Annotated in this window: 105 protein-coding genes, 3 tRNA genes and 1 pseudogene (2 of these 109 cut by a window edge); 63 read left to right on the forward strand and 46 right to left on the reverse strand. The window is 68.3% G+C overall.

All coding sequences use genetic code 11. The annotated features are described in order from the left end of the window. Window positions 1-220, forward strand: the end of a protein-coding gene (locus tag K6T25_RS08140; RefSeq protein ID WP_222913068.1) for a M20/M25/M40 family metallo-hydrolase. Its footprint begins 1091 nt before the window's first position; 220 of the gene's 1311 nt are visible here — the last part of the coding sequence; its start codon lies off the left edge, out of view; the stop codon is at window positions 218-220. Window positions 221-258: 38 nt separating this feature from the next. On the opposite strand, the gene K6T25_RS08145 is transcribed toward K6T25_RS08140, so the two are convergent. Continuing rightward, window positions 259-954 (reverse strand): DUF7119 family protein, encoded by a 696-nt coding sequence (locus K6T25_RS08145; protein ID WP_222913070.1) that lies wholly within the window; start codon window positions 952-954, stop codon window positions 259-261. Between the two features lie 149 nt (window positions 955-1103). Here K6T25_RS08145 and K6T25_RS08150 point away from each other — a divergent pair, with 149 nt between their 5' ends. Continuing rightward, complete coding sequence (locus K6T25_RS08150) at window positions 1104-1733, forward strand: non-canonical purine NTP pyrophosphatase (RefSeq protein WP_222913072.1); 630 nt, start codon at window positions 1104-1106, stop codon at window positions 1731-1733. 153 nt (window positions 1734-1886) lie between these two features. Then, complete coding sequence (locus K6T25_RS08155; protein WP_222913074.1) at window positions 1887-2609, forward strand: Nmad3 family putative nucleotide modification protein; 723 nt, start codon at window positions 1887-1889, stop codon at window positions 2607-2609. 40 nt (window positions 2610-2649) lie between these two features. Here K6T25_RS08155 and K6T25_RS08160 read toward each other — a convergent pair whose 3' ends face one another. Both K6T25_RS08160 and K6T25_RS08165 read right to left on the reverse strand, forming a co-directional pair. Continuing rightward, window positions 2650-2910 (reverse strand): hypothetical protein, encoded by a 261-nt coding sequence (locus tag K6T25_RS08160; protein WP_222913076.1) that lies wholly within the window; start codon window positions 2908-2910, stop codon window positions 2650-2652. A 213-nt stretch (window positions 2911-3123) separates the two neighbouring features. Then, window positions 3124-3194: transfer RNA gene (locus tag K6T25_RS08165), tRNA-Gly, on the reverse strand. A 234-nt stretch (window positions 3195-3428) separates the two neighbouring features. On the opposite strand from K6T25_RS08165, the gene K6T25_RS08170 reads away from it, so the two are divergent. Further along, window positions 3429-4262 carry an NAD+ synthase gene (locus K6T25_RS08170; RefSeq protein WP_222913078.1) on the forward strand — a complete coding sequence of 278 codons (834 nt, stop codon included), beginning with the start codon at window positions 3429-3431 and terminating at the stop codon, window positions 4260-4262. A gap of 127 nt (window positions 4263-4389) precedes the next feature. Then, window positions 4390-5748 (forward strand): hypothetical protein, encoded by a 1359-nt coding sequence (locus K6T25_RS08175; protein WP_222913079.1) that lies wholly within the window; start codon window positions 4390-4392, stop codon window positions 5746-5748. Window positions 5749-5783: 35 nt separating this feature from the next. Here the strand turns inward: K6T25_RS08175 and K6T25_RS08180 are convergent, their stop codons facing one another. Together K6T25_RS08180 and K6T25_RS08185 are read right to left on the reverse strand one after the other, a co-directional pair. Continuing rightward, on the reverse strand, window positions 5784-6365 hold the full coding sequence (locus tag K6T25_RS08180; RefSeq protein ID WP_222913080.1) for a thioredoxin-like domain-containing protein: 582 nt from the start codon (window positions 6363-6365) through the stop codon (window positions 5784-5786). A 45-nt stretch (window positions 6366-6410) separates the two neighbouring features. Continuing rightward, the gene (locus K6T25_RS08185) at window positions 6411-7091 is read right to left on the reverse strand and encodes an enoyl-CoA hydratase/isomerase family protein (protein WP_222913082.1); all 681 of its coding nucleotides are present in this window, start codon (window positions 7089-7091) and stop codon (window positions 6411-6413) included. Between the two features lie 60 nt (window positions 7092-7151). On the opposite strand from K6T25_RS08185, the gene K6T25_RS08190 reads away from it, so the two are divergent. The 4 genes from K6T25_RS08190 (at window position 7152) to K6T25_RS15555 (ending at window position 8918) form a co-directional block, all read left to right on the forward strand. Further along, complete coding sequence (locus K6T25_RS08190) at window positions 7152-7817, forward strand: DUF7114 family protein (protein WP_222913083.1); 666 nt, start codon at window positions 7152-7154, stop codon at window positions 7815-7817. Window positions 7818-7933: 116 nt separating this feature from the next. After that, a tRNA-Thr gene (locus K6T25_RS08195) sits at window positions 7934-8005 on the forward strand. A 354-nt stretch (window positions 8006-8359) separates the two neighbouring features. Then, window positions 8360-8641 carry a ribbon-helix-helix domain-containing protein gene (locus K6T25_RS08200; protein ID WP_222913085.1) on the forward strand — a complete coding sequence of 94 codons (282 nt, stop codon included), beginning with the start codon at window positions 8360-8362 and terminating at the stop codon, window positions 8639-8641. A gap of 52 nt (window positions 8642-8693) precedes the next feature. Then, window positions 8694-8918, forward strand: coding sequence for a type II toxin-antitoxin system RelE family toxin (locus K6T25_RS15555; RefSeq protein ID WP_225917845.1), 225 nt, complete (start codon window positions 8694-8696; stop codon window positions 8916-8918). A gap of 481 nt (window positions 8919-9399) precedes the next feature. On the opposite strand, the gene K6T25_RS08205 is transcribed toward K6T25_RS15555, so the two are convergent. From K6T25_RS08205 to K6T25_RS08225, 5 genes and pseudogenes are all read right to left on the reverse strand, one after another. Further along, a complete protein-coding gene (locus tag K6T25_RS08205; RefSeq protein ID WP_225917713.1) occupies window positions 9400-11067 on the reverse strand; it encodes a histidine kinase N-terminal 7TM domain-containing protein in 1668 nt (555 codons plus the stop codon). A gap of 114 nt (window positions 11068-11181) precedes the next feature. Then, window positions 11182-12117, reverse strand: coding sequence for a UbiA family prenyltransferase (locus tag K6T25_RS08210; protein ID WP_222913088.1), 936 nt, complete (start codon window positions 12115-12117; stop codon window positions 11182-11184). Between the two features lie 316 nt (window positions 12118-12433). Beyond that, a complete protein-coding gene (locus K6T25_RS08215) occupies window positions 12434-13087 on the reverse strand; it encodes a VOC family protein (RefSeq protein ID WP_222913089.1) in 654 nt (217 codons plus the stop codon). A 161-nt stretch (window positions 13088-13248) separates the two neighbouring features. Continuing rightward, a pseudogene (locus K6T25_RS08220) lies at window positions 13249-13620 on the reverse strand (cupin domain-containing protein); the annotation flags it as partial. 38 nt (window positions 13621-13658) lie between these two features. Further along, window positions 13659-14267, reverse strand: coding sequence for a metal-dependent hydrolase (locus K6T25_RS08225; RefSeq protein WP_321170886.1), 609 nt, complete (start codon window positions 14265-14267; stop codon window positions 13659-13661). Between the two features lie 131 nt (window positions 14268-14398). Between K6T25_RS08225 and K6T25_RS08230 the strand changes: the two genes are divergently transcribed. Then, window positions 14399-15055 (forward strand): potassium channel family protein, encoded by a 657-nt coding sequence (locus K6T25_RS08230; protein ID WP_222913093.1) that lies wholly within the window; start codon window positions 14399-14401, stop codon window positions 15053-15055. A gap of 387 nt (window positions 15056-15442) precedes the next feature. After that, complete coding sequence (locus tag K6T25_RS08235) at window positions 15443-16324, forward strand: dihydrodipicolinate synthase family protein (RefSeq protein WP_222913095.1); 882 nt, start codon at window positions 15443-15445, stop codon at window positions 16322-16324. A gap of 17 nt (window positions 16325-16341) precedes the next feature. Here the strand turns inward: K6T25_RS08235 and K6T25_RS08240 are convergent, their stop codons facing one another. Beyond that, complete coding sequence (locus K6T25_RS08240; RefSeq protein ID WP_222913097.1) at window positions 16342-17118, reverse strand: TOBE domain-containing protein; 777 nt, start codon at window positions 17116-17118, stop codon at window positions 16342-16344. Between the two features lie 168 nt (window positions 17119-17286). Between K6T25_RS08240 and K6T25_RS08245 the strand changes: the two genes are divergently transcribed. The 5 genes from K6T25_RS08245 to K6T25_RS08265 all read left to right on the forward strand — a co-directional run bounded on the left by K6T25_RS08245 (window position 17287) and on the right by K6T25_RS08265 (window position 22334). Then, window positions 17287-18402 (forward strand): substrate-binding domain-containing protein, encoded by a 1116-nt coding sequence (locus K6T25_RS08245; protein WP_222913099.1) that lies wholly within the window; start codon window positions 17287-17289, stop codon window positions 18400-18402. A gap of 51 nt (window positions 18403-18453) precedes the next feature. Further along, a complete protein-coding gene (locus K6T25_RS08250; protein WP_222913100.1) occupies window positions 18454-19434 on the forward strand; it encodes an ABC transporter permease in 981 nt (326 codons plus the stop codon). Further along, window positions 19434-20480: an ABC transporter ATP-binding protein gene (locus K6T25_RS08255; RefSeq protein WP_222913102.1), complete on the forward strand. Its 1047-nt coding sequence runs from the start codon at window positions 19434-19436 to the stop codon at window positions 20478-20480. Before K6T25_RS08250 ends, K6T25_RS08255 begins: the two co-directional genes overlap by 1 nt. An 84-nt stretch (window positions 20481-20564) precedes the next feature. Continuing rightward, a complete protein-coding gene (locus tag K6T25_RS08260) occupies window positions 20565-21665 on the forward strand; it encodes a putative sulfate/molybdate transporter (protein WP_222913104.1) in 1101 nt (366 codons plus the stop codon). Window positions 21666-21710: 45 nt separating this feature from the next. After that, on the forward strand, window positions 21711-22334 hold the full coding sequence (locus K6T25_RS08265) for a DUF7384 family protein (RefSeq protein ID WP_222913106.1): 624 nt from the start codon (window positions 21711-21713) through the stop codon (window positions 22332-22334). A 63-nt stretch (window positions 22335-22397) separates the two neighbouring features. Here K6T25_RS08265 and K6T25_RS08270 read toward each other — a convergent pair whose 3' ends face one another. After that, window positions 22398-23321 carry an acyltransferase gene (locus K6T25_RS08270; protein WP_222913107.1) on the reverse strand — a complete coding sequence of 308 codons (924 nt, stop codon included), beginning with the start codon at window positions 23319-23321 and terminating at the stop codon, window positions 22398-22400. A gap of 114 nt (window positions 23322-23435) precedes the next feature. Between K6T25_RS08270 and K6T25_RS08275 the strand changes: the two genes are divergently transcribed. Beyond that, window positions 23436-24782 (forward strand): glycoside hydrolase family 68 protein, encoded by a 1347-nt coding sequence (locus K6T25_RS08275; protein WP_222913109.1) that lies wholly within the window; start codon window positions 23436-23438, stop codon window positions 24780-24782. A gap of 33 nt (window positions 24783-24815) precedes the next feature. Here K6T25_RS08275 and K6T25_RS08280 read toward each other — a convergent pair whose 3' ends face one another. Next, window positions 24816-27224 carry a GH32 C-terminal domain-containing protein gene (locus K6T25_RS08280; RefSeq protein WP_222913111.1) on the reverse strand — a complete coding sequence of 803 codons (2409 nt, stop codon included), beginning with the start codon at window positions 27222-27224 and terminating at the stop codon, window positions 24816-24818. Between the two features lie 163 nt (window positions 27225-27387). On the opposite strand from K6T25_RS08280, the gene K6T25_RS08285 reads away from it, so the two are divergent. After that, on the forward strand, window positions 27388-28452 hold the full coding sequence (locus K6T25_RS08285) for an aldo/keto reductase (RefSeq protein ID WP_222913113.1): 1065 nt from the start codon (window positions 27388-27390) through the stop codon (window positions 28450-28452). Window positions 28453-28462: 10 nt separating this feature from the next. Continuing rightward, a complete protein-coding gene (locus K6T25_RS08290; protein ID WP_222913115.1) occupies window positions 28463-28657 on the forward strand; it encodes a hypothetical protein in 195 nt (64 codons plus the stop codon). A gap of 130 nt (window positions 28658-28787) precedes the next feature. On the opposite strand, the gene K6T25_RS08295 is transcribed toward K6T25_RS08290, so the two are convergent. Beyond that, window positions 28788-30446: a sensor histidine kinase gene (locus K6T25_RS08295; RefSeq protein ID WP_222913117.1), complete on the reverse strand. Its 1659-nt coding sequence runs from the start codon at window positions 30444-30446 to the stop codon at window positions 28788-28790. Window positions 30447-30566: 120 nt separating this feature from the next. Continuing rightward, window positions 30567-32090 (reverse strand): heme-binding protein, encoded by a 1524-nt coding sequence (locus K6T25_RS08300; protein WP_222913119.1) that lies wholly within the window; start codon window positions 32088-32090, stop codon window positions 30567-30569. A gap of 159 nt (window positions 32091-32249) precedes the next feature. Here K6T25_RS08300 and K6T25_RS08305 point away from each other — a divergent pair, with 159 nt between their 5' ends. Next, window positions 32250-34040 carry a site-2 protease family protein gene (locus tag K6T25_RS08305; RefSeq protein ID WP_222913121.1) on the forward strand — a complete coding sequence of 597 codons (1791 nt, stop codon included), beginning with the start codon at window positions 32250-32252 and terminating at the stop codon, window positions 34038-34040. Window positions 34041-34065: 25 nt separating this feature from the next. Here the strand turns inward: K6T25_RS08305 and K6T25_RS08310 are convergent, their stop codons facing one another. The 3 genes from K6T25_RS08310 to pyrH all read right to left on the reverse strand — a co-directional run bounded on the left by K6T25_RS08310 (window position 34066) and on the right by pyrH (window position 37385). Next, window positions 34066-34689, reverse strand: a complete 624-nt coding sequence (locus K6T25_RS08310) for a PadR family transcriptional regulator (RefSeq protein ID WP_222913123.1) — start codon at window positions 34687-34689, stop codon at window positions 34066-34068. Window positions 34690-34968: 279 nt separating this feature from the next. After that, window positions 34969-36672 (reverse strand): lysine--tRNA ligase, encoded by a 1704-nt coding sequence (lysS, locus tag K6T25_RS08315; protein ID WP_222913125.1) that lies wholly within the window; start codon window positions 36670-36672, stop codon window positions 34969-34971. Further along, window positions 36669-37385, reverse strand: a complete 717-nt coding sequence (pyrH, locus tag K6T25_RS08320; RefSeq protein WP_222913126.1) for a UMP kinase — start codon at window positions 37383-37385, stop codon at window positions 36669-36671. Before pyrH ends, lysS begins: the two co-directional genes overlap by 4 nt. A 133-nt stretch (window positions 37386-37518) precedes the next feature. On the opposite strand from pyrH, the gene K6T25_RS08325 reads away from it, so the two are divergent. The 3 genes from K6T25_RS08325 to K6T25_RS08335 all read left to right on the forward strand — a co-directional run bounded on the left by K6T25_RS08325 (window position 37519) and on the right by K6T25_RS08335 (window position 40233). Then, window positions 37519-38346: a molybdopterin synthase gene (locus tag K6T25_RS08325; protein WP_222913128.1), complete on the forward strand. Its 828-nt coding sequence runs from the start codon at window positions 37519-37521 to the stop codon at window positions 38344-38346. A gap of 285 nt (window positions 38347-38631) precedes the next feature. Beyond that, entirely contained in the window at window positions 38632-38898 is a 267-nt protein-coding gene (locus tag K6T25_RS08330) for a DUF7123 family protein (RefSeq protein WP_222913130.1), read from the forward strand. 198 nt (window positions 38899-39096) lie between these two features. Continuing rightward, window positions 39097-40233: a site-2 protease family protein gene (locus K6T25_RS08335; RefSeq protein ID WP_222913133.1), complete on the forward strand. Its 1137-nt coding sequence runs from the start codon at window positions 39097-39099 to the stop codon at window positions 40231-40233. Window positions 40234-40261: 28 nt separating this feature from the next. On the opposite strand, the gene thiL is transcribed toward K6T25_RS08335, so the two are convergent. Further along, entirely contained in the window at window positions 40262-41149 is an 888-nt protein-coding gene (thiL, locus tag K6T25_RS08340) for a thiamine-phosphate kinase (protein ID WP_222913135.1), read from the reverse strand. A 136-nt stretch (window positions 41150-41285) separates the two neighbouring features. Between thiL and K6T25_RS08345 the strand changes: the two genes are divergently transcribed. The 6 genes from K6T25_RS08345 to truA all read left to right on the forward strand — a co-directional run bounded on the left by K6T25_RS08345 (window position 41286) and on the right by truA (window position 46213). Further along, entirely contained in the window at window positions 41286-42314 is a 1029-nt protein-coding gene (locus tag K6T25_RS08345) for a lysylphosphatidylglycerol synthase transmembrane domain-containing protein (protein ID WP_222913137.1), read from the forward strand. 93 nt (window positions 42315-42407) lie between these two features. After that, the gene (locus K6T25_RS08350; protein ID WP_222913139.1) at window positions 42408-42863 is read left to right on the forward strand and encodes a 30S ribosomal protein S19e; all 456 of its coding nucleotides are present in this window, start codon (window positions 42408-42410) and stop codon (window positions 42861-42863) included. Window positions 42864-42998: 135 nt separating this feature from the next. Continuing rightward, entirely contained in the window at window positions 42999-43349 is a 351-nt protein-coding gene (locus K6T25_RS08355; protein ID WP_222913141.1) for a DNA-binding protein, read from the forward strand. 7 nt (window positions 43350-43356) lie between these two features. After that, window positions 43357-43947, forward strand: coding sequence for a DUF7411 family protein (locus tag K6T25_RS08360; RefSeq protein WP_222913143.1), 591 nt, complete (start codon window positions 43357-43359; stop codon window positions 43945-43947). 101 nt (window positions 43948-44048) lie between these two features. Next, a complete protein-coding gene (hisS, locus tag K6T25_RS08365; protein ID WP_222913145.1) occupies window positions 44049-45365 on the forward strand; it encodes a histidine--tRNA ligase in 1317 nt (438 codons plus the stop codon). Then, on the forward strand, window positions 45365-46213 hold the full coding sequence (truA, locus tag K6T25_RS08370) for a tRNA pseudouridine(38-40) synthase TruA (protein WP_222913147.1): 849 nt from the start codon (window positions 45365-45367) through the stop codon (window positions 46211-46213). The genes hisS and truA overlap by 1 nt, the downstream gene beginning before the upstream one ends. Before the next feature lie 7 nt (window positions 46214-46220). Here truA and K6T25_RS08375 read toward each other — a convergent pair whose 3' ends face one another. Together K6T25_RS08375 and K6T25_RS08380 are read right to left on the reverse strand one after the other, a co-directional pair. After that, the gene (locus K6T25_RS08375) at window positions 46221-47549 is read right to left on the reverse strand and encodes a M28 family peptidase (protein ID WP_222913149.1); all 1329 of its coding nucleotides are present in this window, start codon (window positions 47547-47549) and stop codon (window positions 46221-46223) included. 455 nt (window positions 47550-48004) lie between these two features. Next, on the reverse strand, window positions 48005-48238 hold the full coding sequence (locus K6T25_RS08380) for a CopG family ribbon-helix-helix protein (protein ID WP_222913151.1): 234 nt from the start codon (window positions 48236-48238) through the stop codon (window positions 48005-48007). A 441-nt stretch (window positions 48239-48679) separates the two neighbouring features. On the opposite strand from K6T25_RS08380, the gene K6T25_RS08385 reads away from it, so the two are divergent. The 8 genes from K6T25_RS08385 (at window position 48680) to K6T25_RS08420 (ending at window position 60571) form a co-directional block, all read left to right on the forward strand. Further along, a complete protein-coding gene (locus tag K6T25_RS08385; protein ID WP_222913153.1) occupies window positions 48680-50767 on the forward strand; it encodes a HAMP domain-containing methyl-accepting chemotaxis protein in 2088 nt (695 codons plus the stop codon). Window positions 50768-50780: 13 nt separating this feature from the next. Then, window positions 50781-53684: a PAS domain S-box protein gene (locus tag K6T25_RS08390; RefSeq protein WP_222913155.1), complete on the forward strand. Its 2904-nt coding sequence runs from the start codon at window positions 50781-50783 to the stop codon at window positions 53682-53684. A gap of 77 nt (window positions 53685-53761) precedes the next feature. Then, on the forward strand, window positions 53762-55438 hold the full coding sequence (locus K6T25_RS08395; RefSeq protein WP_345778215.1) for a transposase: 1677 nt from the start codon (window positions 53762-53764) through the stop codon (window positions 55436-55438). Between the two features lie 300 nt (window positions 55439-55738). Next, window positions 55739-56029, forward strand: a complete 291-nt coding sequence (locus K6T25_RS08400) for a hypothetical protein (protein WP_222913157.1) — start codon at window positions 55739-55741, stop codon at window positions 56027-56029. Window positions 56030-56183: 154 nt separating this feature from the next. Further along, window positions 56184-57986, forward strand: coding sequence for an oligoendopeptidase F (pepF, locus tag K6T25_RS08405; RefSeq protein WP_222913159.1), 1803 nt, complete (start codon window positions 56184-56186; stop codon window positions 57984-57986). A gap of 106 nt (window positions 57987-58092) precedes the next feature. Then, window positions 58093-59328 (forward strand): proteasome-activating nucleotidase Pan2, encoded by a 1236-nt coding sequence (gene pan2 / locus K6T25_RS08410; RefSeq protein ID WP_222913161.1) that lies wholly within the window; start codon window positions 58093-58095, stop codon window positions 59326-59328. Window positions 59329-59612: 284 nt separating this feature from the next. Then, entirely contained in the window at window positions 59613-60095 is a 483-nt protein-coding gene (locus tag K6T25_RS08415) for a pyruvoyl-dependent arginine decarboxylase (protein ID WP_222913163.1), read from the forward strand. Window positions 60096-60190: 95 nt separating this feature from the next. Continuing rightward, window positions 60191-60571 carry a DUF5811 family protein gene (locus K6T25_RS08420; RefSeq protein WP_222913165.1) on the forward strand — a complete coding sequence of 127 codons (381 nt, stop codon included), beginning with the start codon at window positions 60191-60193 and terminating at the stop codon, window positions 60569-60571. A gap of 227 nt (window positions 60572-60798) precedes the next feature. Here K6T25_RS08420 and K6T25_RS08425 read toward each other — a convergent pair whose 3' ends face one another. The 3 genes from K6T25_RS08425 to K6T25_RS08435 all read right to left on the reverse strand — a co-directional run bounded on the left by K6T25_RS08425 (window position 60799) and on the right by K6T25_RS08435 (window position 64247). Next, a complete protein-coding gene (locus K6T25_RS08425) occupies window positions 60799-61035 on the reverse strand; it encodes a DUF8015 family protein (RefSeq protein WP_222913168.1) in 237 nt (78 codons plus the stop codon). A gap of 169 nt (window positions 61036-61204) precedes the next feature. Continuing rightward, a complete protein-coding gene (gene infB, locus K6T25_RS08430; RefSeq protein WP_222913170.1) occupies window positions 61205-63034 on the reverse strand; it encodes a translation initiation factor IF-2 in 1830 nt (609 codons plus the stop codon). A gap of 94 nt (window positions 63035-63128) precedes the next feature. Next, on the reverse strand, window positions 63129-64247 hold the full coding sequence (locus K6T25_RS08435; RefSeq protein ID WP_222913172.1) for a sensor histidine kinase: 1119 nt from the start codon (window positions 64245-64247) through the stop codon (window positions 63129-63131). Window positions 64248-64405: 158 nt separating this feature from the next. Here K6T25_RS08435 and K6T25_RS08440 point away from each other — a divergent pair, with 158 nt between their 5' ends. Both K6T25_RS08440 and K6T25_RS08445 read left to right on the forward strand, forming a co-directional pair. Further along, window positions 64406-64651 (forward strand): PRC-barrel domain-containing protein, encoded by a 246-nt coding sequence (locus K6T25_RS08440; RefSeq protein WP_073307159.1) that lies wholly within the window; start codon window positions 64406-64408, stop codon window positions 64649-64651. Next, window positions 64651-65109: an NOB1 family endonuclease gene (locus tag K6T25_RS08445; protein ID WP_222913174.1), complete on the forward strand. Its 459-nt coding sequence runs from the start codon at window positions 64651-64653 to the stop codon at window positions 65107-65109. The genes K6T25_RS08440 and K6T25_RS08445 overlap by 1 nt, the downstream gene beginning before the upstream one ends. A 2-nt stretch (window positions 65110-65111) precedes the next feature. Here K6T25_RS08445 and K6T25_RS08450 read toward each other — a convergent pair whose 3' ends face one another. Both K6T25_RS08450 and K6T25_RS08455 read right to left on the reverse strand, forming a co-directional pair. After that, a complete protein-coding gene (locus tag K6T25_RS08450) occupies window positions 65112-65852 on the reverse strand; it encodes a CPBP family intramembrane glutamic endopeptidase (protein WP_222913176.1) in 741 nt (246 codons plus the stop codon). 1 nt (window position 65853) lies between these two features. Next, window positions 65854-67137: a glucose-6-phosphate isomerase gene (locus K6T25_RS08455; protein ID WP_222913177.1), complete on the reverse strand. Its 1284-nt coding sequence runs from the start codon at window positions 67135-67137 to the stop codon at window positions 65854-65856. Window positions 67138-67337: 200 nt separating this feature from the next. On the opposite strand from K6T25_RS08455, the gene K6T25_RS08460 reads away from it, so the two are divergent. The 3 genes from K6T25_RS08460 to K6T25_RS08470 all read left to right on the forward strand — a co-directional run bounded on the left by K6T25_RS08460 (window position 67338) and on the right by K6T25_RS08470 (window position 69442). Continuing rightward, window positions 67338-67940, forward strand: coding sequence for a DUF8056 family protein (locus K6T25_RS08460; protein ID WP_225917714.1), 603 nt, complete (start codon window positions 67338-67340; stop codon window positions 67938-67940). Between the two features lie 163 nt (window positions 67941-68103). Next, window positions 68104-68664, forward strand: coding sequence for a DUF5812 family protein (locus tag K6T25_RS08465; protein ID WP_222913179.1), 561 nt, complete (start codon window positions 68104-68106; stop codon window positions 68662-68664). Between the two features lie 400 nt (window positions 68665-69064). Beyond that, window positions 69065-69442 carry an NUDIX hydrolase gene (locus tag K6T25_RS08470; protein ID WP_222913180.1) on the forward strand — a complete coding sequence of 126 codons (378 nt, stop codon included), beginning with the start codon at window positions 69065-69067 and terminating at the stop codon, window positions 69440-69442. Window positions 69443-69617: 175 nt separating this feature from the next. Here the strand turns inward: K6T25_RS08470 and K6T25_RS08475 are convergent, their stop codons facing one another. Next, window positions 69618-69929: a DUF7968 family protein gene (locus K6T25_RS08475; RefSeq protein ID WP_222913183.1), complete on the reverse strand. Its 312-nt coding sequence runs from the start codon at window positions 69927-69929 to the stop codon at window positions 69618-69620. Between the two features lie 370 nt (window positions 69930-70299). Here K6T25_RS08475 and secF point away from each other — a divergent pair, with 370 nt between their 5' ends. The 5 genes from secF to K6T25_RS08500 all read left to right on the forward strand — a co-directional run bounded on the left by secF (window position 70300) and on the right by K6T25_RS08500 (window position 73877). Beyond that, window positions 70300-71196 (forward strand): protein translocase subunit SecF, encoded by an 897-nt coding sequence (secF, locus tag K6T25_RS08480; protein ID WP_222913185.1) that lies wholly within the window; start codon window positions 70300-70302, stop codon window positions 71194-71196. Next, complete coding sequence (locus tag K6T25_RS08485) at window positions 71193-72764, forward strand: preprotein translocase subunit SecD (protein WP_222913187.1); 1572 nt, start codon at window positions 71193-71195, stop codon at window positions 72762-72764. The genes secF and K6T25_RS08485 overlap by 4 nt, the downstream gene beginning before the upstream one ends. Window positions 72765-72844: 80 nt before the next feature. Next, window positions 72845-73189, forward strand: a complete 345-nt coding sequence (locus K6T25_RS08490; RefSeq protein ID WP_222913189.1) for a hypothetical protein — start codon at window positions 72845-72847, stop codon at window positions 73187-73189. A gap of 65 nt (window positions 73190-73254) precedes the next feature. Next, window positions 73255-73488: an antitoxin VapB family protein gene (locus K6T25_RS08495; protein ID WP_222913191.1), complete on the forward strand. Its 234-nt coding sequence runs from the start codon at window positions 73255-73257 to the stop codon at window positions 73486-73488. Further along, a complete protein-coding gene (locus K6T25_RS08500) occupies window positions 73485-73877 on the forward strand; it encodes a type II toxin-antitoxin system VapC family toxin (RefSeq protein ID WP_222913193.1) in 393 nt (130 codons plus the stop codon). The genes K6T25_RS08495 and K6T25_RS08500 overlap by 4 nt, the downstream gene beginning before the upstream one ends. A 30-nt stretch (window positions 73878-73907) precedes the next feature. On the opposite strand, the gene K6T25_RS08505 is transcribed toward K6T25_RS08500, so the two are convergent. The 4 genes from K6T25_RS08505 to K6T25_RS08520 all read right to left on the reverse strand — a co-directional run bounded on the left by K6T25_RS08505 (window position 73908) and on the right by K6T25_RS08520 (window position 76861). Then, the gene (locus K6T25_RS08505; protein WP_222917957.1) at window positions 73908-74609 is read right to left on the reverse strand and encodes a ribonuclease H family protein; all 702 of its coding nucleotides are present in this window, start codon (window positions 74607-74609) and stop codon (window positions 73908-73910) included. A gap of 48 nt (window positions 74610-74657) precedes the next feature. Next, window positions 74658-76043, reverse strand: coding sequence for a tRNA pseudouridine(54/55) synthase Pus10 (locus K6T25_RS08510; protein ID WP_222913195.1), 1386 nt, complete (start codon window positions 76041-76043; stop codon window positions 74658-74660). 133 nt (window positions 76044-76176) lie between these two features. Then, window positions 76177-76515 (reverse strand): hypothetical protein, encoded by a 339-nt coding sequence (locus K6T25_RS15560; RefSeq protein WP_225917716.1) that lies wholly within the window; start codon window positions 76513-76515, stop codon window positions 76177-76179. Window positions 76516-76666: 151 nt separating this feature from the next. Next, window positions 76667-76861, reverse strand: coding sequence for a hypothetical protein (locus K6T25_RS08520; RefSeq protein ID WP_222913197.1), 195 nt, complete (start codon window positions 76859-76861; stop codon window positions 76667-76669). Between the two features lie 240 nt (window positions 76862-77101). Here K6T25_RS08520 and K6T25_RS08525 point away from each other — a divergent pair, with 240 nt between their 5' ends. The 4 genes from K6T25_RS08525 (at window position 77102) to K6T25_RS08540 (ending at window position 81700) form a co-directional block, all read left to right on the forward strand. Then, a complete protein-coding gene (locus K6T25_RS08525) occupies window positions 77102-77884 on the forward strand; it encodes a DICT sensory domain-containing protein (protein WP_222913199.1) in 783 nt (260 codons plus the stop codon). Window positions 77885-78061: 177 nt separating this feature from the next. Further along, complete coding sequence (locus K6T25_RS08530) at window positions 78062-79273, forward strand: amidohydrolase family protein (RefSeq protein ID WP_222913202.1); 1212 nt, start codon at window positions 78062-78064, stop codon at window positions 79271-79273. A gap of 287 nt (window positions 79274-79560) precedes the next feature. Beyond that, window positions 79561-80844, forward strand: coding sequence for an MFS transporter (locus K6T25_RS08535; RefSeq protein WP_225917717.1), 1284 nt, complete (start codon window positions 79561-79563; stop codon window positions 80842-80844). 214 nt (window positions 80845-81058) lie between these two features. Then, entirely contained in the window at window positions 81059-81700 is a 642-nt protein-coding gene (locus tag K6T25_RS08540; protein WP_222913204.1) for a pyroglutamyl-peptidase I, read from the forward strand. A gap of 16 nt (window positions 81701-81716) precedes the next feature. Here K6T25_RS08540 and K6T25_RS08545 read toward each other — a convergent pair whose 3' ends face one another. Further along, window positions 81717-82025, reverse strand: a complete 309-nt coding sequence (locus K6T25_RS08545; protein WP_222913206.1) for a hypothetical protein — start codon at window positions 82023-82025, stop codon at window positions 81717-81719. 145 nt (window positions 82026-82170) lie between these two features. Here K6T25_RS08545 and K6T25_RS08550 point away from each other — a divergent pair, with 145 nt between their 5' ends. Then, window positions 82171-83520: a M28 family metallopeptidase gene (locus tag K6T25_RS08550; protein WP_222913208.1), complete on the forward strand. Its 1350-nt coding sequence runs from the start codon at window positions 82171-82173 to the stop codon at window positions 83518-83520. 80 nt (window positions 83521-83600) lie between these two features. Here the strand turns inward: K6T25_RS08550 and K6T25_RS08555 are convergent, their stop codons facing one another. Further along, window positions 83601-84323 carry a helix-turn-helix domain-containing protein gene (locus K6T25_RS08555; RefSeq protein WP_225917718.1) on the reverse strand — a complete coding sequence of 241 codons (723 nt, stop codon included), beginning with the start codon at window positions 84321-84323 and terminating at the stop codon, window positions 83601-83603. A gap of 229 nt (window positions 84324-84552) precedes the next feature. Here K6T25_RS08555 and K6T25_RS08560 point away from each other — a divergent pair, with 229 nt between their 5' ends. Both K6T25_RS08560 and K6T25_RS08565 read left to right on the forward strand, forming a co-directional pair. After that, entirely contained in the window at window positions 84553-86190 is a 1638-nt protein-coding gene (locus tag K6T25_RS08560; protein ID WP_222913210.1) for a gamma-glutamyltransferase family protein, read from the forward strand. Between the two features lie 95 nt (window positions 86191-86285). Continuing rightward, entirely contained in the window at window positions 86286-86777 is a 492-nt protein-coding gene (locus K6T25_RS08565; RefSeq protein WP_222913212.1) for a DUF7974 family protein, read from the forward strand. Window positions 86778-86837: 60 nt separating this feature from the next. Here K6T25_RS08565 and K6T25_RS08570 read toward each other — a convergent pair whose 3' ends face one another. From K6T25_RS08570 to K6T25_RS08590, 5 genes are all read right to left on the reverse strand, one after another. Next, complete coding sequence (locus K6T25_RS08570; RefSeq protein WP_225917719.1) at window positions 86838-88142, reverse strand: ABC transporter ATP-binding protein; 1305 nt, start codon at window positions 88140-88142, stop codon at window positions 86838-86840. Beyond that, on the reverse strand, window positions 88135-89289 hold the full coding sequence (locus K6T25_RS08575; RefSeq protein ID WP_222913214.1) for an ABC transporter ATP-binding protein: 1155 nt from the start codon (window positions 89287-89289) through the stop codon (window positions 88135-88137). The genes K6T25_RS08570 and K6T25_RS08575 overlap by 8 nt, the downstream gene beginning before the upstream one ends. Further along, a complete protein-coding gene (locus K6T25_RS08580) occupies window positions 89289-90293 on the reverse strand; it encodes an ABC transporter permease (RefSeq protein WP_222913215.1) in 1005 nt (334 codons plus the stop codon). Before K6T25_RS08580 ends, K6T25_RS08575 begins: the two co-directional genes overlap by 1 nt. Next, on the reverse strand, window positions 90293-91288 hold the full coding sequence (locus tag K6T25_RS08585; protein WP_222913217.1) for an ABC transporter permease: 996 nt from the start codon (window positions 91286-91288) through the stop codon (window positions 90293-90295). Before K6T25_RS08585 ends, K6T25_RS08580 begins: the two co-directional genes overlap by 1 nt. A gap of 105 nt (window positions 91289-91393) precedes the next feature. Beyond that, window positions 91394-93088, reverse strand: coding sequence for an ABC transporter substrate-binding protein (locus tag K6T25_RS08590; RefSeq protein WP_222913219.1), 1695 nt, complete (start codon window positions 93086-93088; stop codon window positions 91394-91396). Window positions 93089-93232: 144 nt separating this feature from the next. On the opposite strand from K6T25_RS08590, the gene trmY reads away from it, so the two are divergent. The 3 genes from trmY to K6T25_RS08605 all read left to right on the forward strand — a co-directional run bounded on the left by trmY (window position 93233) and on the right by K6T25_RS08605 (window position 95652). Continuing rightward, window positions 93233-93823 carry a tRNA (pseudouridine(54)-N(1))-methyltransferase TrmY gene (gene trmY, locus K6T25_RS08595; protein ID WP_222913221.1) on the forward strand — a complete coding sequence of 197 codons (591 nt, stop codon included), beginning with the start codon at window positions 93233-93235 and terminating at the stop codon, window positions 93821-93823. Between the two features lie 94 nt (window positions 93824-93917). Further along, window positions 93918-93990, forward strand: a tRNA-Pro gene (locus tag K6T25_RS08600). Window positions 93991-94488: 498 nt separating this feature from the next. Then, the gene (locus K6T25_RS08605) at window positions 94489-95652 is read left to right on the forward strand and encodes an AI-2E family transporter (RefSeq protein WP_222913224.1); all 1164 of its coding nucleotides are present in this window, start codon (window positions 94489-94491) and stop codon (window positions 95650-95652) included. Between the two features lie 74 nt (window positions 95653-95726). Here the strand turns inward: K6T25_RS08605 and K6T25_RS08610 are convergent, their stop codons facing one another. Next, complete coding sequence (locus K6T25_RS08610; protein ID WP_222913226.1) at window positions 95727-96860, reverse strand: twin-arginine translocation signal domain-containing protein; 1134 nt, start codon at window positions 96858-96860, stop codon at window positions 95727-95729. A gap of 211 nt (window positions 96861-97071) precedes the next feature. Further along, the gene (locus K6T25_RS08615; protein WP_222913229.1) at window positions 97072-97677 is read right to left on the reverse strand and encodes an archaellin/type IV pilin N-terminal domain-containing protein; all 606 of its coding nucleotides are present in this window, start codon (window positions 97675-97677) and stop codon (window positions 97072-97074) included. A 652-nt stretch (window positions 97678-98329) separates the two neighbouring features. On the opposite strand from K6T25_RS08615, the gene K6T25_RS08620 reads away from it, so the two are divergent. The 6 genes from K6T25_RS08620 (at window position 98330) to arcS (ending at window position 105489) form a co-directional block, all read left to right on the forward strand. Continuing rightward, window positions 98330-98827, forward strand: a complete 498-nt coding sequence (locus K6T25_RS08620) for a P-loop nucleotide/nucleoside kinase family protein (protein WP_222913230.1) — start codon at window positions 98330-98332, stop codon at window positions 98825-98827. 60 nt (window positions 98828-98887) lie between these two features. After that, window positions 98888-100228 (forward strand): hypothetical protein, encoded by a 1341-nt coding sequence (locus tag K6T25_RS08625; protein WP_222913232.1) that lies wholly within the window; start codon window positions 98888-98890, stop codon window positions 100226-100228. Window positions 100229-100277: 49 nt separating this feature from the next. Beyond that, complete coding sequence (locus K6T25_RS08630) at window positions 100278-100856, forward strand: NUDIX hydrolase (protein WP_222913234.1); 579 nt, start codon at window positions 100278-100280, stop codon at window positions 100854-100856. A gap of 116 nt (window positions 100857-100972) precedes the next feature. Further along, entirely contained in the window at window positions 100973-101806 is an 834-nt protein-coding gene (locus tag K6T25_RS08635; RefSeq protein WP_222913237.1) for a CPBP family intramembrane glutamic endopeptidase, read from the forward strand. A gap of 320 nt (window positions 101807-102126) precedes the next feature. Further along, window positions 102127-103686: a tRNA guanosine(15) transglycosylase TgtA gene (tgtA, locus tag K6T25_RS08640; protein WP_222913239.1), complete on the forward strand. Its 1560-nt coding sequence runs from the start codon at window positions 102127-102129 to the stop codon at window positions 103684-103686. Window positions 103687-103710: 24 nt separating this feature from the next. Next, window positions 103711-105489, forward strand: a complete 1779-nt coding sequence (gene arcS, locus K6T25_RS08645) for an archaeosine synthase subunit alpha (protein ID WP_222913241.1) — start codon at window positions 103711-103713, stop codon at window positions 105487-105489. Between the two features lie 51 nt (window positions 105490-105540). Here arcS and K6T25_RS08650 read toward each other — a convergent pair whose 3' ends face one another. The 6 genes from K6T25_RS08650 to K6T25_RS08675 form a co-directional block, all read right to left on the reverse strand. Then, window positions 105541-107724 (reverse strand): dipeptide ABC transporter ATP-binding protein, encoded by a 2184-nt coding sequence (locus K6T25_RS08650; RefSeq protein ID WP_222913242.1) that lies wholly within the window; start codon window positions 107722-107724, stop codon window positions 105541-105543. Next, window positions 107717-108625: an ABC transporter permease gene (locus K6T25_RS08655; protein ID WP_222913245.1), complete on the reverse strand. Its 909-nt coding sequence runs from the start codon at window positions 108623-108625 to the stop codon at window positions 107717-107719. Before K6T25_RS08655 ends, K6T25_RS08650 begins: the two co-directional genes overlap by 8 nt. Beyond that, window positions 108625-109584 carry an ABC transporter permease gene (locus tag K6T25_RS08660; RefSeq protein WP_222913246.1) on the reverse strand — a complete coding sequence of 320 codons (960 nt, stop codon included), beginning with the start codon at window positions 109582-109584 and terminating at the stop codon, window positions 108625-108627. The genes K6T25_RS08655 and K6T25_RS08660 overlap by 1 nt, the downstream gene beginning before the upstream one ends. Before the next feature lie 13 nt (window positions 109585-109597). Continuing rightward, the gene (locus K6T25_RS08665) at window positions 109598-111274 is read right to left on the reverse strand and encodes an ABC transporter substrate-binding protein (protein WP_222913248.1); all 1677 of its coding nucleotides are present in this window, start codon (window positions 111272-111274) and stop codon (window positions 109598-109600) included. A gap of 14 nt (window positions 111275-111288) precedes the next feature. Further along, window positions 111289-112014 carry a DUF1028 domain-containing protein gene (locus tag K6T25_RS08670; RefSeq protein ID WP_222913250.1) on the reverse strand — a complete coding sequence of 242 codons (726 nt, stop codon included), beginning with the start codon at window positions 112012-112014 and terminating at the stop codon, window positions 111289-111291. 196 nt (window positions 112015-112210) lie between these two features. Continuing rightward, window positions 112211-112848, reverse strand: partial view of an amidase gene (locus K6T25_RS08675; RefSeq protein WP_222913252.1) — the 3' portion only. The gene runs 799 nt beyond the window's last position; the window shows 638 of its 1437 coding nt (coding positions 800-1437); the start codon falls outside the window, past its right edge; it ends in the stop codon at window positions 112211-112213.

Here is a 112848-nt window from a genome sequence, read left to right on the forward strand (position 1 = left end):
GGCGACGTACGGCGCGGACAACCGACACTACATCGCCGCCGGGGTTCCGACGGTCGTGTTCGGCCCCGGGAGCATCGACCAGGCCCACTTCCCCGACGAGACGATCCGCTGGCCGGAGGTGGAGACGGCCCGAAACGTGATCCGCGACACCGCCGAGCGGTTCCTCGGCGGCAACGATAGCGACGGCACTGACCACAGTAACGGAACGAACGGGCGATAAAGCGACATTGTACGACAGCTCGGACGTCCCGGGGAGACTCAGAGATCTCGGTACTCGTCGAGCGCGTCGGCGATCACGTCGCCCGGGTCCCGGTTCTCCAGCGACGCGCGGTCCCGGAGCCACCGATAGACATCGGGTGGCAGGTCGGCTCTGAGCTCGCCGGGGCTGCCGCCCTCGGCTCGGAGGGCCGCTTCCGGGGAGTCGCCGTCGTTGATCGCGCTGGCCGCGCGGCGCACCTCGCGGACGGTGAGGTCCGCATCGAGCACGGCCCACGCGAGGTCGAAGCGCGCGTCGCCGGCGACGCGCGCGATGTGCTTGGCGGCAGTCGGCGCGATGTGCCCGCGGGCGACGTGCCGGCGGACCGACTCGGGGAGGTCGTGCACGCGCGCCCACTTGCGGATGAACGACACCTGGACGCCGTCGCCGGCGGCCTCGGCGGCCGTCTTGTACGATCCGTGTCCGCGAACGAGCGCGGCGCAGGCGGCCGCCCCGCGCAACATAACGACGTTGTCGTCGCCGGCGACGGCCTCGCTGGCGAACCGTCGGACGGTGTCGGCCGCCCGCTCGAGGCTCTCGGGGTCGCCGGGATCGAAGCGTGCGGCCCGTTCGGCGCGCTCGCCGGTGACGGCCGGATCGCCGCGGACGACGGGCTCGCCGATCTCCGCCTCGCGGTCGGCGCGACGGCGCCGCTCGCCGTTGCCGTCGTGGCCGTCTCCGGGCCGCTCGTGACTCATCGTCCATTCGTGGGCTCTACCGCCTCAAAAGGGTCCCGGGGGTGGCTGTCCCTGCCGTCATCTGTGACGCCGAACGGGAGTCGACCACCCGGCGTCTCGTGGCCTCGATACATCGACGCCGCTTTGCCCGGGCCGCTCCGAGCGCGGGTATGCTCCGCTACGTCACGACGAACCCGGGAAAGGTCCGCGAGGCCCGCGAGTACCTCGGCGACGAGGTGTCACAACTCGACTTCGACTACACCGAGATCCAAGCACCCGATCTCGCGCCCATCGCCGCCCACGGCGCCCGCGAGGCGTACCGCCACGCCGGCGAGCCCGTCCTCGTCGACGACGCCGGGCTGTTCGTCCGCGGATTCGACGGCTTTCCCGGCCCGTACTCCGCGTACGTCGAAGACACGATCGGCGTCGAGGCCGTCCGACGGCTCGTCGACGCCGAGCTCGACGACCGTCGCGCCGAGTTCCGCTGTGTGCTCGCGTACTGCGACGGCGAGCAGTTCGACGCCAGCCCCGACCCTGTCGACCGCGACGAGCGCGTCGTCGCGGCCGCAACCGGGGCCGAGCGCGGCGACGAGGAGACGGAGCCGCTTCCGGTGAAGCTGTTCGAGGGCGTCGTCCGCGGCGAGATCGTCGAGGCGCGCGGCGACGGCGGCTTCGGCTACGACCCGATCTTCGCGTACGACGGATCGACGCTCGCCGAGATGGACGCCGCCGAGAAGAACGCGATCTCCCATCGCGGGCGGGCGTTGGAGAAGTTCGGGGAGTGGTTCCAGGAACGGTAGTTCCTGGAAGTAGACGAGACCCGAGCGAAGCGAGGATCTCGGCGTGGTTCGCTGAGCGATAGCGAGGCAAACTACGGAGGACAAGCGAGCGAAGCGACACGGATCCGTGCCGTGAACGCCGACGCTAAGCCGTCGCCGTCGCAACGCGAGCGCATGTCCCGCGCGGTCGCCATCAACGTCGCCGCCAACACGAACCTCCCGGGTCGCTGCGGGCCGGTGTACCCGGACGGCTCGTTCGTGTACGTCCCGATCCCCGATCGCGAGCCGACGGCCGAACCGGTCCCTACCTACGAGGACCTCGACCTCGCGGCGTACGTTCCCGACGACGCGGTCGATCTGCCCGTTCATGTCGATCCGGAGTTCGCGGGCGCGCTCGGCCGCGAGTCGTACACCTACGGCGACCCGCACGGCGTCAAAGCCGGTCCGATCTCGGGACTGGAACCAGGGGACTCTCTGTTGTTCTACGCGACGTTGACCGTCCACGGGGACGAGCACGACCGAGCCGAGTGGCTCCCGCCGGAGTGGGGCTGTTTCCTGATCGGGGAGTTCCGGGTCGCGGAGGTCCTCACCGGCGACGAGTATCGGGAGGGCAACGCCGCGACCCGGGACCGGTTCGCCTCGAACGCCCACGCTCGACGGGAGTCGTTCGACGCGGCCGTGCTCGTCCGCGGCGATCCCGAGGGCTCGCGGCTGTTCGACCGCGCGGTCCCGCTGTCGACCCCCGCCGGCGGCACCGACGCGAACCGGCTGGTCACCGAGCTCTCGAACGACTCCGGGAAGGGACCGTGGTGGCGGCGCGTCCTCCGCTACGACGCCGACGCGACCGCGACGCTGCGCGAGCGGATCGACGCGGACCCGGCCGACTGGCCGGCGTGACCCGAGACGGTTGTTCCGGCCGGCCCGCTGACGACGATCGCTACCCGATCACGCTGTGGTGGTAGGCCCACCCCCACACGAAGGTGAGGACGACGAGGAGGCCCACGGCAGCCACGCCCGCCACCGTGTCCGTCGCGCTCGTTACGCCGACGCGGTCGACGAGCTGGACTCCCGCCGTGCTGGCGTACGCCACGAGGTCGCGCGTGCTCACGAAGTGCTTCAGGACGTCCTTCAGGTACGAGGCGGACACCATCGCCGCCAGCGCGGCGATCGCGTGCGAGACTCCGGTTCGGTGGGGCATACGTCGCTGTGGTCACGTCGGGGTGATATAGGTTGCCGCCGGTGAAGGGGGTGCTCGGCGTCGCGTCCGGCGACGGCGTGGCCGTTTCGTTCGAGCCTCGGAAGAATGCGCCGTCCGGGAATTGAACCACGCCGAGACGTGCTCGCTTCGCTGTGTGCGACTCGTCTACTTCAATTCCCGTCGGCGATTTCGCCTCGCTTCGCTCGGCAGAAATGCGCCGTCCGGGAATTGAACCCGGGCTATTAGCTTGGGAAGCTAATGTCCTACCACTGGACCAACGGCGCGCTCGTTCGTTTCACTCACTCGCGCCCCGAGGCTCGCGATTCCTCCGGAATCGCTCACCAACGGCGCTCGTCTGCTCGGGATCTCCGACCGGCGGGGCGCTCGTGTGTATTACGCCCTTTCCCATCGCAACACTTCAACTAATCGGTCGCCGGCGTCGCCGCGGAACTGGACGCGCGTCCACGATCCGTGGTCACGAGGGAACTATTTGTTCGACGGCGACCTACCCGGAGCCGATGAGCGAATCCGTCCTGTTGGAGGAGGAATCGACCCCGTTGGACCTGCGGTTCTCCGCCGCCGAACTCGACCGGGTGCACGGGCACGTCACCGACTTCATCGCCGAGCAGGTCGACGCCGCGGGGGCGGAGGGGGCGGTGCTCGGGCTCTCCGGCGGGATCGACTCGACGACGGTCGCGTACCTCGCGGCCGACGCGCTCGGCGCCGAGAACCTCCGCGGGCTGGTGATGCCGGGGTCGGTCAACGCCGACGAGAACATGGGCGACGCCGAGCGCGTCGCCGAGGATCTCGGCATCGAGCACGACGTGATCGAGATCGAACCCATCGCCGAGGCGTTCTACGACGCGCTCCCGGCGGCGGCCGACGAGAAGATGGCCGAGAGCAACGTCCGCGTGCGCGTCCGAGCAGTCTGCAACTACTTCGCCGCCAACGCCGACGGCCGCCTCGTGCTCGGGACGGGCAACCGCAGCGAGGCGCTCACGGGCTACTTCACGAAGTACGGCGACGGGGCGGTCGACTGCCATCCCCTCGGGAACCTCTACAAACAGCAGGTACGGCAGCTCGCCGCCCACGCCGGCGTTCCACACGACCTCGTGATGAAGACGCCCTCGGCGGAGATGTGGGCCGGCCAGACCGACGAGGCGGAACTGGGGCTCGACTACGACACGCTCGATGCGGTGCTCGCGCTCCACGTCGACGGGCCGCTGTCGACGGCCGCCACCGTCCGCAAGCTCGACGTGACCGAGGAACAGGTCGCCCGGGTCGAGGAACTGTACGAGTCCTCGAAACACAAGCGCGCGGTGCCGCCCGCGCCCGCCGAGTTGACGCTGTAGCGCCGCCGGACGCGTCCGGGGCGCGTTGATCTCCTCCGGCCCTCACCGCCCGGCGTCGGTCTCCCCCGGATCCGACCGCCCGATAGCTGGGAGAAAGGATTTACCGCCGGGAGCGGACCTGCCGGGCGTGTCCCCCTTCCATTTCCCCTCCCCCCGTGCCGCCGTCGCGCTCGCGCTCGCGGCCCTGTTCGTCGCGGGCGGCGTCGCCGTCCCGGCGCTCGCCAGCCCGGCCCCGGTTTCGGCGTGTTCGCCGTGCGACGACGGGTTCGTCCACGCCGCCGCGGAGCACGGGCTCGACACCGGCGTCGCAGAGAGCGAGGCGACCGTCCGCGTCCACCGCAATGACTCCGCGACGTGGCGGGTTCGCGTCGTTCCGACGAACGAGTCCGCGCTGAACCGCCTCGCCGAGAACGAGTCGCTCGCCCGCGCCGTCGCCGGCGACAGCTTCGGCGTCCGCTACGGCGGCGGGATCGACGGCCGGCTCCTCGCGGCCGACGTTCGCGACGGCGCGTTCCTGGTCCGGTACCGCACGTCCGGCGTCGTCGATGAGGGCCCGCTCGGAACGAGCGTGTTGACCTACTTCCGTGACGACCCCGGCGGGTACGTCTACACGGACCTCGGCGCGGACGAACTGACCGTCGTCGGCCCCGAGGGAACGACCGTCGCTCGCGGGTTCGGCGAGGTCGAGGGCCGCCGGATGACCGCGACCGCGCTCCCGGACGCCCGCGACGGCCCGTTCGTCGTCTTCGCCCCGACGGGAACGCCCGCCCCCGGACTCGTCGGGACGCTCGCGGTTCTGGAGGCGCTCGCCGGCGTCGTCGCCCGCAACCTCCTCGCGTTCGTCCTCGTCCCCGGCGGCGTCGCCGTCGGCGGACTGGTCGCCCTCCGTCGGGTCGCCGATCCCGCTCGCGATCGCGACCCGCGGCGTCTCGGCGGCGCCGTCGCCGTCGGCGGAGCCGTCGTCGTCGTCGCGACGCTCGTCGCCGAGGGGGGCGTACTACTCGGGGTGACCGGAAACCTCCTGGTCGGCGTCGCCGTCGGAACGGTTCCCCTCGGACTCGGCGTGGCTGTCGCCGTCACCGCGACACGGCGGACGCTCACCGTCCGTCGGCTGCTTGGCGTCGGCGTCGTCCTCGCAGCGGTGGTCGCCGCGGGCGGCGCCCCCGCGCTCGGCGGCGATGTTCACGCCGCGCTCGCGCTGGGCGGGGCGCTCCTGCCGGCGGTCGCGGCGATCGGGCGTGCTGACGCGGTCGGTGGGGACGGCACCCGAACGGTCGCCGCGCTGGGGGTCGTGCTGTTCGCGGCGCTCCTCGTGCTCGCCCCGCTGACGGCGCTGGGCGGGACGCTGTTCCTGCTCGGTCCCGTCCTGCTGACGCTTGCGGCCGGCGCGTTCGTCCTCGCGGCGGTTCCGCTGTACCTCCTCGGCGGAGCCAGCGTCGGGGCGGACCCGGGGACGTCGACCCCGGACCGTCGGACCTCGGCGTGAGCGGCCGCGGTATCGGACCGAATTCCTGAACCGTGTTACCGAACCGGGTTCTCGGGGCCACGCCCGAGATACTCGGCGGCGAACGCCCGAACGACGTCCGCGTCGTACTCGTCCATCCGGAGGAGGTGACGCCACGCGGTGAGCGCGTACGGTGTCTCCGGGTCGTCGTACGGGTACGGCATCGCGACGAAGCCCCTCCAGGTCCCGGTGTGGTCGTTCGCCCACGACCGGAGGTTCGATCGGGCCTCGTCGGTCAGCGCGTTCGGCGCGTAGTACGCGACGATCGCGCCGTGTTCGAGCGTGTGGACGACGTCGCCCATCGACTGTGGCTCCTCGTAGAACCCCGCGTCGACGACGCCGCTGTAGTGGGGCCCGGAGGTTGGCGGTCGTGTGCTGTAGTCGACCTCGGTACCGCGCTGAACGTGTTGGTTGCCTTGGTTGGGGAACGACTCAACGTCCGCGAGCAGTTCGGGATCGCCGTTTTCGGGCAGCGACGTCTCGCCGCCACCGCCCCCGAGACAGCCGGCGAGCGCGGCGAGGGCGCCGGCGCCGACGACGCCGAGGGTCCGGCGTCTGGAGAGCGAGGAGTGGTCCGCCAAATCGTGTCCGTCGGTCATACCCGAGATACGCGGCCGCCAGGATTCAACTGTTGTGGTGCCGGGTCACTCGCCGAACCGCTCGCCGTGGAGTCGCGCGAACGCCTCGCGCTCGTCGGGCGCCGTCTCGTCGCCGCGGGCGCCGGCGCGAACGAGCCGCTTCACGGCGGCGAGCGCCTCGGGATCGTTGCCGGCGACCTCCCGTGCGACGGTCGACGGGTCCGAGACGACCCGAGAGACGAGCCCGATCTCCCGGGCCTCCTCGGCGTCGACGACCCGCGCGGAGCAGGCGATGTCGAGCGCGACGCCCTCGCCGACGACGCGCGGGAGCCGTGCGGTGCCACCCCACGCGCCGAACAGCCCGAAGGAGACGCCCGTCTCGGCGAACGTCGCCGCCGGCGTCGCGACCCGGAGGTCGCACGCGAGCGCCAGCTCCACGCCGCCGCCGCGGGCCGCCCCGTCGACGCCGGCGATCACGACCGGATCGGCCGACTCGATCGCGTCGGCGACGCGCTGCCCGTGCCCCGCGAACGCGGCGGGATCGTCCAGCGATTCGACCACGCCGAGGTCGGCGCCGGCACAGAAGGCGGAGCCGGCGCCCCGCAGCAGCACCACCGGTTCCGTCGCGTCGACGACGGCTCGCTCCAGCGCGTCGAGCGCCTCCGGCGTGAGGGCGTTTCGGGCCTCGGGGCGGTCGATCGTCACGGTCCGGTACGCCCCGTCGGCGGCCCGTTCAGTGCGGATCACGGGGCGGGATAGCCCCCCGTTTCCAAAGGTCTTTGCGTGTGCCGGGTCTACCGAACGTCGATGGATGACGCCGTGCGGACTCGGGCCGCAGCGGAGCGGGCGGTCGGCGACGTCGAGCCGGCGGCGCTCCGGAGCGCGCTGACCGACCGCTTCGACGACGCGGAGATGACGCCCGGAGCGCTCACGCTTGTATCGGCCCGCGCACTCGACCCCGATGTCGACCTGTCCGGCATCGAGGACCACGCCGCCGGCGTCCAGCTCATTTACGAGGGACTGCGACTTACTCGCGAGCTCTCACAGACGGAGCCGTGGGCGGGCGTCGACCTCGGCGCGACCGGCGATATCGACGCCGATCTCGACGTGCTCGCGGCGGACGTGTCCGTCTCGCGGGGGTTCTATCTCCTCGCCAGGACGGCCGCCGCGGAGAAGGCCGTCGAGACGGTCAGGGCGTTCGGTCGCGACCAGACGCTCCGCCGCGACGCGGACGCCGAGGGCGCCGCGGCGCTGGACCGCAACCTGGAGGCCGACGTGTTCGAGCTCGCGCTCGTCGCCGGCACGGCCGCCGTCGGCGCGTCCGCGCCCGCGGACCTGCTGTCGTACGCCGCCGAGCTCGCCGCCGGCGACGACGACCGCATGCCCGCTGTGGGCGCGCTTCCCGACTCGACGGGCGATCGGATCGCCGCCCTCGCCGACGAGGAGCGCGTGGCGTCGTCGGCCGACCCGTGATGGAGGGCCGGACGGGGCGCGACCTCGCTCGTCCGGTCGGCGTCCCGTGATACTGTCTGTCTGTGGCGGGACCCAATCGTAACGCATAAAGACGGCTCCCGGCTATCCATATCCGCGCCTGGGTAGCTTAGCGGTAAAGCGCGTCCTTGGTAAGGACGAGAGCGCGGGTTCAAATCCCGCCCTAGGCTCTTTCCTCCGTACACCGCTTGTCGCACACTTTTCCGGCAACACTCGTTTGAACGAAACCCGTTCACGATTCGTCTCTCTCGCTAAACAGGGCATCCATCGCCGTATTGCGATTCGCCAATCCGTCAGGAAACACAAACTAATTCACTGACAGCAGTGGGATAGACTCGAAATCGACCGAGGGCACGTCCCCTCAAGCGATACTCCTGATCTCGCTAATCAACGCTCACAGATGGAAGAATGGATCTTAGTCAGGAATGTGATAGAACACCCTCGATGCGGTTATCCACGACGGTTACGTGGCGAGGAGGATTCCGCCGAAACGACTATCGGTAACACCAGCGTATTACGTCTATATGTCCGAAGCGGTCACAAACGACGACGGCGGGGACGACATCGCCACGGTGAATTTCAAACTCACCGAGTCGTTCCTCGAACAGATAGACGATACGTGGCAGGGGCGCGGGTTCAACAGTCGAAGCGAGTTCATCCGGTACACGCTTCGAGACGCCGTCGAGTTCCCGACGTTCGACCGCGACGAACTCGTCGCCCTGCTCGAAGCCGAGGAGGACATCCGCGAGGGACGGACGACGAGCGCCGAGGAGGCCCGCGAGCGATTCGGCACGAGCGACGAGTGACGACGGGTGGGCGTGGGAACTCTCACCGACGGCCGAAGACGACCTCGACGGACTGTCCCCCGCCGACCAAGACCGGATACTCGACAAGCTCGATGAGATCGTCTCCTCGCCGTGGCGCGACCCGCCGGACTACGGTGAACCGCTCCAGAACAGCCCGTACAAGAAAATCCGCATCGGGGAGTTCCGGCTCTCCGTGAGTTTCCGGCAGAACGACGGAAAGCTCGTTGTCGCACGTATCAAGCGTCGTGGCGGCGCGTACACCGCTGACGACGACTAAGCGACGAAATACCCTCGATGTGGGGAGTCCCTTCGGTAAGTACAGAGGGTGAGTCTATCGTGGGTCAAACGCATAGTAGACGATTACCATCGTAACTCCCATCATCACTGCGTGGACAGTGGTCAGCCCCCAACAACAGGCTCCCAACGAATACCCCGAAGAAACTCGCAATACCAACGGCGATGGCGAATTTCAGCCGGGGGTTGTCATGTGACGGTCGGAACGCTCAAATCCGAATATCCGCGCCACGATTGTCCTTTTCCGATGTCCACAGACGGCATACGGGGCCGAATACCCAATCTCTTTATAAGTAGCGTTGGTAATACAGAGATAAGAAACGCGCAAAGTGGATGTTTGCAGCAAATGTAGCCCTTTTGAGAGCCGAAGGACTCCTCAGTAAAGCAAGTCCTTGGTAACGACGAGACCCCGAGTTCAATTCCCGGCCTCGGCTTTCGGCGTTTTCACGTCGCCAGCGACGCCCTCACTTCCTTTCCGGCACGATCTGCGGGACACCCACCGTCACCACGGTGCCGCCGCCCTCGCGGTCGTCGATCGTCAAGTCGCCGTCAACCATCTCGGTTCCCCAGGCGATGAGCCACAGGCCGAGGCCGCTGCCGTGGTCCAGCGGCGTCTCGTTCCCCCGCTCGAGGGCGGCCCGTTCGTGGTCGCTGATTCCCGGGCCGTTGTCGGCGACCCTGATCTCGACTGCCTCCTCGGTACAGGTCGCCCGCACGCCAACCCACGGGTCGGCCGCGTCGTTGTGTTCGGCGGCGTTCTCGACGACGTTCTTCACGACCGAGCTGAGTACCGGAGAGATCGCGATCTCCGCGCCGTCCGCGCAGCCGCCGCTCCGGTCGAACTCGAGGTCGATCTCGACGGACGGGTGGTCCTCGCGGACCGCTTCGATGCATTCCCGGATCACCGCCCTCAGCGTCAGCGACCGCTCGGACTGGCGGCCCCGCTCGAAGATGTCGATCACGTCGCGCGCCTTGTCGCTGATCGCCTCGATCCGCATCGCGCCCTCCTTCACCGCCTCGACGTGCCCGCCCTCGGCGTCGATGAGGTCCGCGTTCCCGTAGATGAGGTTCGTCTCCGTGCGGATGTTGTGCCTGAGCACGCGGTTGAGCACCTCGAGGCGCTGCTGGCGCCGGAGGTGGTCGCTCACGTCGTGAAAGGAGACGACGCCGCCCAGCGAGCGGCCGTGGAAGTCCGCGACCGCCGTCACCGTCGCGTCGTACTGTCGGCTCTGGAGCCCCTCGCCGAGCGTGAGGTGGCGGGAGGCGCGTCCCTCCTCCGGCAGGTGTTCGTACCGGGGGATCACCTCGGCCGCCGGGCTCCCCAGCGCGTCTCGCGGGTCGACGCCGAGGATCTCCGCGGCCTGTTCGTTCATGTCGACGACGTAGTCGTGTCGGTCGACGACGACGGCGCCCTCGCGCATGCGCTCGAACACCAGCTGTCGCGCGCGGTGGTTCGCCGAGGGGCTCGTCCCGAGCAGGCGAAACCGCGTGATTGCGCCGAGGTACGCGACCCCCGACACCGCGAAGAACACCGGCGTCGGGTCGAGGCTCGGAACCGGGACGGCGCCGGCGAGAAACAACACGTTGCTCGCCCACGGAGCGAGCGTCCCGACGAGCAGCCCGAGGCTCTGGCCGCGGAACGGGACCGAGTCGCTGCGGACCAGCCCCAGTAGGGGGATCGACCCGAGCAGTCCGAGCAGGTAGGTGTAGCCGGTGACGACCCAGTACCAGGGGCCGCCGACGCGGCGGAGCACCGTTCGACCGGCCTCGGTGACGAGTTCCGTGTCGAGATACAGCAGATCGTGGTACGGGTCGGTCGCCGCGAGCGCCACCGTAACGACCGGGACGACCGACAACAGCGCCACGTACCGCGGACGGACGTAGTGATCGCGTCCCGTGTACTCCAGCGCGAACAGGAGCCACGCGACCGGGATCACCACGACGCCCAGCCACTGGATATCGGAGTAGAGCACCTTCCGCGCGAAGGTCCCGGCGCGGTGTTCGAGGACGAAGAACACCGACCACCACACCTGCCCGGCCAGCATGGCCGTCAACGGGACCGCGCCGGGTTCCCGTCGCTCGCGCCACGCGAGGAGCGCGGCGGTCGTTCCCACGACGACCGTGAGCAGCATTACCGCCGTCAGCGTTCCGGGCGGAAGCACGTACCCTCCTGCTGTGGGGAGGAGCGTAATAAGTTCCGCCGTCGCACACCGCGAGACGATCCGACAGATCGGGCGAGGCCCCGCTCACACCAGCAGCAGCGACCCGATCAGCGCGGTCGCGACGACGAGGTACTCACACTCCGATGCCAGCGCGAGCGCGTCGTCGTCAACGCGACCGAGCAGCCCCGTGACGACCAGCGAGTACGCCAGTCCGACGCCGAGCGCGACCGCGAATTCGACCCGCAGCGCGCCGCCGGAGACCGCCCCAGCGACGAGTCCGACGGTGAGCAGGTCGACGCCGTACAGCGCCCGCCGCGTCGCCGGGACGCCGAACGCGACCGGCAGCGTCGCCACGTCGATCGCGCGGTCGGCCTCGACGTCGCCGACGTTCGGGATCTCGGTGTCCACGAACGACCGAAGCAGGAAGTACGCGAACACGACCGCCGTCGCCGGGGTAACCGCCGCGTCGGTGAACGCGACCGGGAGCGCGGTCAGCGTCGTCGCCCACGCGAGCGCGACGACGAGGGAGTTGACGACGAGCACCTGCTTCAACCGGCGGAGCGTCGGGGCGACGCTCGGAACCCAGTCGGCGGCGTACGCCACCCAGAACGCCCCGGGAAGCAGCGTCACGGCCAGCGCGACCGGACCGCCGAGCACGGAGATCGCGACCGCGAGGCCGTACGCCGCCGACGCGAACACGTACAGTGCGCCGCGGTGCCGCCGGACGAACGCCGACCGATCGGGATCGGAAACGGCGTCCGTGTCCACGTCGGCGAGCCGGTCGTTCGTGTACACCGCGAACGTCACGAGCCCGACGACCACGGGCGCCGGGTTCGGCGGCAGCGACAGCAACACCATGGCGATCGCGACCTCGGCCATCGCGATCGCCGCCAGATACGCGGAACTGTACACGAGCGCGTTCCCGGCGCGCTCCCCCTGCGTCGTTAGCAGCTCGACTATCCGACTCGTTCGCCCGGTCGTACCGTACTCGTCCGACGCGCGGTTCGATTCGTGGGGCATGTGTGGTGGACCGACCGACGGCGACCCGCCGACGTGCCCTGGCGGTACCACCTCCACCAATTCTATAAATATTCTGTCCAACGTGATACTGATTTGACCGGATTTGCGCTGTATGAAATCGATCGCGATACCCACGGCTGGTACGTCGTTCGTCAACGGGGCCGACTCGGCTGCGGTCGCGGACGGGACGGCGATCCGCGGCGAGTCGCGCCGGCGGTGGCGGGTCGATCAAGCCGGTCGACCCGCGTCGGCTGGGGCGAGGAGGCGGGTGTGGTGATCCCGCGGCGGATCTCCGGGCCGGAGCGTCGAGAGGTCGCTACCTCTCGATCCCGGTTCCCGTCGCGGCGTCGGGGACCTCGTTTTTCACCACGTCGATTCCGAGCTCCTCGATGGCGGCCTCCATGTGTTCGTCGTCGACGTAGCTCGCGCCGGCGGCGACGCGCTTCGACTGCGCGAGCGCCATCACCTCGCCGCGGCGGTCCTCGGGCAGTTCGTACTTGTCGACGACGAGCTCGATGGTGAGGCCGTTGTGGTCGCGGGTGTACAGCGAGTGGAACGCGCCGCGGTCGAACTCGCTGTAGCGGTGGCCGTGTTCCGAGAGGGCCGCCTTGATCTCGGGCAGTTCCGCCGCCTCGATCGAGAACGCGAGGTGGTGGACCGCGCCGACGCCGGGGCGCTGGCCGGGGGCGTTCTCGCGGTCCTCCTCGACGAAGAACGTGATGATGCGTCCGTCGCCGCTGTCGAAGAACAGATGCGTCACCTCCGGCGCGTCGAGGTTCGGCTGGCGCATCACCAGCGGCATTCCGAGCACGTCGCGGTAGAACCTCACCGTCTCCTCCTCGTTGCTCCCGATGAGCGTGATGTGGTCAGTTCCGGTCGTCCGCAGCACGCTGTCGTCGGGGCGCTCGGCCGTCACCGGAATGTCCGACTGGTCCGCAGGTACCTCGGTGTCGCGGTCGTCTGTTGCCATACCAGTGGTACGGTCGCCGGCCACTTAGCCGATCGCTGACATCGGTGTTACCGGGTCGTCCGGGGGTCGTCGCTTTCGATGCCGTCTTTCCCCTCGATGCTGTCTTCGCACTCGACACTGACTCCTCCCCCCACGCCGATCCGGCCTCGGCTCACGCCCGATTCCAGTTCCGTCACGGCGTTCGTTCGGTCGTCGCCCGTATCCCCGGCGTCGCCGGTGTTCTCGGTGCCGGACGGCTCGAACAGCGCCACCTCGGCCTCCTCGTGCGCGACGGGCCGGTGCTCGACGCCCGCGGGGACGACGAGCAGCTCGCCGGCCGACAGCGTCTCCGTCGGGGCGTCGCGGAACTCGATGGCCAGCGGGCCGCCCTCGATCACCCAGAACAACTCGTCGGCGTCGGGGTGGCTGTGCCACACGAACTCGCCGTCGAGGCGGGCGAGCTTCAGCGCCTGTCCGTTCAACTCGGCGGCGAGGTGCGGCGACCACGGCTCCTCGACGGAGCCGAAGCCGTCCGCGAGGGATACCTTCTCCATGCCCGCCCCTCGATGCCGACCGAACAAAAGCCGTCGGCCTACCGCAGGTCCTCGATGACCGTCTCCGGAATCGCCGCGAGCACGGCGGCGGGCGCGGCCGCGACGAGGCGCTCGCCGGCGTCGACGAGCGACCGGCGCACGAGCGTGTATCCGGCGGAGACGATCACGAGGGCGGCCACCGTCGACTGGGACACCCCGTCAAGCATCGCCAGCGACGGAAGCGCGAGCGCGATCCCGACGAGGAGATCCTCCGGGGCGCCGTCGTAGCGGATCAACCGGCGCGGGGGATGCCACCGCCCGCGGAGGTGCTCGTACACCGCCCGGTCTCCCGTCGCCTCCCACGGGCGAAGCGTGAGGTCTCCCCCGAGGACGTCCGAGACGGCGTGGACCGCGGCCGCGACGAGGAAGGCCGCGAGCGACAGCGTCGCCGGCGACGGGGCGACCGCGGCGGCGACGACCGCGAGCACGGCGGCGATGCTGCCGTACCCCGGAAAATGTAGATCCTTCCGGTGGGCGCCCGCCAAATCGAGGTCGGGCGCGAGCCCGCCCAGCGCTCCCGCGAGAACGACCGGCCCGGCCTCCGGCACGAGCGCCAGCGTCCCGAGCCCGACGAGCACGCCCGCGAGGACGTGGGTCGTCGCCATCATAGCCACACGCAGGCGGCGGAGACGCAAAAGCAGGCTGTGTCCCGTGCTAGCGCGGTGGGAGCCACGGACGAGCAGCGTCCCGGGTCCGCGTCGGCGACAGCGCTATGTGGCATGACGTAGCATACCACGACATGGACATTCTCATCGTGGGCTACGGCCGGGTCGGCGCCCGCACCGCGCGGGTGCTCGACGAGGAGGGACACGACGTGACCGTCGTCGACAACGATCAGACCAAAGTCGAGCGCGCGCGGGCCCGCGAGCTCCGGGTCGTCGAGGGGGACGGCTCGAATCCGGCGGTGCTCACCGAGGCCGGCGTCGCAGACGCCGACGGGCTCGGCGCGATCACCGGCGATCCGAAACTGAACTTCGAGATCTGTATGGAGGCGACGGAGCTGAGCGACTGTCGGACGGTGATGCGCGTCTCCGATGACTTCCACGAGGAGATCTACGACGAGTTCGAGCGTGCCGTCGACGAGATCGTCTACCCGGAGCGCCTCGGCGCCGCGGGCGCGAAGACTGCCATGCTCGGCGGCAACTTCAACGCCATCAGCGACCTCACCGAGCAGCTTCAACTCGTGACCATCGCGGTCGAGGACGACTCCCCAGTGATCGGTGGGCACGTCAACGACCTCTCCGTCGACGGTGGACGGGTGTACGCTCACGGCCGCGCCAGAGAACCGCTCACGATCCCGTTGCCGGGAACCACCGTCGAGGCCGGCGACCGACTCGCCGTGCTCGCCGAGACGGAGCGCGTCGTCGACGTACGCGCGGCGCTGCTCGGAGCGTGACCTGCGACGCGGCCGCCGCTCCCGAAGCGACCGTGGACGCCGGCTCGGCGACCGGCGGACCCAACGTGGGGAAAGAGGCAGGGCGAGGCCCTGGCAGGCGGGAGTCGGGGGTCCACGCGCCTGCGACGCGGATACGGGGCGAGCGTGTGAGGCGCTCGAATCGGACACACCGTCGCGATCCGAGTCGCGCTCGGCGATCGAGGACCGACGGACGGTCTCGCGCCCGTTCGCCGGGTCCGACTCCCTCCGTATAAAGCCACGTCAGACGGAAACGGGTCCGTCAGACGCCCGTTCGACTCGATTTCGGCGGATCCGCCGTGCTCGTCGATCGCACCCGTGCCCCGATCGACGGGAACGCTCTTGACGCGGGCTGTCGAGCCACCCCGTATGCACGGAACCGGACCGCCGCTGGTCACGCCGTTCGACGCCGACGGAGATCTCGACGAGACTGCCCTGCGCGAGCTCGTCGGCTGGGTCGAAGCCCGCGGGGTCGACTTCCTCGTCCCGTGTGGGTCGAACAGCGAGGCCGAACTCATGACCGCCGCGGAGCGCGCCCGCACGATCGAGGTCGTCGCCGACGAGGCCTCGGTCCCGGTGCTGGCCGGCACGGGTAGCCCCGGAAAGCGGGAGACGCTGGCGGCGACCGAGTCCGCCGCCGCCGCCGGCGCCGACGCCGCGCTCGTCGTGACGCCGTTCTACTACGGCCACGATCAGGGGACGCTGGAGACGTACTACCGCGAGGTCGCCGACGAGTCGCCGGCCCCGGTGTACCTCTACTCGGTCCCCGTGTTCACCGACGCGAGCCTGGAACCGGAGACGGTCGGCCGGCTCGCCTCCCATTCGAACGTCGCGGGCATGAAGGACTCCTCGGGCGACGTCGCGACGTTCCAGCGGATCCGCGAGCGCACCGCGGACGCGGACTTCGAGCTCATGGTCGGCTCCGGGGGCGTGCTCGGGCAGGCGCTCGCGGCCGGCGGAACCGGCGGCGTGCTCGCGCTCGCCAACATCGCGCCGGAGGCGACGACCGCGATCTACGAGGCCCACGAGGCCGGCGACACCGAGCGCGCGCGCGAACTCACCGCCGCATGCGTCGACCTCAACCACGCGATCACCGCCGAGTACGGTATCCCAGGGCTGAAGTACGCGATGCGCCAGCGGGGGGCGCCGGCGGGGCACGCCCGCTCGCCCCACCGTCCGGTCGACGAGGACGCGCGGGCGGCGCTCGACGACCGTCTCGGCGAGTTCGAGGAACTGCGCGCCGACCTCTGAGAGTCGTTTCGACCCCGCTACGGTTCCCGCCCGTCCGCGTCGACGGCGGCGTCCGCGCGGGTCGCCCGCGTCGCCGTCGCCTTGAACGACGCGACCACCTCGCCGCCCTCGCGCAGGCCGAGCCGGTCGGCGCTGTCCACCGTCACCAGCGCCGCGAGGGGATCCTCGGCGCCAACGTCGACCCGGACCTCGACGACGGCGTCCCCGCGGTCGACCGCGCTGGCGACCCCCGGGAACCGGTTTCTCGCGCTCGTCGCGTCCGCCGAAGGCGTCTCGTCGGGGTCGTGCAGCGTCACGGCGTCGGCGCGGACGCTCACCTGCAGGCGGTCCCCCGCAACCGGGTCCGGGTCGCCGACCGCGAGCGCCCGCAGCGACCCGGCGTCGGTGTCGACGACCGCGAGTTCGCCGTCCCGCTCCGCGATGATTCCCTCGAATACGGACTCGGCGGCACCGGCCGTTCCCGCGAGGGCAGCGGTGAGGCGGTCGAACCGCGCGAGCAGCGCCCGCGCCCCCGGCGTCAACCTGCTCCCCCCGCCGTCGGCGCCGCCACGGCGCCGCGCGACGAGGGCGCCGAAGGCGTCCTCCAGCGTCTCCAGCCGCGAGAGCGCCCGCGCTCGGGAGCGACCCAGATCCGCCGCGGCCCCGCTGACGGACCCCGTGGCAGCGATCGCCCGCAACAGCGCGGCGTCGCGCCCGTCGAACGTCGCGTCGTCGGCGACGAGGCTCGCGTCGAACTCCGCCGCGCCGCCGTCGCCGGCGGCCCCGTCCCCATCGCTCCCGTCGTTCGCTCGCATCGCCGGTGGCTTCGGCGACCCGGCTGAAAACCGTTGCGCGCGGCGGCGCGCTCGCGAACCACGCTGGCGGCGCACTACGAAACCGAAACCGGGTCCGCAGTACCGGTTGGGCCCCTCGAAGTAACTGGTACCAACAACTATTTGTGGCCTCTGCCGATCGTTGTATCTATGCCGAAACAACGCGGCGGTCGGAACGGGCCGACGGGCAGGCGATCGTTCCTGACGGCGGCGGGTTCGACCGCGGCGTCGCTCGGCCTCGCGGGCTGTCTGGCCGGCGCTAACGGCGATGGCTCCGGGGGGTCGACCGGCACGTTCGCCTCGGACGGCATGGACACCGAGGGCGACGACGCCACGATCGGGTCCTCGGGGATGGGGTTGGAGGACTCCATGACGATCTTCCACGCGGGCTCGCTTGCGCCGCCGTTCTCGGAGGCCGAGCCATTGTTCGAGGAGGAGTACGGCGTCGACGTGACCCGCGAGGCGCAGGGGTCGGTCGCCTCCGCCCAGAAGATCACCCAGCAGGGTCGCTCGGCCGACGTGCTCGGCGTCTCCGACTTCCGGCTCATCCGCGATCGCGTGCTCCCCGAGTTCGGCGACTGGTACGCCATCTTCACGACGAACTCGATGTCGATCCAGTACCGCGAGGACTCCCCCGGCGCCGACGAGATATCGCAGGACAACTGGTGGGAGATCCTGACGCGCGACGGGATCACCATCGGCCACTCCGATCCGGCGGTCGACCCCGGGGGCTACCGCGCGGTGATGACCCAGCAGCTCGGCGCCGAGGCGTTCGAGGGCCAGCGGCTGTACGACGACGCCACCTACCGGCAGCTGCGCGAGAACTCGGTCGTCCCGACGGGCACCGAGACGAACCTGGAGGGCCAACTGAAGTCCGGGGAACTGGATTACGTGTTCTACTACCAGTCGATCTCCGCGAGTTCGGGGCTGCCGTACGTCGACCTCCAGCCGGAGGTCGACCTCTCGCGGGCGACGGGCGCGTACGCCGAGCACTACGCGAAGGCGGAGGTGGAGACCGATTCGGGGACGTTCACCGGCGCGCCCATCGCCTACGGGATCACGGTACCGAACGTCGCCGAATCCCCGAACGCGGGCGCGAAGTGGGTCGAGTACTTCGCGACCGACCCCGGACGGGCTGTCCTCGAAGAGCTGGGACTCGTCCCCGTCGACCCGATCGTCGTCCCCGCCGCCAGCGAGGACGCCGTTCCGGAGAACGTCATGTCGGTCGCGAGCGCCCAGGAGACGCTCGGTCCGCTGGAGCTGTAACGCGGGCGTCGACGGAAGATAGTTCAATGACTCCCACCGAGAGCCTCTGTAATGGCGTCGGGTACTGAGACCGGACCCCGGCCGAAACGCCTCGGCCGCGCGCCGGTGGTCGTCGCGTTCGCGGCCGTGCAACTGACGGCGTTCGCGGCCGCGTACGTGTCGGGGAGCCCGACGTTGTACGCGTACTTCGTCGTCGGCAGCGTCGCAGTCGTCGCGTACGCGCTCGACGGGAGCGCGTTCGTCGTCGGCGCCGCAACGCTCGGGAGCGTCCTGCTCGTCGCGCTCGGACTCCCGCTGGCGCTGTTCGTCGCCCGCCAGCAACCGGGACTGATCGCCGAGAAGGCGCTTGACCCGGACGTCCACCGCGTGCTGTACTTGGGCGTGTACGGCCCGCTGCTGGCGGCGAGCGTGAGCCTCCTGTTCGGCGTCCCGCTCGCGCGCCTGCTCGCGGACGGCTTCCCCGGGCAGGCGGTCGTCGAGAGCCTCGTCGACCTCCCGCTGGTCGTCCCGCACTCGGTCGCGGGGATCGTCATCCTGTTCGGCTTCGGCGAGGGCGGCGCCTTCCCGTCGGTGTCGGTGCTCGGCACGATGACGGGCATGGTGCTGGCGATGGCGTTCGTCTCGGCGCCGTACGCGGTCAACGCCGCCCGCGAGGCGTTCGAGTCGATCGACGACCGATTGGAGTACGCCTCGCGGATACACGGCGCCTCCCGGTTCCAGACGTTTCGGCGCGTCACCGCGCCGCTCGCGGTCCGCGGGATGGTTACCGGCGGCGTGCTCGCGTGGGCGCGGGCCGTCTCCGAGTTCGGGGCGGTCGCGGTCGTCGCCTACACCGTCGAGTTCTTCTACCTCCCGGCGGGGGGGTCCGTCCGCGCCCAGCACGCCCCCGTGTTCGTGTACAACACGTACCTTCAGGGCGGACTGGAGGAGAGCGGCGCGGTCGCGTTCCTCCTGCTGGCGGTGTCGGCGGTCGTCTTCCTCATCGTGCGATATCTGACCGGCGACACCACGACCACCGGGGGTGTCGTCTGATGGCGCTGTCGGCCGACATCGCCGCCACGTTCACCGCGGACGGCGCCGACGCGTTCGTCGTCGACGCCGCCGTCGAGGTCGAGCGCGGCGAGAGCCTCGTCGTGCTCGGCCCCAGCGGGAGCGGGAAGACCCTCCTACTGGAGACGATTGCGGGCTTTCACGAGCACGAGGGAACGATCTCGCTCGACGGCGAGGCGATCCACGACCGGGACCCGGAGGACCGCGGCTTCGGCTTCGTCTTCCAGGACTACGCGCTGTTCCCGCACCTCACCGTCGCCGAGAACGCCGCGTACGGTACTCGCTATCGCGACGACCACGGCGACCCGGACGCGCTCCTCGCCGAGCTGGGGGTCGCCGACCTCGCCGACCGCTCCCCGCCGACGCTGTCGGGCGGGGAGAAACAGCGCGTCGCGCTGGCGCGCTCGCTCGCGGTCCACCCGGACGTGATGCTGCTGGACGAACCGCTCGCGGCCCTCGACGTGCCGACGCGACAGACGCTGCGTGACGACCTCGCCGCGGTCCTCGACGACGTGACGGCGGTGTACGTCACCCACAACCGGACGACCGCTCGCGCAGTCGCCGATCGGATCGCCGTGATGCGCGACGGTCGGATCGTCCAGACCGGGACGCCGGAGGACGTGTTCGAGCGTCCCGCCTCCCCGATGGTCGCGGCGTTCACCGGGTCGAACGTCGTCGCCGCCGACGCCCTTCGCGGCGCCGTCGACCTGCCGGCCGACGCCGTGACGGCGGCCGTCCGACCGGAACACGTCGCGCTCGCGGACGCCGCCGCCGCCGACGGCGACCTCCCCGGCGAGGTCGTGCGCGCGGTCCGCGAGGACGCCGCTCACCGCGTCGTCGTCGACCTCGACACAGGTCCCTCCGATGTAGGCTCCTCCGACCCCGAGCCTCCGGTCGGCGCAGTCACCGACGGCGGCGACGCCCGCCTCTCGCTGTTCGTCGCCGACGACCCCCCGGCGCCGGGCGAGCGCGTCCGGCTCTCTGTGTCTCCCGAGCGCGTGACGCTGTACACTGCCGAAACTGAGTAACTGGAAGTAGTTTCTCTCCCCCGCCTGATCGACCGGATCTCGTTTCTGAACACGGTCAAGTACGATCCGACGAATGGGAACTCAGTGGCGTTCTCCGACCGATTCGCGTCGACACGTTCGATTCAAATCGACGCCGGCGAGGTCACCGGAGCGTTAGGAGATTCGGTTACGGTTTTCCCGATAGTCGTCGGTCTGGCGGCGCTGACGCCCGTGTCGTTGGCGCACGCCCTACTGTTCTTCGGCGTCTTCCAAGTCGTCTGGGGCCTGGTTTACGGTCTCCCGCTGTCGGTTGAACCGATGAAGGCGCTGGCGGGGCTGGCGCTGGCGGGCACCGTCTCCGCCGGCGAGTACGTCGCCGCCGGCCTGCTCGCGGGCGTCGTTCTCCTCCTGGCGGCGGCGACCGGCGCGCTCTCGCGGGTCCGGCGGTACGTGAGCGATCCGGTGATCCGCGGCATCCAACTCGCGGTCGCGCTGCTGCTCCTGCGTGCCGGCGTCGACCTCGGCCTCGCGGACCCGACGCTCGCGCTCGCTGCCGCCGGCGTCGCCGGCGTGGTCGCGCTGGCGGGCTACCGGCGGGGCGCCGCCCTCGCGGTGCTCGGGGTCGGACTCGCGCTCGCCGTCGCCGACGCCGGCGTCCCCCCGGCCGAGTTCCCCGCTCTCACGGTCTTCCCGGCCGGTGCGCCCGCGCTCACGGCCGATGCGCTCTCGGCGACGACCGGCCAACTCGCGATGACCGTCGGAAACGCCGCCGTCGCGACGAGCCTCCTCCTGTCGGATCTGTTCGACGCCGACGTGTCCGCCGACCGGCTCTCGGGGAGCATGGGCGCGATGTGTCTCTCGGCGGTCCCGCTGGGCGGGATCCCCATGTGTCACGGCTCCGGAGGCCTCGCAGGCAAGCACGCCTTCGGCGCGCGGACCGGCGGCGCGAACCTCGTGCTCGGCGGTCTGTATCTCGCGGCCGTCCCGTTCGCGGGGGTCGTCGCGGCGTTTCCGATGGCCGTCCTCGGCGTGCTGCTGGTCGTCGTCGCGGTCCACCTCGGACGCCGTGCGGTCGACGTGGACGGCCGGCGTGCGCTCGCGCTGGTCGCGCTCGTCGGCTGCGTCGGCCTCCTGTGGAACGTCGGCGCGGCGTTCCTCCTCGGCATCGGCGTCGATACGGTTCGGCGGCGGCTCGCGGCGACCTGAGTGGGAACGGCTCTGCTTTTTGTCCCGCGGCGCCCCGGGTCCGGTATGGAGACGTGGGGTGCGCTGTTCGAGCAAGCGGAGGCGTTCGATGTCGACGAGGCGGCGATCCGGTCGGCGCTCGCCGATCGACGCGATCGCGAGTTCCACGGCGACGACACCGATGACCGCGCTAGCGACGGGGACGACGACGTCCCGGATCCGGCCGACGCCTCGCCGGCGCGGGTCGTCGCCGACGCGGACGTACTGGCGGCGGACCTCCTCGTCGGCGGCGACGCCCGCGAGGCGCTGGACGGACTGCGCGCGCACTCGTGGACGACGCTCGTCGCCAGCGACGCCCTCCTCGACGACGCCGAGGCCGTGATCGCGTCTCTCGCGGACGCCGCCCTCGTGGCCGACTGGCGCGAGCGGATCGACGAGTGGCGCGAACCGATCGTACAGCCACCCGGCGATCATCCGGCGCTCGCGTCGGCGTTTCGCGGCGGCGCCATGCACGTGCTGTCGTTCGACGACCGGCTCACCGCACCCGGGGCGGGCGCGGGGCTCAACGACCGCTTCCCGGTGAGCGTGCGCGAGCCGCGGGCGTTCGCGGCGCTGTTCGACGCCGAGAAGCTGTATCCGGAAGTGGGGGATGGGGAGTATCCGGGTCCGGATCGGGACCCACGGGCGTGATCGTCGCCCGGGACTGCGGAGGAGAGTGAGGCCGGCGAGGGGTGATGCCGAGGCGGGCCCCGGCTACTCGGCGTCGGGGGCGTCGACCCCGTCCGGCGGCGTGAGGTCGCGCTGGAACTCGTCGAAGACGTCGAGGTCGTCGGGGAGGTCGAACGCGACTCGCCGCTCGTCGGCGCGGTTGGTCAGCTTGTCCTCGACGGGGTCGGCGACGGACTCCCAGCCGGGCTTCACGCGGACGCTCCGGGCGGGGGACCCGACCGCGATGTGGTGATCGGGAACGTCGCCCTGAACCGTGGCTTTCGCGCCGACGACGGCGTTCTTCCCCACGCGGCAGCCCGCCGAGATCATCGAGTCGTAGGTGACACGCGCGTCGTCGTCGACGATCGTGTGGTAGTTGTCGACGTGCGTCTGGTCGACGACGTCGTGGTCGTGGCTGTACACGTGTGCGGAGTCGGAGATGGAGACGCGATCGCCGATGGTGAGCTTCCCGCGGTCGTCGAGGTGGACGTCGTCGTGGACGACGGTGTTGTCGCCGATCTCGATGTTGTGGCCGTAGGTGAACGTGATCCCTTTGAACAGCCGGAGGTCGTCGCCGGCGTCGTCGAACAGGTGGTTCGCGAGCATCTGTCGGAAGCGGAGCGCGAACGCGATGTTGTCGGCCATCGGCGTCGCGTCGAACTGCCGCCACAGCCACTGGAGATGTTTCGAACGGGTGTACCGCTGTTCGTCCTTCTCGGCGTAGTACTCCGACTCCAGCGTCGCGTTACACGGATCGTACCCCTGCAGCCGGGCGCGCTCGGCGGGCGTCACGTCGCCGCCCGCCCGCCACCGCTCGTAGGCGTCGCGGTCGCCGAACAGGTCCACGAGCGTGTCGCGGACGATCTCACAGGCGTCCTCGTCGGACGACAGCCGGTCGTCCACCTGCTCGATGAAGGCGGTCACGCCCTCGTCCGCCTCAGCGGGGAGGGACACGTGGCGCTTGGTCATACCGCCACGATTGGCCGTGACGAGTCATAGGGGTTCGGATATGCGAAGTCGCCGCTGACCCGCCGCGCGCACGGAAGCGACAGCGGTTAGGGTCCGCCTTCCCTGCGACCGATAATGAGCGATCTCGACGGTACGGCGGGCGCCGACACGGGGGCCGACGCCGAGTCGGTCCGGCCCCGGACGCCGGCGTGGACCCGCGAGCAGGCGGGCGGGCTCGCCCGGGTCGACGACGCCGTGAAGCCGGTGATCTACCCGCCCGCGGAGCCGGTCAGCGACGAAGTGTATCTGTGGGACACCTGGCTGTTGCGCGAGCGCGACGGCTCCATCGCCGACGTGGGGGGGTACCGCGTCGCCTTCGCGCTCACCGCGCCGCGGGACCTGCTCCCCGGGAAGCGTCACGACGTGGCGACGATCCGCTGTTTCTACTCCGCCGACGGCGAGTCGTGGGAGTCCGCCGGCCCCGTCTTCGAGGGGAGCGACCCGCTCGGCTCGCGCCAGTGGGCCGGCTGTGCGCTGTGGGACCCGGATGGAACGGGGCCGTCGGACCTGTACTGCTACTACACCGCCGCCGGCGAGGCCGGCGAGGCGGACCTGAGCTACACCCAGCACCTCGCGCTCGCGACCGGCGGCACCCTCGTTGCCGAGGGCGGAGGCCTGCACGTCGAGGGAACGTTCGCTCACGAGTCCCTCCTGCATCCGGACGGCGTCCGGTACGAGACCGAGGAACAGTCGCGCGGGATGATCTACACGTTCCGCGACCCGTGGTTCTTCGAGGACCCCGCGACCGGCGAGCCCCACCTGCTGTTCGAGGCGAACGTCCCCGTCCCGGAGGGCAGCGACGCCTGCGACGGCGACGCGGTCGGCCAGGAGTTCAACGGTGCGGTCGGCATCGCCGACTCCCCGACCGGGGATCCGACCGAGTGGGAGCTTCGAGCCCCCGTGCTCCACTCCACGTGCGTCAACCAGGAACTGGAGCGGCCGCACGTCGTCGTGCGCGACGGCCGCTACTACCTGTTCGTTTCCAGCCACGAGCACACGTTCGCGCCGGGAATCGACGGGTTCGACGCGCTGTACGGCTTCGTCGCCGACTCCCTGCACGGCGACTACCGCCCGCTCAACGACACCGGACTCGTGCTCACGAACCCCGCGAACGCGCCGTTCCAGACGTACTCGTGGCTCGCGTTCCCCCACGACGAGGAGCTGCTCGTCACCTCCTTCTTCAACTACTACGACCTGGAGGGCCGCACGCTGGATCAGGTCGCCGAACTGCCGCCCGAGGAGCAGTTCCAGCGCTTCGGGGGCACGCTCTCGCCGACGATCCGGATCGACCTCGACGGCGACCGAACCCGGGTGCTCGGGAAGCTCGCGCACGGCCACATCCCGCTCCCCGGAGAAGCCCTCCCCGACTTGCCCACACGCGACGTGGACGCCGGTCGCGACGGCTACGGTGCCTCGCGGTGACGACGGCGTAGTCGAACCGCGCTCTCGTCTCGCCTACCGCCCGGTCGACGTGGGCCACGTGCCGGCCATCGTCCACGCGTCGATCTCGACCGCCGCGCTCCCGTCGACCGCGAACGCCGACACGCGATCGGCGTCGGCACGGGTCGGGTACACCCGGGTCGTGAGACAGCGGCGCTCGTTCGCGAACAGTTCTAGCGTCGACCCGTCGACGAAGACCCGCAGCGACAGTTCCGCGTCGTCCTCCGCCGTCGGCGACGCGCCGTCCGCGTCGCCGCCAGCGAGCAGGTCGCCGACGGGCATCCCGCGCGGCGCCCGGTTCACGCGCTCGTCGCCGCCGCTGTCGCCGCGGTCGACGGTCACCGTCTCGCCGTCGTAGCGGACCACGGTGCGCTCGGTCGCCGCGGGCGACTCCAGCACCGACAGGCCGACCGCCTCGGCGTCGCCGAGACGGAGCGTGCAGTCGAGTTCGAGCGCGGCGCCGCGGACATCGAGCAGGCGTTCCTCCCCATCGAGCGTGAGGGTCTCCGACAGCGCGTGGTCCTCGCGCGCCGCCGTCAACTCCGGCGCGGGGCGCTGTCGCAGCAGTCCGTCCTCGCCGGTGTCGATCACCCGCGGGACCGACATCGTTCCGGACCAGCCGGCGTCCCACTGGGCGCTCCCGTCGCGCGTCTCGGGGAGCCAGCCCCACGTGAGGTACCGGTCGTGTTCCTCGTCCCACAGCGACTGCGGCGCGTAGAAGTCGCCGTGGTCGAGCAGGCCGGCCTCGCGCACGTCGAACTCCGGCGCGGGGTCGTCACTCCCGGCGGGCGCGTCCGGGCCGCCCAAGTCAGCGTCGCCGAGGTAGTACGCCACGCGGTCGTCGTCGGAGACGTGCAGCAGGCGGGCGTCATCGAAGGTCAGGAGCTCGGGGCACTCCCAGACGGGCGCGCCGCGGGGTCCCTCGCCCGCGTGGAACACGCCGACGTACTCCCACTCGTCGAGGGTGTCGCCGCGGTACAGCAGCGCCGCCCCGTCGCCCTCGTGGGCGTCGTCGTTCCCGGCGGGAGGGTCCTTCTCGCTGTCCGCGCCGGTGTCGCCGACCCCGTCGGCGCCGCCCGCGGCGGCCGCCGTCGCGCCGGTCGACTCGTGACCGCCGGCGACCCCGGAGCCGATCAGGTGATACCAGACGCCGTTCTCGCGCCAGACGTTGTGGTCGCGGAACTCGGCGGCCCAGTCGGCCGTTCCGTACACGTTCTCCCCCTCCGGCGCCGACTCGATCACGGGGTTGCCGGCGTGTTTCTCCCACGAGTCGAGTCCGGGGTCGTCGGCCGTCGCCAGACACGGCAGTTGGTCACGGCCGCGCCCGCCTGTGTACAGCAGGGTGGGAGTCCCGTCGGTGTCGATCACGGTGCAGCCGGACCAGCAGCCGTCGCGGTCGGGACCGTCGGGGTCCGGCGCGAGCGCGACAGGTCGGTCCTCCCAGTGAACGAGGTCGTCGCTGACGGCGTGCCCCCAGTGAATTGCGTTGTGAAACGGTCCGCCGGGGTTGTACTGATAGCAGACGTGATACTCGCCGTCGTGTTTGATCAGTCCGTTCGGGTCGTTGAGCCAGTTCGCCGGCGGGGAGAGGTGGTACGCGGGCCGGTGGCGGTCGTCCGCGAGCCGCTCGCGTAGCGCGGCGAACCCCTCGGCCGTCGACGGCCGTCCGGTGAACGCCGGCAGCGTCCCGCGCCCGAGCGTCGCGAACGCGTTCCGCAGCAGGCGCTCGCGCTCGTACCCGTGGCCGTCGTCCGGGCCGTCGAACCGGAGCGTGCCGCCGAGGCCGATCACCGCACCGCACTCCGCGGCGTCGCGCTCGATGTCGCCCCCGCCGACAGCACCACCGACGCGCCACTCGACCACCGCCTTTTCGGGGTGGATGTCGTGGCCGCCGTGGGTCGCACAGGCGAGCACGTCGCCGTTCGCCGGCAGCAGGTCGTCGTAGCGGGCGTACGCCGCCTCGCCGCCCGGTCCCACGACGGGGATCCGTGGCGGGCCGCCGGCGTCCGGGTCGCCGAACCCCTCGAACAGCGGGTGGTCGCGGTGGATCTCCCGAACGCGGTAGCCGGCCACGTCGTCCGAGTGCGTCGCGCCGGTCGCGTCCGGCGCGATCGAGTCGATCCTGAGCGGCACGACCGCGGGGAGCGCCCGCGCGCTGAGGAGGAGTCCGCCGCCGGACTCGAGGTACGAGCGGACCGCGGGGCCGGCGTCGGCGACGGGGGCGTCGCAGTCGTCGAACGGGGCGTCGCGGTGCCACCACAGCGCATCGAACGCGTCGAGGTCGACCTCGCCGCCGGCGACGGCCGACAGCGACACCGACTCGACGGACGCGGCGACCCGCTCGGCGACCGAGCGCGCGGACCGACGCTCCGCGCTGTGCTCGTCAGCCGCGAGCACCCCAACGTGAACCGGGGCCGTGTGCATGGATCGAGGGATTCACTCGGCGGCGAAAAAGCGTTCGCGTCGCGGGCGCCCGGCGACCGACACTCGGTCGCCGCCGCAGTCGGTACCCGGTCGCTCCCGTCGTCGTCGCCCGAGCGACGCGGCAACCGGGTCGGATAAGTGGCGGCGGCGCCAAACGCGGGGCATGCAGTACCGAGAACTCGGCGACTCGGGCGTCGAAGTGAGCGAGGTGGCCTTCGGTGCGTGGGTCGTCGGCACCGACTGGTGGGGCGACCGCTCGGACGAGGACGCCGTCGACATGGTCCAGCACGCGCTGGACGAGGGCGTCACGTTCTTCGACACCGGCGACGTGTACGGGCACGGCCGGTCCGAGGAGCTCATCGGGGAGGCGCTCGGCGAGTATCGCGACGAGGTCACCGTCGGCACGAAGGTCGGCTACGACTTCTACAACAACGCGCAGGCCGGCCACGGCGAGATCCCCAAGGACCTCTCGCCCGACTACCTCCGGAGCGCGGTCGAACGGAGTCTCGACCGACTCGACATGGAGTACCTCGACGTGCTGTTCCTCCACAACGCGAACGTCGACGAGGTGACCGACGAGGTGCTGGAGGAGCTGTACGCCATGCGCGAGGAGGGCCTGTACGACGCGCTCGGCTGGGCGCTCGGCCCCTCGATCGGCTGGCTCGCCGAGGGCGACCGCGCGGTCGAGCTCGACTTCGACGCGGTCCAGACCGTCTACAACCTCCTCGAGCAGACGCCCGGCCGGCACTTCCTCGACACGGTCCGCGAGGAGGGCGCCGACACGAGCCTCATCGCGCGCGTCCCCCACTCCTCGGGGCTCCTGAACAAGCAGGTCACCCCCGACACCGAACTCGGCAAGGGCGACCACCGCGCGCACCGGCCGCAGGCGTGGTTCGAGACCGGCTGGGAGAAGGTCGAGGCCATCGAGTTCCTCGAACGGAACGGCGAGCGGACGATGGGCCAGGCGTCGATCCAGTACCTCCTCGACGACGAGGAGGTCGCGAGCGTCATCCCCACGTTCCGCTCGGTCGACGACATCGACGAGTGGGCCGCCGCGCCCGACACGCCCCGCCTCAGCGACGAGGAGCGCCGGCGCGTCGACGAGCTGTACGCCGAGAACTTCGGGATCGACCGCGACGACGGCATGAACCCCGAGGACTTCCGCACGTCCGTCGGCGGCGAGGACCTCCGCAACGCCGGCGTGCTCCCGCCGGAGCCCGCCGACTGAGGGCCGCGACGTGACCGACAACCGAACGCGGAAGTACGCGCGCCGGCTCGCCCGCCTCGTCGGCGTCACCACTGTCGTCCACGTCGCGCTCGCGTGGTTCGTCTACCGCGACGCCGCCGACCGCGAGGTCCCCGGCGGCCGGTGGGCCGCGCTTACGCTGCTCGGCGGCCTGTTCGGCCTCGCGGGATATCTCCGTCGCCGGTGAGCCGCGCGCGACGGTCGGCCGCCGGCGGCTGTCGCTCATCGTTCTCGCGCCGCTAACGACCCCTTCACTTCGCCTCGAAACCCGCACACTGCGGGGTGGTATCGCGGGAGCCGTTCACCTTCGCTCCGCGCTACTCGTCGACGACGACCTCGAACCGCGCGCCGCCGGCGTCGGCGTCGGTCACGCGGACGGACCAGCCGTGGGCGCCGGCGATCTCCGCGACGATCGCGAGCCCGAACCCGGTGCCGTCGTCGGCGGTCGTGTGTCCGCGCTCGAACACCGCCTCGCGACGATCCGGCGGGATCCCCGGGCCGTCGTCCGCGACGTAGAACCCCGTCAACGCGTCGCGATCGTCGGCGGTGTGGCTGCCGGCATCGGGACCACCCGCGCGGCGCTCGGCGGCGTCGTATTCTCCGCCGAGACTCCCGACGGTGATGTCGACGTCGTCGCCGGCGTGGTCGACGGCGTTGCGAACGAGATTCTCCAACAGTTCCTGCAGCCGGGACGCGTCGGCGTCGACGTAGCCGACGTCGTCGGCGACCGAGATCGACCCGTCCCCGTCGACCGTCCGCCACACCTCGTTGACGGCCCGCTCCAGCGACACCGGCTCGGTGTCGCCCACGGATCGCCCGGTGCGAGCGAGCGCCAGCAGGTCCTCGATGAGCGCCTCCATCCGCTCGTGGGCGGTTTCCATCCGATCGATGTGCGGGCTGTCGACGTCGTCGGCGAGCAGTTCGAGGCGACCCCGGGCGACGTTGAGCGGATTGCGCAGGTCGTGTGAGACCACGCTCGCGAACTCCTCGAGCCGCTCGTTCTGTCTGGCGAGGTCGCCCTCGCGTCGACGGAGGAGCGCCTCCCGTTCGGCGCGGTCCAGCGCCGCCTCGACCGTGTCCGCGAACAGCCGCGTCAGCGCCACGTCGGTCTCGTCGAATCGACCGGGACGCTCGGATCCCGCGAGGAACACCCCGTGGGCCCCGAGCGGAACGACCAACGCGCTGCGGATCGCCGGCTCGGGCGCCGTGCCGGCGAGGGACAGCCGGGCGTCGTCTCGGTGCGCCAGCTCGCCCGATTCGAACACCTGCCACGCGAGCGAGTCGGCCGACAGCTCCGGCACGTCGCCGAACAGCGCCCGCGCCTCGCCGGTCACGCTCACGGGAACGAGCCGGTTCCCGTCGCTCGACGCGAGATACACCGCGTTCAGCCGGAGGCCGAGCACCTCGTGTGCGGTGTTCGTCGCCGACGCGGCGACGGCGGCGCCGTCGCGTGCTTCCATCAGTTCTCTGGTCGTCTCGTGGAGGCCGTTCAATCGCGACTCGCGTTCGATGGCGTCCAGCGCCACCGCGGCGTGCTGTCCGAGCAGTTCGACCAATTCCAGACACGCGTCGCCGGCCTCCCCGCTTCGTTCGTGTCCGGCTATCAACACGCCGTGATCGGGGATCGGAACCACGATCCCCCTATGTGACGCCGGCTGGCGCTCCGGCACGGCGCCGAGTCGGAGGGGGTCGCCCTGTTCGTACACCCCGTACACCTCGTCGCCGGGGACGTACGTCGGCGGACCGTCCTCGAACCGTTCGCGGACTGGCTCGGGGTACGCCATGGGTACCAACTCCGCTTCGTCGTCGCCGCGGAGGTGCACGCCGGTCAGCGTGTAGCCGAGGACGCGCTCGCTCACGTCGACTACGGTCCGACACAGCGCCGCTCGGCTCGTCGTACTCATGAGATCTCGCGTCGCCGCGTACAGCGATCGAAGTCGCTCGTCGGCGGCGATCGCGGCCTCGTCGGCCGTCATCACCGAACGCTCTCATCAGGATGCGTATAAACCTCGGTCCGCAAGCATCAACTCGGATATTCGGAGGGGGTGATCGGAGCTACGCTGTCGTGCGGTTCTCGGTGGGAACCGGTACCAGTATCACGCCAGGAACACGTGGCGCGGTCGGTCGGCGAGCACGTCCCGGCCCCACGAGACGGTCTCGCGGAAGTCGTCCGACCGGAAGAAGGCCATCGCGTCCTCGCGGGAGGCCCACTGGCTGGCGATGAACATGTCGTTCTCGTCCTCGAGGTTCACCATCAGGTCCGTCTCGTAGTGGCCGTCCATCTCGCCGAGGGTGTCGCCGACGACGTCGAACTTCTCGACGAAGTCCCCGCGGTGTTCGGGCTTGACGGTGTAGAACATCCCCATCGTCCCGAAGCCGGACTCCTCGCCGGCGCGCTCGACGATGCCGGGCAGCTCCGACAGGAAGCCCGCGGCCGTCTCGGCGGCGCTGGCGGTCTCCCAGATGCTCACGACCCCGGCGCGGTCCGTCTCCGTCCCGGTGTAGACGGCCGTCTTCACGTGGGTCCCGTAGTGGTCGAAGTTGCCGCGGAGCCCCTCGACCTCCTCGAAGAGGTCGTCGGTGTCCGCCTCGGAGTAGAGGACGGTCGCGAACACGTCCTCACCGTGGGGCTGTCCGGCGTAGATGTCGAGATCCTCCAGCTCCGACCGAATACTCGCTTCCTCGTCGGCGCTGTCGTCGCCGTCGTCACCGTGGTGGCCGTCGTTGCCTCCTCCGTGGTGGCTGTCTCCACCGTGGTGGTCACCGTCGTCGCCTTCGCCGTGGTGGTGATCCTCCTGACCGTGTGCCCCGTGGTGCGACTCCTCGCCGCCGTGTTCGCTCGTCGGCACCTGCTCGCCGTCGAGATACGCGCCCAGGTCGGTCGGCGGGAAGCGCCGCCCGACGTAGAACGGGCCGAACTCGCCGTACTCGGCCGAGGCCTCGTCGAAGCGCATCTCGTAGACGATGTCCTTGATGTCGGCGGGGTCGCCGCCGAACAGGGTGACGCCCCACTCGTAGTCGTCGAGGCCGACCGAGGAGGCGATCACCTGCTTGATCCTGCCGGCGTACTCGCGGCCGATCTCCCCGTGGGCCGAGAGCAACTCCGCGCGTTCCTCGTACTCGAGGGTGTACCAGTTCTGTTCGGCCTCCCGCTTGCGGCTCATCGGGTAAAAGGAGACGTACTCCGTGTCCGGGATGTCCGGCTTCAGCTTCCCCTCGATGTATCGGCGGATGCCCTCGTCGGTCTCCTCCTCGTCGTCCTCGAAGTAGCTGTCCGAGACGTAGTCGGACACCTCGGTCATCGACACGTACGACGTCGACTGCTCGGTGAAGTCCGCGAGCGCCGTCGACTCGAGGCGGCGCTCGGCGGCCGACAGCGCGTCCAGCGTCGGCCGGAAGTGGACGATCATGAGGTCGGCCTTGTGTCCGAGCACGGAGAACACGGCCGAGGCGCCCTCCTCGGCGTCGACGACCCGCTCGTGTTCCTCGAGGTACGCGACGCCCTCCTCGACGGCCGACTCTCGCTCCCGCTCGGGCGCCGCGCGCCACGCGTTCCAGTCGACGGTCCGGAAGTCGTGCAGCGCGTACCAACCCTCTTCGGTGCGTGGGGGATTCGCCATGCGCGCGCTTCGAGTGGGAGGGGCTTGTGGCTTGCGTCACCGCGGCGCGAACCCGCGGTCGACCTCGCGGGCGTCGCCGGTCGAGCGGGTCACCGACGCGCCGTCGCCGGCCGTGATGAGACCCGAACCCCTTTGGCCGCCGGAGACTTGTCCCCGACAATGAATACGCTCCTGTGGGTCCTCGTGGGAGCCCTCGCGTACTCCGTCGTCCTCATGGCGCTGTACACGAGGGGCTATCTCCCGGACGCGGTGCGCGTCCAGGGGCCGCTGACGACGATCCACACCCAACGCGGTCGCGCGTTCCTCAACTGGCTCTCGGGTCCCACGCGGTTCTGGCGGGCCTGGAGCAACCTCGGCGTCGGCATCGCCGTCGTCGTCATGGTCGCGATGTTCGTGTTCCTCGTGTGGTCGGCGCTCGCAACCCTCCAGAACCCCGTGCAGACGCAGGCGAACGAGCCCTCGAACTTCCTCATCATCCCCGGCCTCAACGACTTCCTCCCGCCGGCGGTGGCAGCCGAGATCGTCCTCGGCCTCCTCATCGCGCTGGTCGTTCACGAGGGCGGTCACGGCCTGCTGTGTCGCGTCGAGGACATCGACATCGACTCGCTGGGCCTCGTGCTCCTCACGATCATTCCCGTCGGCGCGTTCGTCGAACCCGACGAGGAGAGCCAGTCGAACGCCGACCGCGGCGCGCGCAGCCGGATGTTCGCCGCCGGGGTCACGAACAACTTCGCGATCACCGCCGTCGCGTTCGCGCTGCTGTTCGGCCCGGTCATCGCCTCGATCACTCCGGCTGCCGGTCTCGCCGTCGGCGGCGCGTACGCGGGTGCGCCGGCGGCCGACGCCGGTATCGAGGGCGGCGATCGGATCACCGCCGTCGACGGAACCGAGGTCGCGGACTCCGCCGCGTTCCAGTCGGCGCTCTCGGCGACGCAGGACCCGTCCGTCGAGATGACTGTCAACGGCGAGGAGACGGTCACGGTCGACAGGCGCGTCACCGTCGTCGGCGCCGTCGAGGGGAACCCGCTGGGGCTCTCGGTCGACCCCGAGGGCGACGCCGCGCAGATCACCGCCGTCAACGGCACCGAGGTACACACCGTTGCGGCGTTCCGCGAGGTCGCCCGTGAGCACGAGATCGCCCGCGTCTCCACCACCGAGGGCGAGATCACCGCGCCGCTGGGCGCGTACGTCACGAACGTCTCCGCCGACGGACCGCTGGGGTCCCAGACCGATCTCTCCGGCACGCTCACCGTCACCCGGATCGACGGGCAGCGGATCCTCGACTACGACGACCTCGACCGCACGCTCTCGGGCGACGCGTACGACGCCGGCGACACGGTGACGCTGCGGGTGTACGCCGACGGGCAGTTCCGCGATGTAGACGTCGCGCTCGGCGGCACCGACGCCGACCCGCGCGTGGGGGTCGTCGTGACACAGGGCGTCTCCGGCGTCGTCGTCGACGACCTCGGGGTCCAGCGGTACCCCGCCGAGGCGTACCTCGCGCTGTTGGGCGGTGACACCGGTGACCTTCCGCCCGGACTCGGCGGCATCGCCGGTACCCCGCTCGGGTTGGTGTACGCCGCGCTGTTGCTCCCGCTCGCGAGCGCCGTCTCGTCGGCGCTCCCGTACAACTTCGCGGGGTTCTACGGCGAGTTCGCGGGCTTTTACGACGTGACCGGCCCGCTCGCCGCGTTCGGGGAGGGTCCGGTGTTCCTCCTCGCGAACGTGCTGTTCTGGACCGGGTGGATCAACGTCCAACTGGGGATCTTCAACTGCATTCCCGGCTACCCGCTCGACGGCGGGCGCCTCCTTCGGATGGGCGCCGAGGGGCTCGTCTCCCGGCTCCCGGTGTCGAACCGCAACCGACTGGTCACGACGCTTACCACCTCCGTCGGCCTCACCATGCTGGCGGCGCTGCTGGTCGTCGTGTTCGCGCCACAGTTCCTCTGAGCGGGAGAACTCGCTTTTGGTCCGCTCAGGCGTTCGTTCCGCCGTCGGCGGCGGCCTCCTCCGGGCGGTCGTCGTCGGGGTCCTCGCTCACGTCGTCGTCCGACGTGTCTGTGTCCGATGCGTCGTCGTCCGGTGCGTCGGCGTCGCCCTGGCGGGCGTGGAACTCCTCGGGCGTGTCGGGGACGCGCTCGAACTCGCCGAAGTCACGCTCGTGGTGGCGGATCACCTGCTCGGCGATCCAGCCGGAGTACTCGTCGTCGAAACACCAGTCGTCGTCCGACGGGTCGACGTCGAAGCGCTCGTCGGTCGCGAACGCGACGTACATGTGATAGAAGCCCAAGATCACGTCCGCGAAGTCACGTGCCTTTCCGCCGACCTCCGTCCGCTTTTCGGCGAGGTGGTCGTGGCCCTCGTCGGTGAGCGCGAAGTACTTTCGGTCCGGCTCGTCCTCGCGCTCGATCCGTTCGGCGTACCCCTCCTCCTCGAACTTGTAGAGGATGGGGTAGACGGAGCCGTAGGACGGCTCCCAGTGGCCCCCGCTGATGTCGGTGATCTCCTTGAGGATCTCGTAGCCGTACCGCGGCTTCTCCTCGAGGAGTTCCAGCACGATGTACGAGATGAGACCACGCGGGGGGCCGCTTTTCCGCATTACCCGAGGGTTTCGCCGTCGCTCACTAAGGGTTTCGGTCCCCGAAACCCGTACTGACTTACCAGTCAGTAGGTCTCGCGGGCGATCTGTGTTTACGCGGTTTCGAACGCGCGTGAACGTCGGCGGGAGGCGTTCGCCTCGGTCGGCCTCGCCTCTCCTGTGGGCGGCTCGGCCCGGAGACCTCGTCGTTCACGAGACCGCAGATCTCGTGAGCGCACAAATCGCGGCGCGATTTGTGAACGCCGTTTTTCGAGGCCTCCCTTCGGTCGGCCTCGCCTCTCACGCCTCCCGTCGCAGCCGCGCGACGACGAACTCGCGCTCCAACTCGCCGAGGAACTCGCCCAGCCGCGGCCCCTGCGTCTCGTCGAAGAACAGCCGGTAGCCGGCCGCGAAGAAGTCGCTCACCTCCACGTCGTGGCGGCGGGCGGTCTCGTAGATCTCTCCCTGGACAGCCTCGCCGTCGTGTCCCTCGGCGACGAAGTCGGCGAGGTCGTCGAGGGCCGCTTCCACGTCCGCCTCGAACTCGTGCTCGGGTAACTCCGACTGGAGCCGGTAGTTGTACTCGTTGTCGCAGCGCTCGGCCCACCGGCGGGCGCGTTCGACGCGACCGAGGGCGTCCTCGATGGCCCACTCGGGCGTGTCCTCGGTGAAGTGCCCCTCGTCGCGCGCGAGCTGGACCCGGAACTCGCGGTCGTCGACCATGCCCAGCACCGCGGCGAAGGTGTACGGCAGGCGAACGCGCCCCTCGCGCACCTCGTCGACGACGAACGGGTACGCCCGCTCGGCGACCGCCGCGAACCGCTCGTCGGGGTCCTCGTCGCCGAAGTACGCCCGCTCGAAGCGATCGAACTCGTTGACGAGCTGATCCAGCCGCTCGATGTCGAAGTCCTTCGCCTTCCTCGGATTGCGCGCGAAGAAGTAGCGCAACACCTCCGGCTCGATGAGGTCCAGCACCTCCTGAACGGTGACGACGTGTCCCTCCGACGACGAGAGCGACTCGCCGTTGAGGGTGAACCACTCGTACACCATCGGGACGGGCGGCTCGTTCCCGAGCACGTTCCGCGCGATGTCGACGCCGCTGGGCCAGGAGCCCTCGGCGTGGTCCTTCCCGAACGGCTCGAAGTCGACCCCGAGCACCGCCCACTGGGCGGGCCACTCGAAGCGCCACGGGAGCTTCCCCTCGCGGAACGAGGCGACGCCCTCGTGCCCGCACCCCTCCATGAACCGGTCGCCGGCCTCGATACCCGAACAGCGGTAGTGAACTTCGCGGGCGTCCACGTCGACCTCGGTCACGTCCTGCGTGAGCATGCCGCACTCCGAGCACTGCGGCATGAAGGGAACGTAGTCCTCGTCGACCTTGTCCTGATACTCGCCGAGCGTCTCGCGGGCGGCGTCGGCGTTGCGCAGCACCCGCTCGACCACGTCGTCGAAGGCTCCCTCGGCGTACAGGTCCGTGTTCGACACCATCTCGACGGGGATGCCGAGCGCCTCGGCGTCGGCCGCCAGCAGCGCCGCGAAGTGGGCGGCGTAGGAGTCGTGCCCGTCCTCGAACGGGTCGGGGATGTCGGTGTACGGTTTCCCGAGGTTCTGGCCGAGCGCGCCGGCGTTCACGTCGCCCAACTCGACGATGTCGCCGTCGGTGTCCGCGAGCTTCCGGGGGAGCTTCCGGAGGGCGTCCCTGTCGTCGCTGGTGAACACCTGCCGGACCTCGTGGCCACGCTCGCGCAGCACCGCGGCGACGAAGTAGCCGCGGATGATCTCGTTGAAGTTGCCGATGTGGGCGATGCCGGAGGGGGAGACGCCGCCCTTGATGACGACCGGCTCGTCGGGGCCGCGCGCCTCGATTTCATCCGCGATCTCGTCGGCCCAGAAAGCGTGATGCGCGTCGCCGTCGCCGTCGCCCTCGCCGCCGCGGCTCCCCACGGCGTGCGGGTCGACGGTCGGTCCGTCGCCCACGGCCCCGCGTTCGTCCTCGCTACTCATCGCTGTGCCCAGTACGACAGCTCCTCCCCGCCGGCGGGAACCACGTCTGTCCCGGTATGTTCGCCGTACAGTACCGCGTTCTCGACCGCCTCAGGGTCGTGGCCGTCGAGGACGACCGTCCGCATTCCGGCGCGCTGGATAAGCTTCGCCGCCAGCAGATCGACCGGAGCGGAGGCGCCGGCGTCCCGGCTCATCGGGACGATGACCTCGACGAGCTCCTCGGGAGTCATCTCGGCGAACTGCTCGGCCGTCTCGTCGACGTTCGGGTCGGCGTCGTAGATCCCGTCCGCGCCCGTCGCGTACACGAGCAGGTCGGCGTCGGTGTACTCTCCGAGCGCGGCGGCGACGGCGTCGGTCGTCTGCCCCGGCGTGACGCCGCCCATCACGGACACGTCGCCGCGGCGGATGGCGTCGGCCGCCTCGTCGTAGTCGTGTGCCGGTGACGGGTCCACGGAGGGGCCGAGTGCTGTGATCAACAGTCGGGCGTTCACCCGCGTCACGTCGATGCCGAGCTGGTCGAGTTGGACCTCGTTGGCGTCCAACTCCCGCGCTGCCCCGATGTAGTCGCGGGCGACGCCGCCGCCGCCGACGACGATCCCCAGCTCACATCCCTCGCCGACCAGACGCTCGATGGCGTTCGCGTACGCCGCCACCCGCTCCGGATCGAGTTCCGGCGCGAGGACGCTCCCGCCGAGCGACAGGACTACTCTCATTGCACCCGCTTACCCCCGTTTCGCTCTTAAGGCTCCCGGAGCGATCCCGGCACGGTACCGACTGTCAGGCCCCGAGCCGGTCGAACCGGAGTCGAGCCGAAGGCCTAAGCCGGTCGCTCGCCCTCTCTGTGACATGCGCACGCTCTCGCTCGTCGGCCCCGGGACGGCCGACCTCCTCGCGCCGCTGTCGGCGGAACTCGACGGTCGGGTGGTGACCGTTCGACGCGACGACGCCGGCGCGACCGGCACAGCGCCCGACGACCGCGCCCTTGCGGCGCCCGACGACGCGCCCGGCGACGCGGGCGCGGCGTACAGCCTCGCCGCCGACGGCGCCTGGACAGGTGCGGGCGCCGGCGCGGACTTCGAGACGCTCATCGACCGGCTCGCGCCCGACTTCGACTACGCGCTCGTCGCGGGGTTCTCGCGGCTGCGACTCCCGACGGTCGTCGTCGGCGACGAGTCGGTCCCCGGCGACGTGATCGACCGCGTCGACGAGGCGTCCGACCTCGATCTCGACGACCTCGTCGACGCCGTCGAGACGGCCGAACCGTACGTCACGCTCGAGAGGCTCGTCGACGAGGCGAAAGCCAGCGAGGAGGCCGACCGCGCGGGAGCGATCGCGACGTTCACCGGTCGCGTCCGCGCGAAGAACTCGCCGGATGACGACCGGACGGAGGCGCTGACGTTCGAGAAGTACGAGGGTGTCGCCGCCGATCGGATGGCCCGAATCGAGCGCGAACTGACCGAACGTGCGGGCGTCTTCGACGTACGGATGCACCACCGCGTCGGCACCGTCGCCGACGGCGAGGACATCGTCTTCGTGGTCGTGCTCGCGGGCCACCGGACGGAGGCGTTCCGGACCGTCGAGGACGGGATCAACCGCCTCAAAGACGAGGTGCCTATCTTCAAGAAGGAGACCACCGAGTCCGAGGAGTTCTGGGTCCACGAGCGCTCTCAGTGACCCCGTCGGCCGTGCGTCGCCACCGCGGGAGAGCGTGCCGGGTATTTATTTCAATTATTAGAAGTAGAAATGATAGTTATACGAACCGACTCGACGGTCGTCTGCCTGACCCGGAACTGGGGCTTGAAAGAAGAGTATAAACGGTTTAACGGATTCTCGAACGGTTGTAAAACGTTCGACCCGACTCGTTTCACGGCAGAACTCTCCTGAACGGACCCGAATCACCCTCAACGGACTGGACTTTATATGCCCCATCGGGTTCGTAGACAGAGTCGAGGTGACACAATGAGCGCAACCGTACAACCCTCCGACACCGACCGCGCCTCGACCGACACCCCTTCCAAGGAGGATCGTCTCGCGACGTTCCTGCGCGAGAAGGCCGAGGACGGCGAGCTCTACTTCAAGAGCAAGTTCATCGCCGACGAGGTCGGCCTCTCGCCGAAGGAGATCGGCGCCCTGATGGTGAAACTCAAGGACTCCGCGTGCGGGCTCTCCATCGAGAAGTGGTCGTACACGTCCGCGACCACGTGGCGTATCGAACCGGCTAACTGACGAGGCGTACTCGACACTCCCGATCGGTACGGTGACGCACGGGCGGTCCCCGTTTCGGTCCCCGATTCACCTGGTCCCCGCCCGACTCGTTCGCGTCCGCCGCCCGTTCTCCACGTCGCCCCCATCCCGTCAGTCATATCTCGCCGGCGGCGTCTCTGGCGCCGAGGACTTATCCCCGTTCGCAGCGAACATCCGTCGATGAGTGAGGCGGCCGCAGCCGATCCCCCCCGTCCCCCCGAACTCGACGCCGTCTTCCACTGTTCGGAGGTCAGACGCGACGGCGATCGGATCCTCTACTACGGAGTCAGCGACGTCGGCGAGCGCGAGCTCGTTCGTCGCGTCTGGCCCGCGTTCCGCGAGGCCGGCTACGAGGTGCAGGTCGTCACCACCGACAGCGGCCTCGACGTCGTGGTCGCCAGCCCCTACTCGGACGGGATCGACGGAGTCCCGTGGCTCAACGTCGCGCTGTTCGTCGCGACGGTGGTGTCGACGCTGCTCGTCGGCGCGATCGCGTGGTACTACGTCCCCATCCCGGTGATTCGAGAGACACCGCTCGCCGTGCTACAGGCATGGCCCTTCACGGCGGCCGTCCTCGGCGTGTTGTTGACACACGAGCTCGGCCACTACGCGCTGGGTCGCTATCACGGCGTCGACGTGTCGCTGCCGTACGTCATCCCGTTCATCCTCCCGTTCGGAACGATGGGAGCGATCATCCGCATGCGCGGACAGATGCCCGACCGGGAGGCGCTGTTCGACATCGGCGTCGCCGGCCCGCTCGCGGGGCTCGCCGCCACGATCGTCGTCACCGTGGTCGGGCTCCTGCTGGGTCCGTTCACGGTCCCGCAGTCGGTGCTCGGCGGCGGCGGGCAGGTCATCATCTTCAACAACCCGCCGCTGTTGGACCTGATCGCCGCGGCGCTGAACCAGCCGACCGGCTACACCGACCCGACGAAGACGGCCCATCCGGTGATCATGGGGGCGTGGGTCGGGATGTTCTTCACCGTGCTCAACCTCCTCCCTGTCGGGCAGCTCGACGGGGGACACATCGTCCGCGCGATGGTCGGACGGCGCCAGGAGACGCTCGCGGCGTTCGTGCCTACCGCGCTGTTCGGCATCTCCGCGTACCTCTACTTCGTTCGCGACCTGGGGCTCAACGAGTCGGTCGGACTGTGGGCGTTCTGGGGGCTGTTCTCGGCGTTCATCGCCTACCGTGGCCCGGCGAACCCGATCGATGACTCGGCGCTCGGTCCGAGGCGCATCGCCGTCGGCGTGCTCACGTTCGCGCTGGGGCTGCTGTGCTTCATGCTCGTCCCGATTCAGGTGACGACGCTGTGAGTCGAGGCGGGCGGAACGCGTCCCCCGCTCAGTCGCCCGCGTGTTCGTAGCCCCGATCGGGGAGCGGTTCGCCGTCCATCTCGACGCCATCCCAGGTCACGTTCCCGATCACGGAGATCGGCGTCGGCGAGGCCGCCTTCGCCGCCTCGACGTCGTCGCTCGCGAGCGTGAACACCAACTCGAAGTCCTCGCCGAAGAACAACGCCGCGTTCCGGCGTGCTTCCGTGTCGTCGAACAGCTCGGGTATCGCGTCGGCGACCGGAACGTACGACTCGGTGATGTCCATCCCGAGATCGCTCACGTCGCTCGCCCCGACGAGTTGGTGGAGCGACCGCGCGAGCCCGTCGCTGGAGTCCATCATCGCCGTCGCGTACGGACGGAGCGCCACTCCGGCCGCGACGCGGGGGGTGAACCTGAACAGTTCGTTCCCTCGCTCGTGGTCCCCGGTCTCGAACGCACGGACCGCTGCGGCGCTCCGGCCGAGCGCGCCGGTCACACAGACGGCGTCGCCGCGCCCGGCGCCGCCGCGTCGGATCGGGTCGTCGGTCCGACCGAGGGCGGTCGTGGCGACGGTGAACTCGTCGTGGCCGTCGAGGTCGCCGCCGACGTACTCGCCGTCGACCGCCTCACACACCTCCCGGGCGCCGCGCACGAAATCGTGCACTTCGTCGGGGTCGAACCGCGGCGCTCCGTAGGCCGCGACGGCGGCCTCCGCGTCCGCGCCCATCGCGGCCACGTCCGATAGCGACGCCCCGACCGCCCGCCACCCGGCGGTGTAGCGGTCGACGCCGGCGGGGAAGTCAGTCGTCTCGTGGAGCATGTCGGTCGTGAGCACCCGGTCGCCGACGACGGCGCAGTCGTCGCCCGCGCCCGGGAGCGTGTCGGCCAGCCGGGCGAGCGCCTCGCGTTCGTCCATCGAGGTCCCGTTTCCGCGCCGACACCTACGGTGTTTCCCTTCGAGATGCCCGCGTCGTCGACCTCAGTCCGGAGTCGCACCCCCGCGTCCTCACGGTTTCGGAGGCTTGAAGCGGTCGCCGGGCGACCGTCGCGACATGGACTCGGACCAGCTACGCGCCACGGTCGTCGGGTTCCTCGGCGCGTTCGCGGTCCTCGGCGTGCTCCTGTATCTCGTCGGCGTCGGCGACCTCCTCGGCGTGCTCCGGCGGGCCTCCCTCGAGACGGTCGGGCTCGTCGTGCTCGTCACGCTCGGGTGGCTCGTCGCCTGGTCGGTCGCGCTCAGAACCGTGCTCGGCGTGCTCGGCATCCGGCTGTCGGTATGGCGGTCGTTTCTCGTGTTCAACGGCGCGATGTTCTCCAACAACGTCACGCCGTTCGGGCAGGCAGGGGGCGAACCCGTCACCGCGCTGCTCATCGCGAAGGTGGCCGACACGGAGTACGAGCGCGGCCTCGCCGCGATCGCGAGCGTCGACACGCTCAATTTCGTTCCCTCCATCACGCTCGCGCTCGTCGGCGCGGCGTACTTCGCCACCGAGACGACGTTCGGCACCCGCCTCCAGCTGGCGACGGGCGTCGTCGTCGCGCTCGCGTTGCTCGTCCCCGGACTCGTCTACCTCGGGTGGCGCAACCGCTACGCCCTCGAGACGCGCGTCGTCGGCGCCGTCGTCCCGCTGATCCGCCGCGTCGCGAATGTTCTCCCGGTGTTCTCCGCGCCGAGCGAGGAGTCGGTCGAGTCGCGGATCGGCCACTTCTTCGGCGCCATCGAGCGCGTCGCCACCGACCGCACCGGTATCGTGATCTCGCTGGCGGCGTCGACGCTCGGCTGGGTCCTCCAGATGGTCGCCCTCTATCTCGCGTTTCTGGCGATCGGCCAGCCCGTCCCGTTCTCGGCGATGCTGTTCGTCGTGCCGATGGGCGCGATCGCGGGCGTCACGCCCCTCCCGGGCGGCGCGGGCGGCATCGAGGCGGTGCTCGTGGCCGTGCTCGCAGCGCTCCCGTCGGTGTCGGTCTCCGCGACGGCGGCGCTGGGTGCCGTTGTCATCTACCGCGGTGCGGTCTACTGGGTCCCGGTGATCATCGGCGGCGTGGTCGTGAGCGTGATCGGTGCCGACAGCGTCGGGTGAGGGTCCGAATCGACGATCGCGATCCTCCGTTGACCCATCGCACGCGAGGGGCGATACGACGGCTTTAAACGGAACGACGGAGAATTCGTCCGTATGGTTACCCTCTACGACGTCCCGGCGGCGGACCTCAACGACGAGGTCGCCGCTCGACTGGAGGATCGCATCGAGCAGCCGGAGTGGGTGCAGTTCACCAAGTCCGGACAGAGCCGAGAGCTCCCGCCCCAGCAGGAGGACTTCTGGTTCCGCCGGGCGGCCTCGCTGCTGCGCAAGGTCGCCGACCGCGGCCCCGTCGGCGTCGAGCGCCTCGCCACCGAGTACGGCGGCGCCAAGCACGGCTCGAACCGCTACGTCGTCTCTCCCCCGAACCACGAGGGCGGCTCCCGGAAGATCATCCGCGTCGCGCTCCAGCAGCTGGAGGAGGAGGGACTCGTCGAGACCGCACAGGGCGAGGGCCGTCGCGTCACCGACGATGGTCGCTCGTTCCTCGACGACGTCGCCGGCGACGTGCTCGAGGAACTCGACCGCCCCGAGCTCGAGCGCTACGCGTAACCGACCGGGTACGCCGACGAGTTCTCCGATCTCCGCGCCGCCAGCGACGGCGCCGTCGCCGGTACCCCGCCGGATAGCGCCGTGCTCTCGGCACCCACAATCGTTTTGGCCGCTCGGCGGCAACCTTGACTCGACATGAGCGAGACCCCCGACGACGAGCGCCTGGAGGAACTGCGCGAGCAGAAGCTGCAGGAGCTTCAGGATCAAGCGCAGGGACAGGGAGACGCGGAGACACAGCAGGCCGCCCAAGAGCAGGCGGAGCGCCAGCAGGAGGCGATGCTCAAGCAGCACCTCACCGACGGCGCGCGCCAGCGGCTCAACGCCGTCGAGATGAGCAAGCCCGACTTCGCCGCGAAGGTGAAACAGCAGGTCACGGCGTTGGCGCGCAGCGGCCGGGTGAACGGCCGCATCGACGAGGACCAGATGAAGGAGCTGCTGCGCGAGCTGCAGCCGGACCAGAAGAGTTTCGACATCCGGCGCCGCTGACGCACGCGTGGATCTCGCGCTCTGCTACAGCGGCGGGAAGGACTCCTCGCTCGCCGCGCTCGTCCTCGATCGCTTCTACGACGTGACGCTCGTCACCGCTCACTTCGGCGTCACGGACGACCACGAACACGCCCGCCGAGCCGCGGAGGCGCTCGGCTTCCCGTTCGAGACGCACGACCTCGACCGCGAGGTCGCCCTGGAGGCCGTCGAGACGATGCGCGCGGATGGCTTCCCCCGCAACGGGATCCAGCGCGTCCACGAACACGCGCTGGAGTCGGTCGCCTCCCGCGATGTGGACGCCGTCGCCGACGGCACCCGCCGCGACGACCGCGTTCCCTCGATCTCCCGGGCGTTCGCCCAGTCGCTGGAGGACCGCCACGGCGTCGACTACATCTCCCCCCTCTCGGGGTTCGGCCGCGGCGCCGTCGACCGCCTCGTCGACGCCACGCTCGACGTGGAGTCGGGGCCCTCCGAGGAGGTGCCGAAGGCCGACTACGAGGGCGAACTCCGCGTCCTCCTCCGCGAGGAGGCCGGCGACGACGCGGTCGCCGAGGTGTTCCCAGCGCACGAGCAGACGTACGTGCGCGGGACGCGCTGAGTCGTCCGCGAGGTCGCGGAGGCGCCGAGCGCCCCTCCGATGACGCGACCCGACGGCGACGAACCACGGGGTTAAACTCCCGGACGCGTGAGGTCCCGGTAATGCCAACGTACGACCGCCTGAAGGGGTTCCGCGACTTCTATCCCCCCGAGATGGCCGTCCGCCGCGAGGTGACCGACACGCTGGAGTCGGTCGCGCGCGGGTACGGCTTCCGCGAGATCGACACGCCCCGGCTGGAGCCGGCGGAGATGTGGACGGACAAGTCCGGCGACGACATCGTCGACGAGCTGTACGCCTTCGAGGACCACGGCGGCCGCCACGTCACGCTCGCGCCGGAGCTGACGCCGACGGTCGCGCGGATGTACGCCGCGAAGGCCCAGGAGCTGTCCAAGCCGGTGAAGTGGGTCTCGACGCGCCCGTTCTGGCGCTACGAGGCCGTCCAGCAGGGCCGCTTCCGCGAGTTCTATCAGACGAACGTCGACGTCTTCGGGTCGGCCGAACCGGAGGCGGACGCCGAGGTGCTCGCGACCGCGGCCGACGCGCTCACCGAACTCGGCCTGTCGGCCGACGACTTCGAGTTCCGCGTCAGCCACCGCGACATCCTCGGGTCGCTGCTGTGCTCCTTTGACGGGGACGTCGACGTGCGCGCGGCGATCCGCGCGGTCGACAAATCCGAGAAGGTCGACGAGGCGGAGTACCTCGACCTGCTCAACGACGCAGGCCTCGGGTTCGACGAGGCGCGGGAGTTCGACGACCTGCTCGGCGTCGACGACCCCGCCGACCTCGACGAACTCACCGACTTCGCGCCCGGCTCCGAGGGCCTCGCGGACGCGGTCGACAACCTCCGGGCCGTCCTCGCGGCGGCCGACGACCTCGGCGTCGGCGAGCACTGCGACCTCTCGCTTCGCACCGCTCGCGGGCTCGACTACTACACCGGCGCCGTCTTCGAGTGTTTCGACGCGACCGGCGAGATCGGTCGCTCAGTCTTCGGCGGCGGTCGCTACGACGACCTCATCGAGGAGTTCGGCGGCCAGCCCACGCCCGCCGTCGGCGTCGCCCCCGGGCACGCGCCGCTCGGGCTCCTCCTGGAGCGCGCGGGCGTCGCCCCCGACGCGGCCATCGAGACGGACTACTACGTGCTGCAGGTGGGCGACACCCGAGCGACGGCCGCCCGGATCGCTCGCGACCTCCGGAGCCGCGGCCACGTCGTCGAGTCCGACGTATCGGATCGGAGCTTCGGCGCGCAGCTCAACTACGCCGACTCGATCAACGCCGAGACGGTCGTCATCGTCGGCGAGCAGGACCTCGCGAACGACGAGGTGACGCTGAAGGACATGGCCTCCGGCGACCAGACGACCGCGCCGGTCGATGAGTTCCCGGGCGGGGTCGACCGCCCGACGTTCGACGACTTCGGGTAATGGCGATCCGCCGGGCGTACCGCGTCGCCTACGACGGCCGCCCGTTCTTCGGCTTCCAGCGCCAGCCGGACGTGCCGACCGTCGAGGACACGCTGCTGGACGCGCTCCGGGCGCTCGACGTCATCGCGCACGACGCCGACACCCCGGCGGGATACGCCGCCGCCGGCCGCACCGACCGCGGCGTCTCGGCCGTCCGTCAGACCGTCGCCTTCGACGCGCCCGAGTGGCTCACGCCGCGGGCGTTCTCCAGTGAACTCCCGGCCGGCGTTCGGGTGTGGGCCGCCGCCGACGTGTCCGCCGACTTCCACGCGACCCACAATGCCGCCCGGCGGACGTACCGGTATCACCTCCACGCGCCTGGGGCGGACCGCGACCGCGCCCGCGACGCCGCCGCGGCGCTTTCGGGCGAGCACGACGTCCACAACCTCACGAGCGATCCGCGCGGGTCGAAGACCCGACGCGACCTCTCGGTCTCGGTCGATTTCGGGGCCGGCGCAGCGGCCGGCGACGCCGCCGGCGATTTCCTGACGCTCACGGTCGCAGCGGGAGGGTTCCCACGCGAGTTCGTCCGCCGACTCGCGACGGTCGTCCGCGGCGTCGCCGTCGACGACACCGGCCTCGACCGCGTCGACGAGGTGCTCGGGGACGAACCGCTGTCGGGGGCAGGGGGTGTCGGCCCCGCCGCGCCCGAGCCGCTCGTGCTCGTCGGCGTAGACTACCCCGGCGTCGAGTTCGAGCCGGACCCGGAGGCGGTCGCGACGCTCCGGGAGGTGTTCTCCGAGCGCCGCGTCGACGCGCTCGCCCGGGGTCGAGTGTTCGACGACGTGCTCGCCGCGGCGTCGGAGTGACCGTCGCTCACTCCCACTCTTCGGGCCACAGCCCCGCCGCCCGCATTCCCGGCTCGAAGTCGGCCTCGCGGAACGCCTCCTCCAGTTCGTACGGATCGAGGACCGGAACCTCGGTCGCCTCGTCCGCCAACTCGCGGACCATGAGCGCCGCGAGGACGCCGTGCTCGCGGATGCACCGGTCGTCCACCTTGTCTCGAGTGTCGGCGTGGGTGTGGCCCCACCCGCGGCCGCGCTCGCCGGAGTCGGAGTGCAGTTGGAGCGCCGCCGTCCCGCGCCGGACGAACGGCCACTGGTCGGAGAACGGGTGCGGCTCCTCGCGCACGTCGACCGGTTGGTGCGTCCGCTCCCCCACGCGGCGCGCGACCCGCGCGGTCGCCTCGGAGGTGTGCGTCATCGCGACGAGATCCCGGAAGCGACCGGCTCCGTCGAGATTGACGACGGCCTTCACCCCGTCCAGATCCGTCGTCTCGGCGAGGTGATCCGAGCCGAGCAGCCCCGTCTCCTCACAGCCGACGGCGGCGAACCGGACGCCGATGTCGAGGTCGGCGGCCGCGAGCACCCGCGCGGCCGCAAGCAGCGTCGCGACGCCGCAGCCGTTGTCCAGCGCCCCCTCCGAGATGTCGTGGCCGTCGTAGTGCGCGAGGACGAGCACGGACTCGTCGGTCGTCGGTCCCGTGCGTGCGAGCACGTTCTGTGACTCGCCGGGCACCGTCTCGGCGTCGACCGACAGCTCGGCCTCCCCGCCCCCGTTCGCGTACTCCGTGAGCCACGCGCCCGTCTCCGTGCTCACGCCCACCGCCGGGATCGACGCCTCCTCCCCGAAGGTGAGCGACCCCGTTGGCGGCAGTTGTCCGGGGACGTGGTTGACGAAGACGAACCCGTCCGCGCCCGCCTCCGCGGCGGTGCCGAACTTCTCCATCCGGTGGATGAACCGTGAATCGCCCGGCGTCGTCGTCGATGCGACGGCGATCTTCCCCTCTACGTCGACTGCCGCGATCTCCTCGGGCGTACCGTACCCCACGTCGACGAGGTCGCCCGACACCTCGCCCGCGGGGCTGTACGGCAGCGCGATGGCGTCGAACGCGCGGTCGGCGGGCTCGGTGAGCCGCAGCGTCGTGTCGCCGCGGCGCCACTCGGTCGCGCCGAACTTCTGTCGTCGAACGCGGTCGAGTCCGATCTCCTCGAACGCGTCGGCGACGAGATCCGCCGCGCGGGCCTCGCCCTCGCTTGCCCCCATCCGACCGCCAAGCGCCGTCAGCTCGGTGATGAACTCCCACGGCGCGGTGTCGGTCCAGGCGCGCCCGACCGCCGCGGCGAGGTCGTCGTCGAGATCCATGACGACAGGATCGCTCAGTTGTGGCAAAAACCCGCGGGTGGATGGCTGCACGGCACGCTGCCGGGCGAGCACCCGAGCTCGTCGACCGGCCAAGCGCCGATCCAGTGACCGACACGCCCAGTAGTTGAGACCAGTCGTCTCAATGCATATGGATCGTCGTCGAGAAGAAACAAGGACGGTCAGTCGTCGTCGCCGCGGTAGGCGTCGCCACCGCGCTTGGTGATCGTAAGCACGTAGAGGACTTGTTCACTCCGAGCAGCACGACACCCAAGACGAAACGGGCCAATTCGGAGCTTCTGGTGTGGTGCAGCTTCAAGCGGGTCGAGATAATCCATCGGTTACGCCACTGATCCGTGACGATCGCGTCCAGTTTGGAACTGATTCGATCTTGAGCGTATTCGTCGAGGCCGTCGAACTGTCGGTCTGCTGTATCGGTGAGCTCCCAGTCCTATTCGTCACTCATCGTCGCTGTTCCCGGCCAGGCCGCGATCCGCCTTCACGTCGTCGCTCGCTCGCGTGTTCCCCTCCTGAATGTCGACTTCGCTCGCGAGCATCGCCTTCAGGTCCGCTCGGTTGAAATCGGGATGCTTGATCGCGTCGCGAAGTACGTCACGGATGAACTCGCTCCGACTGTTGTATCCTTCCTCTTTCCAAGTCCCGTCAACATCGGTGAGGAACGTCTCCGTCATCCGGATATTGACCGTCGTTTTCTCCGGAGATCCAGCTTCTGCCGTACCGTTGTGTTGAATTTGTATAGCAATGACGGTTACGCACAGCCCACCACACCAACAGTGGACCGAGGTGACTTGACCGGATGAGTTCTAGAATAATATCTCAGCTGCTCAGTATGGATGCGTGTCGAATACTCCTTAATAATGATTGTATTAGTATGACTATACTCATTTAATATTCTGGGGTGTTGTTTTCGATATCGATAATTGATAGACAGTATTTAATATACAAGATTGCTAAATAGCTACCAGACCCATGACTATTACCAATAACATTTGGAATAGTGAAAAAATTATAAATATTTCGACACCTTTGTTCGGGATTGTAATCCGTTTGATCCTGTCAACTCTGCCCTCCAATCAGGTCGCGCTAAGTGAACCTCTTAAGGAGGTGTGAATATGTTGGAAAAACTGAAAATTGACAGTCTCGATCTCGGACCGAAACTCATCCTCGCGTTCGTCCTCATTGCCGCTCTGGTTGCCATCACCGGGGCGATCGGATATACCTCGGTTGCCACCGTTGACGAACAAGCACACATTATTGCGGAAGATGGACATAAGATGGACGCGTCCGCAGAACTGGTTGTTGCCATCGAGCAGCAACAGGGTGCGATACAGGCCGCCCAACTCGGTGACGAAAACGCACAGCAACAATTCGAGGAGGCAAATCAACTTTTCAACGAACAGGCACAGCGCCTCGAAGAAACGGAGTTGAGCCCACAGCAAGAAGAACAGTTCTCAACCCTCAAATCGCAACACGAGGAGTACAATACGCTTGGTAGCGAGTTCTTCGAAGCACAACAAGACGGTGACACGGAACTCGCTGCTCAGAAAGCCGACGAAATGAAGTCACTATCATCCCCAATGGAGGAAGACGCGCACTCCATTGAGCAATCAGCAAAAGCAGATCTGGAATCTCAAGTCGAGATTGCCGATAGCACGACACAGACGGCGCAAATGGAGATTATTGGACTCACCATGGGTGCGTTTGTCTTCGCCATCGTCATCGGTCTGTTTGTTGCCAGGCGCATCACGTCTCCCGTCACGCAACTCTCTGAAGCTGCCATTGCCGCCAGTAACGGCAACCTCGATACAGAGCTTGAGGAGCACGCTGAAAGTGACGAACTCGGCCGCATGGTTGATGCCTTCAAAGAGATGCAAGCGAATCTGCGAGGTGTCTTCAGCGAACTCGATGCTGTGAGCCAGAATCTTGGAACCGGAGAACTTGAACGGGATATCGAGACGAATTACCCTGGCACGTATGGAGAGGTCATGGAACGTCTCAATTCGGGCACCGGCCAGCTCACCGCTAGTTTCGACGAGATTCAACGAGCGAGTGAGGGACTCAAAACTGGCGACCTCGACAAACGGCTCCAGACTGACTACCCTGGTCAATATGGTGCGGTCTTACAGAATCTCGACGAAGGGCTCCAGAAAATGAGCGAGAGCGTCAAATCTGTGCAGGAGGTCGCGGACAAAGTCGCCACCTCCAGCGAGGACGTTGCGAGCAGCACAGAAGAGATCGAGCAGGCCAGTGAGGAAGTCGCTGACTCAGTTGAAGAAATCTCGCACGGCGCGGAGAATCAAAGCGAGAGCTTGCAAGAAGTCGCCGGCGAAATGAACGACATGTCAGCAACTGTCGAAGAGATTGCCTCCTCATCAGAAGAAGTCGCAGCAACAGCGACAACCGCCGTCGAGCGGAGTGAAACGGGTCAAACGTATGCTGCTGAAGCGACTGAAGAAATTGAAGCAATCGAAGTCCAAGCAGACGAGACGACGACGCGCGTGGAAACGCTCGACGAGAAGATGGAGGAGATCGGGGAGATCGTCGAAATGATTACCGAGATAGCTGACCAGACGAATCTGCTCGCATTGAACGCCTCGATTGAGGCCGCTCGTGCGGGCGAGGCTGGTGAAGGGTTCGCCGTTGTTGCAGATGAAATCAAAGGCCTTGCGGAGGAAGTCGCCGATGCGACGACCGATATCGAACAGCGCATTAATGCAATTCAGGCGACGACAACAGAGACTGTCGAGGGGATGGAGGCGATGAGTGAGCGCGTCGAGCGTGGGTCAGACACGATCGAAGATGCGATCGAGATGTTCGACGAAATCGCTAATGCTGTTGGAGAGGCAGAGTCGGGTATTCGAGAGATCAGCGACGCGACTGACGATCAGGCAGCCTCGTCAGAAGAAGTCGTTGCGATGGTGGATGAGGTGTCGAGTGTGAGCCAGCAGACCGCGGCAGAAGCGAGCAACGTCTCCGCTGCTACTGAAGAACAGACTACGTCGCTCTCGGAGGTTTCTGAGAACGTCCAGGATCTCTCGCAACTTTCAGAGACGCTTCACGACCAGGTCTCGATGTTCAACATTCGTGGTGACGGAACTGTCGGAGGAGTCAGCGCGACTGATCCCGCGGGCCAACCGGCAGTCCAGGCAGACGGGGGAAGGTCTTCCACGCCAGAGGACGGGTCGGGCTCATCTCTCTGAGGAAAATAAGAAAATGAGCGACTCACGCACACCGAACGCTGTACAGCGGCGAAGTGACGCACTCGAACGAGTATCCGACGGCATCGTGGCTCTGGATCACGACCTCCGGTACACGTACGTTAACAAGCGAGCGACAGAGTTCCTCGACACTGACGCTGAGTCACTTCTCGGCGAGTACGTTTGGGACGCCTTTCCAAACCCCGAGGGAACCAAAGCACAAGACGCGATCGAGCAAGCGAACGAAACCGGACAAATGACCTCCTTCGAACGGTACAACGACGCGCTGGAAACGTGGTGGGAGGTCAGAGTCCATCCCGACGACACGGGTGTTACTGTTTTCTTCAAAGATATTACTGAAAGAAAAGAACGCCTATACGAACTGAAACGGGCAGACACGTTGTTCCAGAACGCGCAAGACGGACTGTTCGTCATTGACGTCGAAGATGATGGAGAGACGTTTCGCGTCAATCAGGTCAACCCTGCATACGAGAGTTATACGGGCGCTCTGGCTGGCGAAATCCAGGGAAAAACGATCCGTGAAATCACCGACGAGACGGACAGCGATGCGATCCGCGAGAAATGCAGAGAGTGTGTACACGGACGAACGTCCATTGAGTACGAAGAATATCTCTCAGTATTCAACAGTGGGCCGTGGTGGGAAACGAGACTCGCACCGGTAATCGTCGACGAGGAGGTGACGCAAATCGTCGGATCGACGCGAAACATCACTGACCGCAAGGAGCGCGAAAAAGAACTTCGTCGAAAGACGCGCGCGCTTGACAACGCGCCCATTGGGATCTCAATCACTGATCCGTCACAGGAGGATAACCCGATGAGCTATGTGAATGAAGCATTCACCGAAATTACCGGGTACGACGAAGACGAAGCAGTCGGGCGGAACTGTCGGTTTCTTCAGGGCGAGGGAACCGACCCCAAACAGGTTGCAACCATCCGTAACGGGATTGAAAACATCGAGCCGGTCGAGACGATATTGCAAAACTATCGTAAGGACGGTACCGCATTCTGGAACCAATTATCAATCGCCCCGGTCAGAGACAAAGACGGTGAACTGGAGAGCTTCGTCGGCTTCCAGAAGGACATCACCGACCGGAAAGAGCGCGAACGACGCCTGCAAACGCACGAGCTCGTCGTGCAGGCGATGAACGAAGTCGCATTCCTGATCAACGAGGACAAGCGAATCCAGTTTGCCAACGATGCGGCACTCTATTTTGCAGACGTGCCCCTGGAGGCGATCAAGGGGGTCCCGATTGAATCGGTCACCGAGGAGATGGCTGCACCTGACGAAGAGCCGCAACGGTTTGTGGACGCGATCGACTCATTCTTAGAGGACGAGGAACCCGATGTCGGCGAGTGGGTTCGAGAACCTGACGGGTCGGAGACGTTAAGTCTCGAATTTGACCTCTCGTTAGAATCGGTCGGGGTGGTATGTGCCGAGCAACGGTTCGTTCCGGTGAAACTCTACGATGGCGAACGAGGTGTCGCGGTCATTTCGAGGGACGTTACCGCGCGCAGGGAGAAAGAGGAAGAAATCCAGACGCATCTGGAGCAAGCCCAAGAAGTCGGGAACGTGGGGAGTTGGCATCTGGATATTGACACCAGCGATCTGCAGTGGTCGGACGAATGTTATCGGCTCTTCGGCTTAGAACCGGGAACGCCGATGACGTATGAACGGTTCCTGGAGAGGGTTCATCCCGATGACCGCGAGAAAATTGACGAAGCGTGGAGTGAAGCACTAGAAGAGGGCAGCTATGACATTAAGCATCGAATCGTGGTAGACGGCAAGACACGATGGGTGCAGGAAACAGCCAAGGTTGAATTCGGGTGTGACGGAGAGCCAGAGAGCGGTATGGGCGTTGTCCGAGACATTACAGAACAGGTCCAGCGGACCCGCGAGATACACGCGCAGAAAGAGCGGTACAAGTCGTTATTTAATAGCGTCAGCGGCGCGGTCGTAGTCACGGATATCGATGGCACGATTACGACGTGCAACCCGGGCTTTGCCGACCTGTTCGGGTACGAGAGTGACGACATCAAGGGAAATCACCTCAGCACGATCACAGACGAGAGTACAGATGTGGAGCGACTGCTTGAGACGACAGACACCTCCCAGGAAGCACTCATCCGTACTTTCGAAAAAAAGTCGGGACAGGTCTTCCCGAGTGAGACACGGAGTTCGCCGCTTCGAACGCATAATGGTGATATCGATGGATATGTGGTACACATAATTGATGTTTCTGAGGAACAAGCAAACCGCGAGCAACTGCAAGTTCTCAGCCGTGTCTTCCGGCACAATATAAAGAATGATATGAATGTCATCCTAGGGCATGCCGAACTCATCGAACAGCAAGGGCCAAATACAGTATTGTCCAACGCTGAGAAAATACGCAAAAAATCCCGAGACTTCATTGAGGTGGCGAAGAATCAACATCGAATCACGACACTGCTGACCAAGAACACTGACACCGTCGATGTGGACTTGGCACCGACAATTAGTGAAACTGTCTCAGAGGTGCAGACGCAATACCCTGATGCGAGATTACAGACGGACCTGGATCGCGACTGTCAGGTGAGTACCACGCCTGAGATTACTGAAGCGATTCGGGAATTGGTAGAGAATGCGATTATTCATTCGGAGCGGGAACACCCGAGAGTTGATATCCACCTCCGAGGCACAGGGACAATGACTGAACTGACGGTACGAGACGATGGACCAGGAATTCCAGAACAAGAATGGAACGTGTTGACAGCAGACGGCGAGATCAATCCGTTAAACCATGGGACAGGACTCGGCCTGTGGTTCGTCAATCAGGTTGTTCGCCGTTCGAACGGAACGATGTCGTTTGACACGAACGACTCGGGAGGGACTACGGTGACTGTTCGTCTTCCCACGGGCTAGTTCTCTGCCCTGCTTAGTGAGCCCTCTGTACGAGCAGTTGGACGAATACTTGAGCGTGTCGTTGCCACTGTCCCTCCGTGGCCCTGACACGTGATTCTTGCCGTACTGTCTTCCGCCAGATCGCCCAAAGATCCTACGCCGACTGGCCCACGTACGAGTCGAGCCGGCTGTTCGATCGCTCGTCCCTCCCCGGAGTAGAATCGGATGTTCGCCTCGTTGCGGAACCCTGGTTCCAGCATAACGATCACGAGGGCGTTGACCAATTCGTCCACGCAGTGCCGCTCGCATACGTCCAGTTCGATGCCCACGACCGGTATGCAGGCTCAACGAGCTACGGGATGGAGACACTGTTCCGCCTGTTCTTGCTGAAAGAATGCCATGGCTGGGACCACGAGACTGCTCTCGTCGAATACCTCACCCAACACCCCGATCTATGCGAACAGATCGGGCTGGACTCGGTGCCGAACCAATCCACGCTGTGGCGCAGCTGGCACCATCGGTTCACTGCTGAACTCCAGGACACCGTCGAGACCACAGCGCGAACCATCCTTATCAAAGCCCAGAATGGGGGTGTAACGGTCCCGCGTGAGCCAGAACGGCAGAGCCACAGACACCGTAACGAGAGTAGAGAATCAGATCCTGATGATCAAACAGTGTTAGACGAGGCCGAGAGAGTCACTAAGCGGGTCAGTGATGTTGCGTTCCCTGCGTTCTCACTGGACCGTGGCGAGGGCTGTGAGATCCGCGAGAACGCTTACTGGGACCTCCAGACCTATCTCGGACTTCGAGAGAACCTTGCCGTCAACGAAGGGGCTCGGAGCTTCATTCACGAATCTAATCGAGAGCGGACACCGCTCGGTCACGCCCATCGGGAGCATATACGCGACCTCTCCATCGAACAGATTCGGGAGATGTACCGCCACGCCGTGAGTCGCCTCTTAGATCGAGTCGCAGAGACAGAGGAGTTCTTCCGAGCCGGTATTGTTGCGATCGACATTACCGAGTCCGACCCGTTCACCGGTGACCGCGCCGGACACAAAGATGAGATTATCGGGACGAAGGAGAAAACCGATGAGTACGCCTACCAGTGGGCCACGGTCCAGCTGGTCGGGAACGCTGTTCCAATAGTCCTCGATGCGCGCCCGGTACGCAAAGGCGATACACGCAAGGAAATCGTCGAGGATCTGTTGGACTCGGCTGAGGCAGCCGTTCACGTCGATAACGTGCTGATGGACCGTGAGTTCGACAGCCAGCACATCCTGGAGATGATCAGCCAGCGCGGCCTCTCCTATGTGGTTCCGAAACGGATGCAGACCAGCGAGAAAGCGCAGGCGAAGCGATTGCTCCAGCGCGACCAGGACCGATACGAGACCGACCGGAAGCTCCACCTCGGCAAGAATGAGTGGCACGAGACGACGCTAATCTACCGTCGGAAAGAGGATTCCGAGCACGACGATCATCGGCAGTACTCGGTGTTCATGACGAATTGCGGGAGTGGTCACCTCACTGAATACGGGTATCGGTGGGAGATCGAGAGCGGCTACAGGTCGATCAAACGGTTCATGGCAGCGACGACGTCGAAGGATTTCGGGCTACGGTTCTTCTACTTCGCGTTCGCGTGCCTGCTGTACTCGATCTGGCGAGCCGTCGACTTGCTCGTCCAGGTCGCGTTGACCGGTGAGTACGAGCACTCGCCGATGGTGACGGCAGATAACACACTGACGCTGCTGAAGAAGGAGACTGGAGTCGGATAGAGAGACACTCAGTCTGGGTTAGCGCGCAGTCTGAGTGGCTACACTGTTGGATGTCTCGAAAATTCGCCCTTACCATTGGAAGTATGACAAGAATGGCCGCTTGGAGAGAGAATTGAGGTCGTTTCCGCTGACTAAATCGGCAAAATCCACGCATTACAGCCCTGCTATACCCGTTGTAGTCTCAACTTCCAGACACGCCGATTTCGTATTGCGTTATCCGATTTATGAAACGTCCCCGGACGGTTATCATCGTACGGGTCGACCACGGGCTATGCGCCTCCAGCACCCGGTGATCGGCTGATGCCGGTCGTTCCGGGGTTCCTCGACCGGCTTGCCTTCCGCGCGAACCTCGCGCCGGCGGCGATCCTCGACCAGTTCGGACGGGGCGGGCGCGCGTCGGTGGCGGACGTCGGCGTCGCGCTGATCGACCTCACGTACCTGATCACCCTCGGCGGCGGCACGCTCGATCCCGATGCGGTGAACCGATGGCTCGGGGATGCGGGGCTGTCGACCGTCGGGACGGAGACGTTCCGACGGGCGCCGGGCGTCAAGCTGCTGCATGTCGAAGCGCCGTACCCCGAACGCGAGTGAATCGCGGCGAGTATCGGCCGACTGTACGCGGAGCCCCGGTGTCGAGTTCGTCGCGCTCGGTCTCACTGCCGATACGGTCGGATCGGACGCTCGCGGGCGATTCTACCGGATCCGCTTGGCAAGACTTACCACCGCTCACGGGTGAGTTCGGGGTATGAGTTCGGTTCCCGAGCGCACGGAGATCGACGAGGAGTACAAGTGGAGCATCGACTCCATCTACGCGGACGACGAGGCGTGGGAGGCCGCCCACGAGGACGTCGAGGAGCGCCTCGACGACCTCCGGGCCTACGAGGGGCGCGCGACCGAGAGCGCGGCGACGCTTCGAGAACTGCTCGACACCTACGAGGGCGTGTTCCGCGAGGTGTCGAAGGTCACGTCGTACGCGCGGCTGCGCTCGAACGAGGACACCCGCGATCAGGAGTACCAGGCGATGTCCTCGAAGGCGCAGGCGCTGTCGGCGGAGGCGTCGAGCGCGTCGAGTTACCTCGAACCCGAACTGCAGGAGTTGGACTGGGGGGACGTCGAGGACATGATCGACGAGGAGCCCGCGCTCGCGGAGTACGAGCACTTCCTCGACGACGTGCTCCGGATGAAGCCGCACACGCGCTCGGCGGAGGTCGAGGAACTGCTCGCGGACCTGAGCGAGGTCACCGGCGCCGCGGGCGAGGCGTACTCGATGCTGTCGGACGCGGACATGACGTTCCCGACGGTCGAGGGCCCCGACGGCGACGAGATCGAGATCTCCCAGGGCAACTTCACGACGCTGCTCCAGAAGCCGGATCGGGAGTTCCGCCACCGCGTCCACGAGGAGTTCTACTCCGAGTGGGAGACCGTCCGCAACACGGTGGGGACGACGCTCGCGAAGAGTGTGAAAAAGGACGTGAAGATGGCGGAAGCCCGAAACTACGACTCCGCCCGTGAGGCCGCTCTGAACGGGCCGAACGTCCCCGTGGAGGTGTACGACACGCTCGTCGACACCGTCCGCGACAACCTCGATTCGCTGGGGCGCCACGCCGACCTGAAGCGGAAGGCGCTCGACGTCGACACCCTGGAGATGTGGGACCTGTACATGTCGCTGACGGGCGACGAGGGCCCCGAGATCAGCTACGAGGAGGCCAAGGAGCACGTGGTCGAGGCGGTCGCGCCGCTGGGCGAGGCGTACCAGCGCCGGATGGCCGAGGGGCTGGAGTCGCGCTGGGTCGACGTGTACGAGAACCGCGGGAAGCGCTCGGGCGCCTACTCGGCGGGGACGTACGACACCCAGCCGTTCATCATGATGAACTACCAGGACGACGTCTCCTCGATGTACACGCTGGCCCACGAGCTGGGGCACTCGATGCACTCGGAGCTGGCGAAGGAGGCCCAGCCGTGGCAGTACGCCGACTACGAGATCTTCGTCGCGGAGGTCGCCTCGACGGTCAACGAGACGCTCCTGACGAAGCACCTGCTGGAGAACGCGGAGTCCGACGAGCTCCGGGTCCACGCGCTCGACCAGTACCTCGAACGTTTCCGTTCTACCCTCTTTCGCCAGACGATGTTCGCGGCGTTCGAGCAGGCGATCCACGAGCATGACGAGGCCGGCAAGCCGCTCACGCCCGACGCCTTCGACGAGCTGTACGGCGACCTGAAGGCGGAGTTCTACGGGCACGTCGACGCCAACGTCGACGAGCACATCCGCCGCGAGTGGATGCGTATTCCGCACTTCTACTACAACTTCTACGTCTACCAGTACTCGACGGGCATCTCGGCGGCCGCGGCCATCGTCGACCGCATCGAGGACGAGGGCGAGGTCGCCGCCGAGGAGTACCGCGCGGCACTGCGCGCCGGCGGCGCCGAGTACCCGATCGACGTGCTCGAGATCGCCGGGATCGACATGACCGACAGCGAGCCGATCGAGTCCGCAATCGGCGTCTACGACGACTATCTCGACGAGGCCGAGGCGCTGCTCGATCTGTAAGACGACCGCGCAGTACTGCGGTCACAGTCGCGACGATCCCCGGCGGAGGCGAACGCTCCCGCCACCCAAAGCCCCTTTACCGGCGGTACCTAAGCACGGACAAGAAATGTCTCGGAGCCCGTCTCTCCCCGACCGGCCCCGCCTCGAGCTGGATCCCGACATGAACGAGGCCGAGCGGCTGGAGGCGCTTCGCAAGCACTTCGAGCGGATCGTCCAGGTCAACGACGAGTTGGACGCCCGCCTCGATGAGGCCCAGAGTCGCCGCGCGGACCTCCGCGGGGAGGTCGACGAGCTCAAGCGCCGCAACGAGGCGCTGAAGACGGCGTCGCTGTACATCGCGACCGTCGAGGAACTCACCGAGGACGGCGCCGTGATCAAACAGCACGGCAACAACCAGGAGGTGCTCACCGACCTCTCGCCCCAGTTGGAGGACGAACTGGAGGCGGGCGACCGCGTCGCCATCAACGACTCCTTCAGCGTCCAGACGGTGCTCGACGACGAGACCGACGCCCGCGCCCAGGCGATGGAGGTCGACGCGGACCCCGAGGTCACCTACGCCGACATCGGCGGCATCGACGACCAGGTGCGCGAGGTTCGCGAGGCCGTCGAGGACCCGCTCATCAACGCCGACGCGTTCCGCGAGGTCGGCATCACCCCGCCCAGCGGCGTCCTGCTGCACGGCCCGCCGGGAACCGGCAAGACGATGCTCGCGAAGGCGGTCGCCAACGAGACCGACGCGACGTTCATCAAGATGGCCGGCTCGGAACTGGTCCGGAAGTTCATCGGCGAGGGCGCGCGCCTCGTGCGCGACCTGTTCGACCTCGCCGAGGAGCGCGAGCCCGCCGTCATTTTCATCGACGAGATCGACGCCGTCGCCGCCAAGCGTACGGACTCGAAGACCTCCGGCGACGCCGAGGTCCAGCGCACGATGATGCAGCTCCTCTCGGAGATGGACGGCTTCGACGACCGCGGGGAGGTGCGGATCATCGCGGCGACGAACCGCTTCGACATGCTCGACGAGGCGATCCTCCGCCCGGGCCGCTTCGACCGCCTCATCGAGGTGCCCAAGCCCGGCCCCGAGGGGCGCGAGCGCATCCTCGAGATCCACACGGCGGATATGTCGGTCGACGACGACGTGAACTTCGCCGACCTCGCCGAGGAACTCGACGACTACTCCGGCGCCGACATCGCCGCGCTCACGACCGAGGCCGGGATGTTCGCCATCCGCGACGAGCGGACGACCGTCCGCCGTGCGGACTTCGACGAGGCCCGCGAGAAGATCGAAACCGACACCGAGGGTCCGGTGTTCAACGACGGCGAGTTCGGTCGCTACCAGTACTGACTCGGGTTCCGATTCGCGGTCGCGTCCGGCGGTTCTCGACTCGGTGCCACTCGTTCTCCCACGCCTCGCTGTTTTCTGGGCGGCTCGGCCCTTCGGACCTCACCGCCGTTGGTCGAGGCGCTCGGTCGTTCGCTTCGCTCACTCCCTCACGCCTCGCTATTTTCTGGGCGGCTCGGCCCTTCGGACCTCACCGCCGTTGGTCGAGGCGCTCGGTCGTTCGCTTCGCTCACTCCCTCACGCCTCGCTATCGACACCCACTTTCGCCCCGACGCCCCACCGCCGATATGGATATCCACGTCGCCGACGGCGTCGGCCGGGGGCCGACCGAGCTGGCCGCCTACGACGCCGCGCTCGCCGACGCCGGCGTCGGCGACTTCAACCTCGTCACCGTCTCGTCGGTCGTTCCCGCCGACGCGACCGTCCGCGCCGTCGACACTGTCCCGGACCTCGGCCCCGCGGGCGACCGGCTTACAGTCGTGCAGGCGCACGCGGCCGCCTCGCCCGAGGACGCCCACGCGACCGACACGGTCACGGCCTGTCTCGGATGGACGACCGGTCCCGGTCCGGGGCTGTTCTACGAGGCCGACGGGAGCGACGCCGACGCGGTCCGCGAGACGGTGTCGACCGGCCTCGACGCCGGCCGCGATCTGCGCGACTGGACCTTCGAGCGCGAGGAGACGCGCTGCGCGACCGTCGAGACCGACGACTCGGCGTACGTCGCCGCGGTCGTCGTCGCCGCCTACGGCGAGAGCGAACCGATCGCGTGAGCCGTCGGCCCCGGTTTCGGGGTCTCGATACTGTATTCAGCCGACAGGTCGCCGACGCCTTTTTACGCGGACCACCCATATCATCGCCGACCCTAATGAACGGCAACAACCCCTATGCGGGGGCGCCTGGCGTCGTCGAGGCGGGCCGTCCCGAGGAGGTCGACCTCACGGCCGACCAGAAGGACGCGCTCCGACAGGCGGTCGCCACCATCGTCACGCGCACCGAGTCGTATCTCCCCGACGGCTACGCCGTCGGCTCCGAACTCTCCTACGGCACGAACGGACCGCAGGCCACCGTCGCGGTCCAGCCGCCGATAGGCCACGCCGTCAGCGCGGGCTTCTCGCCGGACCTCGACGAGATCGAGGCCGGCCTCGACGACGAGGACCGCGAGGAGGTCGCCCGCGGCCTCGCCGCCAGCGCGGCCGCCCAGGTCATGTCCGCCGTCGGCGACGATCTCGAACCGACCGCGCGATAGCCGCGTCGCCTCGCCCGCTCGGACTCGTTCTCCGTCCCGCCGGTCGGAGCGCGCCCGCCGGTCCGCTCGCTCACCGCCCGACGACAGACCGATCGAGGATCTTCGCCGATCCGAACCGCTGTCTATCGATTTTCCTGTAGAATTCATTCTTTCCAATCCCCGCCTGACGCGACGCGGAATCGGAGAACACCGGCCGCGTTGACCTGCTCGGCGCCTCGCCCGTGCGGTCAGGTGTCGCGGCCGCCGACGGGCGGTTCGACGAACAGACCGTAGCCGACGAGCAACGCCGCAAGCAGCGAGCCGAGTCCCGTCCCGACCGACGCGGGCAGCGCTAACCGCGCGGCCCCGACCGCGCCGGCGACGAGCAAGGTCGGTACGGCCGCGAGCAGCAGGTCGTACTTCGACGGCGACACGAGGCCGGCCCCAGGGACGATATCGTCGTTGGACGGGTCTCGAACACTCATCGACTCTCACCACTGTAGAAATACTATACGGTTCGTAAAATCTGTTACGGCTGAAATACTACGTGGATAATTCGTGTACGTGACGAGTGTTCTCTCTCCGGGTGTCCGGCGACCACGAAATCACGTCGATCGAAGGGAATCTGCGCGTTCGGGACGCGATCTCGCCGCCCTACTTCCCCCAGAACGGGTCCGTCTTCCGCCGCTTCTCCAGGTACGCCTTCAGCGCCTCGATCTCGTCGGCGCGGATCTCCGAGGCGAGCTCCTGCTCGAGGATCTTCGCGTGTTTCTCGGGCAGTTCGATCCACAGCTCGTCGCCCTCCTCGATCTGGCGGCCGACGGTCGGCCCGTCGATGGCGACGGAGACGCGCTCGCCCGCCCGTGCCGAGTCGACGTCGTCGCCCTGATGCTGGATGCCCGAGAGCGTGCCGACGCGGTTCGGCTCGCTGCCCTCGAACTTCGCGACCGAGCGGTTGTTCTGGACGGTTCCCGAGAGGATCTCGACGCCGACGACCGCGGGGTCGTTCTGGCGGAAGGTGTGGTCCTGCAGGATGCGGAAGCGCGCGGGCTTGGTGATCTTGTCGAGCACCGTCTCCTGCTGGGTGCGCTCCAGTTCCTCGACGTACGCCTCGTACTCCTCGACGAGTTGGTAGATCACGTCGTCGTCGAACAGGCGCACATCGGTGTGTTCGAGCGCCTCCTCGGCGTCGGCGAGCACGTCGACGTTGAACCCGAGGATCACCTTGTGGGTCTCCTCTTTGGCGGTCTGGGCGACGGTCACGTCGCGCGGGGCCACGTCCCCGACCTCCGCGCGGAGGATCGGGATCTCGGCCTCGTCGAGGGCGTTCGCCATCGCCTCAAGGCTCCCGAGCGTGTCGGCCTTCACCACGACGCCGTCCTCGGCGGTGTCGACCTCGATCTTGGCGAGCTCCTCGCGCACCTCCCGCTTCACCGCCTCGAGCGCCGCCTCGTCGTCGCCGCGGACGACGCGGACCGGCGCGCCCGACATCGCGTCGTCCAGGTCGGGCGCGGCGATCTTGACACCCGCGGCCGCGCGGACCTCCTCGACGCGCTCGAAGCGCTGCTCCGTGCGGATCTCGGCGTTCGGGCGCGGCTGAAGCAGCGCGCGAACCTCCGTCACGATCGGCTCGTCGCGGCCGCCGACGACGACGGTGTCGCCCTCGCGGACGACGCCGTCGTACAGCACCACGTCCAGCGTCGCGCCGAACCCCTGCTCGTCTTTCACCTCCAGTACCGTCCCGACGCCGGGGCCGGCCACGTCGACGGACATCTCCGCTTTCATGTAGCGCTGGGACAGCCCCATCAGGACGGTGAGGAGGTCGGGGATCCCCTCGCCGGTCATCGCCGAGAGCGGGACGACGCCGATGTTGGACTGGAAGTCCTGCACGCGCCAGTAGAAGTCCGCCGAGAACCCCTTGTCCGAGAGATCGCCGATGAGCTCGTAGAGGTTCTCGTCGAGCCGGGAACTCGCGCGGTCGGACTGCTGCTCCAGGGACTGCTGGATCGGCTCACCCTCCCGCGGGTTCCAGCCGGGCGTCGTGTCGACCTTGTTCGCGGCGACGACGAACGGCGTGCCGGTGCGCTTGAGGATGTTGATCGCCTCCTCGGTCTGCGGCTGGAAGCCGTCGTTCACGTCGACGACCAGCACCGCGATGTCGGCGAGGGCGCCGCCGCGCGAGCGTAGCGTCGAAAAGGAGTGGTGACCGGGCGTGTCGATGAACAGCAGGCCGGGCAGGTCGAAGTCGGTCGGGTCGACGAGCGCGCCGGCCATCTCGGAGATCGTCGACAGCGGCACGGCGGTCGCGCCGATGTGCTGGGTGATGGCTCCCGCCTCGCCCTCCTGGACGGCGGAGCCGCGGATGCGGTCGAGCAGCGTCGTCTTCCCGTGGTCGACGTGGCCGAGCACCGCGACGATGGGCGTGCGGAGCGAGCCGGCGTCGAACGTCTCCTGTGTGTCGGCGTCTGAATTCGTGTCTGACATGGCTGAGATCCTCTCTGCGGCGAAGAACGGCTCTTGTCGGTACTGGACGGCCGCATGAAGTAAGGGCTTCGACTCCGCCGAACGCGGGGCGCGACTACCCGATATCGACGTCCGTGACTTCGAAGCGGGCCCCGCCCGCGGCGCCCTCGGTCACGCGGATCTCCCAGCCGTGGGCGCCGGCGATCTCCGCGACGATCGCGAGCCCGAACCCGGTGCCGTCGCTGTCGCTCGAGTAGCCGTGCTCGAACACCGAATCCCGGTCGGCTTCGGGAACTCCGGGACCGTCGTCGGCGACGTAGAAACCGTCGGAGCCGCCGTCATCGTTCTCGAGTGTGTCGACCGTCACGGTTACGGCGTCGCCGCCGTGATCGACCGCGTTCCCGAACAGGTTCTCGAGAAGCTGTCGCAAGCGATCTGGGTCGGCCCGAACGGTTGCGGTTGTCTCGACCGACAGCGTCGCGTCGGCGCTCGCCACGGTCCGCCAGCAGCGCTCGACCAGCGGCGCGAGCTCGACGGGCTCGGTCTCGTGTATCGACTCGCCCTGGCGCGCCAACGTCAGCACGTCCTCGATCAGCGCACCCATCCGTCCGTGGGCGTCCGCGACCGTCCGCAGGTGTTCGTCGTCACGCTCCTCGCGTGCCAGTTCGAGGCGGCCCTGTGCGACGTTCAACGGGTTGCGGAGGTCGTGAGAGACGACGCTTGCGAACCGTTCGAGCTGTTCGTTGTGTCGGGTGAGCTTCCGCTCGTTCGCCTCCAGATCGCGGGTTCTCACCTCGAGCTGCTCGGTCCGCCGGATCGCCTTCGACTCCTGGACCCCGATCAGCAGGCCGCCGATCGAGCCGATGGACAGGGCGATCGCCTGCGTTCCGATCGACCACTCGGCGGTCACGCCGGGGTGGACATCGCGAAGCAGGATGAAACCGTACATGACCGCGACGCCCCCGAACGACCACCCGAGGATCCGCGGGTACTGTTCCCTGTCGATCGTGGAATTCGGCATCCACCGGCCGGTGTAGATGAAGGCCACGGCCGGAGCGGCAACGAACACGAGATCCAGAACCGCCACCAGCGGCGCCTCGCCGCCCAGCAGCGCCCGGACACTTCGGACGATCGCGGCCAGAAGCACGACTCCGCCGACCGCCGAGATCAGCGCCGGCAACCGGGTCAGCCGTCGTTCCGATGTCCCACCGCCGGGCGGATCTGGCGCACCCATCGTGATGTCGGGTCATTCCCTGTCCGCTGGATATAGCTGTGGGATCGCTTCAGCGATTCCGGCGCGGTATTTTCGGTGTCCGACGCCGAACCTGGGGCGTCGGCCCCGCGTCGGACGCCAGCGTGGCGTTTATGCTCGTCGCGTCAGTGAGCGCAGGTATGGCAGATATCCTCGCCGAGAACCTCTCGGGGAAGGCCGTCATGGGCTCGGACGGCACCGAGCTGGGCATGCTGTACAACATCACGATGGACCTGAAGACGGGCTCGCTGTCGGATCTCCTCGTCACGCCGAACGAGGAGCTCTCGCCGGCGCAGGTGCCGTTCGACCGCGACGAGTCGGGCCGATTTCACGTCCCGGTCGCGGACGTACAGGCGGTGAAAGACTACATCGTCGTCCGCACGTAATGGAAGTCCTCGACTCGTCCGCGTTCATCCACGGGTACGACAGCGACGACCGGACCGCCTCGATCCCCGCCGTCCAGGCGGAACTCACCGGCGAGACCGCCCTCCGATTCGACGCCGAGGAGGGCGCCGGGATGCACATTCACGTCCCCGGCGAGGGCGCCGTCGGACGCGTCCGCAGCGCCGCCGAAGAAACCGGCGACCTCGGGGAGCTGTCCGACACCGACCTGCGCCTGCTCGCGGCGGCGTTCGAGCTCGACGCGACGCTCGTCACCGACGACTACGCCATGCAGAACGTCGCCGAGCGCATGGACGTCCGCATCCGCGTCATCGCCCGCGAGGGCATCGCCGAGGAGCGCGACTGGCAGTTCCAGTGTACGGGCTGTGGCCGCACGTTCGACGAGAACCGCGACCGCTGCCGGATCTGCGGGAGCGACCTGACCCGGAAGAACCCGGCGTAGCCTCAGACGCCGGCCGTCTCCAGGTACTGGACGGCGAACTGGACGGCGTTGTACGCGCCGTGGACGAAGATCGGGACGGTGAGGTTGTCCGTATATTCGTATACGCCGCCAAGAACGAGGCTGAGAACACCGGTTACGACGACGTACACCAACTGCTGTTCGGTGGTTCCCGCCCCCGCTGGGAAGTGGACTAGTCCGAATAGTAGCGACGCGCCCACGATGGCACCGACCGGACCGAGCGCTCGCCGAAGCTCTCCCTGGATGACTCCGCGGAAAACGAACTCCTCACCGACGGCAGTCGTCAGAAACGATAGCGGGATCATCGCGAGAAAGTACAGCGGCGGATTCGTAAGGGCCCGGTTCGTGCTCGGTGTCAGGCCGACGGCCGCGAAGGCCGTGAGGATAGCATAGCCCGCAAGTAGTAGGAAGACTGCGCCGCCGACTGCGACGACAGCCTCACGACGGGTCGGAACGCGGATCTGTAAGAGGTCCCGGTCGCCGGCATAGACGGCGAACATCACGGCGGCGACGGCGAACCCGACGTACTGACCGACGGTCTCCGCGACGGACATCGCCGCTGAGCCGTCGGCGACTCCGAGTGCCGCAGCCCCGCCCGCGACCAGAGGAATCATCGTCCACGCGGCGACCAGCGCCGCCACCAACGCTAGCAACGCCTGCGTGACCCGGAGAACGACCTCTCGCCCATCGATCGTCCCCCCGGGCGGGCCGAGTTCGACGGTCACTTCACTCCACCTCGAGCCGCCGCTTCTCGGTGACCGCCTCCGCCTCGGCGAACTCGCCGCCGCCGAGCAGGCCGCGCGCGGCCTTCTTCCCCCACTCGACGGCGGGCTGGGTGAACGTCGAGACGCCCGCGAGCTCGCCGTAGAGGATGCACGCGGCCTCCGTCCCGTACAGCAGCTCGCCGAGCCCGCGCTCGTCGACGCGGTCGATCTCGATCCGGACGTTCTCCCGGTCGGCGGCCGCGAGGCTCGCCTCGGTCGCGCGAAACTCCGCGTCCAGCAGCTCCCCGAGCGACGAGCCGCCGAGGTACGACAGCCCCTCCAGGTCCGTCTCGGGGATGCCCACGTCGGCCGCCTCGCGGGGGCGCACGAGCGTGACGAGCTTGTCGGCCGGGCCGGCGCGGTACAGCTGCAGTTGACTGTGTTGGTCGGTCGCGCCGAGCGCGCGGGCGGGCGTCTGCCCGCGTCCGTCCTTCCCGAGCGACTCGGCCCACAGCTGGGCGAACCACTCGGCGAACCGCTCCAGGGACTCGGCGTACGGCATCACGGCGTTCGTCGCCGCGCCGCGTTCCGCCAGCGCGTACGTCGTCGCGCCGTAGGCGTACGCGGGCGACTCGAACAGCGACCCCGCGAGCCGGTCGGCCTCGTCGGCGGCGCCCGCCAGCACCGCGTCCGGATCGACGCCGGCCACCGCGCCGGCGAACAGCCCGACCGTCGACAGCGCGGAGAAGCGGCCGGGGACGCCCTCGGGCACGTCGAGCGCGGGGAGGTCGTGGCGGTCGGCCATCGACCGGAGGTTGCCCGCCTCGCCGGTCGTGACGACGGTGCGCTCGGTCCAGTCGACGCCCGCCGACTCCATCGCTTCGCGGACGACGAGGAAGTTCGAGAGCGTCTCCGCGGTCGTCCCGGACCGGGAGACGACGTTGACGACGGTCGACGAGAGGTCCACGTCGTCCACGATCGCGCGGATCCACGCGGGGTCGACGTTGTCGAGGTATCGGCAGTCGACGCCCGTCCCGAGCGCGTCAGTGAGGGTTGCGGCCCCCAGCGCGCTCCCCCCGATGCCGACCGTCAGGAGGTGGTCCGGGTCGAATCCGTCGGCCGCTCGCCGGATCGCGTCGGGGTCGCACGTGTCGGGGAGGTTCAACGCGGCGTACCCGTGTTCGGCCTCGGCGCGGCCGCGGTCGATGCGGTCGTGGGCGTCGGCGACGCGCTCGTCGAGCGCGTCGAGATCCCTCCGATCCAGCCCGAGATCGCCGTCGAGGGCGTTGCCGATGTCGACGTTCATGCGAGAACCGCCGTCCGCCGCCGGCAAAACCCTGCCGTCCTCGCCACCCCCCTGACGCCACGCCGACCGGCTCGCGACGACCGGCCCACGACGGCAGTGCCGTGGCCGCCGCGCCGGCTTCCGTCACCCTCTCATCCGACGACCGCGGAACCGGAACCGCGGACGGGGCGCTTAACACCGCCGCGACCCAACCACGGGCGATGACAGACGCCGAGGCAACGCCCGAGGCCGCGACGGCGTCCGGCGGGGACGACCCCGCCGGAGTCGAGTCCGGCGGGAGCGACGAGGGGTACCGCGGCGTGTTCGGCGCGTTCCCGTACGCCGCACGCGCCAGCGAGTCGCTGACGTTCAAATCGTACGTCCTCGTCGGCGGCCTCGCGGCGGCGCTGTTGACGCTGCTGTTCACGCTCGCGCTGATCACGCTGTTCGGTGCGACCGCGCAGGCGCGTTTCTCGATCGTCCGGGCGTTCTACGTCGTCGTCGCGCTCGGCGCCGTCGCTCCGACGGTCTCCCCCGTGTTGCTCGTCGCGCGCTCGCGCCGTCGCGGAACGTCGGGGCGCCCCGGCTACGAACTCGGCCTCGCGCTGGCGGGGTACCTGTTCCTCGCGTCGTTGTACCTCGGCGTGGTCGCCGCCCTCCCAGAGACGTTCGTTCTCGACGGCGAGACGGTCGCGCGGCCGCCGCCCTCGGGCGCCTTCGCGCCGTTGATCGCGGTGCTGTACGACCTCCCGCGGCTGTTCGGGCTCGTGATCCCCGTCGTCGCCGCGCTGCTCGTCCCGCTGGTTCACTACCTCCGTCGCTGACGGACCCACCTCGCTCCGCCGTCGTTCGAGGGCTCACTGCGTTCGCCCTCGCTGGTTCCTTGGGCGGAGCGGACCACCTCGCTCCGCCGTCGTTCGAGGGCTCACTACGTTCGCCCTCGCTGGTCACGAAACGGGGAAAAGCCCTCCCCGCCTACCCACACCCATGACCGACCGCGACTCCGATGGATCCGAACTGGACGCCGTCCGCGACGCGCTCGCGTCGGCCGCCGGCGACGCCGACGCCGGCGCCGCCGCCGACGGCGAGTACGACGGCACGTTTCTCGTCACCCACGCGGACGACGACTCGGCCGTGCTGCGGGACGTCGACTCCGGACAGGTGCACACGCTCTCCTCGAACCCCGGCGTCGCCGAGGGCGAGGCCGTCGAGGGCGTCGTCGCGCCCGACCCGCCGATGAACGTCTCCTGGCAGCTCGTCGAGGCCCATGAGCGCCGGCAGATCGCCGTCGAGGAGAGCGAGGAGCCGCCGACCCGGCACTCGCTGGATCTCGCCGACGACCAGGCGGTCGGCGAGCTCACGCGCACCGAGCGTGCCGGAACCGGGGAGATCCACGTCATCTCCGTCCCCGAGGACGACACCCGTCGGGCCGTCGCCGACGTACTCGACGATCCCGACACCAGTCGGACCCACGCGGCTCGCCTCGGCGTGAACCGCGTGGAGATCCGGTCGGCTCCCGGGGTCGTCGCCGTGCGGTATATGCCGTAGCCCGTCGCTACCGCTCCTCCGGTCCGATTCTCGACGCTTTCCCCGTGGAGCTACTGGGCCCGCCACTTCTCGAAGTAAACTCGATACCGCGATATCGATTCACCAACAACAGGTGGTCGGGCGTGTGCGCTCGACCCGTTCGAGTCGTCTCGTGAACGCAACTGCTCACGATCCGGCCGGGCGGAGCGCTGTCGCTCGCTTCAGTACCGGTCACTTCTCCGAGTACCGCCCGTTCCCCCACGATTATGTGAACGAGCTGCGACTCGTTTCCATCGTCGCCATCGAGCCGTGGTACTGCCATCAGTGTGGGACCGAACTGGTGCGCCGGGAGATACACGGACGGGAGCGACGGTCGTGTCCAGACTGTGGCCACCGTCACTTTCGAAACGCGGTGCCGGCTGTGGATGTCATCGTTCGGGCCGAGGACGCCGTGCTCCTGATCGAGCCAGTTGGGCGGGACGAGTGGGAACTTCCGGGGGGACACCCCGAGTTCGACGAGGAACCCGCGAACGCGGCCGTTCGGGAACTCGAGGAGGAGACTGGGATCGCGGCCGACTCGTCCTCCCTCGATCTCCTCTCCGCGGTCCACAGCACGCATCGGGATCGGCATTACACGATGATCACGTACGTCGTCGACTACTCGGAGACCGACGGGACCCCGGCACCCGGCGAGGAGGCGACGGACGTCGAGTTCTGGTCGGTCGCCCGGATCCTGTCCTCGCCGGAGGCCACGAGACGGATCGACCGGGAGGCGATAGAGACGATGCTCGACGAGTGAACCTCACCCACCGGAGCGACGCGCCGGATCGGCGAACGTACTCGCAACCGTGAGCGGCGGCGTCGTTCCGCGGTGGCGATGTCGGTCGTCGAGGGAAGACAGCGTCGTCGACGCGCCGGCACGGGAACGGCGTCGACGCGACGCTCACGGGATCGATCGCGGCGCCGTACCCGACTCACTCTCTCGGGCCGGCGACCGACTGCACGCGCCACCCGCCCTCGATCGCGCCCGCACGTTCGATCAACTCGACGACGGTTCCGTCCCCGACGCAGGTGCCTCCCTCGACGGCCTCAACCCGGAACGTGAGATCCAGCGAATCGCCGCAACAGCCCACGTCGACGAACTCCTCGCGCTCGTCGCCGACCCGTGGCTCGTCGAGCATCCGCCGGAGGTAGTTCCGGTAGCGGTCCGTCCGGATCTGGTCGCGGCCCCACTCGCTCAGTCCGTCGGGGAACGAGAGGACCACGCGCGCCGCGTTGTCGTCCATGGCCTCGGTTACGGGGCCTCGCCACATCGACCTGTCGTCGGTGTGTCCGCGAGGCGCCATACCGGCTTCCCGAAGACGGACCCCTCGAGAGCAGCGTGACCGTCCGAGTGACGACCGGGGTGGTGCCGCTGCTCTCGAGGTAAAATCGACCCTGTACCGCACGATGTACTGTCTCGTCGCATCGAGCGGGCGACGTGTCCGGGACTCGGACGGGCCGACGCGGGGGAGGGCCGGCGGAACGAACGAGCGGAGATCGCCGCGTGTCCTGATCGGAATCGGTCGGAAGCGTGACCGTGGGCGGCGAATACGGCTGAAACGCCGGTGGCCGTGAAGAAGAAGGCTTATTCGGTGCGCGGGGGGACCGGAACGCATGGCTCGATTCGAGGTACCGGAAGTCGATTACACCCGGTACACGAACCGGCAACTCGCCGCGATTCCGCTCGCGGTGTTGGCCGTCGCGCTCCTCGTCATCGGCGGGGCGTACGCGACGACCGGGGCGCCGGTCGATCCGGGGCTCGATTTCACCGGCGGCACGGAGATGCGTGTCGCCGTCGACGCCCCGAGCGACGCACAGGCACGCGAAGACATCCGCGGGGCGTTCACCGCGACGCCGGATAGCATCCAGCGGGTCGGGAACAGCGACGTGTACATCGCCACCTTCCAGACGGAGGGGTCCGACACCGAACAGAGCGAGCTCACCCGACAGCTCGAATCGGAGGCCGGCGAGGCCGGGTTCGACGTCCGATCCATCGAGGGCGTCGGGGCGGCCTTCGGGTCGGAGACCCAACAGCGCGCGCTGATCGGCGTCGTCGCCGCCTTCGCCGGAATGGCCGCGCTCGTGTTCGCGCTGTTCCGGACGTTCGTTCCAAGCATCGCCGTCGTGGTCTCGGCGTTCTCGGACATCGTCATTCCGGTCGCGCTGATGAACCTCCTCGGCATCGAACTCACGCTCGGGACGGTCGCGGCGCTGTTGATGCTCATCGGCTACTCCGTCGACTCCGATATCCTCCTCAACAACAGCGTGCTCCGTCGCTCGGGCGACTTCTACGAGTCGACCTACCGCGCGATGCGCACGGGGGTCACGATGACGCTCACCTCGCTGGCGGCGATGGCCGTGATGGCGGTCGTCGCGTCGTTCCTCGGCATCGGGCTGCTCGCGAGCATCGGCACCATCCTCGTGTTCGGGCTCGCGGCTGACCTGATGAACACGTACCTGCTGAACGTGTCGCTGCTTCGCTGGTACAAGTTCGAGGGGGTGGCACGATGAGTGCCTGGGAGACGATCAAGGACAACTGGCGGGTCGTCATGCTGGTGTTCATGCTCGCCCTCTCGTCGTTGTTCCTGTTCGCGCCGGCGTTCGAGCCGTCCGGGAGCCAGGGACCGGCCGCCCAGGAGAGCGCGACGAACCTCCAGTACGGGCTGGAGCTGTCGGGCGGGTCGCGGATCCGCGCGCCACTCGTCGGCGTCACCGCCGACGAGGTGCAGTTCGAGGGCCGCGACACTGCCGAGGTCGAACGCGACGTCGCCGCGGAACTGGAAGCCGGCGACAGCTCCGACGTGATCGCGCGGTTCTCGACGAACTCCAGCGGGACGGTCGAACTCGTCACCGAGAACGCGACGCAGGCCGACCTCCGGGACGCGCTCGATGCCGCCGGCTACGAGTACGAGACCGTCCGCGACGGCGTCACCGACGAGACCCGCGAGCAGACGATCGAGGTCCTCGAGTCGAAGATCAACGCCGCCGGCCTCTCGGGCGGGAGCGTCCGGACGATCGGCAACGGCGACTTCGTCCTCATCGAGGTCCCCAACGACGACCTCAGCGAGGTCCGCGATCTGGTGAACTCCCGTGGGACCGTGCAGATCGCGGCGTACCATCAGGTCCAGCGGAACAACACGACGGAGTACGTGAACACGACCGTCATCCGGCAGGAGGACTTCCAGACGGTCGGCACCGCCCAGCAGGGCGAGCAGGGCCCCGGACCGCACGTCCCGGTGTCGGTGCAACAAAGCGAGGCCGAACGCGTCCAGCGGCTGTTCGTCGAGACGGGCGTCGCCGGACAGGGCGGCACCGACTGCACCTACAGCCAGGAGAACGGGGCGAACACCACGGAGCCGTGCATCCTGATCATCCGCGACGGGAGCGTCGTCTCCTCGTTCGGGATGAACCCCTCGCTCGCGCAGTCGATGCGAAACGGCGAGTGGGCGCAGGACCCGCAGTTCATCCTCGTCACCGGCTCGTTCGAGCGCGCGCAGGACGTCTCGGTCGACCTCCGCGCCGGCGCGCTCCCGGCCGGACTGGCGCTCGATGAGGGGACCGCGACCTCCATCAGCGCCGCACAGGGCGACGACTTCAAACGCGACTCGGTGATCATCGGACTGCTCGCGGTGCTCACGGTCGCTGGCGTGGTGTTCTTCCGCTACGGCGACCCCAAGGTCGCCGCGCCGATGGTGCTCACCGCGTTCTCCGAGGTGGTCGTCCTCCTCGGATTCGCGGCGTTCATCCAGTATCCGCTCGACCTCTCGGTCATCGCGGGGTTCATCGCCGTCATCGGGACCGGCGTGGACGACCTCGTGATCATCGCCGACGAGGTGATGGCCGAGGGCGACGTGAACTCCCGGCGCGTCTTCCAGTCGCGCTTCCGGAAGGCGTTCTGGGTCGTCGGCGCCGCGGCCGCGACGACGATCGTCGCAATGGCTCCGCTGGCCTCGCCGTGGCTCTCGCTGGGCGACCTCCAGGGCTTCGCCATCTTCACGATCCTCGGCGTGCTCGTCGGCGTGCTCATCACTCGGCCTGCGTACGGCGACATCCTCCGTGCGCTGCTGACCGACCGCTGAGCCCGACGCGGCGGGGCGCTTCCGGTTCCCCCCCCCGTCGCGCCGAACCGCTTTTCGCTCCGTCGTGCGAGTCGGCGACCGTGCCCTCCGAGTCATCCAGTCAGGCCGACGGCGATTCGGGTGCCGACGGCCCGACCGACGACCACCGCTCCGACCGCGGCGACCGACTGACCGACGACGACATCGAGCGGGTCACCCGCCGCGTCGTCCGCGAGGAGTTGGCCGCACGCGACGACCGCTCCGGCTCCGTCTGGACCGTCCTCGTCGGTGCCGCCGTCGGCCTGCTCGTACTGCTTCCGCTCGCGGGGATCGTCCTCTCGACGCTGGCCGACGCGGGCGTTCCGATCCCGCTGCTCGCGGCCGCGGCGCTGCTCGTCGCCGGCGCGCTCGTCGCCTACGGCTGGCGGCTGCCGCCGTTCCGGTGATCTCTCTCCATGCTCCCCGACCCCCCGGCGAGACTTTATAAATATACACAGTGCACTGTGTACACATGGGGACGAAAACGATCTCCCTCGACGACGAGGCGTACGAGCGGCTGAAAGCCCACAAGCGGGAAGGGGAGAGCTTCAGCACGGTCGTCAAACGACTCGCCGGCGAACGGTCGTGGCGGGAGGTCGCCGGGATCTGGGAGGGTGAGACGGACGAACTCGAAGCGGCGATCGAGGAGGGACGCGAACGGTCCCGCGAGCGACGTGATCGGGTCGCCGACGACCTGACGGAATGATTCAGGACACGAGCTTTCTGATCGATGTGCTGAACGGGGACACCGACGCGCTGGACGTCCTCGACCTCCTCGAACGGGAGAGCCGCCCCGAGAAGGTCGCCTCTATCACGTCGCTGGAACTCTACGAGGGGGTCCACCGGTCCGACAGGCCCGAGGAGGAGAAACGAGAGGTGCTTCGCGTGCTTGATTCCAAGCACGCGATCCCGGCCGACCACGGCGTGATGAAGCGGGCCGGGGAACTGAGCGGTACGCTCATCGCTAACGGCGACCGGATAGACCGGGAGGACTGCATCATCGCGGCGACCGCGATCCGAGAGAACGAACCGGTTCTGACCCGGAACGTCTCCCACTTCGAGCGGATCCCGAACCTCGACATCGAGACGTACTGAGGCGACGGTTCCTCCCGTGTTCGGTCCGGGTCAGAACTCCCCGAGCGCCGACTGCTCGCTCGCCGCGAGCACGTCGTCGCAGGTGCTCCACGACGTGCGGGCGCACTCCGGCAGGTCGCCCTCGCGGTCCACGTACTTCCGGAGGAACTCGCGAGTGTTCGGGTCCGAGGGGTAGCCGCTGCCGATCCCGTCGTAGCCGCGGTCGCGGTAGGCGGCGTCCAACTCGGCGACGATCCGGTCGCGTTCCACCTTGGCGACGACGCTCGCGGCCGCGACGACCGGGTACGACTCGTCGGCGCCGTGCTCGGCCGTCACATCGACGCTCGGGCCCGAACGGTGTTCGCCGGCACCGTCGCCATCGCGGTCGCCGACGCGGTCGCGGTCACCACCGTCGGCGGTTGTGCCGTCGTCGGCGAAGGCGTCAGCGATCCCGTCCGCGACGCGCTCGGCGAACCGCGACTCGCTCACGTCGCCGGCGTCGACGACCGCGCGGTCGCCGTCGCGGGCGACCGCCGCGAGCGCCTCGGCCTGTCCGGCGACGGTGAGGGTGTTCATGTCGGTCGCGGGGTCGTCGATCCGGTCGACGGAGACGACGGCGACCGAGACGCCGACGCGGTCGTCGCCCCGGAGGACGGCGTCGAGTTCCTCGCGTCTCGTCGCGGAGAGGCGCTTGGAGTCGTCCACGCCCTCGGGGATCGCCGCGGGATCGGCGCGGACCGCGGCGGCGACCATTGGGCCCAGCACCGGCCCCTTTCCTGCCTCGTCTGCGCCGAGCACGGCTCACTCCCCGTCGACGTCGGTGTCGCGATCCTCGTCGTCGAGGAAGAACCCGGAGTGCTCGAACTGCTCGTCGCGCCCCTCGACGGCGAGCACGTCCAGCGTCGTCACCTCGGCGTCGACGCCGAGCAGGCCCGCGAGGCTCGGTTCCGTCCGCCCCTCGTCGCCGGAGATCAGCTCCTTGATGTAGAGGCCGCCGGCGCCGTGAACCTCGACGGCAACGTGGCGGGCGTCCTCCAGTTCGCCGGTCACGTCGTGGGCGACGCGGGTCCGCGTCTTCGCGGCGCGCCGGTGGTCGACGCGGTTCGGCGTGTACTGCTCGATGGTCGCGCCGTCGAGCTCGTCGACGGCGTCGGCCAGTTCCTCGGCGGTCACGTCGGCGCCGAACTCGACGGCCGCGTGGTACCGCTTCGTCGCGTCGAGCTCCTTCACGCGCTCGACCATGTCGTGGGTGCAGCGGCGCAGGCCCTCGACCTCGACCTTCCCGTCGGCGAACGCGTTGATGTCGGACTCCAGTCGATCCGCATCGATATCGCGGCGCCGGGGCTCGTCCACCTCGATCACGAACGGGCGGCCGGTGCCGAGCATCAGCGCGTCCACGTCCTCGCGGCCGGCGCCGTGGAAGGTGGAGTCGACGCCCTCCATCACGTCCTCAACGACCGGTGCGGTGAGCTGTTCGACGCTCTCGGGGTACAGGTACCCCGAACCGTCGCAGGTGTCGCAGGGTTCCCGGCCCTGTCGACCGGATCCACGGCAGTCCGAGCAGGGCCACTCCGTCTGCGGGATGTCGCGCTCGAGCTTCCGGTAGCGGCCGTACACGTGCGCGGAGTTGACCGTCGCCTCGACGCGGTCGGCGTCCACGTCGAGGAGGAACTGGACGTGCGGGCGCTCGAAGTCGACCTCGGTGTCGGTGACCTGGCCGACGCGCTTGCCTACTTCCCTGTTGAGTTCCTTGCGCAGCGGCTCGCCGATCTCCGGGTCCAGCCCGGCGTCCTCCCGGAGCAGTCGGTCGTTCTCCTCCGCGAGCGGCGGGACGCGCGTCCCGACCTGGTAGGTGGCGTACTCGTAGTCCGCGACCGCGTCGGCTGCGCGCTCGGCGAACTCGTCGACGCGCTCGAACACGCCCTCACACACCCAGCAGTCGCCGGCCGCACCGCCCTCGTAGTCGGAGTTGTCGTCGAGCGCGACGGCGATCCGGAGCCCGCGGCCGCGCTCGTGGTTGCCGAGGCCGAACGAGCGCTCGGCGAACGGGCGGCCGAGGCAGTGGTCACACAGCGGCCCTGTCGCGAGGAGCGCTCGGGCGGCGTCGAGAACGTCGGGGACGGCGCTCTCCCCGGAGGAGCCGGCGTCGTCGCCGCCAGCGTCCGCGGGAGCGTCGGAGTCGGTCATACCCCGAATCGTCGCGGGGGGCGGTAGGCACTTTCGGTCCGGCCGGACCGCTTGCGGGGCTCAGCAGCGGCGCGGAGTGAACGGACCGTCGCCGGCGTGTGGGCGCTGCTCCTCGTCGGCGACGATGTCGCCGCTACTCGCCGGCGACGGCGGCGCCGTCGGCGCTGTCGGGCGGGACCGAGCGGACGGCCGTCACGGCCACGTCGGTCACGCCGAACGTCTCGGCGAGCGCGTCGGCGACGGTCTCGCGGTCCTCGCCGGCGTCGCCCGCGAGCGCGACTGTGGCGTCGGCCTCGACCGTGAGGTCGTTGAGGCCGGGCTGGAGGCCGCGGATGTCGAGCGACTCGACGGCGCCGACCGCGTCGGCGCGTGCGAGTTTCGTTTCGGCGCCCTCGGCGAGGTCGCCGGGCGCGGATCTGGACACCGCGATGGTCATGCTGGCGTCGGCCAGTCGCTGTCGGTGGACCGACATAGACTCCCTGCGCGGCTCGAACGCGACTGCGGGCCTTCCCGGGGGAGCGGGTCTGCCGCGCGAGCCGGCTGACGGAGTCACGGGGACCTGAACGGGAGGTAGAAAACGGCGTCCGCCTCCGCTCGGGTCGAGCCCGAGACGCGTCGCCGGGTCACGCGGCGATGGAGACGGACGGTCCGTACACGGGGGCGATATTCCCCGCGGCCGCACCCACGCCGGTCCCGGTCGCGTTCGCCTTCGGCGCGGCGAACGCGACACGGACGGCGGCGGGGGCGCCGGCGACCGACCACCCATCCCCGTCGCTACCGAACGACGAGCGGGGTGTGAGGGTGGTGTGGTCGGTCATTGGGGGCCTCCGTGGGTCGTCGTACCTTCGCCGATGAGGGCGGAATTCTTAATACTTTCTCCGCAGTGACAGGAGTTGGCACGGAGGTCGCCGACGTGGCGGACGCGACAGTCGTCGCGGTTCTGAACCGACACGCTGCCCGGACGAACGCCGTCGGCCTCGCCACGCCGCCGCCCCAGTTCTCGTCGTTGATTGCAACGGAATCAGGCTTATCCGTCGGGTCGAACTCGACCGGCGTACATGAGGCTGGACGCGCAGTTCGAGAAGCTCGCGTCCGACGGGGCCACCGACAGGCGCCTCGCGGTGGTTCGTCGCGACGGCAGCACGCCCCTCGACTCCATGCTCCGTCGGCTGTTCACCGATCAGCCGGTGACGGTCACGATCAACTCGTCGGCCGTCGAGGTCGTCGACGACGACGTCGCGGTCCTCGTCGAGAACGACGAGGTCGTCGCGACCTCGCCGTTGGCGTCGCTCGAGCGCGCGATCCTCATGGTCAACTCGGACATCTACACCACCGGGACGCTCGACCTCGACGACGCGGAGTTGCCTTCGGTGCTCACCGAACTTGCGGACGTGCCCTTCCGCCTGCGGGGGTATCCGCACGCACACAAGGAGAAGCTCCTGCTCATCGCGATGAGCAGGCAGATCGAGTTGCGCGCGCACCGGGCCGACCGGGGGGAACTCCACGCCTCCTTCCAGCGGCTCTCACGGATCGACGACGAGACCGGCACCATGCGGGCGTACGAGCGGCTCTCCGACGGCGACGTGGACGTACACGTGTACGGCGAGCCGGACTGGGACCCCGAGTCTCGACTGGACGTGACCGCCCACGCCGGCTACGGCCACGGCTACAGCGACTCGTGGTTCGTGGTGTTCGACCCGCCGTCCGACGCGGTCGGTCCCGACACCACGGCCGCGGGACTCCTCGTGCTGGAGGAGGAGCCGAACGTATGGCGCGGGGTCTGGACGTTCCGCCCCGGCCCGGTCGCGGACCTCGCCGAGACGGTGCGTCGACAGCTGTAGGCCGGTCCGGCGCCGTCGGACAGCATCGGTTTCCGCCCGTCGCCGCGGTCGACTCCCTTCCCTTCCCCTTCCAGTCTCGCAGTCCTCCGTTTCTCGCGGTCCGAGTCGGTCCCCGTTCCCGCGCCCCGCCCGTTTCGAACCGAAACACTTTCCGAGCGCTTCGCCAACCGCGAGCCAATGAGTGACGCAGACGCGGACGCGCTCGTCGTCCGGGGCGGAACCGTGCACACCCAGACCGACAGGGGAACGATCGACGGGGACGTGCTCGTCGTCGACGGCGAGATCGCGGCCGTCGGCGACGTCGACGCGCCCGGCGACGCGACGGAGATCGACGCGACGGGGATGGAGGTCACTCCCGGGCTGATCGACGCCCACAGCCACGCCGGGATGGCCGAATGGGGCGAACCGGAAGACGGCGACGTCAACGAGGGAACGAGCGCGACGACGCCACACGTGAACGCGCTCGACGGCTTCCACCCGCGCGACGAGGAGTTGCAGGGGGCGTTCCAGAACGGCGTCACCACCGTCTCCGCGCGCATGGGCTCGGGCAACGTCATCGGCGGGATAATCTGCTCGATGAAGACGTACGGGACGGTTGCCGACCGGATGTTCATCAGGGAGGACGGCATGAAGGCCGCGATGGGCGAGAACCCCAAGCGCTTCCACGGGGAGCAGGAGGGGCGCCAGCCGTCCACGCGGCCGGGGGTCGCCGCCACCCTCCGCGAGGAGCTCATGGCGACCGAGGACTACATCGAAGCGCGCGAGCACGCCCGCGAGAACGGCGAGCCGTTCGAACGCGACCTGGGGCGGGAGAACCTCGCTCGCGTCCTCGAGGAGGACCTGCCGCTGCGGGTCCACGCGCACCGCTCGGACGACATCATGACCGTGTTCCGGATCGCCGAGGAGTTCGACATCGACGCGCTCTCGATCGAACACGCTACCGAGGGTCACGTCGTCGCCGAGGAGTTCGCCGAGCGCGACGTGCCCGCCATCGTCGGCCCGTCGTTCTCGTCGGCCTCGAAGTACGAGCTCCGCAACATCACCTTCGAGACGCCCGGGATCCTCCACGATGCGGGCGTCACCGTCGCCATCCAGACCGACGCGCCGGTGCTCCCCCAACAGCACCTCGACGTGTGCGTCGGCCTCGCGGTCCGCGAGGGGTTCCCCGAGGAGGCGGCGCTGGACGCGGTGACCACGAACCCCGCCGACATCCTCGGGATCGGCGACCGCGTCGGCGACCTCGCCGAGGGGACGGACGCCGACCTGGTCGTGTGGGACGGTCCGTTCCACGAGATGGACACCCGCAGCCGGCACGTCGTCGTCGACGGGGAGGTCGTGTTCGACCGCGAGCGCGACGACGTCGACCCGCGCGAGGAGTACGCGTGGTGATCGGGGCGGGTGACGAACGGGACCAGTGGTACACGAGACGTGACGGCGCAACCGACGCGAGCGGGAGGCCGTCGACCTCCGGGCCGTCCGGTGCGTCGGGGCCGTCCGGTACGTCTGAGCGGTCGGGCGCCTCCGCTCACTGATCGGATCGCTCCCGCGTATCGATCGTTCGGGTACCGGTTCGCCCTCCGCTTCGACTCGAACACGACCCCCGCGACACCGGCGACGGTGCCGCCGCTGTCCGCGACGCTGCCGACCGCTTCGACCTCCGAGACACGAGGACCGACGTGACCGACACGACAGCCCCGACCGACGACCCGGACGACGCGCCCGCCTACTCCGAGCAACAGGTGCGGACCGTCGTCCTCAGCCTCGTCGCCGGGGTGTTCTTCGGCGGGGTGGGCGGCGGCGTCGCGTTCCCGACCATCCCGGCGCTGGGGTCGGTGCTCGGCATCGCGCCGGTTCTCGTCGGACTGATCCTCTCGATCAACCGGTTCACGCGGCTGGTGATGTCGACGCCGGCGGGGAGCATCCTCGACCGCATGGGGACGCGCCGGCCGATGATCGCGGGGTTCCTGGTGCAGGGGCTCGTCCCCTTCGGCTACCTCGTCGGGCTGAACCCGCCGTTCGGGCTCCCGTCGTCGGCCGTCTTCCTCGTGTCGCGGGCGGCGTGGGGGATCGGCTCGGCGTTCGTGTTCGTCGGCGCCTTCTCCACGGTGACGCACGTGACCACGTCGGCGAACCGCGGACGCTGGGTGGGCTACATGCGCGGCGGACAGAGCCTCGGCTTCCCGACGGGGCTGATCCTCGGCGGCGTCGTCACGGAGCTGTACGGCTACGCGGAGGCGTTCGCCGTCGCGGGCGTCGCCGGGCTGGTCGCGGCGGCGGTCGCCTACCGCGTACTTCCGAACGTCTCGCCCGAAGTCGGCGAGAAGAGCCGCCTGCGGGACGTTCCCGCGCTCGTCCGGGCGGACACCCGGATCGGCGCCGTCGGCGCGGTCAACTTCACGATCCGGTTCCTCTATGCGGGCGTCCTGCTGTCGACGGTCGTGCTGTACACCGAGGCCAACGACATCTCGCTGGGCGGGTTCGCCGGCGCCGGCACAAGCGGCCTCGTGATGGCTGTCTCCGTCGTCGCGCTGGCGGTGTCGAACCTCGCGGTCGGTCGCTTCTCCGACAGCATGGGCCGGCTCACGACGGTCGTCCCCGGCCTCGCCGTGTTCGGGTCGGGGTTCGCGCTCACGGCGCTGGTGCCGACCGCGCCGGGCGTGCTCGCGGGCGTCGGCCTCGTCGGCGCGGGCGCCGGGCTGACGGGCCCGCCGCTGTTGGCGTACCTCGGCGACATCGCGCCCGGCGGGGACGTGGGCAAACTCGGCGGCGTCTACAACGTCTTCGGCGACCTGGGCTCGACGCTCGGCCCGCTGGTGGCGCTCCCGCTTGCGGCCGAGATCGGCCTCTCGGCGGAGTATCTCGCGTGCGTCGGGCTCGTCGTCGTCGCCGGGGTCATCGCCGCGACGACGTTGCGGGACGATTCGGCGGCCGACGCGCCGACCGTCGCCGGCGACGACTGAGGCGAGGTCGAGTGAGCGTGTAGCGCGAACGAAGCCTCGTACGGACGGCGGAGCGGTCCCCGTGCCGCTCCGCCCACGAACAGGGCGAGACGCGAACCGAGCGGAGCGCGAACGAGCCGCACCGCTCGGCGTCGCGTCGGCTCCAGCCGGATCCGAACCGGCGACCCCCGCGGGCGACGCGAACGCTTAGGAGTCGCCGGCGGCGATGGCGAGTATGACCGTTCTCTGCACCGGCTACGAGCCGTTCGGCGACCACGACGTGAACCCCTCCGGCGAGGTCGCCGAGGCGCTCGACGGGCGGACCGTCGCGGGCCACGAGGTCGTCGGTCGGGTGCTCCCCGTCGCGTTCGGCGCCGCCGAAGACCGGATGGCCGACCTGATCGACGAGCACGACCCGGCGGCCGTCGTCGCCACCGGCCTCGCAGCCGGGCGGTCGGCGGTCTGCGTCGAGCGCGTCGCGATCAACGTGGCCGACACCGTCGGTGTTCCCGACAACGACGGCAACGACCCGGTCGACGAGCGGCTCGACCCGACGGGACCGGACGCGCGGCGCTCGACGCTCCCGGTTCGCGAGACGGTCGAGGCCTGTCTGGCGGAAGGCGTCCCCGCTCGCGTGTCGAACACCGCGGGCACGCACCTCTGTAACGGCATCCTCTACCGGACGCTCGCGCTGCTCGCGGGGACGAACACGCCGGCCGGCTTCCTCCATCTCCCTGCGACGCCCGAGCAGGCGGCGTCGGCCGCGGCGGACGGCGAGGCGGCCCGCGGCGGGAGCGTGCAGCCGAGCCTCCCGCGGGCGCTGGACGAGCGGGCGGTCGAACTCGCGTTCGAGGCGGCGCTCGACGGCGGCGAGTAACGGGAACGGGGACGATTCAGTCAGTATCGACCGGCGAACCGCCGTCAGGGGCGGCGGTCTCACGGGTCGGAGTCGCGTCGGCGGCCGTCGACGCGGCCGGTTTTTCCGACAGCGCTCGGCGGCCATGCTCGGTGATCCGGAAGATCTGCTCGTCGGTCACCGCCTCCACGAACCCACGCTCCGCGAGCGTCGCCAGCCGACGCTCCACCAGCGGGATGTGGAGCCCGGTGTTGGCGGCGACGAGCGCCGGGTAGTCCACGCTCGACCCGTCGAGGTGGCGCAGCACTCGCTCGTCGACGTCGGAGAGATCGGTGGGTTCGGACATCTTTCGTGTTAATTGGTACCATGACACATGAATCTGTCGCCGGCGTCGGGCCGTCCGTGGATCCGGCTCGACGAACGGCCGGCAATCCGGCGCGATGGCCGACCGGGATCCGGGAACTCAAGGCGGTCGCGTCGAACGCCGGGGTATGCGACTACCGAACGCGGCCGTGGGCGACGCACAGACGAGCGGCTTCGGCTGGGACGTGTTGACCGACCTGGTCGACGTAGGGAGTCGAATGGCCGGGCAGGCGGGCGAGCGCCGCGGCGCCGAAGTCGTGCGCGACGCCCTCGAGCGCGCCGGCGCCCGCGACGCCCGGATCGAGGAGTTCGAGATCCCCGGCTGGTGGCGCGGCGACTCCTCGCTGTCGATCCACGAGCCTCACGAGCGCGTTCACGACGGCCAGCAGGACGTGCTCGCGCTCCCCGGCTGTCCCGCGGGGGAAGCGACCGGGCGCGTCGTCGACGTGGGCGACGGCACCTACGAGGAGTTCGAGGAGAAAGCCGAGGAACTGGACGGCGCCATCGCGATGGCGTCGTCGGCGACGCCGGAGTCGGTCGACCGCTGGATCCACCGGATGGAGAAGTACGTCAACGCCGCCGACCACGGCGCCGTCGCGTTCGTCTTTCGCAACCACCTCGACGGGTCGCTGCCGCCGACCGGCGAGGTCGGCTACCACGAGCGCCCCGGGCCGATCCCCGCCGTCGGCGTCTCCTGTGAGGTCGGGAAGCGTCTCGCCCGGTACGCCGAGGAAGGCTGTGAGGCGACTGTCTCGGTGGACTGCCGCAACGAGGCGACGACCTCGGTGAACGTCGAGGCGGAGGTCGGCCCCGACACCGACGAGCACGTCCTCCTCACCGCGCACGTCGACGCCCACGACATCGCCGACGGCGCCAACGACAACGGCGCCGGCTCCGCGCTCGTCGCGGCGGTCGGCCGGATCCTCGCCCGCGACGACGTGGAGCTGGACACCCGCGTCCGCCTCGTCACCTTCGGCTCCGAGGAGATCGGTCTGTGGGGGGCGTACCACTGCGCGGAGACGACCGATCTGGACGACACGAACTGCGTCGTCAACCTCGACGGCGCCTGTTCATCGCGGAACCTCCGCGTGGGAACGAACGAGTTCGAGGAGATGGGATCGGTGTTCGAGGCGGTGACCGACGATCTGGACGCCAGCCTCTCGACGGACGACACTATCTCCCCGCACGGCGACCAGTGGGCGTTCGTGCAGGAGGGCGTCCCGGCCGTGATGACCTCGACGACCTCCGAGCAGTCCGGCCGCGGCTGGGGTCACACCCACGCCGACACGCTCGACAAGCTCGACTCGCGTGACCTGCGCGACGTGGCCGTCCAGGTCGCCGAGGCGGTCGCGCGTCTCGCCGCCGCGGACGTGGAGACGCCGGGACGGAGCCGCGCGGAGATGCGCGACGCCATCGACGAGGGGTACGAACAGGAACTGCGGATGGGCGGGCGCTGGCCGTACGCGGATCTCGAGTAGGGACAGGCTGGAGCGGGCGGGGACGCGATCCGACGAACGAGGACGCGCCCGTTCGGGTCCGCCTGCGGTACACACTCCTCTCAGTCGCCGCGGCCGAGGAACTCCCCGAGGTCGTCCATCACCTTCCCCTCGGCGCGTGCGAGGTGCTCCCACGCCGTCGTCGTGCTGACGTCCAGCTCCGTTGCCACGTCCTCGACCCCGGCGTCCTTCTCGTGGCCGTAGTACCCCGCCCGGATCGCCGCCGCGAGCGCCTCGCGTTGGCGCGGGGTCAGATCGTGGAGGACGCCCGCAGTCTCGAAGCGCGGGCCGGCGTCGACCTCGTGCATCTCGAGCTGCCGGACCAGCTCGACCTCGTTGCCGCGGGCCTCGACCGCGTCGACGACCGTCGAGAGGTCGTCGGCGGCGTCGAGATACACGACCCATCGCTCGTAGCCGCCGGTGATCTCGGTTCCCGTCCGGTAGTGAAGCCCCAACTCCGCGAACAGCTCGGTGATGCTGTCCCACCGAGGCACTTCGATGGTGAGCGCAACGAAGACCGTCGACTCGCCGAGCGGGGTGATCGGCTCGGCCTCGATCACCGGGTCGCCGGCCGCGTACACGTCGATGAACCCGGCGATGTCGTCCGGGTCGCCGGTCAGCTCGACGATCCGCTTGCGCTCGTCCTCCCGTCCCGTCATCGACGACACCGACCGCATCGTCACCTCCGGGTAGCGCTCGGACGCCGCCGTCTCCGGCTGACCGACGTGTTTGATCTTGAGTGTCACCTCGCGCATCGAACGAACCTCATCCCCGTCGTCGCTCATATTGTCCCTGATATATTTGGGCCTCTATTGGGTTTTTCGCACCGTCTCCTCGCGAGGCATCCTGACGGCGAGGGGTCCGTCGGGACGTCGACTTCGAACGTCGATCCTTCCGGTGTCTCCGTGTGAACACAAAATAGGTCACGACATGCCGGTTCGACGATAACTACAGGACGTGTGCGCCGGAAATATTCGGGACCACGTTTTCACCGCCCCGGTGACTCCCGTGAGTATGGACAACCCGGACATCGATCGGTTCGCGTCCCGCCGATCGACGGTGTACGGTCAGCGCGGAGTCGTGGCCACCAGTCAGCCGCTCGCGTCGCAGGCGGGGATCTCCGTGCTCGAGGACGGTGGAAACGCCTTCGACGCGGCGGTCGCGACCGCCGCCGCGTTGAACGTCGTCGAGCCGACCTCGACCGGGCTCGGCGGCGACGTGTTCGCGCTGTATCGTACCGCCGACGGCGAGGTTGGCGCGATGCGCTCGTGTGGCCCCGCGCCCGCCGAGGCGACGATCGAGACCGTGCGCGAGGCCGTCGCCGACGAGGAGGGAGTCGACCCCGCCGACGCCGAGATGCCAGACACCGGCGCCCACGCGGTGACGGTCCCCGGCACCGCCCGCGGGTGGGAGGTCACCGCCGAGCGGTTCGGCGAGAAGTCGTTGGGCGACCTGCTCCAGCCGGCGATCCGGTATGCGATCGACGGGTACCCTGTCTCGGAGGTCGTCTCCGCACAGTGGCAACACGGCGAAGAGCTGTTCGAGACTGACCACGCGCGGGAGGCGTACCTCTTCGACGGCGAGGCGCCCGACGTGGGTCAGCACGTGACGCTCCCGAAGCTGGGCGAGTCGATGCGACGGATCGCCGAGGAGGGCGCCGACGTGGTGTACGAGGGGGAGATCGGCGAGCAGATCGCCGCCGAAGTGCAAGCGCAGGGCGGCTTCCTCACGACCGACGACCTCGCCGACTTCGAGCCGGAGTTCCCCGATCCCGTCTCGACTACGTACAACGGGACGGAGGTGTACGAGCTGCCGCCGAACAACCAGGGGCTCATCGCGCTGGAGGCGCTGAACATCGCCGAGGAACTGGGCGCGGGCGAGCACGACTACGACTCGCCCGAGCGCGTCCACTACTTCTCGGAGGCGCTGAAGCTGGCATTCCACGACGGCCACCGCTACATCACCGACCCCGACTTCGAGGAGCACCCGCCGCTGGCGAGCAAGGAGTGGGCCGCAACGCGCGCGCAGGAGGTCGGCGAGGAGTGCAACGACGACGTGACGTTCGGCGTGCCCGACGCGAACGCCGAGGACGCGGACACGGTGCTGCTGTGCGTCGCCGACGACGAGGGCAACGTCGTCTCGTTCATCAACTCCCGGTTCGCCGGCTTCGGCTCCGGGCTGGTCGCCGGCGACACCGGCATCGCGCTGCAGAACCGCGGCTCGTCGTTCTCGCTGGACCCGGACCACCCCAACTCGCTGGCGCCCGGCAAGCGACCCTTCCACACACTGATCCCGGCGCTGGCGGACTTCGCGCCCGACGACGACGGCACCGACGACTGGGCGGCCTTCGGCGTGATGGGCGGCTACATGCAGCCGCAGGGGCACGTGCAGGTGATCTCGAACGTCGTCGACTACGACCAGCCGCTGCAGACGGCGCTCGACAGCGCCCGCTGGCGCTACCGCGAGGAGGGGAGCCTGGCGCTGGAGCCGCAGTTCGACGGCAACACGGCCGCGAAGCTGGTCCGGAAGGGCCACGACGTGAGGACGCTCCCGCCGGCGCTGTTCGGCGGGGCGCAGATCGTCCGCAGCGCCGACGGCGTCCTCTCGGCCGCGACCGAGCCCCGCAAGGACGGCAACGCGCAGGGGTACTGACCGGCTCCCCGACGCTCACTGACTGGTGAGCGGTGACAGCCGTTTGCTCGCCCGGAACCGACACGCTCATTCGCTCCTCGGCCATTCTGGCGCCCGTGCCACAGTCCCCGCGAAGTCGCGAGGATCGCGACCGCCTCGGCTTCGACGAGACGCGTGACTACCTCGGCGCGGCGGTCGCCGCCCTCCTCCCGGCGTCGCTGGTCGCCCGGGGGCTCTCGATCGCCGTCGACACCGACCGCGAGGTGTACGCGCCGGGCGACCCGGTATCGGTGCGCGTCGTCATCCGCAACCGGTTCCCCGTGCCGGTCGCGGTGACGACCTCGTCGCGACGCCTGTGGGGGTGGGAGGTCGACGGCGCGCTGGAGGCCAGCGAGGAGCCCCGGCGCGACCCCGGGGGCTCGGGGACGCTCTCGTTTCGCGCCCGCGAGCGCAAGACCTACGAGTGGACGTGGGACGGCCGGGTGACCCGTCGCGACGACCGCGGCGTTCGCTCGTCGCCGCTCGACCGCGGCGACCACGAGATCCGCGCGTTCGTCGCGACCGGGAACGAGCGACCCGAAGCCCGGACGACGTTCCGGATCGAGTGACTGGGCCGTCGCTGTCGAACCCGTCGGCAGATCGAGAAACCCGACTGACGACCGGTCGTCTCAGTCGTCGGCGGGAGCGGGCGCTTCCACGTCCTCGCGGTGGAGGTGACAGGCGGCGAAATGCTCGCCGTCACCGATCGTCGGCTCGACGGCGTACGACGGCTCCTCGGTCGCACAGATACTCGCCTCCGCGAACGTCGAGACGAGTTGCTCGGCCGCGTCTTCCCACTCGTCGTCGGCGACCTGATCGAGCGCATCGTCGACGACGCTCCCCGCGCGTCCCGACGGCGTGCCGTCGGGGAAGAACTTCGCCCGGGCCGTGCTGCGGTCGTCGGCCTCGAAGGTGCGCCGATCCACCGCGCGGGTGAACTCGCGGACGGCCACCCACGTGTCGGGGTCCATCGAGAACTCGTCTGGTTGGATGAGTCTCGGACACCGGGTCCGGAACCGACAGCCCGACGGCGGCTCGATCGGCGAGGGAACGTCGCCCTCGAGCACGCTCCGGGCGCCCGTCGAGCGCGGATCCGGGACCGGGATGGACTCGAGCAGCGCCTCCGTGTAGGGGTGTGCGGGGTGTTCGAACAGTTCCTCGGTCTCGGCGAGTTCGACCAACTGGCCGAGGTACATCACGGCGACACGGTCGGAGATGTGCCGGATGACGCTGAGGTCGTGTGCGATGAACAGGTAGGTGAGGCCGAACTCGTCTTGCAGCTCCTGCATCGTGTTGAGCACCTGCGCCTGGATCGACACGTCGAGCGCCGACACCGGTTCGTCGCAGACGATGAAGTCCGGATTCACCGATAGCGCCCGCGCGAGGTTGATCCGCTGGCGTTGTCCGCCGGAGAACTGGTGCGGATAGCGGTTGTAGTGGTGCGGGTCGAGCCCGACCTTCTCCAGCAACTCGCGGGCGCGCTCCTCGCGCTCGCCCTTGTAGAGACCGTGGGCCTTCATCGGCTCCTCGACGATGGGGCCGACCTTCATCCGCGGGTCCAGGCTCGACTGGGGGTCCTGGAAGATCATCTGCAGGTCGCGACGGCGGTCGCGGAGGTCCGACCCCGACAGCTCCGCGAGGTTGTCGCCCTCGAAGTACACCGCCCCGTCCGTGGGATCGACGAGTCGGAGGATGGTCCGCGCGAGCGTCGACTTCCCGCAGCCGGATTCGCCGACCAGCCCGAGCGTCTCGCCGCGCTTCACGTCGAAGCTCACGTCCTCGACGGCGCGCACGGGCGGCTTGTCGAACAGCGCCGACAACATCCCGTCGGACTGACTGAAGTGCTTCGTCAGGCCCTGCACGCTGAGGATGGTGTCGTCGTCGGTCCCGCCGTCGCCGGTGCCGAGCGGTCCCGTCCCGGTGGCCTCACTCATCGACCTCACCTCCGGACACGCCGGCGGTCTCCTGGCTGTCGTCGCCGCGCATCTCGGCGAGCCCGCCCGCGAAGGCGCCGGTCGCCTCCGTCTCCAGCGGTTCGCTGTGTTCGTAGCCGACGCTCTCGAACTTGATGCACGACACCCGGTGTGGGGCTTCGGCGGCGTCGCTCACGTCGTGGTACTCCGGGTGGAACTCCCTGCACGCCTCCCGGGCCTCCGGGCAGCGCGTATGGAACCGGCAGCCGGAGGGCGGGTTGATCGCCTCCGGCATCACCCCCTTGATCGGGTCGAGCGACTCGATAGTCCGGTCGGGTCGGGGCATCGACCGCAGCAGCGCCTCGGTGTAGGGGTGTTTCGTGTCGTGAAACAGGTCGTCGACCTCGGCCTCCTCGACGACCTCGCCGAGATACATGACGTTCACCCGGTCGCAGATCTCCGCGACGACGCCCATGTCGTGGGTGACCCACAGGAACGCGGTGTCGTACCGGTCCTGGAGGTCGCTGACCAGATCGAGGATCTGTCCCTCGACGGTCACGTCGAGCGCGGTCGTCGGCTCGTCGGCGATGATGAGCCGCGGCTCACACGCCAGCGCCATCGCGATCAGCACGCGCTGGCGCATCCCGCCGGAGAACTCGTGGGGGTAGTCGTCGTATCGGGTCTCGGGTTCGGGAATGCCGACCTCCCGGAGCATGTCGACGGCGATCGTCTTCGCCTCCGACTCGCCGACGCCCCGGTTCAACTCGATGAACTCCCGGAGCTGGGCGCCCACCTTGAACACCGGATTGAGCGACTCCATGGGGTCCTGGAAGACGATCGCGATCTCGCGGCCGCGGATCTGCTCGCGCATCTCCCGGTTCGAGAGCATCTCGTCGGACTCCTCCATCCGGCCGTCGGGTGTCTCCACGATGTCGATCAGCTTCTTCCCGTCGAACGTGACGGTGCCGTCGACGATCCGCCCCGGCTCCTCGACGAGCCGCATGATCGACTGGGCGGCGACCGACTTGCCGGCGCCGGATTCGCCGACGAGGCCGACGAGTTCGCTCTCGTTGACCTCGAAGCTCACGCCGTCGACCGCGCGGACGGTGCCTTCCTCGGTGAAGAACTGGGTCTTCAGGTTCTCGACTGTGAGTAGTGGTTCGGACATCAGTTGTTGATACGGGGGTCGAGCGCGTCGCGGAGCCCGTCGCCGAGCAGGTTGAAGCCGACCACGGTGATGAGGATCGCCAGCCCGGGCCAGATACTGAACCACGGGTCGGGCAGCATGTAGTCGCGCGACTGCGAGAGCATCTGTCCCCACGAGGGCGTGGGGGGCTGTGCGCCGAAGCCGAGGAACGACAGCCCGGCGACGATGAGGATCGCCACGCCGATCTGCAGGGTCGCCTGCACCAGGACGGGCGCGAAGCTGTTCGGGATGACGTGTCTGGAGATGATGTTGCGGTCGCGTACGCCGGCCGCACGTGCGGCCTCGATGTAGTCCTCCTCGCGCACCGACAACACCCGCGAGCGGATGAGCCGGGCGAACGTCGGAATGTTGGCGATCCCGACGCCGATCATCGCGAACGTGAGGTTGCGACCGAACGCGACCATGAACACGATGACGAGCACGAGAAACGGGATGGCGTACAGCGTCTCGGCGGCACGCATCAGCACGTCGTCGATCCGACCGCCGTAGTAGCCGGCGACCGACCCGACGACCGTCCCGGCCACCAGCGCGATGGTCGTCGCGATGACGCCGACGGAGATGGCGATGCGCGTGCCGTAGAACACCCGCGCGAGGATGTCGCGCCCGCGGTCGTCGGTGCCCAGCGGGTGGGTCCACGTCCCCTCGCCGAAGACGTTGGTCGTCCACGCCGGCGGCAGCAACTGGGGGGCGACCTCGGCGTTGGGACTCATCCACACCGCCTGCGCGATGGCGTACTGTTCGATCCCGAATATCGGGAGGACGGACTGATCGATGAACGCGACGACCGCGACGAGCGTCGCGACCCCGATGATCCCCAGCCCCGCCAGCGCCGTCGGGTCGCGACGGACCTGCGAGACGGTGTAGCGCCACCCGACGTTCGCGGCGGGTTGGTCGGGGTCGGACTCGGCGGGCTGTGATTCGTTCTCGGTTCGCGAGTCGGGTTCGGATCCGGTTGTCGTCGCCATCAGTCTGCGTCCTCGAAGGTGACTCGCGGGTCGATGTACGCGTACGAGAGGTCGGTGATGATGACCCCGACGACGAACACCAGGCCGAGCACGAGCGTCGTGCCGACCACCAGCGCGAAGTCTTGGTTGTTGATCGCGGTGATGATGAGCGTCCCCATCCCGTTGATGGAAAAGACGGTCTCGGTCAACACCGCCCCGCCGATAGCGCTGGTGAGCTGGAGCCCCAACAGCGTGATCAGCGGGAGCTGTGCGTTACGGAACGCGTGCTTGCGGAGGATCGTCGTCTCCTTGACGCCGTAGGCGCGCGCGAGCTTGACGTACTCCTCGCCGAGCACCTCCAGCATCGACGACCGCTCGATCCGGGTGAGCGCCGCCATCTGGAGCGTGCCGAGCGACACCGTCGGCAACACGAGGTGGTGCAACGACGTGACGAGCACGTCGAACTGGCTGTCGACGCCCACCTCCGCGGGCGACGCCCACGGAAGCACGAGGCTGGTCGCGGGGAACCAACTGACCTGATAGGCGAACAGAATGATGAGCACCAGGCCGATCCAGAAGGAGGGCGTCGAGACGCCCAGCAGCGCCACAACCCGCGCGACGTGGTCCGTGGGCTTGTTGCGCCGCTGGGCCGAGATGATCCCCAGCGGGATCGACGTGACGATCGCGAACGTGAAGCTCGACGCGAGCAACAGTATCGTCACCGGCATCCGTTCGAGGATCTTCTGGGTGACGGGAACCTCGTAGTACAGACTCGTTCCCAGATCGAGCTGTACCACGTCCCAGAGGTAGTTCAGGTAGCGAAGCCACACCGGCTGGTCGAGTCCGTACTTCGCTCGGATGGCGGCGGCCTGTTGGGCGCTGGGTGACGGCCCGAGCATGATGCTCACGGGGTCGCCCGGCATCGCCTCCATCAGGAAGTACGTGATCGTGACGACTCCCAGCAGGACCGGTATCGCCTGCAGGATCCGTCGGATCGTGTACTGTGCGCGTCCCATCTGTCTCTAGTGTCGTGTGCCTTCGTTTCGCACGGGGGTATATAAATTCGCGGAAGCGGGTATCGAGGCCGCTCCGGTCAGTTACCGCCCGATTCGCGGTTCGATCTACTTGTCGACCGAGACGTTGTTGTTGTCGGTCACCAGGTGGAACGAGTCCACCGGGTGCGACGTGAAGTCGTTGACGTACTCTTTCACGCCGAAGCTGTTCTTGAGGTTGTACGCGGGCAGGTGGGCCCGGTCTTCGAGGATCGTGGTGATGGCCTCGGTGTACAGCTGCTTGCGCTCCTCGCGGTCGGCCGACTGCCGGGCGTCGACGATTTTCTGGGCGGCGTCCTTGCCCCGCTGGCTGTTGGCGCCGTAGTACGACCCGTTGGTGACGCCGAGCGTGTCGTCGGTGCGACCGAACATGTAGTAAGTGAACGCGTCGGGGTCGGGGGTGCCGGACCAGCCGAGCGTGTACATGTTGTAGTCGTCCTCGTTGCCGGTGACGTAGGCCTCGAGGAACGCGCCCCAGTCGAGCCGCTGGACCGAGACGTTGTTGAATCCGGCCTCCTTGAGGCCGTTCGACACCGAGATGCCGATCTGTTCGCGCTTGTCGTCCGGCGGGACGATGATCTTCCAGTTGTAGTCCATCGAGACGCCGGCCTCCTCGAAGAGGGCGGTCGCCTCGTCGATGTTCTTGTCGTGGGGGATCTGCTCCCACTCGTCGATCGGGAAGCCCCAATCCTCGGTGATCGAGGCGGGCGTGGGGGAGTACTGACGGACGCCGGTCGGCTCGACGTACTGCTCGACGGCGGTGTCCATCGAGAAGCAGTAGTCGATCGCCTCGCGGACGCGTGCGTCCGCCGTCGGGCCCTCGTTACAGTTGAACGCGAGGTAGAAGTAGCCGATACCCGGCACCTCGTCGATGCTCGCGTCGTCGATGTCGCGAACCGTCGAGTACAGCTTCGGTGGGATCTCCTCGACCACGTCGTTCTCGCCGTTGCGGAGCGTGGTGACGCGAGTCGTCGCCTCCGTGATCGGCGTGAAGTGGATCTTCTCGAGGTTCGCCATCGGCTCGCCCCAGTAGTCTTCGTCGCGCACGAGGTCGACGTAGTCGCCCTCCTCCCAGCCGTCGAAGACGAACGGCCCCGACCCGACGGGGTTCTGGGTGTTGAACGCGTTCTTGTCGTCCTCTCGGACGGACATGGGGACGATACGGCCGGCGGCGAGCGTGTTCATGAACGGCCCGTACGGGTACTTCAGGGTGAACACGATCGTGTCGTCGCCTTCCGTCTCGATCGAGTCGATCATGTTGAACTCCGAGGCGTTCTCGGTCTCCTCGTCGACCGGGGCCTCGAAGCTGTACTTCACGTCCTCGGGGGTGACGGGGTCGCCGTTCGAGAACGTCGCCTCCGTCGTCATCGTCACCGTGTACACGGTGCCGTCGTCGTTGACCTCGGGCTCGCCCGTCGCGAGCTCGGGGACCACGCCGGTTCCCTCGTCGTACGTGTACAGCCCCTCGAAGATCTGGCTGGCCACCTGGTCGGACGGGACGTCGTTGAGCACGACCGGGTCGAACTCCAGCGGGCTCTTGACGAGCGCGAGGTTGAGCGTGCCGCCGCTCATGCTGCCCGAGTCGCTGTCGGAGCCGGAATCGGAGCCCGAATCGGAGCCGGAATCGGTAGTTTCGCCGTCGCTTTGGCCGCTGTCGCCGCCGAGGCAGCCGGAGACGGCTGCGACGCCGGCCGCACCGGTCCCGGTTAGGAACGTGCGCCGGTTCATCCGGTCGAATACGCGAGTTATGTCATCTTCTGTCATGGTTGTGCTACCCAAACTGGGATGTCAAAGCTTGGGCTGTGATGATATTTATACTTATTGTTTTTGGTGCCGGTAATCTATGTCTACTGAGATGCGCGCGCGTCGATCCGGAACGTCAATTGTCCCCGCGAACCGATATCTCATATGCGCCAGTTCGTCGTCTGCGGTCACGACGCGCCCACGACCCCCGAGTTCAGTCTCGACGACCTCGCCGGCGGGGCGGGACGACTGGATCTGCTGTGTCGGTGTGTGAACGCCGGGCTGTTTCTCTCGCACGGGATCCGCGAGGACAGCCGCGTCCACCTCGTGCTCGGCGACGAGTACACCGTCCGGTTCTCGGGCGCGACGGCTCGCGGACTTCACCCCGACGAGCGTACGACGGCCGCGCGCGTTCGCGACGCGCTCGACGCGCGTGACGGGGCGATCGGCCACATGCCCGCGGAGGTGTCGCCCGGCGTCGAACTGTACCGGATGGGTGTCGAGACGACGCTCGACACGATAGACGGCACCGTCGTCCAACTCCACGAGGACGGGGAGCCGCTCGCCGAGACTGACCCGCCCGATGACCCGGTGTTCGTCCTCTCGGACCACTCGGACTTCACCGCCGAGGAGACCGATCTCCTTGCCGACCGCGCCGACCGTCGGATTCGCCTCGGTCCGAAGGCGATCCACGCGGACCACGCCATCAGCGTCGCCAACAACTACCTAGACACCGAGGGCTACGAGCGGTACTGAGAAGCTTCCGAACGGCTGTCCGGCGTGGGAGGCGATCCGGTGACTGCCCCGCGTTCGGAAGCCTTAACAGAACGCCCGGCGTTCGTCCGGACGCGGGCCGGTGGGGTAGCTTGGTATCCTTCGGCCTTCGGGTGGCCGTAACCACGATTCAAATTCGTGCCGGCCCACTTCTCCCGCAATCCGACTCTGTCGCGACGGCCTTCGGGTGGCCGTAACCACGTTCCCGTGAGCGAAGCGAACGAGAGCCAGCGAGACGAGCGGAGCGAGTCTCGCGTGATTCAAATTCGTGCCGGCCCACTTCTCCCGCAATCCGACTCTGTCGCGACGGCCTTCGGGTGGCCGTACTCACGTCCGCGTGGGCGTCGACGCCGACGCCGAGTCGACCCCATATCTTATCGGGGTACGTATCACAACGATCGATCGTGGTACTACCGGGTCCCGATATCTCCGAGGGGACGTCGTATTTCCGTCGGGACCGTGGAACCCCGACCGGTACTCCCGAACACGGAAACGGCCGCGAGATCGCTTTGAACGCCGACTCCGGGGAGACGAATGGGTAACGACTTCGGGGACCGTCCGCGCGACAGCCGGACCGCCAGTACCTCTCAGTTCCTCCGCGCCGGCTTGCCGACGGATGTCACCCAGCATACCAGGAGTCGGTCGACATGATGGACGAGACGGAGTTCGACCGGTCGCGAGTAGTCTGGTTGGTCCTTGCTGCCGTTCTCGCCGGAACGCTCGGTCTGTTGGTGTACTCGTACATCGGGACGTTCGTCCTCGGAATATTCATCTACTACGCGGCTCGGCCCGTCTACCGTCGGTTACGGCTCCTCGTCGAGAGTCCCGAGATCGCGGCGGCGGGCGCGCTGTTCGCGTTCGAGATCCCGTTTCTCGCGGTAACCGGGTATCTCCTGTTCCTCGCAGTCAGGGAACTCGAGCAGTACGCCGGAGCGGGCGCCGAAATCGTCGCCTGGTTCCTGCCGATTCCTCCCGCGGAGCTGGCTCGAGGGATCGCCGACCCGCAGGCGTACGTTTCGTCGTTCGACGTGGCATCGATCGCCGATGTTCTCAGGACTGGCGGGGACGTGTTGGGGCCGATCGCGACGTTCTTCCTGCACCTCTCTCTGGCCATCGCCCTCGCGTTCTATCTCCTCCGGGACGGCGGCCGCATCGCGGACTGGTTCCGTGACGAGGTGGGAGCGGACTCGGCCCTGTGGCTCTATGCGTCGCTCGTCGATCGCGACTTCCAGGTGGTGTATTTCGGGAACATCCGGACCGTGATCGTCGTCGCGCTTCTCGCCGTGGGCATCTACAACGGGCTCAACATCGTCGCCCCGCCGGGACTGAAGATTCCTATCCCCAACGTCCTCGCGCTTCTCACGGGCGCGGCGACGCTCATTCCCATCGTCGTGGGGAAGGTCGTATATGTCCCGACGGCGGTATATCTGGTGCTGAGAGCGATCGAGTCGGACCCGCAAACGCTGTGGTTTCCCGCTCTCGTGGCCATCGTGGCGCTGCTCGTCCTCGATCTGTTCCCCATCATGGTTATCAGGCCGGTCCTCGCCGGTCAGACTACCCACAGGGGAGCGATGATGTTCTCGTACATCTTCGGTGGGCTCCTGTTCAACTGGTACGGCATCTTCCTCGGCCCGCTGTTACTGATAGCGGCCATCCATCTCGTCCGCGTGGGCCTCTCGGAACTCGCTCACGGCGACCGGGTCACGGCAGAGGTAACGACCGCTCACGGGCTCGGCTCGATGCCACGGCCCGACAAGGAACCACCGGACGAGGCGGCGACCGCGGACGGCGACGCCGCTGTCAAGGAGTGACCCCGCGGGCTCCGCCGAGAGATACACGAGGCCGTCGTCCTGTCGACCTCGATCCGGCCACGTAATCGTGCGATTCAGTCGTCATCGTCGTCGTCGTCATCTTCCTCATCGTCGTCGTCTTCCTCTTCGTCGTCGTCGTCATCTTCCTCATCGTCGTCGTCATCATCATCCTCCTCACGTTCGCGGTTATCGTCATCATCGTCGTCGTTATCTTCCTCATCGTCGTCCGAATCCTGAGCGTCTTCGGCGTCGCTATCGGGCGGCCCGGCGTCATCCGGCGGTCCTGCATCCTCGGGCGGTCCGGCGTCCTCGGGCGCATTCGAATCCTCGGGCGGTCCGGCGTCGTCGGTGGGATCCGACTCCTCGCTCGTCCCCCCGTCGTCGCCGTCCTCGCTGTCGTTCGTCGCGTCCGATTCGTTGCTGTCGTCGCCGTTGCCGTCCCCACCGTCGTTCGTCCCGTCGGAGCCACACGACCCGGTTTTGATGCGGATCGGTTGATCGAGCGCAAGCGTCACACGTTCGACCCCTCTTTCGGTCGCCGAGAGGAGTTCCCAGTCGGTCACGCTGCCCTCGTAGTAGCTGTCGAACAGGTCGGCGGTCTCGTTGAACGCGGGGTCGATCGTCACGTCGGCCTCGGTGCCGAGGGGGCGAAAGACGCCCCCGTCCGTTCGTCCGGCGGCCCATGTCCAGTCGATACGCTGCGGCTCGCCGCCGACGTTCCACCGGTCGTAGTTCGACCCCCCGCCGTACAGGTCGTCCCTGACGACCCAGTCGCCGGTGATCGGGAGCCCGACGAAGGTGAACGTCGCCGACCCGCCGTCGGGACTGTTCGGGCCGCCGTGAACGACGACCAGACTCACGCCCTTTGGGCCGTCGTACAGGAAGATGATGCTGGTGTCGGCGCGCTGGAGGTCGCGCGTTCCGGCGGAGATGTACCGGTCGGTGTCGCCGACGACCGCGCCGTTCTCCTCGGAAACGTACCGCGACGGCAGCTGGTACTCGTAGAACTGCTCGGCCGTGAGCGTCCCCCGCAGGGGACGGACCGGAACGCACGTCGAGCCTTGCTCGACGACGTACGACGCCTCCGGCGTCGACTGCGCGGCCGCCGGCCCCCCGAGTACAGCCGCGCCGGCAAGCACCCCTGTCGCTCGCAGGACGTCCCGTCTGTGCCACCTTCCCGTCCCGCCGCCGTCGCCGTTGTCGCCCATCTCCCGTCCGGGGACGGGGGCGCAGTACTTCGTTATCCGGTGCTTGCGAGGGTTCACGTCGACTGCAGGGGCGAACACGCCGTTGCCCCGGGCGACCGGCCGATCGAACCGGCGATCCAGTCGATCGGACCGTCGTATGCGCCAGGTATCGATCGATACTGGGTGCCGCTACCTACTGAAGCGAACCGAGAGAAGGGAGAGAGAACCCGACTTACAGTTCGACGGCTTCCTTGTTCCCGAGCGACTCGGGCACGGTGAACCGGATCTCTGTGGTCGCGCCGGCCCTCGTGTTGATCTTGATCGTCACCTCGTCGCCCTCGGAGAGGTCTCCCTCGGCGAACTGGTCGACGTCGAAGATGTACTGCAGCCGGTCGTCGTTGTCGTTGAGGACGGGCGCGCTGCCGTCGCTGTCCTTGATCACGTCGTAGGTGAACGTGGCACCCGTAGCGTCTGAGGTGTTGTCGAAGTCGCTGTGGGCAATCAGTTGGTAAGTCCCGCTTGGACCGATCCACGTAACCGTCGTGTTCTCCAGGTCGATCTCTCCGGCGCCGGCCCCCTGTGTCACGGTCACGTTGACGAAGTTGACGGCGTCGCCGGCGCTGTTCACGTTGCCGACGGTGGCGACCTCCTGCACGCGGTCGCTGACTTGCTTACTGCTCTGTTGTCCGGTTTCCTGCGACTTGCTCTGGAGGAAGCCGGCGGTGTTGATGAGGACGCCGGCGGCGATCGCCGCCACCAGTACCATCGCGATGAACACGATGAGCGTCCCGATACCCACCTGCCCGCGCTCTTCTTCGTCCGTAATGAATTCGAACATTATAGATAGCAAGGAGAATACCTGCACCTTCAGGCGCAGGATGAATCCGACAATACCGGCCTGTTCCATTGCCGATAGCACTGCGTGAGTTTCCAATCCGCATATTCAAGTGTCAAGAACCGCTATACGGTGGCAAGGTCAGGTCGGAACGGAGCGGATTCCGAACGACCGTCGGAGGCGGTCTACCCGCCACCCAATGAGACAATATCTGAAACGCCAACACGGTGAACGCGAATGCTAGAAGCGTTCGTCCGTGCCTGTTGGTCGAGCAAGCCCGACGATACCTCCGAATCCGGCGACGTACCAGCGACTCTCTGCTGGCAAAAACAACAGGTGAGAGTCAACGGGGCTGAGGATAGGAGTACCAGCCGTTTGGCACGGCTAGTCAGCCACCGACCACGACGACTGGGGTAAAACGGGTTCCCGTGAAGTGGCGGAGTCATGGTTGCAAACCTGAAACTCCCACCGCTCGGGATTCCTCCGCGTTCACGCGGAGGAGGATGTCAATGGTTGTCCACTCCCGATATTGGAGTGTTCGTTCGTTCCGGAATCACCGTATAATGTCTATCCCCTCGGCTATCAATGCTGATTCCTCGACGAGCGCGAACCGACGGATACTCGGTCCCGAGCGCCGACCGGGCGAACGGATCCGATGTCGGACACCACGCGTCTCGTCGTCGTCTGCGGGCTCCCGGGTGCCGGGAAATCGACGGTCGCGGCGGCGGTCGCCGACCGCCTCGACGCCGCGATCGTTCGCACCGACGTGGTTCGAAAGGAGCTGTTCCCCGACCCGTCCTACACCGACGAGGAGTCGCGACGGACGTACGAGGCGGTGTTCGACCGCGCTGGCGACCGCCTCGCCGGCGGCGATTCGGTCGTCCTCGACGGAACGTTCCGACGGGCGGCCCGCCGACAGGAGGCGCGCGACCTCGCCGAGCGTCGCGGCGCCGAGCTTCAACTGGTTCGCGTCAGGTGCGACGAGCAGACCGCGAAGGCCCGCATCCGGTCGCGAGCGGACGACCCATCGGACGCGGACGTCGACGTGTACGACCTGCTCCGCGAGGAGTTCGAGCCGGTCGATGACTCGGTTGTCGTCGACAACTCCGGCGACCTCGACGCGACGCTCGCGCGGGTTCGAACCCTGTTCTGACGGTCCGGGAGACTCCGCGAGACCGAAGGCTTTTGCTCGGCGCATGGCTCGCGTTCACCGATGAGAACACGTGCGGTCGAGTTGGTCCTCGTGGGCGTCCTCCTGTTCGGATTGACCGTCGCCGGGAGCGCACTGGTCGCCCCGGACCGCTCGACGGCCGCCGTCGACGACGGCACGTCGCGCGCGACGCTCGTCGGATCGCAGGGCGGCGGACCGGGGTGGCACGAACACGGCAGCGCCTACCTGCTCGACGGCACCGGCGTCGAGTGGCGCGAGGACTCCGCGGACAGCTACTTCGACGTGCAGCGGCTCCCGGACGGCCGCGTGCTCGCGGGGTTCATGGACAGCGGCTACGAGGAGTGCGGCCCCTACGAGTCGCCGTGCGCTCACACGGGCATTCGACTGATCGATCCCGACGCCGACGGCGGGGCGACGGTCGTCGAGGAGTACAGCTTCCCCGTGCGCTCGCAGTCGAACAGCGAGATCCACGACGCCGAGCCGCTCCCGGGCGGCGGGTTCGCCATGACCGACATGGACAACGAGCGGATCATGATCGTGGAGGACGGCGAGGTGACGTGGACGTGGAACGCCTCCACTATCTACGACGAGCCCGAGGATCCCACCCGCACCGACTGGCTCCACATCAACGACATCGACCGCATCGGCGAGGACCGATTCCTGGTCTCCGTGCGCAACGCGAACCAGCTTGTGATCGTCGAACGCACCGACGACGGCGGCAGCGAAGTTGTCGAAATCATCAACGAGGACGAACCGGGCTCCTCGGACGACTCCTGTACCGGGAACGGACAGCTGCGCGACACCGACGGCGACGGCGACGTGCGCTGTGGCGACCCGTCGATCCTCGACCACCAGCACAACCCGCAGTGGCTCGGCGACGGCGCGGTCCTCGTCGCCGACTCCGACAACGATCGCGTCGTCGAACTGCACCGCAGCAACGACGGCGACTGGGAGATCGCGTGGGTCGTCAGGAGCGTCGACGGCAGCTCGCTCCACTGGCCGCGCGACGCCGACCGACTGGAGAACGGTCACACGCTGATCACGGACACGCTGAACAAGCGGATCGTCGAGATCGACGAGAACGGCACCGCCGTCTGGACGTACCCGACCGAGCGCATCCCGTACGAGGCCGACCGCGTCCCGCGGGAGTCCCAAGGAAGCGAGCGGGACCTCCCGCTGGCGACGAGCGACGGCGTGGACCTCGATGGCGGGTCGAGCGAAGCCGGGATCCCCGTCCTCTCCACGCTCGTCGTCGGCGTCCGCGCGGCCGCGCCGTGGGCGCCGGTGTGGTTCGGCGAGACACAGGTCGGGCTCACCCTCGTCTCGCTGGCGCTCGTGCTCGCGGGCGGCGCCACCGCGGTGCGAACGCGACTCGGTCGCTGACGGCGGGAGTTCTCCTACGCTTTTATTGGCGCATACGAACACGAACGCAATGAGCGGCGACTCGGACGACGACCTCGCGTGGGAGACGCTCGACAGCGACATCGACTACTCGTGTCCCGGCTTCGACGTCCGGCGCGACGACGTCCGGCTCCCCGACGGCACCGAGACGGACTTCCACTACGTCGACGAGCCGCCGGCGGTGGTGATCCTCCCGTTCACCCCCGACGGCGACGTGGTACTCGTCGAGGAGTGGCGCCAGGCCGTCGGGCGGGTGAATCGAGGGCTCCCCGCCGGCGGCGTCGAGGACGACGACGCCGACCTCGCCGCGGCCGCACGGCGCGAACTCCGCGAGGAGACCGGCTACGAGGCCGAGTCGGTCGAGCGGTTCCACGCGGTCGAACCCGCGAACGGCTTCGCAAACTCCGTGCACCACTACTTCCTCGCGCGCGGGTGCACGCCCTCGGAGACGGCGGATCTCGACCTCGACTTCAACGAGAGCATTCGCCCCGTGACCGCCGACTACGCTCGCTTCCGCGACGCCGTGTTCGCCGGCAACGTCCGCGACGGCCGTGCCGTCCTCGGCGTGTCGATGTACGAACATGCCCACGGCGAGCGGGACGCGGACTGACCGACGCGGGCGACCGATACGGGTGACCGACGCCGGGTACCCGAGCCGCCCCCGACGGGACGACGTGGACGCAGTCGCTGGGTCAGGTCTTTCACGGTGGCACCCGGATGCCCGGTATGGTCTCGCTCGGCCCGCTCCAGACGCTGACCGCGTGGTTCCGGTCGCTGGACCCGCGGATACAGGCCCTCGTCGTCGCGCCCGCGATCGGCTTCTCCGGCATCGTCGCCGCGGGGGTCATCGTCCTCGTCGTGTTCGTCGTGCTCGGCCTCGTCGGCTATCGGCCGTCGCCGCTGGTGCTCATCGGCCTGTCGCTCGTGCTCGTGCAGGGGATCTCCTTCGGCGGCGTCGCCTCGATCTACCTGATACGGGCGGGACGCTCGCCGCTGTCGCTGTTTCGAGTTCCCACGCTTCGCGACGTTGCCGTCGCCGTCGGCGGCTTCGTCGGGTCGCTGGCGATCCTGATCGCGGCGAGCACGCTCGTCCAGCAGGCCGGCGCGCCGACCGCCGACAACGAGATCGCACAGTTCGGCGCCGAGAACCCCGAGGTGCTGCTGCTGCTCATCCCCGCGGCGTTCATCTTCATCGGCCCCGGCGAGGAGATCCTGTTCCGCGGCGTCGTCCAGAGCCGACTCCGGGAGGCGTTCTCCCCGTGGGTCGCTATTCCGCTCGCGAGCGTCATCTTCGGCGCGGTCCACTACGTCGCGCTCACGGGCAACGCTCCCGGCCGGATCGTCACGATCGGCATCCTTTCGACGCTGACGCTCGTGTTCGGCGCGACCTACGAGTACACCGACAACCTCGTCGTCCCGTCGTTCATCCACGGCGCCTACGACGCCGTGCTGTTCGCGGGGCTGTACGTCGTCGTCGTGTACGGCCCCGAGACGGACACCCCCAGCGAGACGGCGGCACTCGTCATCGGGGACGTGCTGGCGTTGCTTCCGGCGGTCTGACCCTGGCGCTCGTTTCAGCACCCGGGCACGACTTCCCTGCTCCCCGGTTCACCGCCGACGTCCGAACGTTCTTCCGTGATTCCGGGCCCACTCCGGGTCACCCGTGCACTGACCTGCCGCGGGGCGTGCCGCGACGCGACGACACGCCCGCCCCGTGGTCGCCGGTCTCCAGCGGTTGCCGTCGACCGCGTCCGACCGGATCGATCGCGTGTCGTCCGTTCGCCACAACTCGCACGCGGTGAGCACCGTAGCGCCGCCAGCGCCGTAGCGTCGCGACCGCCGAGCGGAACCCTTACTCGCGCGCCACGGGAACCCCGGCCATGCGCGACCACTTCGAGATCCGGGATCACGACGCGGCCGGCCGCATCGGGGAGTTGACCGTCCCCCGTGCGGGCGTCACCGTCGAGACTCCCGCCCTTCTCCCGGTTATCAACCCCAACATCGAGACGATCGATCCGAGTCGCCTCCGCGCGGAGTTCGGCGCCGACATGCTGATCACCAACTCCTACATCATCCGCACGACCGACGACGTGCGCGAGCGGGCGCTGGAGGAGGGGCTCCACGACATGCTCGGCTTCGACGGCGCGATCATGACCGACTCCGGGAGCTTCCAGCTCGCGGAGTACGGCGAGATCGACACCACGACGACCGAGATCCTGGAGTTCCAGCGCGACATCGGCAGCGACGTGGGAACCCCGGTCGACATCCCCACGCCGCCGGACGTGAGCCGCGAGCAGGCCGAGTCCGACCTGGAGATCACTCGGCAGGCCCTCGCCGACGCCGAGGCGGTCGACGTGGGCGACATGCTCGTGAACGCGCCCGTGCAGGGGAGTACCTACCCGGATCTCCGCGAGCGCGCCGGCCGCGAGGCCGCCGCGACGGACCTCGACGTGTTCCCGGTCGGCGCGGTCGTACCGATGATGAACGGCTACCGCTACGACGACATGGTCGACGCCGTCGCCGCCGCGAAACGCGGACTCGCGGAGGACTGCCCGGTCCACCTGTTCGGCGCGGGCCACCCGATGATGTTCGCGCTGGCGGTCGCCCTCGGCTGTGATCTGTTCGACTCGGCCGCCTATGCGCTGATGGCACGCGACGGGCGGTACCTCACGGTCTCGGGAACGGAGCAGTTGGAGGACCTCGACTACCTCCCGTGTTCGTGTCCTATCTGCCACGAGCACACGCCCGAGGAGCTTCGGGCAGCCCAGGGTGAAGAGCAGGAGTCGCTGCTCGCCGAGCACAATCTCCACGTCACCTTCGAGGAACTCCGCCGCGTGAAGCAGGCGATCCGCGACGGCGACCTGCTGGAACTCGTCGAGAAGCGCGCCCGCGGCCACCCCGCGATGGTCGACGGCTACCGCGCCCTCCTCGAACACGCCGATCAACTGGAGCGGATCGACAGCGCCTCCAAGGGGACGTTCTTCGGACTCTCCGACGAGTCCGCGCGGCGGCCCGAGGTGGGCCGCCACCACGACCGCCTCGCGCGCCTGTCAGTTCCCGACCCCCTGCTGTGTTCGGAGTACGGCGCGCCATCCGACCACGACTACGACGAGGTCTGGCGCGTCGTCCCGCCGTTCGGCCCGTTCCCCCGCGCGCTCTCGGAGACGTACCCGCTGACCGCCGAGGTACCCGATCGCACCGATCCGGCCGCCGAGCGCGCCGCCGCCGAGGGGGTCCGAGCGCTCGTCCGGGCGAACCCCGACACCGATGTCACGCTCGCGCACGAAGGCTGGAGCACGGACGCGCTCGAGGTCGTCCCCGAGTCGGTGACACTGGAGGACCTGAACGCGGACGGGTATCGTGACCGCAACGACGGCAACGCCGCCGGTGACGACTCGGACGCGACTGTTCCTGCCGAATCCCGAAGCGAAAGCCAATAACGCTCGCGCCGCACACCTCGGGGCATGACCGATTACTTCGAGATCCACGAGCGGGACGGGCCCGCTCGGCTCGGGGAACTCCGCCTCGACTCCCCGCTCACGACCCCGGCGCTCGCGGACGACGTGACCCGCGACGCCGGGTCGCTGTGGAACGCCGAGCGCGACGTTCCGACGGGCGACGACGCGGTGCTCACGATCCTTCCACACCGCGCGTACCCTGCGGGCACCCGTGAGGAGGTCGTCGACGCGTTCGCCCCCGACTACGCCGAGTCGGCCGCCGCCGTCGACGCGGCGACCGCCGCTGTCATCACCAGCGACGCGCCCGAGGCGGGCGGCGCCGCCGACGCGTCCGTGGACGCGTACGTGCTCTCGAACGCGCAGGGCGTCGTCGGCCACGCCTCGGCGTTCGCCGACGCAGTGATCGACGTACGCGAGGCGGTCCCCGCCGACACCGCGCTGTACCTGTCGGGGGTCGCCACGCCGCTGAACGTCGCGACGCTCGTGTACGCCGGCGTCGACCTCGTCGACGCGAAGCGCGCACGAGTGAAGGGGTCGCAGGGCATGTACCTCACCGACGAGGGCGAGCGGTTCCTGGAGGACCTTGACGAACTCCCCTGCTCGTGTCCCGCGTGTCAGGTACCGCGCGAGGAGTTCGACCGCGCCGCCTGCGAGAAGCACAACGTCAACGCCCTCGCGGCCGAACTCCGACGCGTCCGCCGGCGTATTCGCGAGGGCCGCCTCCGCGACTACGTCGAGGGACAGGCCCGCCACGAGCAGTGGCTCACCGCGGCGTTCCGCGAGTTGGACCAGCAGTACGCCTACGTGGAGGAGCGCGCACCCGTCGCTCGCAACAACGAACTTGCGGCGGCGACGAGCGACACGATCCGCCGGCCGGAGATCCAGCGGTTCGCGCAGCGCGTGAGCGAGCGCTACGTCAACCGCTTCCGCAACCCGCTCGTGCTGGTTCCGTGTTCGGCGCGCAAGCCGTACTCCGAGAGCCAGAGCCACGGGCAGTTCCACGACGCCGTCCAGTTCCGCGCGCACCTCGCGTCGATGACCTCGCCCATCGGCGTCGTCCCGCAGGAACTGGAACTCACCTACCCCGCCCAGCACTACGACACCGTGGTGACCGGGCGGTGGTCGGAGGACGAGAAGCAGTTCGTCGCCGAGGTGCTCCGGCGATATCTGGAGCGCAACGAGTATCCCAGAGTGATCGCCCACGTCCCCGAGGACGGCTACCGAGCGATCTGCGAGCGCGTCGAGGAGCAGGTCGACGTGCCCTTCGAGTACACGGTCGAGGGCCACCCGACGACGACCGAGTCCATCGGGAACCTCATGTCCACCCTCGACGGGGAGTTGAAGTACACGAAGCGGGAGCGCCAGCACAACACCGTTCGCGCTATCGCGGACTACATGCTCGGCGACGGCGCCGGCGACGACCTGTTCGACGAGCTGAACACGCGCTCGCGGTACCCCAAGCTCCAGGTCCGCGACGACGAGGAGGAACTGCTCGCGACGATGGTGCCCACCTACGGCGCGCTGGCGTTCACCCTCGCGGGCGCCCGCCGGTGGGTCGACAGCGACGCGCCGACGAAGACCGTCGAGATCGACTCGTTCGTCCCACAAGGGAGCGTGCTCGCCCCCGGCGTCGTCGACGCGGACGACGACATCCGCGTCGGCGACGAGGTCGTCGTCGAGGGGCCGCGGGCGTTCGCGGTCGGCCGCGCGGAGATGCACGGCGCGGAGATGTGCTCGTCGACCCGGGGGATCGCGGTCGACGTGCGCCACAGCGAGGAGTTGTAAGGTCGGCGGCGAGGAGCTGTACGCGGGCGCTTTGAGACCGCGCCCGCCGGCTCAGATCTCTTCCCAGTCGACGCGGTCGCGGTACTCCTCGCGCAGCAGGTGGCATTTGATCCCGTGGCCGTCGCTCGCCTCGTGGACCGCCGGCTCCTCCTGTTCGCACACGTCGCCGATCTTGTGCGGGCACCGTGGATGGAACCGACAGCCCGACGGGACGTTCGACGGGTCGGGCACGTCGCCCTCGAGAACGATCCGGTCGTCGGCGTCGACGCGACCCGGGATCGCCGACAGGAGCGCCTCCGTGTACGGGTTGTACGGCGGCGCGAACACCTCCTCGGTCGTCCCCGTCTCGACTAGTTCACCGAGGTACATCACGGCGACGCGGTCGCAGATGTGCTCGATAACCGAGAGGTTGTGGCTGATGAACAGGTACGACAGTCCCAGATCCTCCTGCAGGTCCGACAGGAGGTTGAGGATCTGCGCCTGGATCGAGACGTCGAGCCCCGACACCGGCTCGTCGAGGACGATCAGCTCGGGGTTGACAGCCAGCGCCCGCGCGATCGCGACGCGCTGTTGTTGCCCGCCCGAGAGGTCGCCCGGCTTTCGCTCCAGGTGACGTTCGTCGAGGCCGACCTCGGTGACCAGCTCGCGCGCGCGCTCGCGCCGCTCGTCGCCGTCCGCGAGGCCGTGGAGCTTCATCGGGCGTCGGAGGATCTGCCCGACCGTTCGTCGGGGGTTGAGGCTCGACTGCGGGTTCTGGAACACCACTTGCAGGTCGCGGCGAACGTCGCGGAGCTCGGCCTTCGAGGCGGCCGTGATGTCGCGCCCCTGGTAGACGACGGTCCCCTCGGTCGGCTCGAGCAGCCGGAGGATGGCCCGTGCGGCCGTGGACTTGCCGCAGCCGGACTCGCCGACGAGGCCGAGCGTCTCCCCGGCGCCGATTTCGAGGTCGATCCCGTCGACGGCTCGCACGGTCTCGCCGCGCCCGAGGAGGTCGTCGATAACGTTCCCCGTCTCGAAGTGCTTCTTCAGCCCGGTCGCCGAGAGGACAGGTCCGTCATCGCGTCCCTCGACGCCGTCCGCGTCGGGGACGCCCGGGGTCGCGCCGTCGGTCGCCGTGGCGCGCCAGGAGAGCGTCCGCGGTTCGTGGTCGTAGGTGTACTCCATGTCGTCGATCTTCTCGTGGCGGTAGCACGCGACCTCCCGCGTCTCCCCGTCGACGGCGATCGTCTCGAGGTCCGGGTGGGCGGTCCGGCAGTCCTCGGTCGCGCCGGGACACCGGTCGGCGTACTTACAGCCGCGGAAGCCGCCGCCCGTGAGGTCCGGCATCGATCCCTCGATGACCCGGAGCCGGTCCGGCTCCGCGGTGTCTCCGCCGACCGCATCGGCGTCGAGGCCGGGGTTGCTCGCCAGCAGCCCCTTCGTGTACGGATGGTGCGGTTCGGCGAACATCGATTCGACCCGCCCCGACTCGACGACGCTCCCGCCGTACATCACGAGCACGCGATCACACACCTCGCGGACGACGCCGAGGTCGTGGGTGATGAACAGCACGCTCATGCCGAACTCGTCGCGGAGTTCGACCAGCAGGTCCAGGATCTGTGCCTGGATCGTCACGTCGAGCGCGGTCGTCGGCTCGTCCGCGACGAGCAGGTCCGGCTCGCTCGCGATCGCGATCCCGAAGACGATCCGCTGTTTCTGCCCGCCGGAGAACTGGTGGGGGTACTCGTCGTACCGGGCGGTCGCGTTCGGGATCCCGACGCGCTCCATGATCTCGACCGACCGCTGCTTGACCGCATCGCCGGCCATCGAGGGGTCGTTGCTTCGGACCGCCTCGGCGACCTGCTTGCCGACGGTCATCGTGGGATTCAGCGTGCCCGTCGGGTCCTGGAACACCATGCTGGCGTCCGTACCGCGGAACTCGCGGAGTTCGGCCTCGCTCATCGAGAGCACGTCCCGGCCGTCGAAGTCGGCGGTTCCGCCGACGATCTCTCCCGGGGAGTCGATGAGCCGGAGGATCGATTCGGCGGTCGCGCTCTTGCCCGCGCCGGACTCGCCCACGAGGCCGACGATCTCGCCCTGGTCGAGGTGGAGATCGACCTCGTCGACGGCGCGGACGACGCCCTCTTCCGTCCGAAACACCGTCTCCAGGTCCCGGACGGTGAGCAGGCGGTCGTCGGCGGTCGTCGCGGTCGTGTTCGGTTCTGCGTCCGTCGGCGGTGTAGAGTGACTACTCATCGGTGACTCCGAATTCGGTGCTCGCGTCCGGATCCAGGATGTCGCGGATGCCGTCCCCGAAGAGGTTGAACCCGAGGACGGTCAGGCCGATGCCGAGGCCCGGGAAGATCGCCATCCACGGCGCCTGCGTGAGGTACTGCTTCGCCTGCTGGAGCATCAGCCCCCACGACGGCGTCGGGGGCTGGGCGCCCAGACCGAGGAACGACAGCCCCGCGGCGGCCAGAATGGCGAAGGAGATACTGATGCTCGCCTGGACGATGATCGGCGCGGCCGCGTTCGGCAACACCTCCCTGAAGAGGACGTACGAGTCCCGCTCGCCCAGCGCACGGGCGGCCTCGACGAACTCCTCTTGGGAGACGGAGATCGCCTCCGATCTGGTCACCCGCGCGAAGTACGGGATGTACACGAGCCCGAGCGCGAGGATCGCGTTGTTGAGCGTCGGCCCGATCACCGCCGTGATCGTCATCGCGACGAGGATCGGCGGGAAACTCATCAACACGTCCATCGTCCGCATGACCGCGTCGTCGACCGCGCCGCCGGCGTAGCCGGCCAACCCGCCCAGCGGGACGCCGAACGCCGAGGCGATCACGACGCTCGACAGCCCCACGTAGAGGCTGATGCGTACGCCCAAGAGGGTGCGCGAGAACATGTCGCGACCGAAGTTGTCGGTCCCGAACGGATGCTCCGCGCTCGGGGCGGCGAAGCGGTTCTGGATGTCGACCTGATTGGCCGCCTCCTGAGAGATCAACATCGGGGAGACAATCGCCAGCACGACCAGCCCGAGGATGAGACCGAGGCCGACGACGGCCTTCGTGTTGTGCCGGATGCTCCGAGCGAGCCTGTACAGCCGCTCGCGCTGATATTCGTCGACGAACCGGGCGGTTCCGGTCTCGGCAGCCATCAGCCCTCACCTCCGGCGATGACACGCGGGTCGATGACCGCGTACAGGAGATCGACCACGAGGTTGCTGGTCATGAAAACGACCGCGATGGTGAGCACAGACCCCTGGATCAGCGGCGCGTCGCGGTTGAGCAGCGCGTTGAACGCGAGCCGGCCGAGCCCGGGGTACGCGAACAGCTGCTCGATGATGATGATCCCGCCGAACAGGAAGCCCAGCTGGAAGCCGATCACGGTCAACACCGGGAGGAACGCGTTCCGGAGCGCGTGCCGGAGGACGATCCGGCGGCTCGTCAGCCCCTTCATGCGCGCGAGGTCGATGTACCCCGAGCGGAGTTCCTCGATGAGCGACGAGCGGGTCATCCGTGTGATGTGGGCCATCAGGCTGAATCCGAGCGCGCCCGCCGGCAGGAGAACGTGTGCGAACGCCCCCGTGAGGTCCTCCGTCGGACTCACGTACCCGGAGGGTGGCAACAGCGAGGCGTACTGCGCGATCAGGAGGATGAGCAGCATCCCCCAGAAGAAGTTCGGAAGGCTGATGCCGGTGAACGCGGCGACGCTCGTCAGGAAGTCCTTCCACGTGTTCTGCTCGACGGCGGCGACGATCCCCATCGGGATGGCGACGATGACCGCGATGGTCAACGCCGTGAACGCGAGGAACGCGCTCGCGGGGAACCGCTGGGCGATGAGCGTCGCCACCGGGTCGCCGAACCGAAGTGACCGACCCAGATCGCCTTGGAGAACTCCGGCGATCCAGTCGATGTACCTGATGTACACGGGCTGGTTGAGTCCGAGTTGCTGTCGGAGCACCTCCACTTGCTCCTGGCTGCCGCTGGTCCCCAGGATCATCACCGCTACGTCGCCCGGGAGCACGTTCACGAGGGCGAACGTGATGACCGAGGCGCCGAACAGCGTCCCGACGAGGAAGACGAGCCGACGGGCCGCATAGCGTGTCAGGCTCATGTGGCGGTTCAGCTCACCCCTGATCCATCCACACCCGACCGAAGCCGAGTTCGCTGTTGTTCGGCGAGAGCACGGTGTCCAGCCCGTGGACGTGATCCTTCGCGGCGAGCGTCCCGTCGCGGAACCACAGCATCACGTCCGGGACGTCCTCGTGGATGATGGACTGCGCCTCCTGGTACAGCGGGATCGCCTCCTCGCGACTCGGGGCCTGCGCGGCGTCGGCGACGGCCTGGTCGTACTCGTCGTTGGCGTAGCCGCGGAAGTTGAACGAGCCGTCGCTGGTCCACAGGGAGGTGTACAGGTACGCCGGCTCCCAGAAGGTGAAGAAGTTCACCATCGAGAGCGTGAAGTCCCCGTTCGCAAACACCTGCGTGAGCCAGTCGCTCCACTGGAGCTGCTGGATCTCCACGTTCAGTCCCGCCTGCTGGAAGAACTGCTGCATGAGCGTCGCGGCGTCGACGTGCCACGGGTAGTTCGTGGTCACCTTGAACGTGAGGTCGAACTCGCCGACGTCGTACTGCGACTGCTCGAACAGCTCGGCCGCCCGGTCGAAGTCCTGCTCGCGCGGCGAGAGATCGTTGTTACGGAAGGCGCTGTTCGGGAAACTCGGGCTCGCGGTCGGCTCGCCGTTGCCGAACAGGGCACCCTCGACGAGCGCCTGCTTGTCGATACAGAAGTCGACGGCCTTCCGGAAGTCCGGGTCGTCGAACGGCGGCTCCGTGTTGTTCATGTTGAGGAACGCCCACGACAGCGGCGACCACGTCCGCGTCTTGAGGTCGTCGCCGTCGTTCCCGACGACGCTGTTGATGTCGTCCAGCGGGATGTCGTTGATGACGTCGTAGCTTCCCTCCTGAATCCCCACAAGCCGGCTGTCGGGGTCGGTGACGGTCCGCTCCTCGACGGCGTCGAGGTACGGTCCCTCGCCCCAGTAGTCGGCGAACGCCTCCAGCTCGGCCCGGTTCCCCTGCTGGCGCATGACGAACTGGAACGGCCCCGTGCCGATCGGCTCGTCGCCGATCGTGTCGCCCGAGTCCGCCGGGACGATGGACGTCCCCGAGAACGCGAGCTGCCGGAGGAGGGGCTGGTACCGCTCGGACTGGTTGATCACGACGGTGTAGTCGTCCTCGACCTCGACCGAGTCGGTCGACCCGAAGACGAACTGCATGATGGCGCCCGTCTCGGGGTCGGCGATGCGGTCGAAGCTGTACTTCACGTCCTCGGCGGTGAGCTCCGTCCCGTCGTGGAACGTCACGCCCTCCCGGAGCGAGAACGTGTACGTCATGAGGTCGTCGCTGACCTCCCAGTCGGTGGCGAGCCCGGGACTGGCGACGTCCGGATCGGTCGACAGCTCCAGGTCCCTCGTCAGTCCGACGAGCGCATCGTACACGCTGTTGAGGAAGCGGCCGGTGCTGGCGGTCGCGGTCTGATGGATGTCGAGGTTCTGCGTCACCTCGCTGTGGCCCCAGACGAGCGTGCCGCCCTCCTGGATCTCGCCGGGGTCCGCGGTGGTCGTCTCCTCGCCGCCCCCGTCGCCACCGCCGTCGGTGGCGTCGGTCGGTTCCTCGGTCTCATCGCCGCCGCCGGCGCAGCCGGCCATCGCGGTCATGCCGCCGGCGCCCGCGAGGCCAGTTGCCTTCAGGAAGCGGCGGCGATCGACGTCTGTCGGGTCGAAGTCGGTGTTGTCGGTCATGTGTTTGGGTTTCGTTAGTACTTCAGTCCGAAGTCGAGTATCTCGTCGGGGTACTCCCCGAGCATCTCGTCGGTCGACGCGGGCAGATCCGTCTCCGTCTGCTTGCCCAACTCGAACGCCTCGCGAAGGTCGCCGACCGGGTCCTCCGAGTTGTCGATACGGAGGTTGTGGTACAGTTTGGGGTCGGGCGAGTGGACGAGCAGCGCCGCGCTGATCTTCCCACGTTTGTCGCCGCCGGCCCCCTGGCCGGCTTCGAGGGCGGTCATGAGGCGCTCGGCGAGTTCCCCCTCAGTCTCTTGGAACGTCTCGCTGATGTCCTCGATCACGTCGCCGTTCGCGAGCATGTTACCCGCGACGGTGTGGTCGTCTCGTTCGAGGTGGCCGTTCCAGTCCACGCAGTCGTCGCCGCTAAAGGCGAACGTCCGGCCGTCGCCGTCGATGCCGTGGAGTTGCCGGTAGCTGGCGTGCTCATCGTCCTCCAGCAACGCGTCACACGCCGTCGGCACGCTCACGCCGCGGTCGGCGAGGTCCACGGCGTTGGCGCCGTGAGACACCTTGACGAACGACTGCGTCGCCACGGCGGCGTTCTCGCTCACGAACGGACACAGCGCCCCGACGCCCACGAGCGCGGTGCTGACGGCGACGCCGAACTCGTCGGCGTCGGGGTCGTGTGCGGCGATCGAGAACGTTCCGGGAACGAACCCCCCGGTTCGACCCACCTGTTTGCTATTCCCTTTCATGGATCGTCACAACATGCCAAGGATATCCAAAGAGTATAAGCTATGGGGTCCGGAACTATATTTCCGGATCTATTCCAGATCCTCGAATTAGTATGCGTATCACCTCTCGATCGTACGGTTACTTTCTAGTGGTTACCAAATATATTCGGCTCTTCGTTCAAATACCCTCCCGTTCAGTTCGGGGATCGCTCCGTCGCTATTCGGCGGCGGAACCGAGTCGCGCGAGCGTCGGCTCGTCGAACCAGTCGGCGACGAGTTGGAGCCCGACCGGTCTCCCGTCGGCCGTCCCCGCCGGAACCGACAGTGCCGGGTTGCCGGTCTGGTTGAACGGGCTCGTGTTCGTGATCGTCCCCATCACGTCGTCGGTCGTCGTCACGTCGCCGAAGTCCGGCGCGGTCGTCGGGGTGGTCGGGAGCACCAGCGCGTCGACGTCGTCGAAGTGCCGGTCGACCGCCGCGGTGAACCGCTCGCGGACGTTCTGGGCGCCGACGTACGCGCGTCCCTCGGTCGCCTCGTACAGCGCCTCGAAGGTGACGGCGCTGTCGACGACGCCGTCCCCCAGCCCGTCCCAGTCGATGTCGGCCGCCGCGGCGCGCCACGGGTCGGCGTAGCCGGTTCCGCTGGCGCGAACGAGTCCCCGGTTCGCGAGCAGCGATGCGAACTCGGTGTTCGCGATCACGACGACGGCGGCGGCCATCTCGTCAAACCGCGGGAGCGACACCCCGGTCGCGTCGACGCCCGCGGCCTCCAGATCCGCGATAGCCGCGTTCACCGCGTCGCGGACCTCCGGGTCGGCCCCTTCCATCGCCTCCCGCACGACGCCGACAGTCGTCC

The sequence above is a fragment of the Halobaculum rubrum genome (assembly GCF_019880225.1).
GTDB classification, from domain to species: domain Archaea; phylum Halobacteriota; class Halobacteria; order Halobacteriales; family Haloferacaceae; genus Halobaculum; species Halobaculum rubrum.

Excerpts from the sequence above, each read along its gene's own strand:
- K6T25_RS08460 (WP_225917714.1), top strand. The coding sequence starts at position 67,338 with ATGACAGACGCCGAGGCAACGCCCGAGGCCGCGACGGCGTCCGGCGGG.
- K6T25_RS08425 (WP_222913168.1), bottom strand. The coding sequence starts at position 61,035 with ATGAGTGTTCGAGACCCGTCCAACGACGATATCGTCCCTGGGGCCGGC.
- K6T25_RS08255 (WP_222913102.1), top strand. The coding sequence starts at position 19,434 with ATGGCGCTGTCGGCCGACATCGCCGCCACGTTCACCGCGGACGGCGCC.
- K6T25_RS08200 (WP_222913085.1), top strand. The coding sequence starts at position 8,360 with ATGTCCGAAGCGGTCACAAACGACGACGGCGGGGACGACATCGCCACG.
- K6T25_RS08665 (WP_222913248.1), bottom strand. The coding sequence starts at position 111,274 with ATGACCGACAACACCGACTTCGACCCGACAGACGTCGATCGCCGCCGC.
- thiL (WP_222913135.1), bottom strand. The coding sequence starts at position 41,149 with ATGGACGAACGCGAGGCGCTCGCCCGGCTGGCCGACACGCTCCCGGGC.
- lysS (WP_222913125.1), bottom strand. The coding sequence starts at position 36,672 with ATGAGTAGCGAGGACGAACGCGGGGCCGTGGGCGACGGACCGACCGTC.
- K6T25_RS08590 (WP_222913219.1), bottom strand. The coding sequence starts at position 93,088 with ATGACAGAAGATGACATAACTCGCGTATTCGACCGGATGAACCGGCGC.
- pan2 (WP_222913161.1), top strand. The coding sequence starts at position 58,093 with ATGTCTCGGAGCCCGTCTCTCCCCGACCGGCCCCGCCTCGAGCTGGAT.
- K6T25_RS08440 (WP_073307159.1), top strand. The coding sequence starts at position 64,406 with ATGGCAGATATCCTCGCCGAGAACCTCTCGGGGAAGGCCGTCATGGGC.
- K6T25_RS08575 (WP_222913214.1), bottom strand. The coding sequence starts at position 89,289 with ATGTCCGAACCACTACTCACAGTCGAGAACCTGAAGACCCAGTTCTTC.
- K6T25_RS08170 (WP_222913078.1), top strand. The coding sequence starts at position 3,429 with ATGAGCGAATCCGTCCTGTTGGAGGAGGAATCGACCCCGTTGGACCTG.
- infB (WP_222913170.1), bottom strand. The coding sequence starts at position 63,034 with ATGTCAGACACGAATTCAGACGCCGACACACAGGAGACGTTCGACGCC.
- K6T25_RS08300 (WP_222913119.1), bottom strand. The coding sequence starts at position 32,090 with ATGGCGAATCCCCCACGCACCGAAGAGGGTTGGTACGCGCTGCACGAC.
- K6T25_RS08455 (WP_222913177.1), bottom strand. The coding sequence starts at position 67,137 with ATGAACGTCGACATCGGCAACGCCCTCGACGGCGATCTCGGGCTGGAT.
- K6T25_RS08555 (WP_225917718.1), bottom strand. The coding sequence starts at position 84,323 with ATGAGCGACGACGGGGATGAGGTTCGTTCGATGCGCGAGGTGACACTC.
- K6T25_RS08445 (WP_222913174.1), top strand. The coding sequence starts at position 64,651 with ATGGAAGTCCTCGACTCGTCCGCGTTCATCCACGGGTACGACAGCGAC.
- K6T25_RS08540 (WP_222913204.1), top strand. The coding sequence starts at position 81,059 with ATGACCGTTCTCTGCACCGGCTACGAGCCGTTCGGCGACCACGACGTG.
- secF (WP_222913185.1), top strand. The coding sequence starts at position 70,300 with ATGGCTCGATTCGAGGTACCGGAAGTCGATTACACCCGGTACACGAAC.
- K6T25_RS08655 (WP_222913245.1), bottom strand. The coding sequence starts at position 108,625 with ATGGCTGCCGAGACCGGAACCGCCCGGTTCGTCGACGAATATCAGCGC.
- K6T25_RS08230 (WP_222913093.1), top strand. The coding sequence starts at position 14,399 with ATGGACATTCTCATCGTGGGCTACGGCCGGGTCGGCGCCCGCACCGCG.
- K6T25_RS08475 (WP_222913183.1), bottom strand. The coding sequence starts at position 69,929 with ATGGACGACAACGCGGCGCGCGTGGTCCTCTCGTTCCCCGACGGACTG.
- K6T25_RS08145 (WP_222913070.1), bottom strand. The coding sequence starts at position 954 with ATGAGTCACGAGCGGCCCGGAGACGGCCACGACGGCAACGGCGAGCGG.
- K6T25_RS08505 (WP_222917957.1), bottom strand. The coding sequence starts at position 74,609 with ATGGTCGCCGCCGCGGTCCGCGCCGATCCCGCGGCGATCCCCGAGGGC.
- K6T25_RS08585 (WP_222913217.1), bottom strand. The coding sequence starts at position 91,288 with ATGGGACGCGCACAGTACACGATCCGACGGATCCTGCAGGCGATACCG.
- K6T25_RS08330 (WP_222913130.1), top strand. The coding sequence starts at position 38,632 with ATGAGCGCAACCGTACAACCCTCCGACACCGACCGCGCCTCGACCGAC.
- K6T25_RS08190 (WP_222913083.1), top strand. The coding sequence starts at position 7,152 with ATGGATGACGCCGTGCGGACTCGGGCCGCAGCGGAGCGGGCGGTCGGC.
- K6T25_RS08625 (WP_222913232.1), top strand. The coding sequence starts at position 98,888 with ATGAGAACACGTGCGGTCGAGTTGGTCCTCGTGGGCGTCCTCCTGTTC.
- K6T25_RS08485 (WP_222913187.1), top strand. The coding sequence starts at position 71,193 with ATGAGTGCCTGGGAGACGATCAAGGACAACTGGCGGGTCGTCATGCTG.
- K6T25_RS08545 (WP_222913206.1), bottom strand. The coding sequence starts at position 82,025 with ATGTCCGAACCCACCGATCTCTCCGACGTCGACGAGCGAGTGCTGCGC.
- tgtA (WP_222913239.1), top strand. The coding sequence starts at position 102,127 with ATGCGCGACCACTTCGAGATCCGGGATCACGACGCGGCCGGCCGCATC.
- K6T25_RS08275 (WP_222913109.1), top strand. The coding sequence starts at position 23,436 with ATGAGCGATCTCGACGGTACGGCGGGCGCCGACACGGGGGCCGACGCC.
- K6T25_RS08160 (WP_222913076.1), bottom strand. The coding sequence starts at position 2,910 with ATGCCCCACCGAACCGGAGTCTCGCACGCGATCGCCGCGCTGGCGGCG.
- K6T25_RS08520 (WP_222913197.1), bottom strand. The coding sequence starts at position 76,861 with ATGACCGACCACACCACCCTCACACCCCGCTCGTCGTTCGGTAGCGAC.
- K6T25_RS08385 (WP_222913153.1), top strand. The coding sequence starts at position 48,680 with ATGTTGGAAAAACTGAAAATTGACAGTCTCGATCTCGGACCGAAACTC.
- arcS (WP_222913241.1), top strand. The coding sequence starts at position 103,711 with ATGACCGATTACTTCGAGATCCACGAGCGGGACGGGCCCGCTCGGCTC.
- K6T25_RS08380 (WP_222913151.1), bottom strand. The coding sequence starts at position 48,238 with ATGACGGAGACGTTCCTCACCGATGTTGACGGGACTTGGAAAGAGGAA.
- K6T25_RS08560 (WP_222913210.1), top strand. The coding sequence starts at position 84,553 with ATGGACAACCCGGACATCGATCGGTTCGCGTCCCGCCGATCGACGGTG.
- trmY (WP_222913221.1), top strand. The coding sequence starts at position 93,233 with ATGCGCCAGTTCGTCGTCTGCGGTCACGACGCGCCCACGACCCCCGAG.
- K6T25_RS08235 (WP_222913095.1), top strand. The coding sequence starts at position 15,443 with ATGCACGGAACCGGACCGCCGCTGGTCACGCCGTTCGACGCCGACGGA.
- K6T25_RS08465 (WP_222913179.1), top strand. The coding sequence starts at position 68,104 with ATGACCGACCGCGACTCCGATGGATCCGAACTGGACGCCGTCCGCGAC.
- K6T25_RS08205 (WP_225917713.1), bottom strand. The coding sequence starts at position 11,067 with ATGCTGCTCACGGTCGTCGTGGGAACGACCGCCGCGCTCCTCGCGTGG.
- K6T25_RS08390 (WP_222913155.1), top strand. The coding sequence starts at position 50,781 with ATGAGCGACTCACGCACACCGAACGCTGTACAGCGGCGAAGTGACGCA.
- K6T25_RS08605 (WP_222913224.1), top strand. The coding sequence starts at position 94,489 with ATGATGGACGAGACGGAGTTCGACCGGTCGCGAGTAGTCTGGTTGGTC.
- K6T25_RS08285 (WP_222913113.1), top strand. The coding sequence starts at position 27,388 with ATGCAGTACCGAGAACTCGGCGACTCGGGCGTCGAAGTGAGCGAGGTG.
- K6T25_RS08670 (WP_222913250.1), bottom strand. The coding sequence starts at position 112,014 with ATGAAAGGGAATAGCAAACAGGTGGGTCGAACCGGGGGGTTCGTTCCC.
- K6T25_RS08635 (WP_222913237.1), top strand. The coding sequence starts at position 100,973 with ATGGTCTCGCTCGGCCCGCTCCAGACGCTGACCGCGTGGTTCCGGTCG.
- K6T25_RS08280 (WP_222913111.1), bottom strand. The coding sequence starts at position 27,224 with ATGCACACGGCCCCGGTTCACGTTGGGGTGCTCGCGGCTGACGAGCAC.
- K6T25_RS08550 (WP_222913208.1), top strand. The coding sequence starts at position 82,171 with ATGCGACTACCGAACGCGGCCGTGGGCGACGCACAGACGAGCGGCTTC.
- K6T25_RS08210 (WP_222913088.1), bottom strand. The coding sequence starts at position 12,117 with ATGCCCCACGAATCGAACCGCGCGTCGGACGAGTACGGTACGACCGGG.
- K6T25_RS08650 (WP_222913242.1), bottom strand. The coding sequence starts at position 107,724 with ATGAGTAGTCACTCTACACCGCCGACGGACGCAGAACCGAACACGACC.
- K6T25_RS08250 (WP_222913100.1), top strand. The coding sequence starts at position 18,454 with ATGGCGTCGGGTACTGAGACCGGACCCCGGCCGAAACGCCTCGGCCGC.
- K6T25_RS15560 (WP_225917716.1), bottom strand. The coding sequence starts at position 76,515 with ATGTCGGTCCACCGACAGCGACTGGCCGACGCCAGCATGACCATCGCG.
- K6T25_RS08180 (WP_222913080.1), bottom strand. The coding sequence starts at position 6,365 with ATGACCGACGGACACGATTTGGCGGACCACTCCTCGCTCTCCAGACGC.
- K6T25_RS08310 (WP_222913123.1), bottom strand. The coding sequence starts at position 34,689 with ATGCGGAAAAGCGGCCCCCCGCGTGGTCTCATCTCGTACATCGTGCTG.
- truA (WP_222913147.1), top strand. The coding sequence starts at position 45,365 with ATGGCGATCCGCCGGGCGTACCGCGTCGCCTACGACGGCCGCCCGTTC.
- K6T25_RS08510 (WP_222913195.1), bottom strand. The coding sequence starts at position 76,043 with ATGACCGACTCCGACGCTCCCGCGGACGCTGGCGGCGACGACGCCGGC.
- K6T25_RS08420 (WP_222913165.1), top strand. The coding sequence starts at position 60,191 with ATGAACGGCAACAACCCCTATGCGGGGGCGCCTGGCGTCGTCGAGGCG.
- K6T25_RS08610 (WP_222913226.1), bottom strand. The coding sequence starts at position 96,860 with ATGGGCGACAACGGCGACGGCGGCGGGACGGGAAGGTGGCACAGACGG.
- K6T25_RS08155 (WP_222913074.1), top strand. The coding sequence starts at position 1,887 with ATGTCCCGCGCGGTCGCCATCAACGTCGCCGCCAACACGAACCTCCCG.
- K6T25_RS08415 (WP_222913163.1), top strand. The coding sequence starts at position 59,613 with ATGGATATCCACGTCGCCGACGGCGTCGGCCGGGGGCCGACCGAGCTG.
- K6T25_RS08150 (WP_222913072.1), top strand. The coding sequence starts at position 1,104 with ATGCTCCGCTACGTCACGACGAACCCGGGAAAGGTCCGCGAGGCCCGC.
- K6T25_RS08245 (WP_222913099.1), top strand. The coding sequence starts at position 17,287 with ATGCCGAAACAACGCGGCGGTCGGAACGGGCCGACGGGCAGGCGATCG.
- pyrH (WP_222913126.1), bottom strand. The coding sequence starts at position 37,385 with ATGAGAGTAGTCCTGTCGCTCGGCGGGAGCGTCCTCGCGCCGGAACTC.
- K6T25_RS08580 (WP_222913215.1), bottom strand. The coding sequence starts at position 90,293 with ATGGCGACGACAACCGGATCCGAACCCGACTCGCGAACCGAGAACGAA.
- K6T25_RS08660 (WP_222913246.1), bottom strand. The coding sequence starts at position 109,584 with ATGAGCCTGACACGCTATGCGGCCCGTCGGCTCGTCTTCCTCGTCGGG.
- K6T25_RS08525 (WP_222913199.1), top strand. The coding sequence starts at position 77,102 with ATGAGGCTGGACGCGCAGTTCGAGAAGCTCGCGTCCGACGGGGCCACC.
- pepF (WP_222913159.1), top strand. The coding sequence starts at position 56,184 with ATGAGTTCGGTTCCCGAGCGCACGGAGATCGACGAGGAGTACAAGTGG.
- K6T25_RS08615 (WP_222913229.1), bottom strand. The coding sequence starts at position 97,677 with ATGTTCGAATTCATTACGGACGAAGAAGAGCGCGGGCAGGTGGGTATC.
- K6T25_RS08335 (WP_222913133.1), top strand. The coding sequence starts at position 39,097 with ATGAGTGAGGCGGCCGCAGCCGATCCCCCCCGTCCCCCCGAACTCGAC.
- K6T25_RS08495 (WP_222913191.1), top strand. The coding sequence starts at position 73,255 with ATGGGGACGAAAACGATCTCCCTCGACGACGAGGCGTACGAGCGGCTG.
- K6T25_RS08240 (WP_222913097.1), bottom strand. The coding sequence starts at position 17,118 with ATGCGAGCGAACGACGGGAGCGATGGGGACGGGGCCGCCGGCGACGGC.
- K6T25_RS08295 (WP_222913117.1), bottom strand. The coding sequence starts at position 30,446 with ATGACGGCCGACGAGGCCGCGATCGCCGCCGACGAGCGACTTCGATCG.
- K6T25_RS08345 (WP_222913137.1), top strand. The coding sequence starts at position 41,286 with ATGGACTCGGACCAGCTACGCGCCACGGTCGTCGGGTTCCTCGGCGCG.
- K6T25_RS08265 (WP_222913106.1), top strand. The coding sequence starts at position 21,711 with ATGGAGACGTGGGGTGCGCTGTTCGAGCAAGCGGAGGCGTTCGATGTC.
- K6T25_RS08630 (WP_222913234.1), top strand. The coding sequence starts at position 100,278 with ATGAGCGGCGACTCGGACGACGACCTCGCGTGGGAGACGCTCGACAGC.
- K6T25_RS08620 (WP_222913230.1), top strand. The coding sequence starts at position 98,330 with ATGTCGGACACCACGCGTCTCGTCGTCGTCTGCGGGCTCCCGGGTGCC.
- K6T25_RS08270 (WP_222913107.1), bottom strand. The coding sequence starts at position 23,321 with ATGACCAAGCGCCACGTGTCCCTCCCCGCTGAGGCGGACGAGGGCGTG.
- K6T25_RS08305 (WP_222913121.1), top strand. The coding sequence starts at position 32,250 with ATGAATACGCTCCTGTGGGTCCTCGTGGGAGCCCTCGCGTACTCCGTC.
- K6T25_RS08215 (WP_222913089.1), bottom strand. The coding sequence starts at position 13,087 with ATGGCAACAGACGACCGCGACACCGAGGTACCTGCGGACCAGTCGGAC.
- hisS (WP_222913145.1), top strand. The coding sequence starts at position 44,049 with ATGCCAACGTACGACCGCCTGAAGGGGTTCCGCGACTTCTATCCCCCC.
- K6T25_RS08375 (WP_222913149.1), bottom strand. The coding sequence starts at position 47,549 with ATGGATCTCGACGACGACCTCGCCGCGGCGGTCGGGCGCGCCTGGACC.
- K6T25_RS08570 (WP_225917719.1), bottom strand. The coding sequence starts at position 88,142 with ATGAGTGAGGCCACCGGGACGGGACCGCTCGGCACCGGCGACGGCGGG.
- K6T25_RS08325 (WP_222913128.1), top strand. The coding sequence starts at position 37,519 with ATGCGCACGCTCTCGCTCGTCGGCCCCGGGACGGCCGACCTCCTCGCG.
- K6T25_RS08400 (WP_222913157.1), top strand. The coding sequence starts at position 55,739 with ATGCCGGTCGTTCCGGGGTTCCTCGACCGGCTTGCCTTCCGCGCGAAC.
- K6T25_RS08225 (WP_321170886.1), bottom strand. The coding sequence starts at position 14,267 with ATGATGGCGACGACCCACGTCCTCGCGGGCGTGCTCGTCGGGCTCGGG.
- K6T25_RS08435 (WP_222913172.1), bottom strand. The coding sequence starts at position 64,247 with ATGGGTGCGCCAGATCCGCCCGGCGGTGGGACATCGGAACGACGGCTG.
- K6T25_RS08350 (WP_222913139.1), top strand. The coding sequence starts at position 42,408 with ATGGTTACCCTCTACGACGTCCCGGCGGCGGACCTCAACGACGAGGTC.
- K6T25_RS08355 (WP_222913141.1), top strand. The coding sequence starts at position 42,999 with ATGAGCGAGACCCCCGACGACGAGCGCCTGGAGGAACTGCGCGAGCAG.
- K6T25_RS08530 (WP_222913202.1), top strand. The coding sequence starts at position 78,062 with ATGAGTGACGCAGACGCGGACGCGCTCGTCGTCCGGGGCGGAACCGTG.
- K6T25_RS08500 (WP_222913193.1), top strand. The coding sequence starts at position 73,485 with ATGATTCAGGACACGAGCTTTCTGATCGATGTGCTGAACGGGGACACC.